This window comes from Duganella sp. BJB1802 (assembly GCF_013369445.1).
Lineage (GTDB): Bacteria > Pseudomonadota > Gammaproteobacteria > Burkholderiales > Burkholderiaceae_D > Rugamonas > Rugamonas vulcania_A.
In genome coordinates this window covers 1-82,952 of sequence record NZ_JABWEF010000027.1, presented here as the reverse complement: position 1 = coordinate 82,952, position 82,952 = coordinate 1, and the positions used below count along the sequence as shown (strand labels likewise).

Sequence of the window (82,952 nt, the reverse complement as noted above, 5' to 3'; positions counted from 1 at the left end):
GAGCGCAAGAAAAGCCGCTCTGTTCGGCGCTTTGGATCTTCGCCCATGTTGCATACTATGTAACCAAATCAGGCGGAACGTATCATGGCGACCTCCAGCATCAATTCCAGTACCAATACCGGCTCTTCGACGGTGTCGAACGATATCTACAACCGTGTCCAGCAGACCATGGCGTCGCAGAACAAGGCCGCGACCAAGCTCAATACCACGCTGAAGAACGACCAGACCAAGCTGTCGGCGTTGGGCCAGCTGCAAAGCGCGCTGGCCAATTTCCAGTCGATCGCCGCCGGACTCACCGGCAGCGGCTTGAGCACCAGCGCCGCCACCTCGGTCAAGAACGTGCTGACGGCCGCTTCCACCGGCGCGGCCAAGGCCGGCACCTATGCGATCAATGTCAAGCAGCTGGCCCAGGGACAGTTCCTGACCAGCGACGCTTTCGCGGCCGCCGATGCCAAGATCGGTTCGGGCGCGGTCACCACCGTCAAGATCGATTTCGGCACCGCCGGCGGCGACAAGGGCTACACCCTCAACAGCGCGGCGGCCGGCAAGTCCACCACCATCGACGCCAGCAATAACACGCTGGACGGCATCGCCGCCGCGTTCAAGGCGGCCGGCGTGGACGTCAAGGTGGTCAAGGGCGACGACGGCAAGTTCTCGCTGGCGATCGCCGGCCAGAGCGGCGCGGCCAACACCATGCGCATCAGCGTCAGCGGCGACGCCGCGCTGAAAAACCTGCTGGCCTTCGATCCCGACGGCGCCCAGAAACTCAAGCAGACCAGCGCCGGCATGGACGCCATCGTCAACGTCGACGGTAAGGACGTCACCAGCGCCACCAACACGCTCGACAAGGCCATCCCCGGCGCGACGCTGACGCTGACCGGCGCCGGCAAGACCGACGTCACCATCACCCAGGACGCCAGCCAGATCGGCGCCAACCTGAAGTCCTTCGTCAGCGCCTACAACGATTTGAACAAGAAGCTGCAGGCCCTGCAGAAGGGCGACCTGAAGTCCGACACCGCGCTGGGCCAGGTCACCAGCCAGCTCGGCATGCTGCTGAAGACGGGCGGCGGCAGCGTCTCGCTGGCGGCGCTGAACGCGGCCGGCGTCAGCCAGGACAGCAACGGCCAGCTGGTGGTCGACGACAAGAAGCTCACCGCCGCGCTGGCCACCGATTCGGCCGGCGTCGGCAAGCTGTTCACCAACGGCGGCAAGGGCATCGCCGACCTGCTGTCGTCCAAGGCGGCGGCGTTCACCTCGGACAGCAGCGTGATCAGCAAGGAGGCCGGCCTGCTGGGCCGCGAAATCACCAACATCAACGGCCGCCGCACGGTGCTGACCAAGGCGCTGACGGCCCAGGCGACCGCGCTGGCGGCGCTGTACACGGCCCAGGCCCAGACCGGCGCCGGCAGCGCCCTCAACGGCGCGGCCGGCAGTTCCGGCTCGCTGTTCGATATCCTGGGATGATTTTTCTAACGAATTCCTTGCGTCGAAACTGGCTATGCCCGATCATCACGGCTTGTGATTGATTCCAAACGGAGGGGCTATGGCAGGGAAGTTCGTTGGTGCGGTGATGGTGGCGGCTGGCTTGATGGCCGGTGCGGCCCAGGCGCAGGAGGAGAAAGTCCTCAACATCTATAACTGGTCGGACTATGTCGCCGATGACACCGTTAAAAACTTTGAAAAAGAAACCGGCATCAAAGTCCGCTACGATGTGTTCGACAACAACGAAATCCTCAACTCCAAGCTGGCCGCCGGCAAGTCGGGCTACGACATCGTGGTGCCGACCGCGCAATGGGCGCGCCTGCAGATCGACGGCAAGCTGCTGCGCAAGCTGGACAAGTCCAAGCTCACCAACCTGAAGAACCTGGACCCGGCCATCCAGGCCAAGCTGGCCAGCATCGATCCGAACAACGATTACCTGGTCGACTGGCTGTGGGGCTATACCACGGTCGGCATCAACGTCAACAAGGTCAAGGCCGCGCTGGGCGGCATGCCGATGCCGGACAACGCCTGGGACCTGATCTTCAATCCGAAATACGCGTCCAAGCTCAAGTCCTGCGGCGTGTCCTTCCTCGATTCGCCGTCCGAGGTGCTGCCGGCCGCGCTGCTGTACCTGGGCAAGCCGGCCTACTCGAAGAACGCCGCCGACTACGCCGAGGCGGGCAAGCTGCTGCAGGCGATCCGCCCGAACGTGACGCTGTTCAGCTCGTCCGGCTACATCAACGACATGGCCAACGGCGCGGTGTGCGTGGCGCTGGGCTGGTCGGGCGACATCAACATCGCCCGCCAGCGCGCGATCGACGCCAAGAACGGCAACGTGATCGAGGTGCTGGTGCCGAAGACCCAGGCCGCGCTGATGTTCGACACCATGGCCATCCCGGCCGACGCGCCGCATCCGAACAACGCCCACCTGTGGATCAACTACATCCTGCGCCCCGAGGTGCACGCCAGCCTGACCAACAAGGTGTTCTACGCCAATCCGAACACGGCCAGCCTGAAGTTCGTGCGCAAGGATATCGCCGGCAACAAGACGGTGTTCCTGTCGGACGCCGACAAGCAGCGCATGGCCGCGCCGGAAGCGGTGCCGGCCGACATCCGCCGCAACATCACGCGCATCTACACCAAGTTCAAGACCGGCCTGTAAACGACGATCGGCGCGAGAGGCGGGTCCGGTCCGGACACGCCACTGGCGCCGATGCTGCTTCATTGAAGCGTAGGCTATTCGTGATAGCGGTCGATCAGTTTGTGTTTGCTGCCGCGCGTTTCCTCGATGATCTCATACACTACCAAGGCAATCATCCCGCCGAAGATGCCCATCGCAAGCAAGGTGAACATGGTAGCCCTCCCTCTAGTTGTTACGATTAAACTTTAGCAGAAGGGTGCCGCTTTACAAGCCCAGCGGAAACTTTTATTTCACCACCAAGTCCGCCGCCATCACCGCCTTGAGGTAGACGCTCATGGCGTCGCCCGGCACGCGCTGGGCGAACCACCAGGCGCTGGCCTTGCGGATGTCCCATTCCAGGTCGTCGCCGGTCAGCAACAGCGAGGCCGCCTGGCCCAGCGTCGGCTGGTGGCCGACCACCAGCACCGTGTCCTTGTTGGCCGGCCAGTTGACGGCCTTGAGGATGTCGGCCGGATCGGCGCCCGGCGCCAAATCGCTGTGGATCTTGAACTTGCGGCCCAGCGCCTCGGCCGTCTGCAAGGTGCGCAGCGCCGGGCTGCACAGGATGCGGCAGCTGTCGGGCAGTTGCGAGTCCAGCCACTGGCCCATGCGGCGCGCCTGTTTCTGACCCTTGCCGGTCAGCGCCCGCTCCAGATCGGCCATGCCCGCTTGCGCTTCTTCGGCTTCGGCATGCCGCCACAAAATGAGATCCATATTTTTCTCCCCAACGACATGTGAAAAAAGATCCCCGGTCCGTCCTTATTCTTCGAGATGGGCGCCGCGCATGCCCAGCGTGTCCATCAGGTGCTGCTGGGCGCTGAAGGGCAGCTGCTTGCCGCGCGCCTTGCGGCGCTGGTAGTGGCCGTCCGCTTCCAGTTCCCAGGCGTTCATATTGTCCTTTAAATACGGGTTCAAGCCCTCGTTCAGCACGCGCCGCTTGAGCGCCTTGTCCAGCACGGGGAAGGCCACCTCGATGCGGCGGAACAGGTTGCGGCTCATCCAGTCGGCGCTGGCCAGCATGACGTCGTGCGCCAAATCGTTGCGGAAATAATAGATGCGGCTGTGTTCGAGGAAGCGGCCGATGATGGAGCGCACCTTGATGTTCTCCGACAGCCCCGGCACGCCGGGCTTGAGCATGCAGGCGCCGCGCACGATCAGGTCGATCTTGACGCCGTCCTTGGAGGCGGCATACAGCGCGCGTATCACCGATTCGTCGACCAGCGCGTTGATTTTAACAATAATCCGCCCCGGCCGCCCGGCGCGCGCGATGCGCGCCTCGTTGCGGATCGCCTTGATGATCTCGTTGTGCAGCGCGAACGGCGCCAGCCACAGGTGCGTGAGCCGGTGCGGCTTGGTCAGGCTGGTCAGGTGGATGAACACCTCGTTGACTTCCTGGCTGATGCCCGGATGGCAGGTCAGCAGGCCGAAGTCGGTGTAGAACTTGGTGGTGGTCGGATGATAGTTGCCGGTGCCGAGGTGGGCGTAGAAGCGCAGCTTGCTGTCCTCGCGGCGTATCACCAGCGCCACCTTGGCGTGGGTCTTGAGGCCGACCACGCCGTACACCACCTGGGCGCCGGCCTGCTCCAGCTTGTCGGCCCAGTTGATGTTGGCCTCCTCGTCGAAGCGCGCCTTCAGCTCCACGATCACCGTCACTTCCTTGCCCGAGCGCGCCGCCAGGATCAGCGACTCCATCAGGTCCGAGTTCATGCCGGTGCGGTAGATGGTCTGCTTGATCGCCACCACGGCCGGGTCGAGCGCGGCGCTGCGGATGAAGTCGATCACGGTCTGGAACGACTGGTAGGGGTGGTGCAGCAGGATGTCGCCCTCGCGCAGCGCGGCGAAGATGTCCGGGCTGCCGGGTTTCTGCGCGATGCCGGGATAAAACGGCGGGAAGCTCAGCGCCGGATTGTTCACGTGGTCCATGATCTCGGTCAGGCGCACCAGGTTGACCGGGCCGTTGACCGCGTACAGCCGGCTCTGGTGCAGGCCGAACTGGTCGAGCAGGAATTGCGACAGCTCTGGCGGGCAGTTCTTGGCCACCTCCAGCCGCACCGAGGTGCCGAACTGGCGGCCCTGCAGCTCGCCCTTGAGCGCCTGGCGCAGGTTCTTGACCTCGTCCTCGTCGACCCACAGGTCGGAGTCGCGGGTCACGCGGAACTGCGAATAGGCGATCACCTCGCGGCCGGCGAACAGGTCGGAGATGTGGGCGTGGATGATGGACGACAGCAGGCAGAACGACACGCCGCCGCTCTTGGACAGATGGTCGGGCAGGCGGATCACGCGCGGCAGCACGCGCGGCGCCTTGACGATGGCGATCGCCGTGCCGCGGCCGAAGGCATCCTTGCCGGACAGCGAGACGATGAAGTTCAGGCTTTTATTCACCACCTGCGGGAAGGGGTGGGCCGGATCCAGGCCGATCGGCGTCAGCAGCGGCCGCACCTCGGTGTCGAAGTATTCCTTGACCCAGGCGCGCTGCGCCTCGTTGCGCTCGTTGTGGCGCACCAGGTGCACGCCGTTGGCGGCCAGCTGGGGCAGTACTTCCTGGTTGAGGATTTCATACTGGTGGGCCACCAGCGCGTGGCACTCGGCGCTGATGCGCGACAGCGTGGCCACCAGCGCGGGGTGGTTGGACAGCGAACCCTCGACGCTGCCGGCCGCCAGCAGGCTGGCCACGCGCACCTCGAAGAACTCGTCCAGGTTGCTGCTGGCGATGCACAGGTAGCGCAGGCGCTCTAATAAGGGAATGCTCTTGTCCTCGGCTTGCGCCAGCACGCGCCGGTTGAACATCAATTGTGACAGTTCCCGGTCCAGAAACGCGGAGTTCTTGTTTACTTCAGCATGCAAGTCAGGCTTCATGTCTTTTTGTTCACTTTGCAGGTAGTCTCATTCTAGCCTGTATTGCGGCAGAATGATGCAACAGTGTAAATAAGAAATATGACAGGTCCATGACATTGTTTGTCATAAATGACGTGGACGGCGCGCCAATTATGACAACGCCGGCGTAATATATGGCGGCACATGGCCTGTTTCCATAGGGGAGAGCGGTGCGGCATAACTATTTTTGACATATTTCGGTCATGTCATAAACCTGTCATATAGTCCCGGTAGACTGCGCAGCATCCTAACCTGTCATAAACCAAAGGACCTGTAATGCGACTTAAACAACTGATCTCTTCCCTGGTAGTGGGCGTGTCTGCTGTCATGGCATTCTCCTCCGCCGCATCCGCCGCCGATATGACCGGCGCCGGCTCGTCGTTCATGTACCCGATCGCCGCCAAATGGGCCGATATGTACAAGGGCGCCACGGGCAACGTGTTGAACTACCAGTCCGTGGGCTCCGGCGCCGGCATCAAGCAGATCAAGGCCAAGACCGTCGACTTCGGCGCATCGGACAAGCCGCTCAGCGCCGCTGAGCTGGACGCCGAAGGCCTGATGCAGTTCCCTGCCATCATGGGCGGTGTGGTCACCGTGGTCAACCTGGACGGCATCACCCCGGGCCAGATGAAGCTGACCGGCCCGCTGGTCGCCGACATCTACCTGGGCAAGATCACCAAGTGGAACGACGCCGCGATCGCCGCGCTGAACCCAGGCGTCAAGCTGCCAGCCGAAGAAATCACCGTGGTGCACCGCGCCGACGGTTCGGGCACCACCTTCCTGTTCACCGACTTCCTGTCGAAAACCAGCCCTGAGTTCAAGACCAAGATCGGCGCCGACGCCGCCGTGAAATGGGCCGTGGGCGTGGGCGGCAAGGGCAACGAAGGCGTCGCCGCCAACGTGCAGCGCATCAAGGGTTCGATCGGCTACGTCGAGTGGGCCTTCGCCAAGAAAAACAAGATGTCGCACACCCAGCTGAAAAACAAGGACGGCAACTTCCTGCAGCCTGACGACGAGTTCTTCAAGGCCGCCGCCGCCAACGCCGACTGGGCCAAGACCCCAGGCTTCGCCGTGGTGCTGACCGACCAGCCAGGCAAGAACGCATGGCCGATCACCGGCGCGACCTTCGTGCTGATGCACAAAGCCCAGGCTGACGCAGCCAAAGGCAAGGAAGTCGTCAAGTTCTTCGACTGGGCCTTCAAGAACGGCGCCGCCGCTGCGACCGATCTGGACTACGTGCCAATGCCACCGTCGGTTGTCAAGCTGATCCAGGATTCCTGGAAAGCCAACCTGAAGGATGCATCGGGCAAGGGCATCTACTAATCGGGACCATCCCTTCGCCGCCGGCAATTGGCGGCGAGGGGGTTAGCCTGCGCCGCCCGACCGGGCGCCGCAGGCTAGCTTACATCAACGAGACAACCATAATGAGCGCTGATATCACTTCCACGCCCCTGACCCCATCGGAGCCGCTTATGCAGGCCAGCACCGCCCAGGCCAGTGCAGCGGAGCACGCCGCGTTGCGCGCCCTGCAACGCACCATGCGCAACCAGCGCATCCAGGATTTCATCTTCCACAAGACCACCATGCTGTTCGCGCTGTCCGTGCTTGCGGTGCTGCTCGGTATCATCATCTCGCTGGTGGTGGGCGCCTGGCCGGCGTTTAAGGAATTCGGCCCGGGCTTCATCACCACCGTCGAGTGGGACCCGGTCAATGAAAAATACGGCGCCGCGATCGCCATCGTCGGCACGCTGGCCACCTCCGGCATCGCGCTGCTGATCGCCTTCCCGGTCAGCTTCGGCATCGCGCTGTTCCTCACCGAGATCTGCCCGGCCGGCCTGCGCCGCCCGCTGGGCACGGCGGTCGAGCTGCTGGCCGGCGTGCCGTCCATCATCTACGGCATGTGGGGCCTGTTCGTGTTCGCGCCGCTGTTCGGCGACTACGTGCAGCCGCTGCTCAAGAACACCCTGGGCCACCTGCCCATCATCGGCCAGTTCTTCAGCGGCCCGACCATGGGCATCGGCATCCTGACCGCCGCGCTGATCCTGGCCGTGATGATCATCCCGTTTATCTCCTCGGTGATGCGCGACGTGTTCGAGATCGTGCCGGCCGTGCTGAAGGAATCGGCCTACGGCCTGGGCTGCACCCGCTGGGAAGTGGTGCGCAAGATCGTGCTCCCTTACACCAAGACCGGCGTGGTCGGCGGCGTCATGCTGGGCCTGGGCCGCGCGCTGGGCGAGACCATGGCCGTGACCTTCGTTATCGGCAACGCCAACAAGCTGTCGTGGTCGCTGTTCGCGGCCGGTAACTCGATCGCCTCGACCCTGGCCAACGAATTCGCCGAGGCCGACACGCCGCTGCACACCTCGTCGCTGTTCGCGCTGGCGCTGATCCTGTTCGTCATCACGTTTATTGTTCTGTCCTCCGCCAAGCTGATGTTGGCGAGCATGTCCCGCAAGGAAGGCGTCAAATGAAGCAAGCTACCACTTCGTCGCCGGTCAATCCGGTCTACCGCAAGCGCCTGCTGGCGCACCGCGTCGGCATCGCCCTGTCCGTGCTGGCGATGTCGGTCGGCCTGCTGGTGCTGGCCTGGATCCTGGTCACGCTGGCCGTCAAGGGCTTCGGCGCGCTCAATCTGCACCTGTTCACGCAGCCGACCCCGTCGCCGGGCAGCGAGGGCGGCGGCGTCTCCAACGCCATCGTCGGCAGCCTGATGATCGTCGGCCTGTCCACGCTGGTGAGCACGCCGATCGGCATCCTGGCCGGCATCTACCTGGCCGAGTACGGCGAAGAGAACAAGATCGCCAGTCTGACTCGCTTCGTCACCGACATCATGCTGTCGGCGCCGTCGATCGTGATCGGCATGTTCGTCTGGGCGCTGTACGTGGCCACCGTCAACCACTACTCGGGCTACGCCGGTTCGCTGGCGCTGGCGCTGATTGCGATTCCGGTGGTGGTCCGCACCACCGACAACATGCTGCGCCTGGTGCCCAACAGCCTGCTGGAAGCGGCCTTCGCCTTGGGCGCGCCGCGCTGGAAGGTGGCCATGCTGGTGCGCCTGCGCGCCGTCAAGGCCGGCGTGATCACCGGCGTGCTGCTGGCCGTGGCCCGCATCTCCGGCGAAACCGCGCCGCTGCTGTTCACCGCGCTTAACAACCAGTTCTTCAGCGCCGACATGAACCGGCCGATCGCCAACCTGCCGGTGGTGATCTACGGCTTCGCCATGAGCCCGTACGACAACTGGCGCGAGCTGGCCTGGGGCGGCGCGCTGCTGGTGACCTTCAGCGTGCTGGCGCTCAATATCATCTCGCGCACCCTGTTCAGCCAAAAAGTCCCGAATTAAACCTGCGAATTAAACTGATAAAAGCGATCAATAATGAATACGCAACTGAGCCAAGAGAATGTGGTGCCCATGAACGGCAAACGTAAAACCATCGAGATTTCGGGTCTGAATTTTTTCTACGGTAAAACCCAGAGCCTGACCAACGTCAACCTGGACATCCACGAGAAGCAAGTCACGGCCTTCATCGGCCCATCGGGCTGCGGCAAGTCGACCTTGCTGCGCACGCTCAACCGCATGTACGACCTGTACCCCGGCCAGCGCGCCGAGGGCTCGATCATGTACCGCGGCCGCAATATCCTCGAAGAGGGCCAGGACGTCAACATGCTGCGCGCCAAGGTCGGCATGGTGTTCCAGAAGCCGACCCCGTTTCCGATGTCGATCTACGACAACATCGCCTTCGGCGTGCGCCTGTACGAGGACCTGTCCAAGGGCGAGATGGACGAGCGCGTGGAATGGGCGCTGAAGAAGGCCGCGCTGTGGACCGAGGTCAAGGACAAGCTGAGCAAGTCGGGCCTGTCGCTGTCGGGCGGCCAGCAGCAGCGCCTGTGCATCGCGCGCGGCGTGGCCGTGAAGCCGGACGTGCTGTTGCTGGATGAGCCGACCTCGGCGCTGGATCCGATCTCGACCTCGAAGGTGGAGGAGCTGATCAGCGAGCTCAAGCAGGACTACACCATCGCCATCGTCACCCACAACATGCAGCAGGCGGCGCGCTGCTCGGACTACACCGCCTATATGTACCTGGGCGAACTGGTGGAGTTCGGCGAGACCGACCAGATCTTCATGAACCCCGCGCGCAAAGAGACGCAGGACTACATCACCGGTCGCTTCGGCTGATCGCATTTATAATAGCAAATCGACTACGGAGAGCAGCATGATCGGTGAACATTCATCCAAACAGTACGACAACGAACTGGAAGCCATACGCAGCAAGGTGCTGCTGATGGGCGGCATCGTCGAGACCCAATTCCTCGACGCCATGACCTGCTTCCGCATCGGCAATCCCGAGCGCGCCGACCGCGTGATGCGCGAGGACGACGCCGTCAACCAGCTGGAAGTATCGCTGGACGACGCCTGCAGCCACCTGATCGTGCGCCGCCAGCCGGCCGCCAACGACCTGCGCACCATCATGGCGACCATCAAGGTCATCACCGACCTCGAGCGCATCGGCGACGAGGCCACCAAGATCGCCCGCACCGCCAAGGCGCTGCACGCGCGCGGCGCGGTGACCGTCAACCACTACGAGATGGTGCGCGGCATCGCCAACAACACCAGCGACATGCTGCACGACGCGCTGGACGCCTTCGCCCGCAACGACGGCAAGCAGGCGCTGCAGCTGATCGCCCAGGACGCCGTGATCGACCACGAGTTCCGCTCGATCATGCGCAACCTGATCACCTTCATGATGGAAGACCCGCGCACCATCTCGGCCGCGCTCGACACGCTGTGGGTGGCCAAGGCCATCGAGCGCATCGGCGACCACGCCAAGAACATCGCCGAATACGTCATCTACGTCGTCGAAGGCAAGGACATCCGCCACACCAAGACCGCACCGATACCGGACGACGTGCCGGCGCAAGCTGAGTAAATAAGAGAACATGGCATCTGATAAAACCACCGTACTGATCGTCGAGGACGAGCCAGCCATTGTCGAGCTGGTGACGTTCTCGCTGCGCGAAGCGGGCTGGAACTGCTGCGCCGTGCAAAGCTGCGCCGAAGCCTGGGACTTCATCCAGACCAAGACCCCGCAGCTGATTTTGCTGGACTGGATGTTGCCCGACCAGACCGGCCTGCGCCTGCTGGCGCGCATCCGTTCCGACCGTCAGTTCAATGAAATTCCGGTCATCATGCTGACCGCCAAGAGCATGGAAGAGGACAAGCTGGCCGGCCTGAACAGCGGCGCCGACGACTACGTCACCAAGCCGTTCTCGCCGCGCGAGCTGCTGGCGCGCGCTAAGGCGCTGCTGCGCCGCAAGAGCCCGGAGCACGCGCAAGCCACCATGCGCGCGGCCAATGTCATGCTGGACCCGGTCAGCTGCACGGTGTCGATGGACGAGCAGAAGATCGACATCGGCCACGCCGAGTACAAGCTGCTCAAGTTCCTGCTGGCCCATCCCGAGCGCGTGTTCTCGCGCAGCCAGCTGCTCGACAAGGTCTGGGGCGACCATGTGGTGATCGAGGAGCGCACCGTCGACGTCCACGTGCTGCGGCTGCGCAAGGCCTTGAAAGAGGCCGAGCATCTGATCAAGACGGTGCGTAGCGTCGGCTACATGCTGTCGGAGAAATAATGAATCCTAAACTGGTGTTCTGGGTGCCGGCGGCACTGCGCACGGCCATCATCCTGGCGGGCTGCGCGACGTTGGGCTGGATGTTCGGCTGGATCAACGGCCTGGTGCTGGCGCTGCTGGCCATGATGGTGATGGTGTTCGTGCAGCTGACCTATCTGTACCAGCTCAGCAACTGGATGGACGATCCGCAAAGCGCCAAGCTGCCCGACGGCTGGGGCGCGTGGACCAACATCTTCTCGCGCCTGTACCGCATGCGGCGCGACGACGAGAAGAACCAGGCCGAGCTGACCGAATGGCTGGCGCGCTTCCGCCAGGCCATGCATCTGCTGCCGGACGGCGTGGTCATCATGGACGACGTGCTGTTCCTGGAGTGGTGCAACCCGGCCGCCGAGAAGCACCTGGGCCTCACGCACGAGCGCGACAAGGGCATGCGCGTGACCAACCTGGTGCGCAGCCCGGACTTCATGGACTACATCATCCTCGGCCGCTACGAGCAGCCGCTGACGATCAGCTTCCGCGAGCGCAAGCTGATCGTGCATATCATCCCGTTCGAGAACCGCCGTCAGATCCTGGTGACGCACGACGCCACCGAGACCGAGCGCATCGAGGAGATGCGGCGCGACTTCATCGCCAACGCCTCGCACGAGCTGCGCACGCCGTTGACGGTGATCGTCGGCTTCCTGGAAATCGCCGCTTCCGAAGGGCTGGACGCGGCCACGCGCTCGGCGCACCTGAAGCTGATGACGGAGCAGGGCCACCGCATGCAGCACCTGATCGAGGACATGCTGACTCTGTCGCGGCTGGAGTCGGTGGATTATCCGATGCGGCCGGAGCAGGTCGATGTGCCCAAGCTGATGGAGCAGGTGCTGCGCGACGCGCGGGCGCTGTCGGCGGGCAAGCACGAGATCACGATGTCGGTCAACGGGCCGGATGTCATGGGCAGTTACGAGGAGCTGCACAGCGCCTTCGGCAACCTGGCGTCGAACGCGGTGCGCTACACCCCGGCCGGCGGCAAGATCCATCTGGTGTGGCGGGAGTTCGAAGGCGGCGTGAAGTTCCTGGTGGAGGATACCGGCATCGGCATCAGCCCGGAGCACATCTCGCGCCTGACCGAGCGTTTTTACCGCGTCGACAAGAGCCGTTCGCGCGAGACGCAGGGCACCGGCCTGGGCCTGGCGATCGTCAAGCACGTGCTGCTGCGGCACGGCTCGACCCTGCAGATCCGCTCGGAGGCGGGCAAGGGCAGCACCTTCATCGTCTGCCTGCCCAAGACCGCCATCGTGCACGCGCAGCCCGAGCTGTTGCTGAACTAATCCGCGCAGCCGGCCGCCGCCGGCTGCCATAGCCGCCTGCCCAGGGCGGCCTCGAACACCTCCAGCTGACCGCGGTCGTCGATCAGGTAATCGGCCAGCATGATGTCGTGCGAGACGATGCGGTCCTCCAGCAGCGGCGGCACGGTGGAGCGCAGATGGTCCAGCGCCAGCCGCGTGCCTTGCCCCAGCTGCACGCCGGGATAAAAATGCAGCCCCTGGCCCGCCGTGATGTATTCGATCGCCAGCACCTTTTGTGCGTTGCCGAGTATCCGCAGCAGGTTCAAGGTGGCCGGCGTGCCCAGCGACAGGTGGTCCTCCTGCAGCGCCGAGGTGATGTAGTTGTCCAGCACCATGGGCTGGGCCAGCATCTTGTTTTCCGCCACCAGCGAGGCCGCCGCGTACTGCACGATCATCAGGCCGGAATTGACGCCGCTCTCGGCGATCAGGAACGGCGGCAGTCCGCTGACGTGCGGATTGACCAGGCGGTCGACGCGCCGTTCCGCCACCCCGCCCAGCTCCGCCACCGCCATCGACAGCGTGGTGGCGGTCATCGCCATCGCCTCGCCGTGCGGATTGGCTTGCGAGATCACGCGGTAGTTGTGCTCGTCGCCGAACACCAGCGGATTGTCGTTGGCCGATCGCAGCTCGATGTTGATCTGCCGTTCGGCGTGGGCGATCTGCTCGCGCGCGGCGCCGTGGATCTGCGGCATCGAGCGCAGGCTCAGCGCGTCCTGCGTGCGGATGCCCTGGCCGCTGCGCAGCACGTCGCTGCCGGCCAGCAGCGCGCGCAGGTTGGCCGCCACCTGGATTTGGCCGGGATAGGGCTTCTGCCGCATCGCCTCGGCGTCGAAGGCGCTCAGCTGGCCGCGCAGCGCCTCGAAGCTCATGGCGCCGATCACGTCGGCCCAGCAGGCCAGCCGCTTGGCGCGGTCCAGCGCCAGGCACAGCAGGCCGGTCATGCAGGGCAGGCCGTTGACCAGGCTCAGGCCGTCCTTGGCGCCCAGCGCCACCGGCGCCAGCCCGAGCATGGCCAGCGCCGCGCCGGCCGGCATCGTCTGGCCGCGCAAGCGCACCTCGCCCAGCCCGATCAGCGTCAGGCCGACGTGCGCCATGTGCGTCAGGTAGCCGACCGAGCCCTGCATCGGCACCACCGGGGTCAGGCCCAGGTTCAGGAAATCCAGCAATTGCCGCACCACGTGGGCGCTGATGCCGGAGTGGCCGCGGCTGTAGTTGACGATTTGCGCGCACATGATGGCGCGCGTCTCGACCTCGCCCAGCGCCGCGCCCAGCCCGCAGGCGTGGCTCTTGAGCGTGCGCCGCGACAGCTCGCCCAGCTGCTCGCCGCCGAGCACGACGTCGGACAGCGCGCCCAGGCCGGTGTTGATGCCGTAGGCCTTGACGCCATCGACCACGATGCGCTCGACGATGGTGCGCGCGGCCTCGATGCGCCGCCACACGGCGGGGCTCAGTTCGAGCCGGGCGCCGTGGGCCACGCGGACCACGTCCTCATACCTGGCCGGGACCTGTTCGTCCAGGCAGACGGTTGCCGTTTCCATGACTGTTCTTCCTCTCATGCCGGCAGCGCCGCCGGCTGGGCGCGCTTGTCGACGAATTTGCGGACATAGTCGTCCGCCGGGGCGCCCAGGATTTCGTCCGGCGTGCCCACCTGCACCAGCTTGCCGTCGCGCAGGATGGCGATGCGGTCGCCCAGTTTGAGCGCCTCGTCCAGGTCGTGGGTGATGAAGATGATGGTCTTGTGCAGCGTCGCCTGCAGCGCCAGCAGCTGGTCCTGCATGTCGTCGCGGATCAGCGGGTCGAGCGCGCTGAAGGCCTCGTCCATCAGCAGCACGTCGGTGTCGGCCGCCAGCGCGCGCGCCAGGCCGACCCGCTGGCGCATGCCGCCGGACAGCTCGTCGGGATATTTGTCCTCGTAGCCCCTCAGGCCGACGCGCGCCAGCCAGGCGGCGGCGCTGGCGCGGGCCTGCGCCTTCGGCTCGCCGCGCGTCAGCAGCGCGAAGGCGGCGTTCTCCAGCACGGTCTGGTGCGGCATCAGGCCGAAACCCTGGAACACCATGCTGATGCGGTGGCGCCGCAGCGCGCGCAGTTCGCGCTCCGGCATGGCCAGCACGTCGCGGCCGTCGACCAGGATCTCCCCGGCGCTGGGATCGATCAGGCGGTTGAAGTGCCGCACCAGCGTCGACTTGCCGGAGCCGGACAGCCCCATGATGACGAAGATCTCGCCGGCCTGGATGTCGAGCGAGACGTCGATCAGGCCGGCATTGCAGCCGGTTTGCGCCAGCACCTCGGCCTTGCTGGCGCCGGCCCGCAGCAATTGCAGCCCCTGCCGCCAGCGCGCGCCGAACACCTTGCTGACGTTCTTGACCTGGATTTTGTAGGGAATCATTGGCTGGCCTTGCTTGCTTGGGTGATGCGTTGACGGCGGTCCCTGCCGTAGCCCTGGGTGATGCGGTCCATCACGATCGCCAGGATGACGATGGCGATGCCGGCCTGCAGGCCCTTGCCGATGTTGACGGTCTGTATGCCTTCCAGCACGTCCTCGCCGAGGCCGCGCGCGCCGATCATGGAGGCGATCACGACCATGCCCAGCGCCATCATGATGGTCTGGTTCAGGCCGGCCATGATGCTGGGGCGCGCCAGCGGCAGCTGCACGGTGACCAGCAACTGCCAGCGCGTGGTGCCGAACGAGCGCGCCGCCTCGGTCAGCTCGCCGCTGACCTGGCGGATGCCCAGGTCGGTCAGGCGTATCAGCGGCGGCGCCGCGTAGATGATGGTGGCCAGGATGGCCGGCACCTTGCCCAGTCCGAACAGCATCAGCACCGGCACCAGGTAGACGAAGCTGGGCATGGTCTGCATCACGTCCAGCAGCGGCATCAGCAGCCGGCGCAGGGCGTCGCTGCGGGCGCTGAGGATGCCCAGCGGCAGCGCCAGCAGCACCGAGATCAGCGTGGCCACCAGCACCAGCGCCAGGGTCTGGATCAGCTGGTCCCACAGGCCGAAGCAGCCGACCAGCAGCACGCAGGCGGTGAAGCCGGCGGCGTGGCTCCAGCGCCGCGTCGCGTGCAGGCTGAGCAGGAAAACGCCGGCCAGCACCAGCCACCAGGGCAGGGCCCGCAGCGCGCCCTCGAACGGCACCAGCACGTGGCGCAGCAGCCAGATCGAGCTGTCGTGGAAGGCGTCGCCGAAGCGGCTGTTGATGGCGTCGACGGCGTCGTTGATCGGTTCGACCAGGGAAATGTTGAGCGCTTCAGGGAACGATGGCATGCAAACCTCACTTGAGCGTGGAACTGATGTGGGCCGCGACCGCGGCCGGCATCCAGGCCTGCCAGATGGCGGGCTGGCGCTTGAGGAAGAGCACGGCCAGGGCCGGCGCTTCCAGTTTCCTGGCCTCGCGCTCGGCCAGCAGCGCGTTGAGCAGGTCGACCGGCACGTTCATCTTTTCGAACAGCGCGGCCAGCGCCGGATCGGCGTCGTGGAAGGCGCGCGACAGGCCGACCCGCAGCCGGTTGGGCGGATTGACCGTGCCGCAGGGATGCGGGTTGTTGGGCGTGGTCAGCGTCTCCCAGCAGGCCTGCGAAAAGGCGGGCTCGTCGAGACGGATGAATTTGTAGCGCCCCATCATCGCGGTCGGGCTCCAGTAGTAGAACAGCACCGGGCGGCCGCGCTGCACCGCCGAGGCGATCGCCGCGTCCAGCGCCGGCCCGGTGCCGGGACGGAAGTTGACGTAGCTCTCGCCCATGCCGTAGGCCTTGAGCTTCTGCGTGTTCACACCCTGGCAGGTCCAGCCGCTGGGACAGTTCAGGAAGCGGCCCTTGTCCGGCTCCTCGTCGTCCATGAACAGCTCCTTGTATTTCGGCAGGTCGGCCACCGAGCGCAGGCCGGGCGCGGACGCCTTGATGCCGCGCCGGGCGTCGCCCTTGACCAGGTACTCGGGCACATACCAGCCCTCGGAGGAATCCTTGATGATGTCGCCCACCGCCATCACCTTGCCGGCTTTGGCCGCGTCGTTCCAGGCCGTGCTGCGGCCTATCCACTCCTCGGCGAAGACCTGGATGTCGTTGCGCGCCAACGCCAGTTCCATGGCGATGCTGGTGCCGGGCAGGGCGTCGGTCTTGCAACCGTAGCCCTGTTCCAGCACGTAGCGCATCACCTCGGTCAGGAAGCGCGCGCTCTCCCAGTTCAGGCCGGCGAAATTGACGGTCTTGCCGCTGGCGCACCAGGGCGAGGCCGGCGCTGGCGCCGCATGGGCGGCCGGCGCGGACAGCGTCAGCGCGGCGGCGGCCGCCAGCGCGGCGGCGAGGTGGCGGGAGGTCTTCATGTCAGAAGCGCGCCTTCACGCGGACCCCGATGGTGCGCGGCCGGGCCATGTACAGCGTGTCGCCGGGCTGCAGGCCGTTCGGGTCGCGGGTCACGTCGACCACCTTGGTGCGGTTGCCCAGGTTGGTGCCGAACAGGCCGAACTCATACTTGCCCGACTTGTACGACAGCGCCGCGTTGAGCATGCTTGACGATGGGATTTCCGCATAGTTGCTGCCGGTCGGCGCGAAGTCGGTGTAGGAGTTGCCGCGATAGGAATAGGTCGCCGCGATGCCCACCTCGTCGTTGTCGGCCAGCGGCACCGTGTAGTTGAACGACAGGCTGGCGGTGATGCGCGGCGCGTACGGCGTGCGGGTGCCGGCCGGCGCCGATTGCGCCGCCAGCGGCGTGACGATGTCGGTGCGGGCCTTGGCGTCGGTGTAGGCCGCGTTGAAGCCCAGGCTCATGCGGCGCGCCAGCTTGACCATCGACTCGATTTCCAGGCCCTGGCTGCGGATCTTGCCGGCGTTCTGCGTGTAGTAGTAGGAGCAGGGCAGGTAGTTGGCGACCTGGACCTTTTCCCAGTCGATGAGGAAGGCCGCCAGGTTCAGGCTCACGCGCTGGTTGAGGAAGGTGTTTTTGGAACCCAGCTCATAGCTCCACAGCTGGTCGGGGCCGAAGCTGGCCGGGGCCTGGATGCCGCACAGGGTTGCCGGCACCGGCTGGTTGTTGCCGCCGTAGCGGAAGCCCTTGCCGGCCTGGGCGTAGAGCAGGTGCTCCGGGTCCAGGTGGTAGGCGGCGGCGAAGCGCGGGTTGCCGCCGCGCGCGCTGGCCTTGCTGTTGACGATGTTCGGCGTGCCGACCGGCGCGTCGACCGTGGCGGCCGGCGTGTTGCCGTAGTAGCCGGTGAAGCGCAGCTTGAAATCCTCGGACTCGGTGAACAGGCGCACGCCGGCCGTCAGGTCCAGCTTGTCCCACAGCGTGTAGGTGGCTTCGGCGAACAGCGCGGCCTGGCGCGAGCGCGACTGCTGGGTGCCGGAGAACTGGTCGTCCTTGCCGAAGGCCAGGTCGTTGGTGAGCGAGCTGTAGCCGGGGAAGCCGTAGGCGTCGGCGTAGCGCGCGTCCATGCCCGGCGTCGGTTCGTCTTCCCAGAAGTCGCGCTTGCCGGCTTCGAGGAACAGGCCGGCGGTCCATTTCAGCGGGCCGGCGTCGGTCGAGTTGAGGCGGAACTCCTGCGCGAAGTCCTGCAGCTTGTTGGCGATGGTGTAGTCGGCCTGGATCAGGCTCTGGCCGGGGAAGATGAAGGCGGTGGTGTTGTACTCGTCCGATTTGCGGTACAGCGTCTTGCGGTGCACGAAGGTGGTCGACGACACCAGTTCCGCCCCGGCCAGCTTGTAGTTGACGGCCAGGTTGTAGAGCTGCATGTCGTCCTTGGTTTTCTGCTCGGTCATGGCGCTGGTGGTGAACGGCGCCAGGCCGCTGAAGGCGCCGTTCAGGCCGCCGTCCATGGAAGAGGCGGTGATGCTGGCGTCCACCGTCAGGTCGGGCGAGGCCTGCAGGCGCATCGCCACGCGGCCCTGGTCGGTGTGGGTGTCGTTGGTGCGCTTGCCGTTCAGGATGTTCTTGACGTAGCCGCTATCCTCCCCGGTGTAGCCGGTCACGCGCAGGCCCAGCACGCCTTCCTTGACGGGGACGTTGACCATGCCGCGCAGGTTGCCGTTGGCGCCGCCGTTGCCGGAGGTGCGGGAGCCGACGGCCTCGAACGAGCCGAACAGCGAGTCGGGATCGGGCTTCTGGGTGATCTGGCGGATGGTGCCGGCCATGGCGCCGGCGCCGTACAGCGTGCCCTGCGGGCCGCGCAGCACCTCGATGCGCTCCAGGTCCAGTACCTTGAGGTCGGGATTGCCGGACTTGAGCGTGACCGGCATGTCGTCGACATACACCGCCACCAGCGAGGCGTCGGCGATTTCCGACGGCGTGATGCCGCGCACGACCAGGCCGCGCATGGTGATGTTGTTGACGCCGGGGCCCTGTTCCTGCATGTCCACCGAGGGCGCGATGCGGGCGATGTCCGCCAGGCCCGACAGGCCGAACTTGGCCAGGCTTTCCGGCTTGATGGCGGTCAGCGCCATCGGCACCTGCTGGATTTCCTCGGCGCGGGCCGAGCGCGACGCGGTCACCTCGACGCGCTCGATCTGGTCGGCGCGGTCGGGCGCCTGTGTCTGTGCCTCTACGATGGCGCTGGCCGAAACCATCGCCAGTGCACTCAACCCCATCAGTTTGTTCCCCATTGTGTCTTTCCTTCTTGAACAGTTACATGAAATTGCACCATCACGCAGCGGCGCGTCACCAAAATGGAGCGGCCACTAGACCTCGCGGAGGCGGACTGAATTGCATGGGACGCTAATTTGTCTATACAGGTGAAAATTATTGTCTATACAAATGGCTCGACGACAAGCTTATAGAGCAGGATGCGTGCCAGCTACAGGATCAACGAAGGTGCGATAACACGAGCTGATGCGCCGTTGCGCCCGGTAGGGCAGGCCGGCGGAGAGATGTTCCGGGATGAAACTAGGCTAACACGGTTGTTTTGAGTTGTATATACAATTTGAGGCTTGCCGGATGGGTGTTGTGTTTACGTCAGATGCGACGAGGCCGCGGCGCTGCTGGAAGGCGCCGCGCGGCTTGCTCGTCCACCGTGTTACGGATAGCTGAAGAAAATGAAATGGATGGCGTTGAGTGCGAAGTGCACGAGGATGGGCGCTTCGATGCGCCGGGTGGCGTGGTAGGCGTAGGCGTAGCCCAGGCCCGCGAGGGCGGCCAGCGCGGCGTACGCCGGGCCGCCCGCCAGGTGCGCCGCGCCAAACAGCAGCGCCGAACAAACCAGCGCCACCCATGAGCCGTGGCGTACGCCGGACAGCGCCGACGCCAGCCGCGCCTGCACGAAGCCACGGAAGAAGGCTTCTTCGGCCACGACGGTAAAGCACAGGTTCACCGCGAGGAAGGTCGGCGTGACCGTGGACACCTTGAACGCCGGATGCACGAAACCGGCGCCGGTGGCCACGGCCATCACGGCCGCCACGGTGATCAGGAGCACCGGCCAGGTCTGCTTCAACGCGGCGCCCAGCTCCGGCCACGACGTCGCACGCCGGCAGATGAAGGCCAGCAGGATCAGGCCGACCGCGCCCTTGTCGAAATTCGCATACTGCGTGAACGGCTTGCCGCCGTCCGAGAACACCGCCCCTGCGATCACCACCGGATTGTCAAAGCCCGGCAGCTTGTGGATCGCCAGCGCGAACGCCAGCACCAGCGTGAGCACGCCGAACAATATTCGCAAAAATTTTTGAGAAACGCCATCGGTCAGCCAGGCCAAGCCGGCGAACAGGGCCAGCGCCACCAGCGCGGGCGCCTGCAGCACGCCGGCCTGCCAGCCGCACAGCAGCGCGGCTGCAAACACGGCTTGCCAAGGCGCGAAAGGCCGGCGCGACGAGGATTGAAGCCAGACAGCCCCCACGGAGAGCGCGAGGGCGACAAAGGTCAGCAGAGTGAGTAGAGGCATTATTGAAGGAATCGGTGAGTTGAGTTTCCTTCAATAATATCATCGGGCTAAGCCGCTTAGAATTTATAGGCAATGCCGGTCATCAGCATTGGCGTGGTCTTGCGCTTGGTCAGCGGGCTGTCGGCGGCGTCGCCGGTCAGGTGCGAGAAGCCGGCGGCGGAGTGCACCGACCAGTTCTTGTCCAGCACGTGGTTCCAATTCACGCCCATCGTGATGTTGGTGAAGCCGGACTTGGGAGTGTAAGCCTGGTAGCCCGAGGCGGCGCTCTGCGCGGCGGTCACGCCGAAATAGGTCTGCATGTGCTTCTTGTCGGCGTACTCGGTCGAGGCGCTCAGGCCGACCTGGTCGCTGGCGGTGGTGTACAGCGGCATCGACGCGCCCAGGCTGTAGGTGGCGCCGTGATCGCGGTGCGCCAGGTTCTGCGTGGTGCTCAGGCTCAGGCCGACGGTGCCGACCTGGTAGCTGGCCGCCAGCACGGCCTGCGCCGCGCCTTCGATGTCGCCCATGCCCTTGAGGGCATCCGAGCCGTCGAAGACATTGCGCTTGTGGTCGGCGCGCGCGCCGCCGTAGGCCAGCGCCGCGCTCAGGCCGACGCCCGAGACGCTGGTCTGGAAGCCGACGCCGCGCATGGTGCTGAGGAAGATGCCGTTGTTGAAGGTGCGTTCGAGGTAGGGCAGCGGCACCACGCGGCTCTTCTTGGCGCCGGCGTATTCCGGCACATAGGCCAGGCCTGCGCCCAGGGTCAGGCTGTCGCCGGCGGCGGGCGCGGTCTGCGGGCCCGACGAGGACGGCAGTTCGAGAGCGTCGGCGTAGCAGTTGCTGCTGACGGCACAAAGAGAGGCGAGAGCGAGGGTGGCGGCAAGGCGCATGGAAGATCCTGTGGTGTGGTGGTTCGGAGGTCCGCCGGCGCGTGGTTGGAGGTGGCCCGGCGTATGACGGAGCGAAGTGTCGCAACATTTCCTGTCCGCCGCTATCAGCTTGTCTGAAGTATCATCTGCTGAATTCTTTGGTACCGCGCGGCGGTGCCTGACACTGGATATCCGGAGCCGACCATGTCCCTGACCCTGTACTACCACCCGCTGGCCTCGTTCTGCCACAAAGTGCTGATCGCGCTGTACGAAAACGCCACCCCTTTCGACAAGCGCCTGATCAACCTGGGCGAGGAGGGCGACCGCGCCGAGTTGGAGGCGATCTGGCCGCTGTGCAAATTCCCGGTGCTACGCGACCACGAGCGCGGCCGCGACGTGCCGGAGACGTCGGTCATCATCGAATACCTGGACCGCTATTTCCCCGGCCCGCAGGACTTGATCCCGGCCGACTGGGAGGCGGCGCTGGACGTGCGCCTGTGGGACCGCTTCTTCGACCACTATGTGCAGGAGCCGGTGCAGACCATCGTCGGCGCCCACCTGAGCGGCATGCAGTGCGACCAGACCAGGGAACGCACCAAGCTCAAGACGGCCTACAAGATGATCGAGAAGCGCATGGCCACGCGCCGCTGGATGTGCGGCGACGAATTCAGCATGGCCGACTGCGCGGCGGCGCCCGCGCTGTTCTACGCCGCCACGCTGCTGCCGTTCCCCGAGGAATACCAGCAGCTCAACGACTACTTCGAGCGGCTGGTGACGCGGCTCTCGGTCCAGCGGGTGCTGGACGAGGCCAAGCCCTATTTCACGATGTACCCGTTCGTCGACGACATTCCGGAACGGTTCCTGTAGGCGGCGCTCAGTTCTTGTTGCCCTTTTCGTCGGCGCTCTGCATCGAGGCCGGCTGGGCCATCGAACCGCTTTGCGCCGCCACGTTGGCGAACTGCCGCGATTGATCGTGGATTTCCTTGGCCATCGCCTTCTGCGTGCGCAGCTGCTGGTCGGCCTGGGCGGCGGCCTTCTGGGTGACCGCCACCGCCAAGTCCGAGGCGGTGCGGGCCGCCTGCGGCGCATGCTGCTGCACCACCTGGTTGATGCTGGCCTGGAAGTCGGTGGCGACCTGGTTCACTTGCTGCTGCCAGCCCTGCAGCTTCTGCATCAGCTGGTCGGCGCCGGGGACATCGCCGGCGGTGCGCTCGCCGGCCGGGGTCAGCAGGGCGGTGCGGCAGGCTTCGGTGGAAGCCTGGAGCCAGTCCCTGCCGAACTGCAGGTTCACATCGGACAGTTGGCGCACCGATTGCAAGGCTGCGAGGGTCAGGTCGCTGAAGTAGTCGATACGGGCTTCCACGTGATTCTTTGCCGCTGGCGAAATGGTTTCCACAAACGAATTCATGTACTTCTCCTGGTGGGTGTGGGGCCAAACTGGAGGTGCTCGCACAGGCGCTCTGGCCGGACGCCTGCGCTGTTATCTTCGCAGGTCGCACGGCTTTTTGCCACACCAGAGCTTGCGGGCATGATTCGTTAAACGAGGTCAACAGATTATCCGCTTCGCCACGCGCTTGTCCGTCTCGCCACATAGCGATGGACCGGCGCGCGGCCGCTGCGCTAAGGTGGCGCTGTCTCTATCAAACATGAAAGCCACCCATGAAAAGAAGAAGCCTGCTCAAGTCGATGGCGGCCTTGCCGCTGATGTCGCTGACCACCTTGCCTGCCTGGAGCGCCGCGCGCGCCGCGCCGCGCCGCCGCGTGCGCCCGGGCGACGCCGGCTGGCCGTCGGCCGCCGCGTGGAAGCAGCTGGGGCAGCGCGTCGATGGCCGCCTGCTCAAGCTGGACGCGCCGTTCGCCGCCTGCGCCGGGAGTGCGGCCGCGCCGGCCTGCGTGGCCGCGCTGGAGCAGCTCACCAACACCTACGCGATCGGCGACCAGCCGGCGCTGACCCAGACCAGCGGCTGGCTGGACGCCTGGTCCTCGCAGCCGAGCGCCTACGCGGTGGCCGCGCGCAACGCGGCCGATGTGGCGGCGGCGGTCAACTTCGCGCGCGAGCATAATCTGCGGCTGGTGGTCAAGGGTGGCGGCCACAGCTACCAGGGCACGTCGGACGCGCCCGATTCGCTGCTGGTGTGGACCCGCCAGATGAACGAGGCCACCTTGCAGCCGGCCTTCGTCGCGCAGGGCTGCGACGACGCGCCGCAGCCAGCCGTCACGCTGGGCGCGGGGGCGATGTGGATCGACGCCTACGACGCCGTCACCACGCGCGGCGGCCGCTACGTGCAGGGCTGCGGCTGCACCAGGGTCGGCGTGGCCGGGCTGGTGCAGAGCGGCGGCTTCGGCAGCTTCTCGAAGAACTACGGCACCGCCGCCGCCGGCCTGCTGGAGGCCGAGGTGGTGACCGCCGACGGCCAGGTACGCATCGCCAACGCCCGCACCAATCCCGAGTTGTTCTGGGCCTTGAAGGGCGGCGGCGGCGGCAGCGTCGGCGTGGTCACGCGGCTGACGCTGCGCACGCGCGAACTGCCGGAGCACTTCGGCGCCGTGTTCTTCACCATCAAGGCGGCGTCGGACGAGGCATACCGTGCGCTGATCGCCCAGGTGGTGGGGTTCTACGCCAGCGCCTTGTTCAATCCGACCTGGGGCGAGCAGATCGGCTTCAACACCGGCAACACGGTGGATGTGTCGATGGTGTTCCAGGGCCTGGACCAGAAGCAGGCGGAGGCTGTGTGGGCGCCGTTCCTGGCCTGGCTGGGCGAACGGCCCGAGTATGCGCTGGAACAGCCGTTCCGCGTGGTAGCCCTGCCTGCGCGGCAGTTCTGGAACCTGGCCTTCTTCAAGAAATACGCGCCCGGCTTCATGCTGGCCGACGAGCGTCCCGGCGCGCCGGCCCACCACGGCGTGTGGAAGGGCGACGCGGCCGACGCGGGCTGGTTCATCCACGGCTACCAGTCGGCGTGGCTGCCGGCCACCTTGCTGGCGGCCGAACAGCAGGCGCAGTTGACCGACGCGCTGTTCCGCGCCACGCGGCACTGGCGCGTGGGCCTGCACTTCAACAAGGGCCTGGCCGGCGCCTCGGCCGCCGATCTGGCCGCCGCGCGCGACACGGCCATGAATCCCGATGTGCTGGGCGCGTTCGCGCTGGCCATCATCGCCGGCGGCGACGGCCCGCGCTATCCGGGCATGCCGGCTGCCGCCGACGCAAAGGACGCGAAATCGGCCGCGCAGCGAGGCCGCGAACGGGCCGCCGCCATCGGCCGGGCGATGACCGCGTTGCGCCAGGCCGCACCGAAGGCCGGCTCCTATGTGTCGGAGAGCGACTACTTCATCGCCGACTGGCAGCGCGCATTCTGGGGCGCCAACTACGAGCGGCTGGCGCGCGCCAAGCGGCAGTACGATCCTGATGGCCTGTTCTTCGTGCGCCACGGCGTCGGCAGCGAAGCGTGGAGCGACGACGGCTTTACCCGCAAGGCCTGACGCTTCTCACTGCGCCACCGGGGACGCGCGGCGCGGCACCAGCAACAGCTCCTGCTGGCGCCCGCCGATGTAGCGCACGCCGGCCTGGTCGAAGTACGCGTCCTCCTCCAGCATCATGCGAACCGGCTGCGCGTAACCCGCAATCTCCGTCGCCGCACTGAGCTCGATCGAGTACGCGGTGCGGTAACGCAGCGCCTCGTCGCCGCTGCCCGGCACACCCTCCTGCATGTCCCACATGCCGATGGTGGGGCCGGCCGCGTGGCCGTGGTAGCCGATCGGATGGGTGTAGATGACCGGGTTCAGATTCTCGGCGCGCCCCTGCGCCAGCGCCGCCGCCAGCACCTGGTTGCCCGTGCGGCCCTGGCGGAACTGCGCCGTCAAGATGTCCTGCAGACGATTGGCGCGCGCGAAGGCCTGCGCCAGCGCGGCCGGCGCGGCGGTTTCGCCGGGCTTGAGCACATAGGCATGCTGCTGCACGTCGGTGTTCAGGCGCAGGTAGGTGATGCCTATGTCCACATGCAGCAGGTCGCCGGGCAGGATCACGCCGCCATCCGGCTGCTCCTTGCCCTGGCGCTGGATCTCCACCGACGGATGGAACCACGTGTCGTAGCCCAGGTCGCGGATCTTCTGGCGGAACCACCACACCACATCCTCGCTGGTGGTGACGCCGGGCGTGATGACGCGTTCTGAAAATCCTTCGGCGATGATCCGGTGCGTGGCCTCGATCATCTGCGGATAAATCCGCATTTCGCTGTCGGTGCGGGTCTCCAGCCAGCGCACCGCCAGCGGCTCGGCCGACACCACCCGGGCGCGGTACTCGGCCGGCAGCACCTGCAGCAGCTCGTTGTAGTCGGTGTGGTCGATGCCATCGGCGTGGCCGAAATAGCGCGAGGTGTCGAGCGCGATCTTGTGCGGCTTGCGCTGCCGGACCAGCGCCGCCAGCGCATCCCACTGCCCGGGGAACTGCTTCATGTCCCACGCCGCCGTGATGCTGTCGCCGACATTGTAGCGCGCCACCGCCAGCCGCTCCACGCGGCCGCTGGACGGATCGCGGTAAAACAGCAGCACCGTGCGGCGGCGCGCGTTGAGCCACTCGGCCGGCAGCATGGTCTTCAGCACCGGATCCTCGTTGTATTCACGCGAGACCACGATCCACATATCGATGCCGGTCTGCGCCATCATGTCCGGCAGCAGCGTGTCGAAGCGTTCGGCCAGCAGCTGGTTGATCACGGCCGCCTGTTCGCGCAGCGGCAGCACCTGCGCCGGCGCATGCGCGGCAGCCAGCAGCAGGGAGAGGGCAAGGAGATATTTTTTCATGCGCCCATTTGAACACAGCGCGCGGCGAAGTCAATCAGCCGGCTGCGCACTTGCCAAAAATATATGCTTGCGCTAGGCTGGGAGCCATGTCCACTCAAGGAGGAACCATGACGTCGATTTTCTACCTGCACGGCGGCCCTGGCATGAGCGTTGCAGTCGAACGCACGCGCTACCCGCAGGCGCAACAGGTGCAATGGTGGCAGCAGCCGCCGGCCGGGCCATGCGCGCCGCATCCCTACCTCGACCTGCTGGAAGCCGCGCTGGTGGAATTCCGCCGCAGCGTGAAGGCGCATGGCGCGCCAATGACTTTGATGGCCAGCTCCTTCGGCGCGCACCTGGCCACCCATCTGGCGCAACACGCGCCCGAGTCGGTGGAGCGCGTCGTGCTGCTGGCGCCGACCTACAATCCCGAGCAGGCCGCGCTGCGCCTGGCGCGGCGCGCGCTGGCGCTGCACGCCGGCCACGCCGATGCGGATAAGGTGACGGCGGCGCTGGCCGCATACGACGCGGCGCCGGGCCGCGCGCGCTTCTGGGAGGTGTTCGGTGCGCTGCAACTGCTGCCGGACGTGCCGGCGCTGTATTTCGGCCCGCAGGCGGGCGACGCGCCGCGCCATTTCGTCGAGGTTTTACAGCAGCCGGGTGGATTCGACGGCGTGAGCGCGGTCGCCATCTCGGACGATTTCGCCGCCACCTTCCGCGCGCCTGGCCGCAGCGCCTTCAATGGTCCGGTGTCGGTGCTGTTCGGTCGCCACGACCCGATGATCGACGCCGAACACGATGGCCCGATCTGGCGCGCCATCTTCCCGCAGGCCAGCCTGCGCATGGTCGACAGCGGCCACTTCCCGCTGCTGGAAACCTCGCTCGAAGCCTGCCTGGCATAGCCGACGTCATTCCCGCGCAGGCGGGAATCCATGCCGAGTATCCTGTCCCGCGCCGTATGGGTTCCCGCCTGCGCGGGAACGACGTCGCTTGGCGGCTCAGCGCGAGAAGTACGCGTCGATCTCCTCCAGCGTCTTGCCCTTGGTCTCGGGCAGCAGGAAGGCGGCGGTGAGGAAGTACAGCAGCGCGCAGCCGGCGCCATAGAAGAACAGTGTGGCGTAGCCGTACTGGCCGACGGTCGGCAGGAACACCGCCGCGATCACGGTCGACACGAACTGGTTGATCAGCAGCGCCACGCTCATGCCGTTGGACCGTATGCGGTTGGGCATGAGCTCCGACAGCGCCAGCCACACGCACACGCCGGGGCCGACCGCGAAGCTGGCGACGAACAGGCAGATCGCCAACGCCACCAACCAGCCGTGCGAGGCGGGCGGCACCGCCGAGAGGTGCGCCTGCTCGATGCGCAGCGGCGCGCCGGCCGCTTCGGCCGGATCGGCAAAGGGATTCAGATGCAGGCGGCGGAAGAAGGCGCCGATGACGCTGTCCGCCTGCACCGTGTCCTCACGCGCCACGCGCAGCAGCGGCAGGGCCGGATCGTCGCTGCGGCGGCTCTGGACATTGGTGAACGGGCCGTAGGAATAGGCGATCGACAGCTGCATGGCGGCGCTGTCGGCCGGCGTGGCGCCCAGCGTGCGCAGGGTCTCCGGGTCGAGACGCAGTTCCAGGCCGTCGCCGTGGGCGCGTGCCTGCAGCATGGCGGAGACGTCGCGCTGCTCGCCCTCGACGCTGCGGAACAGCAGACCGGCCACCACCAGCGCCACGACGATGCCGCCGGTGCCGAGCATCATCAGGAACTTGCGGCCCTTGCGATCGACCAGCGCCACCGCCACCACCGTCAGTACCGCGTTGAGCACCTTGAGCGCGACGTCGGCCATGTTGGCCGTGGCGCCGGGCAGGCCGGCCTGGTTCAGGATCGTGACCACATAGGCCAGGATGGAATTGATGCCGGTCGCCTGCGTCAGCGCCAGCACCAGGCAGGCCAGCAGGAAGGGCAGCACGTAGCGGCGGCTCAGCAGACGGTCGCCATCCACCGCGCCGCCGTCCGCGGCGGCGGGCGACAGCGCCTGTTCGATCTCGCGCAGTTCCGCGTCCGCCTCGGCGGCGGGACGGGTGCGCAGCAGCGCGGCGCGGGCCTGCGCGATGCGGCCCTTGCGCGCCAGCCAGCGCGGCGACTCCGACAGCAGCAGGCCGCCCAGCGTGAACACCACGCCCGGCGCAAGGCACATCCAGAAGATGCTGCGCCAAGCATGGTCCTTGGCTGCGAACACCGCGCCGGCACGCGCCGCCGCCTCCAGGTTCTGGGCGGCGGCGGTCGCGGTTTCCACCTCGCGCGCCTGGAACAATCCGATCAGCGCGGCCGCCACCAGGCCGATGGTCAGCAGCAGCTGGAACAGCGCCGCGCCGCGCCCGCGATGGCGCGCGTGCAGGCACTCGGCCAAGTACAGCGGCACCACCACGCCGATCAAGCCGCCGCTGATGCCCTGCAGCAGACGGCCCAGCATCAGCGCCAGGTAGCCGTCGGCCAGCGCGATCAGCGGTATGCTCGCGGTGAACAGCGCGCCGGCCAGCACCATCGCCGCGCGACGCCCCACCAGGTCGGCCAGCGCGCCGGCGAACAACGACGACAGCACGGAACCCAGCAACACCGCCGCCACGATAAAGCCCAACTGCTGCGCGCTCAGCTTCCATGCCACCGACGCTGTCGATTCCAGGTAGGGCAGGGCGCCGGCGATGATGCCGACGTCGATCCCGTACAACAGCCCTCCCATCCCGGCTATGAACAGCAGAAAGCCCATGGCACGGGCGGGGGCGTTGGACAGGGTGGCTTGCATCGGGACTCCGTTCAGTGGGAAGTTAGATCGATGGCCTGGCCTTCAACGAAGACGGCCACCGGCTGCAGGTCGGCGTTGAGGACAACGATGTCGGCCCAGGCGCCCAGCGTCAGGCGGCCCCGTTCCGGTTCGCCGATGTAGTCGGCGGGGTAGAGCGACAGGCGGTTGGAGGCGTCGGCCAAATCCAGCCCGAGGCCGACGAAATTGCGCAGCGCCTGGTCCATGGTCAGCACCGATCCGGCCAGCGAGCCGGTGGCCAGCCGCACGCAGCCCAGGCACTTGTAGACGCGCTGGCTGCCCAGGCCATACTCGCCGTCCGGCATGCCGGTGGCCGAGGTGGCGTCGGTCACGCCGTACAGGCGCGGGATGGCGCGCAGCGCGGCGCGGATCGCGCCCTCGTGCACATGCTGCAGGTCGGGGATGATCTCGGCGTATTCGGCATGCGCCAGCGCGGCGCCGGCGATGCCGGGATGGCGGTGGTTGAGCGCCGTCATGCCGTTGAACAGGTGGGTGAAGCCGGCCGCGCCGGCGTTGAGCGCCGCCACGCCGTCCTCGTAGCTGCCGTTGCTGTGGCCCAGCTGCACGCGGATGCCCATCTGCTTGAGCATGGGGATCAACGCCAGGTGGCCGTCCACTTCGGTGGCGATGGTCAGCGCGCGGATCGGCGCCAGCTCGTGGTAGCTGCGCACCAGCTCCAGGCTGGCCACCGCCACCGCGTCGGCCGGCTGCGCGCCCAGCTTGTGGATGCTCAGGAACGGGCCTTCCAGGTGCACGCCCAGCACGCGCGCGCCGCCGGCCGGACGCTCGGCGATCACGCCGGCCAGGCCGGTGAGCGCGCGGCGGATCGAATTGTCGGTGGCCGTCATGGTGGTGCCCAGCAGCGCCGTGGTGCCGTGGCGCGCGTGGCTGCGCGCCACCGTGGCGCCGGCGTCGCCGCCCTGCATGATGTCGACGCCGGCGGCGCCGTGCACGTGCAGGTCGATGAAGCCGGGCAGGATGGTCAGGCTGGTGTCGGCTTGCGCGTCGGCCTGGATGGATTGGATGCGCTGGTCGAAGGCGATGCTGCCCGTGATCCAGCCTTGTGGGGTAAGGATTTTGCCGCTGATTGACACTTTTATTCCGCTATCAGGAGTTCGATGCCGGCCGCCAGCAGGCCGTCGCGGTATTCCGCGCTGATGCTGGCGTCGGTAATGACGGTGTGGACGCGGTCCAGCTGCACGATGCGGTGCAGGCTGACACGCCCGAATTTGGAGGCGTCGGCCAGCACGATGATCTTCTTGGCGCGCTCCACCATCTTGTGGTTCAGGCTAGCCTCGGCCTCGTGGTGGGTGGTGACGCCGAACTGCAGGTCGAGGCCATCGACGCCGAGGAACAGCTTGTCGAAGCTGTAGGCCTGCAAACAGGCCTCGGCCTGCGTGCCCTGGATCGACAGCGATTGCTTGCGCAGCAGGCCGCCCGTCAGTATCAGGTCGACGCCGGGGGCGTCGGCCAGCTCCCAGGCGATGTTCAGGCCATTGGTCATCACCGTCACGTTCTGCGCCTCGCGCAGGTGGCGCGCCAGCGAGATGGTGGTGGTGCCCGAATCGATGATGATGTTGTCGCCCGGTTGCACCATGCGCGCGGCCCAGGCGCCGATGCGCTCCTTCTGCTCGTGGTTCAGCGCGTCCTTCTGCGGGATGGTCTGCTCGGGCGGCGGCGTGCGCGCCAGCGTGGCGCCGCCGTGGCTGCGCGTGGCCAGGCCTTGGGATTCGAGCGCACTGAGGTCGCTGCGGATGGTGACGGCGGACACGCCCAGCTGGTCCACCAGCGCGGCCACCTGGACCGAGCCGTGGCGGGTGAGCGCCTGCAGGATGGAGGCGCGGCGTTGACTGGTATTTCGCATTGTTCTGCTGTCGGATGATCAAAGATGTCGAGCTTAACAGATCGCGGCCGCGCTGCCAGCAGGCGCGGGGGCATTTGACGCGGAATCGTGCGCGTTGTTGCGGTCGCAGGCGCGCGCATATTGCGCCAGCACGCGGCCGATTTTGTGCTCCAGCAGCGCGCCTGCCTTGGCGGTCAACTGGCCTTGCAGCACCTGCAGGTACTGCTCCGGCAGGTGTTGGCTCAGCAGCGACAACGGGATCGTCAGCGCATCGAGGTTGGCGCACAGGCGCTCGACGGCGGCCGTCACCGCCGGTTCGCCCCAGTAGTAGCGGCAGCGGTCACTGAGGCCGTAGCGGCGCAGCAGGCGCTGTTCGGCGCCGCTTCCGGGGTAGTGCTTGGCCCAGTGCTTGGGCTGCGCCAGCATGGTCTCGTCCAGCACCTGCATCAGGCGCGAGGCCTGGCCGGCCGGCACCAGCTCCTCCTCGATGCGGCACAGCGCCTGCAGGCCCTCGCGCAGCGCGAAGGTCGCGGCCGGGCCGACCTTGAGGATGGCGAAGTGGTCGCGCACCATTTCGTGCAGCGCCGATTCGCGCTGGTAGTCGGTGGAGTGGGCCTCGAACACCAGGCCTGGCTGGCCGGCCACGAAGGCCGACAACGTACTTGCCTGCGCCGCGTCGTAGTGTTGGATCTGACTGTGGTCGAAGTCCACGCCAGGCTGCACCACCATCGCGATCACGCGGCGCCAGGCATCGTGCAGCTCCATCGCGAAGAAGGCCATGCGATGCACGTCCAGCGTGCGCGCGGCGGCCTTGGGGGAGGTGACCGCGCCGGCCTGCGCCAGGTTCGCCTCGCCGCCGGGGATCGGTACTTCGGTGCCGATCACGTACACCGGCGGCGGCAGGCCGGCCTGCGCGGCCGCCTGCTCGGCCACCGCGCACAGGCGCGCCGAACGCGCGGCGATGGTCTCGTCGCTCAGGTGCTGCGGATCGTCGGCGCAGCGCATGCTGCAATCGAGGTGGATCTTGTGGAAGCCTGCGGCGGCGTAGGCGGCGATCAGCGTCTCCGCGTTCTGCATGGCGGTGGCCGCGTCCAGATGCTGCCAGGCGTTGGGGCCGAGATGGTCGCCGCCCAGCACCAGCCGCTCCGGCGGGAAGCCCTGGTCCCGTGCCAGCTGGTGCACATAGTCGTGGAAGGCGGACGGCGTCATGCCGGTGTAGCCGCCGAATTGGTCCACCTGGTTCGAGGTCGCCTCCACCAGCAGCACGGTGCCGTAGTCGGACGCCACCCGCATCGCCGCGCGCAGCACGCTCGGATGGCTGCAGCACACGCTGTACAAGCCGACGGCCTCGCCGCGCCGGTGGGCGGCGACGATCTGCTGGACAGGGGACAGGGATTCGGTAGTTTTCATGGTCGCTTGCTTGGTCGGTCGGTGGTGGCTCAGGGGTTGGCGAATTGCTGGCGTGCGAGCAGGGCGGCGCCGCGCGCGCCGCCGGCGTCGCCGAACTTGGGCGGCAGGATCGGCGGCACGCGCACGCCGGGGAACAGGTGGCGGCGCATCGCGGCCGGCAATTGGTCGTACAGGTGGGCCAGTTGCGACAGGCCGCCACCCAGCACGATCGCGTGCGGATCCAGCGTCAGCACCAGCGTGGCCAGCGCGTGGCCCAGCAGGTCGGCATGCAGCGCCATGGTCTTGGCGGCGATGGCCGAGCCGGCGCGCGCCTGCGCCACGATGGCCGCCGGCGTTTCATCGCCGCCGCCGAGGTGCAGGTGCAGCCGGGTCATGCCGGGGCCGGACACATAGCGCTCCAGGCAGCCGCGCCGCCCGCAAGGGCAGTCCAGCCCCGGCAGCGCGGCGGCGGCAAACTGCGCGGCCGGCAGCGGCCAGTGGTCCCATCTGCCGGCCACGCCGTTGGCGCCGCGCAGCAGGCGGCCGTCGACGCAGTAGCGCCGCCGGCGCCGGTGCCGATGATGGCGCCGGAACATGGTCGGCTGGCCGTGCGCCGCGCCGCCTTGCGCTTCCGACAGCGCGAAGCATTGGCAATCGTTGCCGATGGCGACCGGGCGCTCCAGCGCATCCTTGAGCGCATGGGCCACGGCACGGCCGTTCAGCGCCGGCACGTTGGAGCTGAGCTGGCGCCCGGTGGCGCTGTCGATCACGCCCGGCAGGCCAACGCCCACCGGCGCCCGCAGACCCAGGGCCTTGTCGGCGCGGCCCACCAGGCCCTGGATCGCCAGCAGGAACTCGGCGAAATCGGTGCCCGGCGTGGCGATGCGTTCGCGGTGGACTTCCTTCAGTTCATGGCCATTCTCGGCAAACGCCACCAGCTCGATCTTGGTGCCGCCGATGTCGATGCCGTGATAGCCGCGTGGTTCAGAATTCGTCATGGCGATAGATGGTGACGCCCTGCACGACACGATTGACGGTGCCGCCGGCGAAAGGATTATCGGGACGCAGCTGCAGCAACGCCGACTGGTGCAGCGCATACTGCTGCGCCATCAGCAGCCACAAAGGCGCCAGCCACGCGTCCGGCCAGGCCGGCGCATCGATGCCGATGTCGGCGCCCGCGCCCACGGTCAGACAGCGGCCCGCCACCTGGTCGCGCTGAAGCTCCAGCAGCAGGTCGTGCTCATAGCGGCGCGACAGTGGATCGGAACTGCGGAACAGCACCACCAGCGTCTCGGCGTTGAGAGCGGCCTTCGGGCCGTGGCGGAAACCAAGTGCGCTGTTGGCCATCGCCAGCACGCTGCCGGCGGTCAGTTCGAGGATTTTCAGCGCGGCTTCCTTGGCCAGCGCCTCCAGCGGACCGCTGCCCAGGTACACCACGCGCGACACGCGCTGCGCGGCCAGTTCCGCCACCGGCGCCGACCACGCGGCCAGCGCTTTTTCGCCCAAGTCGGCCAGCGTGTTGAGACGCTCCGGCTGGAAATCGGGATCGAGCACGCACAACGCCGCCAGCAGCATGCAGGTGAAGCTGGAGGTCATGGCGAAGCCGCGATCGCAGCTGGCGGCCGGCATCATCAGGTTGAAGGTGGCGGCGTCGCCCTCGGCCTGCGTGGCCAGCGCGCCGTCGGCGTTGCAGGTGATGTTGAGGAAGCGCGCGGTAGGCACCATGTCGCGCACCAGTTGAACCGCCGCTGTGCTTTCCGGGCTGTTGCCGCTGCGGGCGAAGGACACCACCAGCGTCGGCGCGCTGCGCTCCAGGTACAGCGCCGGATGCGTCAACAGGCTGGTGGTGGAGATGGCGCGCACCTGGCACGGCCAGGCCGCGTTGATTTCGTCGGCGATAATCTCGCCCACATAGGCCGAGCTGCCGGCGCCGGTCAGGATCACGCGCTGCTGCGGATTGCCCAGGGTGTCGCCGAGGAAGGCGGCGATGCTGTCTTTTTCGGCGGCGAGATGCGCCGCCAGCTCGCGCCAGAGGGCTGGCTGATGGACGATTTCTTCGGCGGTATCGAGGCCGCCGATATCGCGCCAGGCTTGGGGGGCACGCTGGAGTAGGTTGGTCATCGAAAGAATTAGTCTGGTTAAGTCATCGAAAGAATAAGGTCTTATTTTCGAAATGTCAAATTCGAAAGCAAAAAGAAAGTTGCCAAACCGGCGCAGCTTCGCCTGTTGTACCAGTTTTGCCACGTAAACGAAAGTTTGTTATTCGATCAACTATCAATACGAAAGATTTGCTGCATATTTTTAAAATTTTCTCTTTCTTTTTGTTGACCTGCTTTGTTTTTATTCCTAGAGTAATTGCATCGCAACGGTTTTTCTTTCGAGAAGCAAACTATGAAACAGATTTTCGCCACCGCCGCTTTGCTGGCCAGCGCACCCCTGCTGGCCGCACCGATCGGCAATTTGCGCACCGTCACCGCCGGCGCCGGCCAGCAGTGGGACTTGGTCACCGACACCGGCGCCCACATACAGGTTAGCCTGCCGCGCGCCGACGTGCTGCATATTTGGGCCGGCCCCAAATCCGGCCTGACCGGCGCCGGCGACAAGGCCGCGCCCATCGTTGTCGCCACGCCCGCCGCCACGGTGGAGCACAGCGTCAGCGAGCAGGCCGACCATATTCTGATCCGCACGCCGGCCCTGAGCCTGCGCATCGACCGCAAGCCGCTGCGTTTCAGCCTGTTCCGCGCCGGCGACGCCCAGCCGCTGTGGCGCGAGATCCAGCCACTGGAACTGGGCGACAAGCAAAGCGTGCAGACGCTGAGCAGCGACAAGGCCGAGCGCTTCTTCGGCGGTGGCCAGCAGAACGGCCGCTATGAGTTCAAGGGCAAGCAGTTGCAGGTGTCGTACTCCGGCGGCTGGGAAGAGGGCGACCGTCCCAGCCCCGCGCCGTTCTTGATGAGCTCACGCGGCTGGGGCATGCTGCGCAACACCTGGTCCGACGGCAGCTATGACCTGCGCCAGAACGACCAGATCTCGCTGGAGCATAACGAGCCGCGCTTCGACGCCTACTACTTCGTCGGCAAGGACCTGCGCGACGTGTTGGCCCGCTACACCGAATGGACCGGCCGCGCGCGCATGCTGCCGCGCTGGGCGCTGGAATACGGCGACGCCGATTGCTACAACGATGGCGACAACGTCAAGAAGCCGGGCACCGTGCCCAAAGGCTGGACCGATGGCCCGACCGGCAAGACGCCGGACGTGATCGAGACCGTGGCCCGCCAGTACCGCGAACACGACATGCCGGGCGGCTGGATCCTGCCGAACGACGGCTACGGCTGCGGCTATTCGGCGCTGCCGGAGACGGTGCAGGGCCTGGCCAAGTACGGCTTCCGCACCGGTCTGTGGACCGAGAACGGCGTCGAGAAAATGGCGTGGGAGGTCGGCACCGCCGGCACCCGCGTGCAGAAGCTGGACGTGGCGTGGACCGGCAAGGGCTATCAGTTCTCGCTGGACGCGAACAAATCCGCCTACGATGGCATCCTGAATAATTCCGACGGGCGTCCGTTCATCTGGACCGTGATGGGCTGGGCCGGCACGCAGCGCTACGCGGTCACTTGGACCGGCGATCAAAGCGCCAGCTGGGACTACATCCGCTGGCACGTGCCGACGCTGATCGGCTCCGGCCTGTCCGGCCAGGCCTACGCCACCGGCGACGTCGACGCGATCTTCGGCGGCAGCCCGGAGACCTATACGCGCGACCTGCAGTGGAAGAGCTTCACGCCGGTGCTGATGGGGATGTCCGGCTGGGCGGCTGCGGAGCGCAAGCATCCATGGTGGTTCGCGGAGCCTTACGTCAGCATCAACCGCCGCTACCTGAAGCTGAAGATGCGCCTGACGCCTTATATGTACACGCTGATGCGCGAGACGGAGCAGAGCGGCGCGCCGCTGGTGCGTGGCCTGATGTGGGATAACCCGGACGATCCGGCGGCCTACACCGAAGCCTACAAATACCAGTACCTGCTGGGCCGCGACCTGCTGGTGGCGCCGGTGTACCGCAGCCAGGCGGTCAGCCAGGGCTGGCGCCGCGCGATCCACCTGCCGCAGGGCCGCTGGTTCGACTACTGGGACGGCCGCCAGGCCACGGCCGGCAAGGGCGGGCGCGATATCGACCTCGCCGTCACGCTGGACAAGCTGCCGGTGTTCGTACGCGCCGGCGCCATCCTGCCGATGTACCCGGAGATGCTGTACGACGGCGAAAAGCCGAAGGACGTGCTGACGCTGGACCTGTATCCGCAAGGCGCCTCCGAGTTCACGCTGTACGAGGATGACGGCAACACCCGCAAATACCAGGACGGCGCCTTCAGCCAGCAGCTGATCCGCATGAACGCCGCCGACAATGGCGTGCAGGTCGATGTCGAACCGGTGGTGGGCGCCTACGCAGGCCAGCCCGCGCGCCGCGCCTATGCCTTGCGCATGCTGATGCGCCAGCGTCCGGCCGCCGTCGGTACCGGCAGCGCCGTGCTGCCGCCATTGGCCGACCGCGCCGCCTTCGACGCCGCCGCCGAAGGCTGGTACTTCGACGCCGCCGAGCGGCTGGGCACCTTGCACGTGAAGACGGCCTGCCAGGACATCCGCCAGCCGCTGCGCTTCGCGGTGCAGGCCGGCGCCGCGCCAACGGTGGCCGACGATGCCTTCCCGTCCGCGCCGGTGCTGGGCCGCGCCATTCCGGCCGACGCCATGATGGTGATGAACCGTCCATCCGAGGAAGCCGGCTACCCGCTGGAAAACGCCTTCGACAACAACCCCGGCACCTGGTTCCGCACCACGCGCAGCCCGGCGGTGCAGGGCGGGCCGCACGAGTGGGTGATCGGCTTCACCGAGCGCCGCCTGATCGACGGCATCGAGATCGCACCGCGCAACGACCAGCATTGGCAGCACGGCCAGATCCGCGACTACGAAATCTACATGGGCGACAACAACGGCGACTGGGGCCAGCCGATCAAGCGCGGCCAGCTGAAACTACAGAAGGAAGCGCAAATCATCAGCTTCCCGCCGGCCGCCGGCCGCCTGCTGCGCTTCCGCGTCATGAGCACGCAGAATCCCGAAGGCGACGGCGCCTCCGCCACCGATCCAATGGTGACGGCCGTCGGCACGCCCGCCGCGCGCGCCTACAACGCCGCCGTGCCGAGCGAAGTGCAGCCGATCACGCTGTCCGAGTTCCGCGTAATGGCCTACCAGCCGAAGGAAGGCCCGGAAGTGCAGCAGTTCCTGTCCGACCTGGCCTTGCCGAAGAACGTCAGCCGCGATCAGCCGGTCCGCGGCAAGGAGATGCGTATGAACGGCCTGTGGTTCCGCAAGGGCCTGGGCGTGGGCGCATCCAGCCGCGTGGACTTGCAATTGTCCGGCAACTGGAACCTGCTGCGCGCCGACCTGGGCGTGGACGACAGCTGCCGCAGCGCGGGCGGCCTGCAGTTCCAGGTCTGGAGCGGCGAGCGGCTGCTGTACGACAGTGGCCTGATCGCCGCGCCGGCCGTCGTCAAGCCGGAAATCGATGTGCGCGGACTGAGTCAACTCAGCCTGCGCACCCTGGGCGCGCGCGGCGGCAAGCCGGCCCAGGTCTGCGGCAACTGGGCCAACGCGGTCCTGATAGGCACCGAGGGCAGCACCGTCCGGCCGCGCTGACCTCACCTCCGTTTTCACAAGTAAGAGCCCCTCTTCGGACCGGGGAGGGGCGGTTGCAGCCGTAAATAAACCACTAATAACAGGGAGACTATGATGCATATGAAAAAACTGGTGGCAGCGATGATGGCGGTGGGCCTGGCCTCGACTGCGCTGGCAGCCGATGACCTGGACGAGCAGGGACAAAAAAGCGCCAAGGACGACAAGACGATCCCGCGAGTTGAAGTAACCGGCTCCAGCCTGAAACGCATCAACGCCGAAACCGCGTCGCCGGTGCAGGTGGTCGACGCCAAGCAGATCGAAAACATGGGCGCCCGCACGCTGCTGCAAGTGCTGGACAACCTGCCCGCCGCGCGCCCCGCCCAGCAGGACTTCCGCTCGATGTTCACCGGCTCCGATGGCGCCTCGCAGGCCAACCTGCGCGGGCTGGGTGCGCAGGGCACGCTGGTGCTGCTGAACGGCCGCCGCCTGTCGTTCTACGGCGCGCCGGCTGGTTTCCAGACCATGTTCGTCAACATCGACGCCATCCCCGCCGCCGCCATCGAGCGCATGGAGATCCTGACCGACGGCGCGTCGGCGGTCTACGGCTCGGACGCGGTCGCGGGCGTGATCAACGTCATCACGAAGAAGAGCTACCAGGGCCTGGAGGCGCGCGCCACCGCCGACACCTCGACCAACGTCAGCGCCTACGGCGAACGCCAGGCCAATGTCATCTACGGCCTGGGTGACTTGAATAGCGACGGCTACAACGTCTACGGCTCGGTCAACGTCTACCAACGCGATCGCATCGCACTGTCCGACACCTACCTGAAGCGCCCCGACTACTTCTACGTCAACAACCCGACCTTCGTCTCCGGCATGCGAATCGGCACCGGCAGCGAACCGGGCGTGATGAATCCGGGTACGCTGTTCGTCTTCGACAAATCCAAGAACAACGCTCGCACCCAGCGCGCCGTCAACGGCTGCGGCACCTCCATCACCGAGGCCGCAGGTACCCGCTGCGTATGGAACTCGCTGCCGTACCAACTCGATACCGGCCCAACGTCGGACCGCGTGACCGGCTACCTCAGTGGCCGCATGAAGCTGGGCGGCGACCTGGAAGGCTTTGCCGAAGCGGCCTACACGCACATCAAGCTGCGCGGCGAGAACGGCCCGCGCAGCTTCAACAGCGGCAGCACCAGCAACTGGTTCGCGCGTAACACCGGCACCACGCTCAATACCTTCGTCACGCCGTATCTCGGCCCGAACAACGTCTACCTGAAGGGCAAGCTCGATGCCGACATGGCGGCCAAGATGGGCGGCGCGGCGGGGCTGAACTACATCATGCTCGACGCGCCAGGCCACTTCGGCCAGACCAACGAGGACGACAACTACCGAGGCCTGGTCGGCCTGCGCGGCAGCATCGGCGGCGGCTGGGACTTCGAGACGGCGCTCAGCGTGGCGGGCAGCCACTCGACGCTGTTCCAGACGATTAACATCAACACCCAAGGCTTCGCCAAGGCCTTCGGCCCGTTCACCACCGACGCGGCCACCGGCCGCACCTACATCGCCGACAACCCGGCCTACAAGTTCGGCGAAATCAGCGACGCCAACGGCGCGCTGTTGCGCGCAGCCTATCCGACCTTCGACATCCAGTCCTGGACCAAGTTGATCACCTGGGACGGCAAGATCGAAGGCACCATCGCCAAGCTGGGCGAGCGTGAAGTGCGCGCCGCCTTCGGCGTGAACCTGATGCGCGAGAGCTTCTACACGCCGGGCAATCAGGACGCGGCCAACGGCTATATCACGCAGCAGGGTGGTTCGTGGTTCGATGGCCAGCGCAACGTGGCCGCCGTATTTGGCGAAGTGGTGGTGCCGGTCACCGACACGCTGGAAGTGAACGCCGCCGCGCGCCTGGATAAATACCCGAACTTCGCCGCCAACCTGGCGCCCAAGATCGGCGTGCTGTGGCGCGCGCGTCCCGAGGTGATGGTGCGCGGCACCTACTCGGAAGGCTTCCGCGCGCCCAACCTGGCCGAATCGGGCAGCGGCGGCGTGTTCGCGCAGGTGGGCGGCATCCGCGACACCGTGCGCTGCGACGAGACCAACGCGATGGCCAAGCTGCTGATGAAGTCCGTCACGCCGGCCGAGGCGGAGCTGGGCAAGAACCTGCTCAATTCGAATTGCTCCACCACGGTCGGCGGCCTGACGCCGCCCAACCCGCAGCTGCGTCCGGAGAAGGCCAAGATCTCCACCGCCGGCCTGGTGCTGCAGCCGGCCAAGGATGTCAGCATCTCGGTCGATTACTGGTTCGTCTATCGCCGCAACGAGATCGTGCGCCAGGACTTCAATGAACTGTTCACGCAACTGGTGGATAAATACGGCCCGGCGCTGGCCGGCACCGCCGCCGCGATCCGCAACCCGATCTCCGACGCGGACCGTGGCAACATGGCCGCCGTCGCCGCGATGTGCAACAACCCGGCCAACACCGCTGCCTGCGCAGGCGGCGTGCCGAAGTACTCGGTCGGTAACCTGGGTGGCTTGATCAACTCCTACTCGAACCGTGGCCGCACGCTGCTCGACGGGATCGACGTCGACGCCCGCACCCGCTTCTCGCTGGGCGAGTACGGCAAGTTGAACACCGGCGTCTCGGCCACGATCCGCCGGCGCGAGACCTACAACTCCGAAGACGGCACCGGCTTCACCGGCAACGTGGTCGGCTTCTACGACTCGCCGCGCGTGCGCGCCACCTTCAATGCCGACTGGGCGTACCGTAACTTCGTCACCAGCATGTTCGTCAACTACACCGGCAAGACCAAGTGGGCTTACGGCCCGTGGGACAAGGACAACACGCCGGAAAGCTGCACGGCCGCCTCGGTCGCGCTGCCGGAGAACCTGTGCGGCGGCGCACCGTCGTACTACACGGTCAACCTGGGCCTGAACTGGAAGCCGATGAAGAACCTGGAGCTGGGCCTGAACATCAAGAACCTGCTGAACAAGCAGCCGACTTACGATCCGAACGGCTGGGAAGGTTACAACCACAGCCAGAACCTGTTCGGCCGCATGTATTCGTTCTCGGCGAATTACAAGTTCTTCTGACCCGCTACAATCAACGATCACTTCCAAGGAAGAACCGATGGACAGACAATTCAATCGACGCGATTTCCTCACCGCTGGAGCCGCGCTTGCGGGCAGCCTGATGCTGCCGAAGGCGTTCGCCGCCACCCGTGAGCGGGTCCGCATCGGCATGATAGGCACCGGCATGCGCGGCCAGGTGCTGCTGCAGGAGCTGCTGCGCCGCGACGACGTCGAAGTCGCCGCACTGTGCGACATCGAGCCGCTGATGCTGGGCCGCGCGCTCAAGCAGGTGGAAAAATCCGGCAAGGCCAAGCCCAAGACCTTCGGCGAGGACCGCGATCCGCAAGCCTACAAGCGCATGCTGGACGCCGGTGCGCTGGACGGCGTGATCATCGCCACGCCGTGGGAATGGCACGCGCCGATGGCCATCGCCGCCATGCAGGCCAAGGTGCCCGTGGGCTGCGAGGTGGTGGCCGGCATCACGCTGCAGGACCACTGGGATGTGCTGAACACGCAGCTCAAGACCAACACGCCGTATATGCTGCTGGAGAACGTGTGCTTCCGCCGCGATGTAATGGCGGTGCTGCAGATGGTGCGTTCCGGCTTGTTCGGCGAGCTGGTACACCTGCAGGGCGGCTACCAGCACGACCTGCGCGCGGTGAAGTTCAACAGCGGCGATCCGGCCAAGCCGTATGGCGGCGGCGTGGAGTTCGGCGCCGGCGGCTGGTCGGAGGCCAAGTGGCGCACGGCGCATTCGGTGCAGCGCAACGGCGAGCTGTATCCCAGCCACGGCATCGGCCCGTGCGCGATGTACACCAACATCAACCGCGGCAACCGCTTCACGCGCATCAACAGCTTCGCCACCAAGGCGCGCGGGCTGCACGACTACATCGTCAAGCAGCCCGGCGGCGCGGCCAGTCCGAGCGCGAAGGTGCAGTTCAAGCTGGGCGACGTGGTCACCACCACGCTGGCCTGCGAGAACGGCGAGACCATCATGCTGCAGCACGACACCTCGCTACCGCGCCCGTATTCATTGGGCTTCCGCGTGCAGGGCACGGACGGGCTGTGGATGGACGTGAACAATTCCATCCACATCGAGGGCAGGAGCAAGCCGCACCAGTGGGAGGATTTCCAGGCCTACCAGGACAAGTACGACCATCCGCTGTGGCGCAAGCACGCCAAGGACGCGGAGGGCGCCGGCCATGGCGGCATGGACTTCTTCGTCATCCAGTCCTTCATCGAAGCGCTGAAGGCGAGGGCGCCGATGCCGATCGATATCTACGATGCGGTGACGTGGAGCGCCATCTCGCCGCTGTCGGAGCAGTCGATCGCGCAGAACTTCCAGACGCTGGACTTCCCGGACTTCACGGTCGGGGCCTGGAAGACGCGCAAGCCGATCTTCGCGCTGTAAGGTAGGTTACAATCTGCTGCGCCTAAACTTAGCACCAGCAGATTGAAACCTACATGCCATCACGCCGCCTTTCCCTTGCCGCTTTAACCATCCTCGCAGCAGCCGCCATCGTCGGCTGCAAGACCAATCCTTCGATTGAAACCCCTTCGGCGCCGCTGGCGGTGCCGGAGCCCCTGCCGCCCAAGAAGATCAAGATCGGCCTGGCGCTGGGCGGCGGCGCCGCGCGCGGCTTCGCCCACATCGGCGTGATCAAGGCGCTGGAGGCGCAGGGCATCTACGCGGACATCGTGGTTGGCACCAGCGCCGGCAGCGTGGTCGGCGCGTTGTACGCGGCCGGTAACAGCGGCTTCCAGCTGCAGAAGGTGGCTATGGAGATGGACGAGGCGGCGATCTCCGACTGGGCCGTGCCGCTGTTCGGCAAGAGCTCCGGCGTGCTGAAAGGCGAGGCGCTGCAAACCTACGTCAACAAGGCGGTCAACAACCAGCCGATCGAAAAGTTGAAGATCCCGTTCGGCGCGGTGGCGTCGGACTTGAAGACCGGCCAGCCTATCCTCTTCCAGCGCGGGAACACCGGCATGGCGGTGCGGGCGTCGTCGTCGGTGCCGGGCGTGTTCCAGCCGGTGGTCATCAACGGCCGCTCCTACGTGGACGGCGGCCTGGTGGCGCCGGTGCCGGTGCGCTTCGCACGCGACATGGGCGCGGACTTCGTCATCGCCGTGAACATCTCGACCCAGGCCGACGTGCAGGCCACCGTCAGTTCGCTCGACGTGATCATGCAGACCTTCAGCATCATGGGTCAGCGCATCAACCAGTACGAATTGAAGGATGCGGACATTGTCATCTCGCCTAGCCTGGGCAAGATGGCGGGCAACGACTTCGCGGGCCGCAACCAGGCGATCCTGGCGGGCGAGCAGGCCGCCGCGCAGGTGATGGGGCAGATCAAACAGAAACTGGAAGCGAAGCGCAAGCCATAGCGGTACAATATCCGGTCCAATAATAAGGAAGAACACATGCAAACCAAACCATACCTGTCGCTCGCCGACATCAAGAAGATCGCCGCCGGCGCCGAAGCCGAGGCAGTGGCCCATAATTGGCCGGTCGTGATCGCCATCGTGGACGACGGCGGCCATCTGCTGTGGCTGCAACGCCAGGACGGCGCCGCGCCGCTGTCGTCGCACATCGCCCCCGCCAAGGCGCGCGTGTCGGCGCTGGGCCGCCGCGAATCGAAGATCTACGAAGACATGATCAACAACGGCCGCACCGCCTTCCTGAGCGCCCCGGCGCCGATGGCCGACGGCCTGCTGGAAGGCGGCGTGCCCATCATCGTTGACGGCCACGTGGTCGGCGCCGTCGGCGTCTCCGGCGTCAAGTCGGCCGAGGATGTACAGGTCGCCAAGGCCGGCATCGCCGCGCTGAACTAAGCAACGCCGTGCCACAAGAATGCCGCCTGGCTCAAAACCAGGCGGCATTTTCTATTGGAGAATCGAGGCAGCATGCAGACCGCATGTCTATAATGTGATATCGCCAGCGATATCGCTGCGATGCTGTGACGGTGAGTACGGCAAACCAGTATTATCAGTGCCTTGCTTGACGACGTGTCCGTTTGGGAGGCGTATTTGCGAGGAGAGGGTGATGGCCGCAAAAAGTGATAGCAAAGTTCGGGCAATTCTTGCTCGTCCTTATGTGCGCAGACTCCTGCCGGACGAAGCGGGTGGCTACGCCGCCTATATCCATGAGTTTCCAGGATGCGTTGCCGAGGGCAAGACTGCCGATGAGGCATTGTTTAATTTGGATAAGGCTGCCGCGTCATGGCTCGCAGTAACGCTTGCACATGGACAGCCGATTGCCGAGCCGATTCAACCATTTGATTTCAGCGGGAAGGTTGCGCTACGCATTCCACGCGGCCTGCATCGGGATGTCGCGGAACTTGCGCAATTGCAGGGGTGTAGCATTAACCAATTGCTGTCCGTCGCGATCTCCGATTATGTGGGGCGGCAGGGCTTGCCACAGCTGCCGGCCGAGTCGACACCAAAGTCCAGCGCCAATATTGCAAGTAAATAAAGCGCCCCCGCCAGTGGGGAATTTGCAGGTATTTCGCCGGCGGTCCATTGCCAAGCAGGGGAGATTTGGTTATAATTCAAAGGTTTAGCCAATCTCACCTCTACCGTAGCGACTACCACTCACTCCATCATCAATTGACCTTCCACCCCGGCCTGCGACGGCGGGGGACACACGACGGTCGTCTGACGTGGCGCAGCTACGGTAACTTTATCAGGAGTTGCCCTTGCCGCCATTTTTTTCTGGCCCCGCCGTTCCAGCCATACTGGCCCTCGCTGACGGAACCATTTTCAAAGGTTTTTCGATCGGCGCCGCCGGCCATACAACCGGCGAAGTGGTCTTTAACACTTCCATGACCGGCTATCAGGAAATCCTGACCGATCCTTCCTACAGCCGCCAGATCGTCACGCTGACGTATCCGCATATCGGCAATACCGGTGTCAATCCGGAAGACGTCGAATCCACCAAAGTCCACGCAGCCGGTTTAATCATCCGTGACCTGCCGCTGATGGCCTCCAATTTCCGCTCGACCCAGTCGCTGTCCGATTACCTGAAGGCCGAGAACATCGTCGCCATCGCCGGTATCGACACCCGCAAGCTGACCCGCATCCTGCGCGAGAAGGGCGCTCAATCCGGCGCCATCCTGGTGGGCACGCAGGGCAACGAGCCGTCCGCGTCGCAAGCGCTGGACCTGGCCCGCTCCTTCCCCGGCATCACCGGCATGGACCTGGCCAAGGTTGTCACCGTCAAGTCGCAGTACGAGTACACCGAAACCGAATGGACGCTGGGCGAAGGCTACGGCAAACTGACGGATCCTAAATTCCACGTGGTCGCCTACGACTTCGGCGTCAAGCGCAACATCCTGCGCATGCTGACCGCGCGCGGCTGCAAGGTCACCGTGGTGCCGGCGCAGACCAGCGCCGCCGACGTGCTGGCCCTGAACCCGGACGGCGTGTTCCTGTCGAACGGCCCAGGCGACCCTGAGCCATGCGACTACGCGATCGCCGCCGCCAAGGTCTTCATGGAGAAGAAGCTGCCGCTGTTCGGCATCTGCCTCGGCCACCAGATCATGGGCCTGGCCTCCGGCGCGAAAACGCTGAAGATGAAGTTCGGCCACCACGGCGCCAACCACCCGGTGCAGGACCTGGACAGCAAACAAGTGCTGATCACGTCCCAGAACCACGGCTTCGCCGTCGACCCGGACACCCTGCCGGCCAACTGCCGCGTAACCCACAAATCGCTGTTCGACGGTTCGCTGCAGGGCTTCGCCCGCACCGACACGCCGGCCTTCTGCTTCCAGGGCCACCCTGAAGCATCGCCCGGCCCGACTGACGTCGCTTACCTGTTTGACCGCTTCATCGGCATGATGGAAGCAACGGAGAAAAAATAAGATGCCTAAACGTACAGACATTAAAAGTATTCTGATTATTGGCGCTGGCCCGATCATTATCGGCCAGGCTTGCGAGTTCGATTATTCCGGCGCACAGGCCTGCAAGGCGCTGCGCGAAGAGGGCTACAAAGTCATCCTGGTCAACAGCAATCCAGCGACCATCATGACCGACCCTGAAATGGCCGACGTCACCTACGTCGAGCCGATCACCTGGCAAGTCGTCGAGCGCATCATCGCCAAGGAAAAGCCGGACGCGATCCTGCCGACCATGGGCGGCCAGACCGCGCTGAACTGCGCGCTGGACCTGCATCGCCACGGCATCCTGGACAAGTACAAGGTTGAACTGATCGGCGCCACGCCGGAAGCCATCGACAAGGCCGAAGACCGTTCCAAGTTCAAGGACGCGATGACCAAGATCGGCCTCGGTTCGGCCAAGTCGGGCGTCTCGCACACCATGGAAGAATCGTGGGCCGTGCAGCGCACGCTGGGCTTCCCGGTCATCATCCGTCCGTCGTTCACGATGGGCGGCACCGGCGGCGGCATCGCCTACAACGAGGAAGAATTCGAGACCATCTGCAAACGCGGCCTGGAAGCTTCGCCGACCTCCGAACTGCTGATCGAAGAATCGCTGATCGGCTGGAAAGAGTACGAGATGGAAGTGGTGCGCGACAAGGCGGACAACTGCATCATCATCTGCTCGATCGAAAACCTGGATCCGATGGGCGTGCACACCGGCGACTCGATCACCGTGGCGCCTGCGCAAACGCTGACCGACAAGGAATACCAGATCATGCGCAACGCCTCGCTGGCGGTGCTGCGTGAGATCGGCGTCGACACCGGCGGCTCCAACGTGCAGTTCTCGATCAACCCGGCCGACGGCCGCATGATCGTCATCGAAATGAATCCGCGCGTATCGCGTTCGTCGGCACTGGCGTCGAAGGCCACCGGCTTCCCGATCGCGAAAGTGGCGGCCAAGCTGGCCGTGGGCTTCACGCTCGACGAACTGCGCAACGAGATCACCGGCGGCGCGACCCCTGCCTCGTTCGAACCATCGATCGACTACGTCGTCACCAAGATCCCGCGCTTCACGTTCGAGAAGTTCCCGACCGCCGACCACCACCTGACCACGCAAATGAAATCGGTCGGCGAAGTGATGGCGATCGGCCGCACCTTCCAGGAATCGTTCCAGAAAGCGCTGCGCGGCCTGGAAGTGGGCGTCGATGGTCTGAACGAAAAAACCAAGGACCGCGAGAAGATCGAAGAGGAACTGGGCGAGCCTGGTCCTGAGCGCATCTGGTACGTGGGCGACGCGTTCGCGCAAGGCTTCACGCTGGAGGAAGTGCACAACCTGACCAAGATCGACCCGTGGTTCCTGATCCAGATTAAAGAGATCGTGGACCTGGAACTGTGGATGGACACGCAGAAGCTGGAGCAGATCGACCGCAACACGCTGTACAAGCTGAAGCAAAAAGGCTTCTCGGACCGCCGCCTGGCCTTCCTGCTGCAGACCGATGCCAAGACCGTGCGCGCCAAGCGCCATGAGCTCAACATCCGTCCCGTGTACAAGCGCGTGGACACCTGCGCGGCGGAGTTCTCGACCAACACCGCCTACATGTACTCGACCTACGATGAAGAGTGCGAGTCCAACCCGACCGACAAGAAGAAGATCATGGTGCTGGGCGGTGGCCCCAACCGTATCGGCCAGGGTATCGAATTCGATTACTGCTGCGTGCACGCGGCGCTGGCGATGCGCGAAGACGGCTACGAGACCATCATGGTCAACTGCAATCCGGAGACCGTGTCGACCGACTACGATACCTCCGACCGTCTGTACTTCGAATCGCTGACGCTGGAAGACGTGCTGGAAATCGTCGAACTGGAAAAACCGGTCGGCGTGATCGTGCAGTACGGCGGCCAGACCCCGTTGAAGCTGGCGCTGGACCTGGAAGCGAACGGCGTGCCTATCGTCGGCACCTCGCCGGACATGATCGACGCCGCCGAAGACCGCGAGCGTTTCCAGCAGCTGCTGCACAAGCTGAACCTGCGCCAGCCGCCCAACCGCACCGCGCGCACCGAAGCCGACGCCCTGGCGCTGGCCCAGGAAATCGGCTACCCGCTGGTGGTGCGTCCTTCCTACGTGCTGGGCGGCCGCGCGATGGAAATCGTCCACGAGCAGCGCGACCTGGAGCGCTACATGCGCGAAGCGGTCAAGGTATCGCACGATTCGCCGGTGCTGCTGGACCGCTTCCTGAACGACGCCATCGAGTGCGACGTCGATTGCATCTCCGACGGCGAAACCACCTTCATCGGCGGCGTGATGGAACACATCGAGCAGGCCGGCGTGCACTCGGGCGACTCGGCCTGCTCGCTGCCGCCGTACTCGCTGGCGCAGGAGACCATCGATGAACTGAAGCGCCAGACCGCGCTGATGGCCAAGGGCCTGAACGTGGTTGGCCTGATGAACGTGCAGTTCGCGATCCAGAAGCAGGAACGCGACGGCGTCATGCACGACGTGGTCTATGTGCTGGAAGTGAACCCGCGCGCATCGCGCACCGTGCCGTTCGTGTCCAAGGCCACCGGCCTGCAGCTGGCGAAGATCGCCGCGCGCTGCATGGTCGGCCAGACCCTGGCGCAGCAGGGCATCACGCACGAAGTCGTGCCGCCTTACTTCAGCGTCAAGGAAGCCGTGTTCCCGTTCGTGAAATTCCCGGGCGTCGACACCATCCTCGGACCCGAGATGAAATCGACCGGTGAAGTCATGGGCGTCGGCAAGACCTTCGGCGAAGCCTTCGTCAAGTCGCAGATGGGCGCCGGCATCAAGCTGCCGAAGTCGGGCAAGGTGTTCCTGTCGGTGAAATCGTCGGATAAGCCACGCGCCGTGAAAGTGGCGCGCGACCTGGTGGATATCGGCTTCACGCTGGTGGCGACCAAGGGCACGGCGGCCGTCATCGCGGCGGCCGGCATCCCGGTCACGCCGGTGAACAAGGTGGTCGAGGGCCGTCCGCACGTGGTCGACATGATCAAGAACCACGAAATCGTCCTGGTGATCAACACGGTGGAAGAGAAGCGCAGCGCCATCACCGACTCGCGTGCCATCCGCACCTCGTCGCTGGCCTCGCGCGTGACCACCTACACCACCATCGCCGGCGCGGAAGCGGCGGTCGAAGGCATCCGTCATTTGGACGAGTTGCAAGTGTACGATTTACAAGGGCTGCATAAAACCTTACACTAAGGTTCTTTCGTCGCCTCGGTGACGGGAAACAGTACCTTTTAACCACAGAGCTCGCGCTGCAGGTTGGCGTGGCCTCTGTGGTTTTCCATTGTAACAACAGAGTAAATATAAACATGACTTCAGTTCCACTTACCAAGTTCGGCGCAGAGCTCCTGAAAGAAGAGCTGCACCAGTTGAAGACCAAAGAACGCCGTATCGTGATCGACGCGATTGCTGAAGCGCGTTCGCATGGCGACCTGTCGGAAAACGCCGAGTACGACGCCGCCAAGGAACGCCAGGCGTTCGTCGAAGGCCGCATCGCCGAACTGGAAGGTAAGCTGAGCGCAGCACAGATCATCGATCCAACGACGCTGGACGCCGACGGCCGCGTGGTGTTCGCGTCGACCGTGGACCTGGAAGACCTGGAATCGGGCGCGAAAGTGACCTACCAGATCGTCGGCTTGGACGAAGCGGATCTGAAACTGAGCAAGGTGTCGGTGACCTCGCCGATCGCCCGCGCGCTGATCGGCAAGTCGGCCGGCGACGTGGTGGAAGTGCAGGCGCCGTCCGGCCCGCGCGAATACGAAATCCTGGAAGTGCGATACATCTGATGCTGCTTGCGCGTACACGTTTGCTGGTCGCGACGCTGTGGGCGGGCAGTTTGTGGGCGGTCGGCTATCTGGCCGCGCCGACGCTGTTCGCCACGTTGAGCGACCGGGTGCTGGCCGGCACCATTGCCGCCAGTCTGTTCAAGAACCAGGCCTGGCTGTCGATCGGCTGCGCGCTGGTGATGCTGGTGCTGCTGTGGGTGAGCAAGGGCGCGGAGACGGGCGGCATCTTTGCCGGTTCGGCCGCCAACTCGGCCGCCAAGACGCGCCGCATGCTGCTGCTGATCGTCTCGACGATGCTCGCTTGCACGCTGGTGTCGCACTTCGGCCTGCAGCCGATGATGGCCGCCTTGCGTGCCGCGGCGGGGCCGGGCGGTGTGATGGATGGCGCCGCTCAGAACGAGTTCGGCATGTTGCACGGCATTTCCAGCAGCATCTACCTGGTGCAGAGCTTGCTGGCCGCGTGGCTGGTGGTGAAACAGTAATACAGTAATAACAGTTTCGTCCTTTCCCAGGCGGGAAAGGACGATGCAGCTGGCTTATTTCGAGCCCAGTGCGCTCTTCTTGGTCGACTTTTGCAGTGGCTTGGCGCGTTTGATATTGCCGCCTTGGGTCACGCGTTCATTCCCCTTGAGCAGTACCTTGGTCACCGACGGACGCTTGGTGCCGCTTGGGCTAGGCTTGACGATGGTCACTTCGCGCAGGCCCTTGCCGGAGGTCGAACGGGCTTTTTCCGTTTCCACTTTCGGACGGTACAGCACCAGCAGCTTGCCGATGTGTTGCACCGGGGCCGCATCCAGTTTCTCGCAGATGGTGTCGTACATTTCGGCGCGGGCCTCGCGGTCGTCGCCGAACACGCGGACCTTGATCAGGCCGTGCGAGTCCAGTCCCAGCGAAATTTCCTTGAGGACGTTGGCTGTCAGGCCAGCCTCGCCGATCAGGACGATGGGCTTGAGACCATGCGCTTCGGCGCGCAGAGCGCTGCGCTCAACAGGTGTAAGTTTTTGCATAATATATTTTTAGTGGTTCCCTTAAAGGCAGTATTCTACGCGAATGAAGAAGAAGAAATTAAACAAAAACTGGTTGCACGACCACATTAACGACCCTTACGTGAAATTGGCGCAAAAAGAGGGCTACCGCGCCCGCGCCGCTTTCAAGCTCAAGGAGATCGATGAGGACGAGCACCTGATCAAGCCCGGACAGGTCATCGTCGACCTCGGCTGCACCCCCGGCAGCTGGGGGCAGTACACGCGCCGCAAGCTGGCCGGCAAGGAGGGCGGCGGCATCAACGGCACGCTGATCGGTCTGGACCTTCTGCCGATGGAGCCGATCGCCGACTTCCACTTCATCCAGGGCGATTTCCGCGAGCCCGAGGTGCTGCAGTTGTTGGAAGATCATGTCAAAGGTCAAAAAGTCGACCTGGTGCTGTCGGACATGGCGCCCAACCTGTCCGGCATCCCGGATTCGGACGCCGCCCGCATGGAACATCTGATCGATTTGGCAATTGAATTTTCCCAGGCTCATCTGAAACCGACCGGCTCGCTGCTGGTGAAATGTTTTAAAGACATGGGTTTTAACGATATCGTGCTTAAATTCCGCCGCGAATTCAAAACCGTGATCCAGAAAAAACCGAAAGCCAGCCGCGACAAATCCTCCGAGATTTTCCTGCTGGGGCGCGGCCTGAAAAATCCGACCGAGGGCATGAGCTCGTCGCAACCGCTGGAATTGGACGATTTCCCCCCGGTTCGCCCTTGATATTTGACGCATGGGCCGCACATCGGCACGGTGACGATCAGTTTTGACTTGATCGCACCGGTATTTTGGTCAAATAATGTGTTTTACGGCTGGAATTTTGGCCGCACGCGCTGGTGGGCTTCTGGCACCGCCTGCTTATTGCGAGTAAAATCGGGTTTCTAGCTATCGGTTAAAAGATGCGCCCTGCATCCAAGGAGTTTTCGTGAATAACATGTTTTCCAAATCAGCCATCTGGGTGGTAGTGGTCCTGCTGCTGCTGATGCTGTACAAGCAGTTTGACAGCCACGGCGTCACCGCCGGCGCCAAACCCATCGCTTATTCCGATTTGCTGGATGAGGTCAAGGCCAAGCGCATCAAGGATGTGGTGATCGAGGGCGCCAACATCACGGCCACCCGTAGCGACGACACCAAGGTGCGCGCCACCGCCACCGGCCTCGATCGCGGCCTGGTCGGCGACCTGCGCGACAACGGCGTGCACTTCGACGTGCGTCCGCCTGAAGAGCCATCGTTCCTGCAGCAAGTGTTCGTGTCCTGGTTCCCGATGCTGTTGCTGATCGGCGTGTGGATCTTCTTCATGCGCCAGATGCAGGGCGGCGGCAAGGGCGGGGCGTTCTCCTTCGGTAAGTCGAAGGCGCGCATGATGGACGAAACCAACAACACCGTCACCTTCGCCGACGTCGCCGGTTGCGACGAAGCGAAGGAAGAAGTCAACGAAATCGTCGACTTCCTCAAGGATCCAAGCAAGTTCCAGAAACTGGGCGGCCGCATTCCACGCGGCGTGCTGATGGTCGGTCCTCCGGGCACGGGTAAAACCCTGCTGGCGCGCGCCATCGCCGGCGAAGCCAAGGTGCCGTTCTTCTCGATCTCCGGTTCGGACTTCGTCGAGATGTTCGTCGGCGTCGGCGCCAGCCGCGTGCGCGACATGTTCGAGAACGCCAAGAAGCATTCGCCTTGCATCATCTTCATCGACGAGATCGACGCGGTCGGCCGCCATCGCGGCGCCGGCATGGGCGGCGGTAACGACGAGCGCGAACAGACGCTGAACCAGCTGCTGGTGGAAATGGACGGCTTCGAAGCATCGTCCGGCGTGATCGTGGTGGCCGCCACCAACCGCGCCGACGTGCTGGACAAGGCGCTGCTGCGTCCGGGCCGTTTCGACCGTCAAGTATCGGTCGGCCTGCCGGACATCCGCGGCCGCGAGCAGATCCTGAACGTCCACATGCGCAAAGTGCCGATCGGCACCGACGTCAAGGCCGACATCCTGGCCCGCGGCACGCCTGGCTTCTCGGGCGCCGACCTGGCCAACCTGGTCAACGAGGCCGCGCTGTTCGCCGCGCGCCGCAGCAAGCGCCTGGTCGACATGATCGACTTCGAGGATGCCAAGGACAAGATCTTCATGGGTCCGGAACGCAAGTCGATGATCATCCGCGAGGAAGAGCGCCGCAACACCGCGTATCACGAGTCCGGCCACGCCGTGGTCGCCAAGCTGCTGCCGAAGGCCGATCCGGTCCACAAAGTGACCATCATGCCGCGCGGCTGGGCCCTGGGCCTGACCTGGCAGCTGCCCGAGCACGATAACATTTCCGGCTACAAGGACAAGATGCTGGAAGAGATTTCCATCCTGTTCGGCGGTCGCATCGCCGAGGAAATCTTCGTCGGCCAGATGTCGACCGGCGCCTCGAACGATTTCTCGCGCGCCACCAAGCTGGCCCGCTCGATGGTGACCCGCTTCGGCATGTCCGACAGCATGGGCGTGATGGTCTACGAAGACAGCCAGAACGACGGCTTCTTCGGCGGCGCTTCGAAGACGATTTCGGAAGCGACCCAGCAAATGGTGGACGCCGAGATCCGCGCCATCCTGGATCAGCAATACAAGCTGGCGCGCAAGCTGCTGGAAGAGAACCGCGACAAGGTCGAAGTGATGACCAAGGCGCTGCTGGAATGGGAAACCATCGATGCCGACCAGATCAACGACATCATGTCCGGCCTGGAGCCGCGCGCGCCGAAAGCCGGGGTGACGATCCGCAAGCATCCGCCCAGCGACGGCGGTCCGGGCGTATCGCCCAGCGTGACCGCGCCAGCCTGATACGTGGCTGAACGCTGAGAGGGAGGGTGGGGAGCGATCCTCGCCCTTTTTTTATTTTTATTCCGGTTTCACATGCGATCCACTTTACAGTTCGGCCGTTTCAACTTTCCGTGGCGTGGCGAGCGCGCCCGCGCCCGCGTGATGGGCATCCTCAACGTCACCCCCGATTCGTTCTCCGACGGCGGCCAGCACCAGTCGCTGGAGTTCGCCATCTCGCATGCCGAGCAGATGATTTTGGACGGGGTCGACATCATCGACGTCGGCGGCGAGTCCAGCCGTCCGGGCGCGCCGCCGCTGCCGCTGGAGCAGGAGCTGCAGCGCGTGATGCCGGTGCTGTACGCGCTGCGCGACATCGGCCCGGCCATCTCGGTCGATACCTACAAGCCAGAGGTGATGCGCGAAGCCATCATCGCCGGCGTCGACATGATCAACGATATCAACGGCTTCCGCGCGCCCGGGGCCATCGCTGCGGTGCGCGATAGCGACTGCGGCTTGTGTATCATGCACATGCAAAGCGACCCTCGGCACATGCAGCTGGCGCCCAGCTACACCGACGTGGTGGCCGAAGTCACCGCCTTCCTGCGCGAGCGCATCGAAGCGCTGACGGAGGCGGGTATTGATCCGCGTCGACTATGCATCGATCCGGGTTTTGGCTTTGGCAAGACTGTGGAGCATAATTACGCCTTGTTGAAAGCCACCGCGCAACTGATCGCGGAGCTGGACGTGCCGCTGCTGGCCGGCCTGTCGCGCAAATCGATGGTGGGGGCGGTGACCGGCAAGCCGGTCGAGCAACGCATGGCCGGCAGCGTCGGCGGCGCGCTGGCGGCGGTGGCGCAGGGCGCGCTGATCGTGCGCGTGCACGATGTGGCGGAAACGGTCGATGCGCTAAAAGTATGGCAGGCAGGAACTAACCTACAACGATAAAGAGAACACACAATGTCACGTAAATATTTTGGAACTGATGGCATCCGCGGCCTGGTGGGCGTGTCGCCGATCACGCCGGACTTCGTCATGCGCCTCGGCTACGCGGCCGGCAAGGTGCTGGCTGGTGGCCGCAGCGGCTCGGTGCGCCCGACCGTTTTGATCGGCAAGGACACCCGCATCTCCGGCTACATGCTGGAAGCGGCGCTGGAGGCCGGCTTCTCGGCCGCCGGCGTCGACGTCATGCTGGCCGGCCCGATGCCGACCCCGGCCATCGCCTACCTGACGCGCGCGTTGCGCCTGTCGGCCGGCGTGGTGATTTCGGCGTCGCACAACCCGTTCCAGGACAACGGCATCAAATTCTTCTCCGACCAGGGCACCAAACTGCCGGATGTGGTTGAGCTGGAAATCGAGGCCGCGCTGGACATGCCGATGGATTGCGTATCGTCGGAAAAGCTGGGCCGCGCCAAGCGCCTGGACGACGCCCACGGCCGCTACATCGAATTCTGCAAGAGCACCTTCCCGAACGAGCTGGACCTGCGTGGCCTGAAGCTGGTGGTCGATTGCGCGCACGGGGCCGCCTACAACATCGCCCCGCACGTGTTCCACGAACTGGGCGCCGAAGTGGTCGCCATCGGCAACAAGCCGGACGGCTTCAACATCAACCTGGGCCACGGCGCCACCGCGCCGGAAGCCATGGCCGCCGCCGTGCGCGCCCACGGCGCCGACCTCGGCATCGCGCTGGACGGCGACGCCGACCGCCTGATCATGTGCGACGCCAACGGCCGCCTGTACAACGGCGACGAGCTGCTGTACCTGATGGTCATGGACCGCCTGGCGACCGGTCCGGTGGCCGGCGCGGTCGGCACTTTGATGACCAATATGGCGGTCGAGGTGGCGCTGAAGGAGAAGGGCATCGGCTTCGCCCGCGCCAAGGTGGGCGACCGCTACGTGCTGGAAGTGATGAAGGACAAGGGCTGGCTGCTGGGCGGCGAAGGCTCGGGCCACCTGCTGTGCCTGGACAAGCACACCACCGGCGACGGCATCATTTCGGCGCTGCAGGTGCTGTCGGCGCTCAAGCGCGCCGGCAAATCGCTGGAGCAGTGCGCCGGCGAGCTGGTGATCTTCCCGCAAACGCTGGTCAACGTGCGCGTCTCGCCGGGCTTCGACTGGACCAAGAACGCGGCCATGGTCGCGGAGAAGGAGCTGGTCGAGCACGAGCTGGGCGACAGCGGCCGCGTGCTGATCCGCGCCTCCGGCACGGAACCTTTGATCCGCGTGATGGTCGAAGCACGTAACGCCAGCGATGCGGAGTCGATGGCGCGCCGTATCGCCGACAAAGTGGAAGTCCAGCTCGCTGCGTAAGATTTCAGCAGTGTAATAATTAGCTGGCCTTGCATTGACGTAGAGGGAGGCAAGCGTTAGAATACTGTCTTCGGAGTGTGGCGCAGCCCGGTAGCGCACCTGGTTTGGGACCAGGGGGTCCAAGGTTCGAATCCTTGTACTCCGACCAAAAACTTTAAAACGGGTTGTCGAAAGACGACCCGTTTTTCATTTGTGCGATGGATCAAAGTCGTCACAAAGCTGCCGCTAGTGGTTAGAATACTGACTACATGAAAACCGCCTGTCGTTCAACGGATAGGACCTCGCTCTTCTAAAGCGATCATGGGGGTTCGATTCCCTCCGGGCGGACCATTCTTTTCCCCTTCAATCACGCAGATAACGCCGAGCCGAATGGCTGTTTTTATTGCGTGGCATGCAATCTTTTTCCTTGGTAATATCTGCCGTCATTTTTAATGCAGGAAGGTTACGCCATGAAAAAGAATTTTCTGTTCCTGATCGTCTTATGCGCCTCGGCCTACGCTCAGGCATTTACCGGCACCATCAACTTCGCGAAAAACGAGGGGACTGTCAAGCGTACATTGATCCTAAGCAAATGGAGCGTCGACAAGCGCGGCGTGCCTTCGTTTGACTACCATTACAGCCAGTCCGGTCCGAAATGCGACTACGAGCGTGCAGGGCGCGCGACCGCCGGTTTTGAAGACGCCGGCGACCATGTCGAGTTGCAGGTCTACAGCGGGCAGGACAGCAACGGCAAGGAAGGCCCGGCATTCACAATTTTCTATGACAAAGACGACGACGTGGTGGTCACCATGCCGACGTCCGATAAGTCCAATCCTGTCTGGGTCTCGTTCGAAGACGCGCTGATGAAGAAGAAACTCCCGGCGCAGTGCCGCTCCACGGCCAAGGATTCCGCTGCCATTTTCAAGAAATAAGGGAGGTTGCCTGATCCGCACGTATTATTGGTACACTGCGGCATCCGAATATTTCGAGAGAAGAAAATGACATCAGGCACAATTCCCAACAATGCCACTACCGAGGAGACTTGTGCATGGTTAAGTGTGCGGACCGGCAGCTCTTGGGATCTTGCACGTTTAGTGGAAGCAGGTATAACACCTCATGTGTGGCTGGATTATTCGGAGGAGTATGCTGGTTTATTTGCCGAGGGAATTACCCGGTATCCGGCACCGATATTCTATATTGAGGATACCAAACGCCTGAGCGCCGGCAGCGGCGATGTGTTGATCCGCATGACACGCGATTCGGATCGAATATCTTTTAAACTCAAACCACCAGGCATCACCATGCCTTTGGATGCATTGCGTTTCTTTCATCGGGATATAGCCGATTTTCTGGAAAGTATATTGCATCCGAAAGAGGATCCGGCCGCTCCGCCGCCTAAAGAGATTCTGAAAGGAATAACAAAGGACGAGGTGCTCCGTATATTCGGCGGCATGGCGAAACTGGATCTGGAAAAATCGCTGGCCGGCGGTATCGGCATATTCGGCGACGATGGCGCCAGGGTCAGAAAGAATTCCCGAGCCGGAAAAAATACCCATCTGTGGAATCCGGTCACATTGGCGCTGGGATTGAACGACGTGTATCGTGTGCCTATGTCCCATCTGAAGAAAGCATTCGCCACCCAGGCGGACTTGCGACCGTGGAAGGCCGCGTGGTTGGAGTCCCTCGCTCTGCTGGGCGAGTAGGATTATGCTAATAATTAGCTTGTTCGCGCCGCTTTCTGGCGCGCATCCATAGGAGTCTCGAATGATCATCGATAGTCTGAGCTTCACACCCTGGTCCGCGCTGCTGGGCGGCGTCCTGATCGGCGCTGCGGCGGCGCTGCTGATTTTGTTGAACGGACGCATAGCCGGCATTAGTGGAATTGTCGGCGGCCTGCTACGCCCGGTGCGCGGCGATATACTATGGCGCATTACTTTTGTTCTCGGCTTGATATTGGCGCCTCTGGTGTATGGCGTATTTCACGCATGGCCGGCAACCCAAATCGATGCGGATTATGGCGTAATAATCGGGGCGGGTTTATTGGTTGGTATCGGCACACGTTACGGATCCGGATGCACCAGCGGACACGGCGTTTGCGGAATATCCCGGCTATCCCCGCGTTCGATAGCGGCGACCGTAATATTTATGGCGGCGGGTTTTGTCAGCGTCTACTTGATCAGGCATGTATTATGATTATCTCTTTTCTTTGTGGCCTGTTGTTCGGCCTGGGTCTCATTGTTTCCGGAATGGCCAACCCGGCCAAAGTGCTGGGTTTTCTGGATTTGGCTGGGAAATGGGATCCTTCCCTGATATTCGTTATGTGCGGCGCGATCGCGGTAGGATTCTTTGCTTTCTCCTATATCGGTCGCCGCATGACCACTTTGCTGGGCACTGAAATAAAGCTGCCGTCCGCCACCCACATCGACCGCCGTCTGGTAATCGGCTCGATATTATTTGGCGCGGGTTGGGGGATGGCCGGTTTCTGCCCCGGCCCGGCCCTTGTTGGGCTGGGCATGGGCTTGCCGAAGGCGATAGTCTTTGTTCTGGCGATGTTGGCTGGAATGGGAATATTCGAGCTGATCGAGCGGCGTCGCGGTGGATAAGTTATAGCTGCGACAAAATTGCGCAATGGATTATTTTTCTTTTGAAACAGCAGCTTAGCGTCGCCCGGTCCGGCTTGTTAACAAGCTTATCCACAGAATTTGTTAACAACCCGGACGTCCGCCCCGCTTAGAACCGGTAACGCGCCGTCAAGCGCACCGAGCGTGGGGCGCCGGGCAGGTTCAGGTTCTTGCTGCTGCCGTGGCCGGCCACGATGTAGGCCTTGTCCAGCAGATTCATCACGTTCAGCGTCAGGTCGATGCCACGGTCGCGATAATAGGCCATGGCGTCCGCCGTCACAAAGCCCGGCAGGACCACGGTATTGCCCGGATTGGCAAAGCGGTCGCCAACGTAATTCAGGCCGCCGCCGACGCCAAAGTGGCCGGCCAGCGCCTTGCTTACCCACAGATTGGCGCTATGCTTGGGCGTCAGCGTCGGCCGTTTGCCCTGCACCGGCTGGCCGTCGTCCTTGGCGATCGATGCCAGCATGGACGCGTCCAGGTAGGAATAGGCCGACCAAGCCTGCCATCCTGCGCCCAGATCGCCGCTGAAGGTCAGCTCCAGGCCGCTGGTGCGCTGGGTACCCAGCGGAATCAGCTTGTTGGTCACCGGGTCGGACGATTTCATATTGGTGCGCGTCAATTGGAACAGGGAGATGCCCGCCGAGGCGCGGCCCTCGAACAGGTCGTACTTGGCGCCGATTTCCTTGTTCTTGGTGATTTCCGGCGCGATGTCGGCATTGTTGACCGCCAGTGCGAAGCCTTCGCCCGAAGGCTGGAACGAGCGGCTGAACGAGGCGTAGTAGGACTGCGTGGTATCCGGCTGGTACACCAGGCCGGCGCGCGGGCTCCAGTTACGGTCGGTACGGGCCACGCTGGCCACGCCGACGCGGCGCTCCACCGTTTCCTGCTCAAACTTATCGTAGCGGACGCCGGCTAGGGCCTTCCATTGCGGCGACATCGTCACCAGATCCTGCACGTAGGCGCTGCCGACCTTGAAAATCCCCAGATTGTTCGCCGTAGGCGCGCCACCAGCGGTAAATGGCACAACCGGCGCGACTGGGTTGAACAATGACACGGTCGCCACGTTGGCTTGGGAGCGCACCAGCTGGTCCTTGTTCTGCTTGCCGAACTCGACGCCGTACAACACCTGATGCTGCATGCCGGCCAGATCGGCGCGTTGTGTGAGCTCGGTCTGGTTGGTGTAGCCGTCTTCATCGCGCGCCACGTTGCCGCGCGTTAGCGTAGCCGTTTTGGCGGTTTCATTGACCGACCCGACCAGCGTATTGTTGCGGTCCAGCGAGTAATCGTAGTGGCGGAAGGCGTTACGGATCGAAAACTGCTGGTTGATGCGGTGATCCAGCGTGAAGCCGAAGGCGTGCACCCGCGATTCGCTGTAGTCGAAGTCCTTGGCATTGGCGGCGCCGTAGTAGGTGCCCGGAGCCACGTCCACAGCCCGGCCCAGATAAGACGGGATGCCGAAGTCGGTCAGGCGCTTGTCGTGCAGATACTCGGCCTGCAACAGCAACAGCGTATCCGGGCTGAGCTTGAATTGCAGCGATGGCGCCAGCGCCTCGCGCTTCAGGAATTGCTGGTTGCGGTAGCTGTCGGAATCCTCGACCGCCCCGGTGACGCGGAAGGCGACGCCGCGCTCGCTCAGATTGCGCGCCAGATCGAATTCGCCGCGCTTCTGGCCCCAGCTGCCGGCCTGCACGCTCACTTCGCTGCGGTCCATGCCCGGCTTTTTGGTGATGCGATTGATCATGCCGCCGGACGAACCGCGACCATACAGCACGGAAGCGGGCCCCTTGACCACCTCGACCTGCTCGATATTCGACAAGTCGCGGAAATACAGCGCATCGTCGCGCATCCCGTCCACAAACTGGTCGCTGATGGCGCTAAATCCGCGTATCGTTACCTGGTCGCGCTGGCCGTCGCCGGTCGACAGGCCGATGCCCGGCACGGTCTTCAGCACATCCTGGAGCGAATTTGCGCCCTGGTCGCGCAGCAGTTCCAGCGGCACAACGTTGACGGTTTGCGGGATATCGCGCAGCGGCGCCTCGATCTTGGTGGCGGTGCTGGCGGCGGTGGGGCGGTAGCCGGTTTCGGCCGCGCCGGTGACGGTGACGGTGCTCATCGTCTGCTCCGGCGCCGCGCCGGTGTCAGCCAGCGCGGCGTTGGAAAGGGTGAGGCTGGCCAGCATCAACGCCAGCGGTTTTTTGTTCAGTGCCATGATGTCCTTGAAGTAGTGTGTGGCTGGCTACTTCGTCGGAAAGACACTTTCGCTGGCTAGATGAGAATCGTTATCAACTAAATTATGCCCCCAAAGCAAAGATTAATGCAAGCCGGGCAGCACCTGCACATCAATTCCGGAGTACATCGCCGGCGCGTGATACACCCGTTGCGTGGCCTTCTGGAAGTCCTCCGGCTTGGCTTTCGGAATGTCCACGAAGGTCTGCGGATTCAAATCCACCAGCGGGAACCACGAGCTCTGGATCTGCACCATGATGCGGTGGCCGCGCCGGAAAGTATGGTTGATGTCGCTCATGGCGTAGTTGACCGCCTCCACCTTGCCGGGCGTGAACGGTTCCGGCTGCTCGAAGCTGTTGCGGAACTTGCCGCGCAGCGGATCGCCGCGCACCAGCTGCTGGTAGCCGGCCATGGTCAGGGTCGGCTTCGGCACGTCGGGGCCGCGCTCCTCGTCATCGCCCGCGCCGGGATAGGCGGCCGGATAGACGTCAATCAGCTTGACCACCCAGTCGGCATCGGTGCCGGTGGTGGAGACGAACAGCCTGGGCTTGACCGGGCCGGCCAGCGTGACATCCTCTTCCAGTACCTCGCTGCGGTAGGTCAACACGTCCGGCCGCGACGAGGCGAAACGCTGGTCGCCGACCATGTATTCCTTCGGCGCGCCCTGCGCCGGGTAGGCCGTGAACGGTACCGGCTTGCGCGGATCGGCCACGTATTCGTCGTAGGCCTCGCCGGCCGCCGGCTGCTTCCAGCCCAGCGTGCCGTTCGGGCCGAGGAACAGCGTTCGTGGCTGCGCCTGCTTCGGCGGCCAGGCGGCATAGTTGCGCCACACATTGCTGCCGGTCTCGAACGCATAGACTTCCGACACATTTTTGTTCGGCACGCCTTTCAGGTGCTGTTCGAAGAAGGGATAGAGCATAGTTTTCCGGAACTGCTCACCGGTCTTGGCGTCGAACTTGATGTAACCGAGGCTTTTGCCGTCGGCGCGGCCCCAGGCGCCGTGCGACCACGGGCCCATCACCAGGCCGTTGTAGATGCCGGGGTTGTTGCGCTTGATCGTGCTGTAGGTGGTCAGCGGGCCCTGCAGGTCTTCGGCGTCGTACCAGCCGCCCACGGTCAGCACGGCGGCCTTGATGTTCTTCAGGTGCGGCGCGATGTTGCGGCTTTTCCAGAAGGTGTCGTAGGTCGAGTGTTCGATGGTCGGCAGCAGCAGCGCGCGCTGCTTGGGCGTCATCGTGCCGGTGATGTTGGACAGCGTCAGGTGCGAGAGGAAAAACTCATAGCCGTCGGCCGTGCCGTAGTCGAAATGGTCCCAGGTCTTCGGCAGCGGCGTCGGATTTTCCGCCTCCACGAAGGCCGAGTAGAAATCGAAGTTGGCCGCCAGCATGAAGGCGCCGCCGTGGTAGGAGTCGTCGTTCATGAACAGGTCGGTGACCGGCGCCTGCGGCGAGGCCGCCTTGATCGCCGGATGCGAATCGATGATGCTGGCCGAGGTGTAGAAACCGGGATACGAGGTGCCCAGGATGCCGACCTTGCCGTTGTTGTTGGCGACATTTTTCAGCAGCCATTCGACGGTGTCGTGCATGTCTTCGCTCTCGTTGCCCTGGCCTTTGGCGCGCGCGGGATTGACGTGCGGCGTCATTTCGATCCACTTGCCTTCGGACATGTAGCGGCCGCGCACGTCCTGCTTGACGAAGATATAGCCGCTGTCCTCGAACTCCTGGGAGGGGCCGATGTGCTCCGGGTAGAAGTCCACGCCGTAGTGCAGTTCGCCGCCGGACTGCACCCCCGCGCTGTACGGGGTGCGCTGGATCAGGAACGGATAGCTCTTGCCGGCGTCCTTGGGCACGTAGACGGCGGTGAACAGGCGTACGCCGTCGCGCATCGGGATGCGGAATTCGTACTTGGTGTAGTGTTCGCGCAGGCTGTATTTCGGCTCGGCGGCGCCGGGGGCGGCCGCGCTGGCGTGGAGGGAGAGGCCGCCCAGCATCAGGGCGAGGAGTAGGGCGCTAAGACGTGGTTTCATGAATTCCTTGTCAATAAGAAGTCAAACCCGCCTAGTGTAATGCCAGTGGATAACTTTGGCTGCGACAAATTTGCGCAGCAGGTATTTTTCTTTTAAAAACAGCGACTTGTACTCGGCGTCTGATCCTTGTTAACAGCCTTATCCACAGAATTTGTTAACAACCCGGCGCTCACAGCATGGGCAGTCTCAACGAGTCGACCACCAGGCGTATCAGGCGCAGCCGGCCTCGCGTGTAGGGCGGGAAGAACAGCTTGATCAGCATCAGCGGCGAAGCGCGCAAGACCGCGCGCTCGTGCGAGAACGCCTTGAAGCCATACTCGCCATGCGCGCTGCCCACGCCGGAATTGTTGATGCCGCCAAAAGGCAGATTGCCGTGCGCGAAATGCGCGACGCAGTGATTGACGCAGGCGCCGCCCGAGCTGGTTTGCTGGAGCACCTGGTCGATATTGGCCTGGCGCGTGCTCCACACATACAAGGCCAGCGGCTTGGGCGCGGCGTTGATGGCGGCGATCACCTGGTCCAGCTCGCGGTATTCGATGATGGGCAGCAGCGGCCCGAAGATCTCTTCCGACAGGATGGCTGCACCGGCAGGAATCTGTTCGATCAGCGTCGGCGCGATGTAGCACTGGGCCTCGTCGACCTCGCCGCCGGTATGCACCACGGCGCCGCGCTGCACCGCGTCCGACAGCAGGGAGGCCAGGCGGCGCGTGTGGCGCTGGTTGACCACGCGCGTCAGGTCGCTGTTCTGCCTTTGCGCCGCCGCGTCGGCGCCGTAGCGTTGTTGCAGCACCTGGCGGCAGGCGGCGAGAAAGCCGGCCTTGACGCTGGCGTGCACATACACATGGTCGGGCGCCACGCAAGTCTGGCCGTTGTTGAGGAATTTGCCCCACATCAGCGTTTCGGCGGCCAGTTGCAGGTTGGCGGTCTGGTCGACGATGGTGGGCGACTTGCCGCCCAGCTCCAGCGTCACGCTGGCCAGGTGCTGGGCGGCGGCGGCCATCACCAGCTTGCCGACCGCCGGCGAGCCGGTGAAGAAAATGTGATCGAAGGGTAGTTGCAGCAGGGCGTGCGAGGTCGGCTGGCCGCCTTCGAACAGCGCCACCTCGTCGGCCCTGAACACGTCTGCGATGATGCGCGCCATCAGGGCGGACACGGCCGGCGTCGTCTCCGATGGCTTGATGAGTGCCGTGTTGCCCGCGGCCAGCGCCGACACGAGCGGGCCGAAGCACAGGCTCAGCGGATAGTTCCAGGGCGCGATGATCAGCACCCGTCCGCGCGGCTGATAGCGCACCGTGGCGTAGGTGCCCAGCATGGTGGTGGTGGGCCAGCGCCGGCGCGGCTTCATCCAGCGCTTGAGCGCGCCCAGCACCTGGCGGATTTCCTCCATCACCGGCAGGAACTCGGTTGCCTCCACTTCGGCCGGGGATTTGCGGTAGTCGCTTTCGAAGGCTGCGTAAAACGCTTCGCGTTGCGCCATCAGCGCGTCGCGCAGGCGCTTGACGCGGGCGATGCGCTCGGCCGCGTTGGATGTCCGCCAGCGCAGCGCGGTCGCCAGCTGGGCGTCGAACGCCGCCTTGATTTGCCCCGCGTCTGCTTCGCCCATGGCCGCCGTCCCTCTTGCTGATGTGTTGGAGGGTCATTATTGCTGCAATTTTTGCAGCAAGCAAGCGCTTGATTAGTGTGACCTGTCGAACGTGGCGCGCCGCCCAAACGGCCTACAATGCAGTGTATGAAGAAGCTGCGCACATTGTTGTTGGGGGCGGCGTTGGGGCTGCCGCTGGCGTTTTCCGCTCCGGCCGCGCCGGACGTAAAGCAGGCGCATGTGGAAAAGATCGGGCAAGTTCCGCCATCGGACCGTCATCTCGACCGTTCCGGCAAGACCCGCAAGGGCAAGGCCTCGTACTATGGCCGCCGGTTCCGTGGCCGGAAGATGGCGAATGGCGAAACCATGAGGCCGGACAGCAACGCCGCCGCCAGCAAGACGCTGCCTGTGGGCACGGTCGCCAAGGTCACCAACCTTGACAACAACAAGAGCGACGTGGTGGTGGTCAAGGATCGCGGGCCGTACGCGAAGGGGCGCATCATCGACGTTACCCCCAAGACCGCCGATAAGCTGGACATGAAGGAAGAGGGCGTGGCGCCTGTGGCCGTCACGCCGCTCAAGCTGCCGCCCAGGAACGAGGCCGCATCGGCCCCGTCCGATAAGTCGCGTTGAATGGCGCGCCAGTCAGGTGTTCCCAATTGGCATGAACATCTTCGGCAGCATCGGATTGATTTCTTTTTTCAGCATCTCCGGCACAAAAGGATCTTTTTGGAAGGACAAGGACGCGTAGAATTTTTCGCTTCCATTGGTTGGCCGCAACACCAAGCGGCGTATGCCCAGGCTGTGACAATACTGTTCTATGCGCTGCACGAACCAGCGGCCCACTCCCTGTGACCGGTATTTACTGTTGACGATCAATTCGGAGACCATGCAAAACTCGGGTGGCGCCAATTCCAGGCGCGCGATGGCGATCTGTTTGCGGTTCGTTTCCACACTGACCCAAACAATCTTGCCGATCGGGTTGGAAGGCAATTTTGTGTCTGTTGGCCAATTTGCATCTTGGCGATAGGCGCGCAGTGCTTTGAGGGGAAGTGCCGTCTTCAGGGGGACGAATTGTAAAACCAAGGGCATAAGTGAATCTGGCTAAGGGAATCACTTAGCCTAAGGGGCGCACGATAGGAATACAAGCAATGATTTGTATAAATTGTTGCTCGGGAGTGAAGGAGCGCGGCAGCTCCCCGCGCCGCAGTCCGGGGCCTGTGCGAAAATGCCACACCGGCGCAAACGCGTCATCTGGAGCCAGCATGGAAGACCGCTATTTCTACCAGCCCGCGCTGGGCCACGGCCTGCCGCACGATCCCTTCAACGCCATCGTCGGTCCGCGCCCGATCGGCTGGATTGCCTCGCGCAGCGCGGAAGGCGCGCTGAACCTGGCGCCCTACAGCTTTTTCAATGCCTTCAACTACACGCCGCCGCTGATCGGTTTTTCCAGCCAGGGCCGCAAGGATACGCTGCGCAACATCGAGCAAACCGGTGAGTTCGTATGGAACCTGGCCACGCGCCCGCTGGCCGAGGCGATGAACGCCACCTGCGCGCCGGCGCCGGCGGACGTGGACGAGTTTGCGCTGGCCGGCCTGACGCCGGCGCCGTCGACCATCGTCGGCGTGCCGCGCGTGGCCGAGAGCCCGGTCGCGTTCGAATGCAAATGCAGTCAGATCATCCGTCTGCAGGACGCGTCCGGCGCGCCGACCGATGGTTGGCTCATCATGGGGGAAGTGGTGGGGGTGCACATCGCGCGCGACCTGCTGCGCGACGGCGTGTATGACACGGCAGGGTCGCGGACGATCTTGCGCGCCGGCGGCCCTGCCGATTACTTCGAGATCAACCGGGACAGCCTGTTCCGCATGCGGCGGCCAGACTATCCGTGATGGATCAGTAGGTGTAGAACATGCGCTGGATTTCCTTGCTGTCGCTGGTCTTGGTCAGCGCCAGCATCAGCAGGATGCGTGCCTTCTGCGCATTGAGCGTGTCGGCCACCACGAAGTCCAGCTCATCGTCGTTGGCTTCGCCGTTGCGGGCCACGATGCCCTGGCCGACGCGGGCGGCGCGCACGATCAGCACGCCTTGCTTGCGGGCCGCGGTCAGCGCAGGCACGACCTTGGTCGCCAGGCTGCCATCGCCGACGCCGGCGTGGATGATGCCCTTGGCGCCGGCGGCCACCAGCGCGTTCAGCGCGACCGGGCCGACGTTGGCGTAACCGTAGACGATGTCCACCTGCGGCAGCGCGTCGAGCTTGCTGATGTCGAACTCGGTGTCAACCGTGTGCTTGCGGGTCGACGCATGGTAGAAGTAAGGCTTGTTGCCCTGGATGTAGCCCAGCATGCCCAGTTCGGTGGTCTTGAAGCTGTCCGGGGTCGAGGTGTTGGTCTTGGTGACGTCGCGGGCGCCGTGGATCTGGTCGTTCATCGCGACCAGCACGCCCTTGCCGACGGCTTCCTGGCTGGCGGCCAGCAGCACGGCGTTGTACAGGTTGATCGGGCCGTCGGCCGACAGCGCGGTGCCCGGACGCATGGCGCCGACCAGCACGACCGGCTTCTTGCTCTTGACGACCAGGTCCAGGAAGTAGGCGGTTTCTTCCAGGGTATCGGTGCCGTGGGTGATGACGATGCCGTCCACGTCAGGCTGGGCCAGCAGCGTGTTGACGCGCTTGGCCAGGGTCAGCCAATGCTCGTTGCTCATGTTTTCGCTGGCGATCTGGAACACCTGCTCACCCTTGACCTGGGCCACCTTGGCCAGCTCCGGCACGGCCTGGATCAGGCGGTCGACCCCGACCGTGGCGGCGGTGTAGCCGACCGTGGTGGTGCTGGTGGCGCCGCTGCCGGCGATGGTGCCGCCGGTGGCCAGGATGGTCACGTGGGCGAGCGGCGCTGCGGCTTTTTCTGCTGCCCCGGCATAGGCGCTGAGCACCATTGCACAGGCGAATATTGCTTTAAGAAACCGTGCGGGGATTGGGTGCGTCATGCGATCTCCTGACCGAGCTAGTTATAAAGCTTGAGATAGTAACAAATAGCCCGCATGTCAACAATGCGTACCGTTGCCGCGTTATGGATGGCGTGAGATCATGTTTACATAGATAATTGCTGTAAGAAAATTATAAAAGAGAAAATATTATGACTTTTGCTAACACCACGCGCAGGGTCGCGGTGCTGGCGCTGATGGCCGTGTTGGCCGCCTGCGGCAAGAGCGCGGCGGAAAAGCGGCAGGAAGAAGCCGCGACGCTGACCAGTTTGGGCGAGAAATATGTGAAGGAAAAGGTCCGCGAACCGGCCTCGGCGATGTTCCGCAACCAGGTGGTCGGCAAGGGCGGCGCCACCTGCGGCGAGTTCAACGCCAAGGACGCGTTCGGCGCCTACATCGGCTACCAGCGCTACATCTCGGTGGCGCGCGACCTGACCTTGCTGGCGCAGGATGTCTCGCCCTCCGAGTTCGAACAAAACTGGAACCAGCTCTGCCGATAGTCCTCCTGCCGCCGGGCGCGTTTGGCGCTATCATGGGCGGACACTGACTGAGGAAACGCATGGGAATGGAACCAAAAACCGCAGGTGGCCAGGGCGCGCTCCCGGAAGCCGCATCGACCGACATTGGCAACCGCCGCCACCAGATCCTGCCGGCGCTGAACGAGGCGCAATTCGAACTGCTGGGCCGCTACGGCGAACGCCGCCACTTCAAGGCCGGCGACGTCCTGTTTCGGCAGGGCGACCGCCACATCTCCATGTACGTCATCATCTCCGGCGCGATCGAAATCGAGCGCGCCTCGGCGCTGGGCGCGACGGTGGTGCACGGCACCCACGGCGCCGGCATGTTCACCGGCGAAATCGGCACGCTGGCCGGCCGCGCGGCGGTCGCCACCGGGCGCGTGGTGGTGGACGGCGAATTCATCGTCATCAGCGAGGAATCCCTGCGCACGCTGGTGATCTCGGAAGCGGCGCTGAGCGAAACCATCATGCGCGCCTACATCCTGCGGCGCGTGGCCTACATGCAGGACCAGACCGGCGGCGTGGTGATGTTTGGCGCGCGCCACTCGCAGGCGACGCTGGTGCTGCGCCACTTCCTGACCCGCAACGGCCAGCCCACCGCCTACTTCGACACCGAACTGCACGCCGAAACGGCGCAGATGATGGAGCGCTTCGGCGTCACCGAGGCCGACATCCCGGTCATCGTCACGCCGTCGGGCGAGGTGCTGCGCCATCCCACGCTGCGCCAGGTGGCCGACAGCATCGGCCTTAGTTCCGACAATATCGACGGCCGCACCTTCGACCTGGTGGTGGTCGGCGCCGGCCCGGCCGGGCTGGCCGCCGCCGTGTACGCGGCGTCCGAGGGCCTGAGCGTGGCGGTGCTGGACTCGAAGGCGCCCGGCGGCCAAGCCGGCTCCAGCTCCAAGATCGAAAACTATTTCGGCTTCCCGACCGGCGTCTCCGGGCAGGCGCTGGCGGGGCGCGGGCTGTCGCAGGCGCGCAAGTTCGGCGCCGAGGTGGCGGTGCCGGTGCGCGTGAGCTCCGTCGATTGCGGGGGCCCGGACTTCGAGATCGCCATCGACAGCGGCGAGCGTCTGCGCGCGCGCTCCATCGTCATCGCCACCGGCGCGCGCTACCGCAAGCCGGACTTGCCGGGACTGGAGCGCTTCGAAGGCTGCGGCGTCTACTACAGCGCCTCGTTCATGGAGGCGACCTTCTGCGCCAACGAGGAAGTGGTGATCGTCGGCGGCGGCAATTCGGCGGGGCAGGCGGCGGTATTCCTGGCCGGGCATGCGAAGCACGTTCACATCGTGGTGCGCGCCGATGGCCTGGCCGCCAGCATGTCGCGCTACCTGATCCAGCGTATCGAGGCCGCACCCAACATCACGCTGCACACACGTAAGCAGATCGTCGAACTGCAGGGAGAAGACAAGCTTGAACGCATCAGCTGGCAGACCGCCGGCGGCGAGGTGAAGACCGCGCCGGCGCGCCACCTGTTCCTGTTCCTGGGCGCGGAGCCGAACACCGCGTGGCTGGGCGATTGCGTGGAGTTGGATGACAAGCACTTCGTGCTGACCGGCCCGCAGGTCGCAGCGGAAGATTGGCCGCTGGAGCGCGGCCCGCACTTCCTGGAAACCAGCCGTCCGCGCATTTTCGCCGTGGGCGATGTGCGCAGCGGCTCGGTCAAGCGCGTGGCTGCGGCGGTGGGCGAGGGTTCGGCGGCGGTGCAGTCGCTGCACCAGGTGTTGGCGAGCGACTGATCACACGCTGCGAAGCGGCTTGCTGTAGCGGGTGGAGCGGCGGATCGCCGGATGCTTGCCCGGCGGGTGCGCCAGCGCCTCCATGGCGCGGTCGTAGCCGTATTGCCACTGGTCGTTCATGTGCTGGACGAAGGTGTCGTACGTTGGCGGCATCGCCAGCTCGATGCGGTTGCGGCGCCAGTCCAGCTTTTGCTGCAGCTGCTGCTTGGCCAGCACCACCGACACGTCCGACGAATCGATCCGCATATCGGCCAGATGGGTGTTGGCGTAGCGCAGGCGAGCATTGCCGTTGATGCCCAGCACCGAGCGCCAGGCGGGAATCGCAAACACCTGGTCGAAGGCTTCCTTGAATTCCATGATGACTTCCACTCCGAGGCGGCGCGCGATCTCCACCGGGAACAGATCAAGCACGCCGCCGATGTACTCCTGGCCGCGATACTGCTGGCAGCGGAAGTAGATCATGTCGGCGATGGAGATGCGCGCGGCGTCGGCCAGCGGCACGCTGCCATCGACCAGCAGGTCGTGCGCGACCGCGTGCTGGCCCCAGCGGGTGTCGCTCAGCGGCGACTGCATCCCTTGCAGCAGCGCGGCGGCCTGCTCGCCGCAGAACACCGTCTCCGCAAACAGCTTGCGGCCCGCGCGCGGCTGGCCCACTTCCGATTCGTCGAACAGCAGCTTGCCGCCGATGATGGCGACGTCCACGTCCGGCGTGCCGGTGGCGGGCGGGAAGGGCAGCTGCGACGGGATCTCGAACAGGTAGTCGCCGAACAGGTCGGGGATCACGGGCGCCTTGGCGGTCGACAGCTTGCGCTTGGCGGCGCGCATCAAGCTGCCCATCAGGTCCGCGCGCTGGGTCGATTTCAGGCTGCACCAGAACTGGTACATCTCCCGTGACGACAGCCAGGCATGTTGGGCGTCCGGGTCGGGCAGGTTGTGGATGATGGTGGCCGCGATCGCGCCGCCGCAGCTGGCCAGCAGCACATCGGGCGCGCGCCCGGCCTGCCGCAGCGCGGCGTACATGCCGATGTACATGCCGAAGCGGAACCCGCCCCCGCCCAGCACCATGCAGCGTTTATACGGTTTATACGATTGTTGCCAAGGTTGAATTTGTGCTTGCGTCATAAACCGAACCATACCACAACAGGCGCTACATGCTCTTGATCCGTGTCCTGCGCAGGGCGGCGTTGGCCGGCTCGGAGACGTAGCGGGCGACGAGGGCGGCGGCCAGCGCCGTCAGGCACAGGAACAGCAGCAGCCATGGCAGCCGGGCGGCGTAGCTCAGGTGCGCCTTGTCCACCACGTTGCGCATGGCCGCCAGGACGATGATATGGAACAGGTAGATCTCGTAGCTGTGCCGGCCGAACCAGCGTAGCACCGACACACGCGGCGCGCGCCCCGTCGCGGAAGGCGCCGAGCTGCCCAGCAGGAAAACGCCGCTCGCCAATGACACCAGCGTGAAGCCGAATACCTCATGGCCCTCGATGCCGCGCAGGTACAGCGCCGCCAGCGCGATGCCGGCCGCGATGCGCAGCATGCGTCCCTGCCGCGCGTCCGGCACTTCGCACCGCGCCAGCATCGCCGTCAGGCAGCCAATGGCGATGGCGTCGAAGCAGGCCAGGTAGCTGTACATGAAATAGATCTCGTTGTCGGTATGCTGGCTGCGGTAAAGCGGCCCGGCCGCGATGGCCACGCAGCACAGCAGCACGATCATCCAGCTGCGGCGCAGCAGCAGGCATGACAGGGGCAGCAGCAGGTAGAACATCTCCTCGACCGACAACGACCAGTACACATTGAGGCAGTAGTTGAAGTAGCCGGCGGTTTGCATCAGCTGGTTGTGCCAGAACGTCAGCACCGATCCGGCGGCGATGAGGAAGTAGCTGGCCGGCCGGTCCACGTCGCCGTCGGAATTGGAGAAGAAGGGCACGTCGAAAGTCCCCAGAACCACGATGATCGCCAACGCCAGCAGCAGGGCAGGCATGATGCGCGCGAAACGGTATAAATAGAATGTACGGATATCGATCCGCGACAGTTCGCCCCAGCGTCGCAGCGACATCGATGTGATCAGATAACCGGATACGGTGAAGAACATCGTCACGCCGAAGTTACCCTGAAGCGCCGCGCGCAGCAGCCAACCGGGCAGGATGTCGCCCAGCGGGCTGTTTTTCAGACCATAAGCCAGCGTAAAGTGCAGCACCAGCACGCACATGATGGCCACGCCGCGCAAGGTGTCGATATGGTTGTTTCTCATCGGGTGTCCGTTCACAGTTGATGTTCCAGCAGGATGCGCAACGTGGCGCTGGTCGGCGTTTGCGAGATGCGATAACGGCGCCCCAAATCATTGACGTATTCATGAGATTCGAACGACTGCTGGCGCAGCAGGTTGCTGGCTGAGAAGCGCAACTGCGTCTTCGCGTCCATCTTCCATAGCGCGTACAGATCGAGCTCGCGTTTCGGGCTCGTGTTCATCAGCACCTGGGCCGATTGCCGCACCGGGCCGCCGGCCTGGTAGTTCAGGTTCCCGCCCAAGGTCCACGCCGCGCCGGGCAGGCGATAGTCCGCACCAAGGTTGGCCGTGAACGGCACTTGGTTTTCGAGCCGGTTGTCCGGTCCCGGAACGCTGTCCACCCGCGACCAGTTGCGCGACATGTTAGCGCGCAGGTCCAGCTTGGGCGACAGCGGCAGCTTGGCTTCCAACTCGATCCCGCGCACGTTGGCGTTGCCGTTGTTGAATGGCGCTTCCACCCATTCGCCGTCTTGCTGGAACAGGTGGAACAAGGTCACGTCGCGGATGCGGCGCACATAGGTGCTGGCGCTGACCAGCGCTCCGGCGCCGAGATAGTGCTCATAAGCCGCGTCCATGCCCCAGGCCAGTTCCGGCCGCAGGTTCGGGGTGCCCTGTTCGTCGGGATTGGTTTCGTTATTGTTGTTGTCGTTGGTGTAGCGGCGCGGGACCAGCTGCGACAAGGGCGGCGCCTTGTAGGTGCGGCTGACGGCAAACCGCAGTACGTCCTTGTTCGGCAGTTGATAGCGCGATTGCAGCGAAGGACTCCACACCTGCGAGCGCAGGTCCAGCGCATCCGGCGCATTGGCGGCGTTCGCGCGGCTGGAGGTGGACAGGCTTTCGTGGCGCAGGCCCAGATACAGCGAATAGCGCTCGGTGACCTGCCATTCGTCCTGCGCGAACAGGGCCAGGCGGTTGACGTTGGCGCGGTAGTCGGCGTTATTGCTGCCGGTCTGCGCGCCGCTGCCGTCGAACAGGGTCTCGTTGCGGTCTTCGTTGCGCACCGCGTGGCTGGCGTCCCAGCCCAGCGCGATAGCATGGTGCTCGCCGACCGGATGGCGGTAGGTGCCGCTGGCCGTCACGCTGGTTTCCGACGGTCCGGAGTCGACGTGGTGGCGGCCGGAGGGCTTGCCGTCGACATCCATGCCGTCAAAGTCGAAGGTGCCGGTGCGCCGGTTGTGGCTTAGTCCTAGCTTGGCTTCCAGTTTGGCGCCGCTCTCCAGCAGATGCGTCCAATTCAGGTCGCTGCGCAGCGTGACGAAGTTGGCAGCGAAATGGTTCTGGTTGCGCGGATATTCGCTATGGGGGCCGAGCAGCGCGGTCTCGTCTTCGCTGTGGATCTTGTCGACCCGCCGCAGATTGGTGAAGCCTTGCCAGGTCAGCGTATCGCCGCCGGCGAAGGTCCAGTTCAGGCGCGGCGTGAGGGTGAGGGCGTCGGTGCGGCCGGATTCCGCCTTCGCCGTGCGGCGCTGCTCCACGAGGGCGCCGCTTGCGTTGCTCAGTTCTTCCAGGTCGTTGAACGATGCCACCGTGCGGTTGCGCGTCAGCGTCGCGGCGAGGCTGTAGGAGTAGCCGCCATCCTGGTCCGACAGCGTAGCCGACAGCGCAGGCGTATCGACGCCGGCCTGCCGCGCGAGGCTTGCGCTCATCGAACGCTGGCCGCGCCGTATGGTTTTCTTGAGGATGATGTTGATCGCGCCGGCCACCGCCTGGTTGCTGAACTCCGCGGTCGCGCTGCGCATGATTTCGACGCGCTCGATGGTTTCCGGCTCGATGGTGTCGAGCGAAAAGCCCGCCGGTACTGGTTCGCCGTTTAGCATGATCTGCGTGTAGCCGTTGCCCAAGCCGCGCATGCTGATCGCGCCACCGCGTCCCGGCACGCCGGTGATGCTGATGCCGGGCAGGCGTTTGAGCACATCGGCCAGGGTCTGGTCGCCCTGGCGCATGATGTCGTCGTGGTTGACGACGATGCTGGTGGTGGTCTCGCGCTGGCGCTGGTCGGCGCGCAGCCCGCTCACCTTGACTTGCGGCGGTTCCGGCGTCTCGTTGTCGGCGGCGTAGGCGCCTGCGGCCAGCAGCAACAGGCTGCCGGCGATGTGATGTAGCTGCATATTCATCCTTGTCTTCAAAAACGCGGGCGATAGTTCACCCGGCCGCAGCGTGGTGGCTGCGGTTCGGGGAACTTGTAGGGGGAGGGCTTAGTAGCCTAGCTGCTGGCGGCGCACGCGCAGGGCGTGCCTGGTGCTGACGGCGTCCAGGTTGGCCAGCTTGGTGGCGGGGTCGATTAACGTTTCGTCTTGCCGCACCTCGAAATGCAGATGGGGGCCGGTGGCGAAGCCGGTCTCGCCGACGGTGCCGATCTGCTGGCCGGCCTTCACGATGGCGCCAGGCTTGACGTTCATGCTGGTCAGGTGCGCGTACAACGTGCGCTGCCCGTCATGTTGGAGTATGACTGTGTTGCCGTAACGGCTGGCGTTCTCGGTCAGCTGTGCGGCGCCGACCACGACGCCGTCCGCCACCGCATGCACCGGCGTGCCGCTCGGCGCCGCGATGTCGATGCCCTTATGCGGCGTGACCAGCACACTGCGGCGCACGCCGAACAGGCCTGTGACGCGCATCTTGTCCAGTGGGTTGCGCCAGGCTTGGTCGGCGGGAGACGCGGCTGCCGCGCCGCCGTCCGCCGGGCGCGCAACCGGCATCGCGGTATCGGCGGCAGGCGCGGCCAGCATCGACGCGGGTGCCAGTTGGCGGTCCACATTGAAGGCCAGCGCAGGCTGCAGCAGGGCGCCGCCTGCCAGCACGGCGGCCATCAACGCGGCCACGCTCCACGCGGCGGCCTTGCTGGGCACTGGCAGCGCCGCCTGCCGCATCTGGCGGATGCGTGCCGTGGCGGTGGCGCCGTCGATGCCGCCGAAGGCCACGCCGCCGGTCGGAATCGCCGCCGTTTGCGCTTTCCATTGCAGCAGCAGGGCGGCGGCGTATTGCTTGCGTTGTTGTTGCGGGCGTCCGGCCAGCACGCGCTGGTCGCAGATCAGCTCCAGCGCCCATTCCATCTTGCCGTTCATCCAGCGCAGCGCGGGGTTGAACCAGAATACCGTTTGCAGCAAAGCCGCCACGCCCAGGCACAGCGGATCGCGTGCGCGCCAGTGGTGCAGTTCGTGGGCGATCACCATGTGCTGCTGCTCGATGCTGAAGCCGCGCAGGTGGCGCGGCAGCAGCAGCACCGGGCGCCGTACGCCGACCAGCATCGGCGAAATGGCGGCGTCGGTTTCCATCACGGCCAGGCGGTGGCTGGCGATTTCGGTCAGCTGCGCGGCGTCGAAGGCGCCATGCGCCCGCAGCTCCTGCGGCGACAGGTGCTGTGACGCGGCCAGCAAGCCACGCCAGACGTGCCGCGCGCGCAGCCAGCGCGCCAGCATCCACGCCAGGCCGGCCGCATACACCAGCGACCAGGCGGCGGGAAGGATAAGGGGGAGGGGAGGCAGATCGGAATCGCCGGCATCGTCGGTCTGTGCCTGCGATGCTGCCGGTGCGATGGCGGCGGACGTATGCTCCGGTCCCGCGCCGGCCAGCGCCGGCAGCGCGTCGCGGATGGCCGACGACTCGGCCGCGCTCAGCGTCACGGTCGGCGCCAAACTGTGCTGCGCGCTGTGCGGCAGCAGGGCCAGCAACGCGGCGCCAGCCGTCACGCCTTGCGCCGCCAGCCACAGCGCGCGGCGCGGCAGCAGCGCCGGCCAGCGGCGCAGCGCGGGGGCCAGCACCGCCCACACCAGCGTCCCGGCCAGCACGCAGCTGACGCTGGCGAGCATCCATTTGAACAGCACCACGTAGGCCAGCATCATGGCTTGCCGGCCTCGTCGGACGGCCAATCCTGCAGCAGCTGCTCCAGTTGCGCCAGCTCGGCCTGGTCGACCAGTTTGCTGCCGGTGAACATGGTGACCGGCAGTGGCGCCGCCATCTCCATCACGCGGCTGCCGAAATCATGCGCGAAGGCCGCCAGCGTGCCGACCTTTTCCAGCCGTGCGCTGTAGACGTTGACGCCATGCGCCGTGTGCTGGGCCAGCATCTGCTTGTCCAGCATGCGCTCCAGCGTTTTGCGGGTGGACGAGAACGACCAGTCCAGTTCGTCGGCGACGGCGTCATGTAGTTCGCGGGCGCTCAGCGGCTGCTGTTTCCACAGCGCTTTCAGCAAGGTCAGCTCGGTGACCGACGGGATGGGAATCGGGATGCTCATGGTTTAGCCTTTCTGCGACAGATGGGATGATTATGCGACACATGTCGCATGCCCGTCAATTGTTGTCTAAAAATTTGTAACATTGCTTTGTATTAATTCCTTATATGTTACGATTAAGTTTTTGCTAATTGCCAAATTATGTACAGTCGCGTGGAACAGGCGGCAAGGTGAAACCCGCAGCACCGTTATGAAATGCGCTATACAATGCTCGAGGCCGCAGCTTTCCGCCGCTGCCTCACTGTATTGGAAACACATATGTATTACGGAGAGCGCTTCAACAGCATCACTCACACCGTGGGCGCCGCGCTCGCGGCAATCGGCGGCACGCTGCTGATTGTGCTGGCGGCGCGCAGCGGCGACGCCTGGAAAGTGGTCAGCTTCAGCATCTATGCCGCCACGCTCCTGGGTTTGTACCTGACGTCGACGCTGTACCACAGCCTGCGCGGCCGCGCCAAGGACGTGCTGCGGCAGATGGACTATTGCGCCATCTACCTGCTCATCGCCGGCAGCTACACGCCGTTCACGCTGGTCAGCCTGCGTGGACCGTGGGGCTGGTCCTTGTTCGGCGTGGTCTGGGGACTGGCCTTGATCGGCATTTTGCAGGAAATCTGGTTCGCCAAGGGCGCGCGCGTCCTGTCGCTCGTGATCTACGTGGCGATGGGGTGGGTGGCCGTGATCGGCGCCAGCCCGCTGATCGACGCGCTGGGCTGGAGCGGGTTCGCCTGGCTCGCGGCCGGTGGGGTGGTGTACACGGTGGGCATCGCCTTCTTTGTCACCGACCACAAATGGAGCTACGGCCACGGCGTCTGGCACTTGTTCGTGCTGGGCGGCAGCGCCTGCCATTTTGGCGCGGTATTGCTGTATGTAGCGTGAAGCACCTGTACAACTGTAGGATTTCGAGAGTAGAGCACCAGTGGATATTAATTCCGACGACCTGAAAACCTTTATCACCGTGATCGACAGCGGCACCCTCAGTGCCGCCTCGGTCCACCTCGGGCAGACCACGTCCGGCGTCAGCCGCGCGCTGTCGCGGCTCGAGGACAAGCTGGCCACTTCGCTGTTGACCCGCACCACGCGCCGCATGGAACTGACCGAAGAGGGACACCTGTTCCTCGAGCGCGCGCGCGCCATCCTCGGCGCGATGGAAGAAGCCGAGGAAACCATTCGCATCCGTCGCCAGAAGCCGGCAGGCCGCCTGTGCGTGGACGCGGCTTCGCCGTTCATGCTCCACTGCGTGGTGCCGCACATGGCCGAGTTCCGCGCGCTGTACCCGGAGATCAAGCTGGAGTTGAGCAGCAACGACCAGATCACCGACCTGATCGAGCACCGCACCGACATCGCCATCCGCATCGGCACGCTGACCGATTCGACGCTGCACGCGCGCGCGCTCACATCGAGCCCGCTGCACGTGCTGGCCAGCCCGGAATACCTGCGCCGCCACGGCACGCCGGACACGCCGCAGGAACTGGCGCGCCACTCGCTGATCGGCTTCGCGCAGTATGAGCAGGGCAACAACTGGCCGCTGCGTCACGCGGCCGGCAACAGCCTGCCGATCACGCCGTCGATCGCGGCCTCCAGCGGCGAGACGCTGCGCCAGCTGGCGCTGACCGGCCAGGGCATCGTCTGCCTGGCGGACTTCATGACCCGCGCCGACATCGAGGCGGGGCGCCTGGTGCCCATTCTCGAAGACGCCAACACCGGCTACTGCCAGCAGATCCACGCGGTCTACTACCGCAACACCCAGCTGGCCCAGCGCATCAGCTGCTTCCTCGAGTTCCTGCAGCAGAAGCTCTGAAGCGGCGCAGTGTGCGGCGCCGTACAGATAGCTATCCGGTGCGGCGCTACACTGGCCTTGCATGCTTGGAGCAGCGCCCGGACCAACCCGGTGAGCGCTCCGGCGGCAGGTGAGCCGATAGCCTCGAATATCGGCACCAACAACGCGTCGGCGCCGCAGGGAGGCCATCATGTCGCAGACTACCCATCCATCGAAATTCCTGGTGCGCGCCTACCTTGAGCGCCGCTCCCACGCGGTCCAGCCGCCGCCGACCCCGGACGAGATCCGGCGCCAGCTCGGCTGGGGCATGATGGGGTTCGAACAAAAGGTCGGTAACGGCCGCAGCTGATTTTTTTTCGCCGTTCACCGGCCCTTTTCCGCCGTTCGCCGAATAGCGGTTTCCCCGCCCGCAGTTCCCCGGTATCGTTACATCCATACCGACTTTGGGGACTGACATGAGTATTCACACCGCTTACCGCTGGCGCCAGCAAATGGTCTGGGGCATGGCGCTGGTGATCGCCGGCACCGTGCTGCTGCTGGACCGCGCCGACATCATCGAACTGGACTTCAACCCCCTGAACTTCTGGCGCTGGTGGCCATGGCTGCTGGTGATCTCCGGCGTCACCAAGATCATTCCGCCGACCACACCACGCTACTTCCTCAACGGCCTGTGGGAGATCTTCCTGGCCGGCTGGTGGTACGTGTCGTTCAACCACATCTGGGGCCTGGGCTTCGGCGAGACCTGGCCCGCGCTGGTGGTCGCCTGCGGCATCGGCCTGGTGCTGCGTCCTTTGCTGGAAAATATCTCCGCCTCGATCAAGGAGCAGAAATGAGAACGAAACGTCAACGCGATCCCGCCTCGCAACTGGTCGTCGGCGTGGCCGTCGTCATCATCGGCATGGTGTTCCTGCTCGATAACCTGGGCTGGCTGGACCTGGACTTCACGCTGCACCTGTGGCCGACCGCGCTGATCTTCTTCGGCATCCTGAAGGTGGTGCAGACCCGCACCACGTCAGGCGCCGTCGTCGGCGGCGCGCTGATACTGGTCGGCTGCCTGGTCCTGCTCAAGGAGACCGGCTTCATCGACATCGCCTGGCGTTCGCTGTGGCCGCTGATACTGATCGCCGCCGGACTGTCGGTGATGTTCAAGTCCACTACCGGCCGCTCCTTCTTCGAGCCGCGCTCCGACACGCTCGACAAGACCAGCGACGATTCGGTGGTCAACGTCACGGCCGTCATGGGCGGCTTCAAGCGCCGCATCACGTCGCCGGACTTCCGCGGCGGCGAGATCACCACGGTGATGGGCGGCTGCGACCTGGACCTGCGTCAAAGCTCGATCAACGGCGAGGCGGTGCTGAACGTGTTCTCGATGTTCGGCGGGATCACCATCAAGGTGCCGATCGACTGGACCGTGGTCCTGGAAGGCACACCCATCATGGGCGGCTTCGAGGAGAAGACCGTGCCGCCTCCCACGCCGGCCAAGCGCCTGATCGTGCGCGGCTACGCCATCATGGGCGGCCTGGAAGTGCGTAACTAAAGCATGCAGGAGATTTCCTCCAGCCGGCGCGGCATCGTCATCTACCTGCTGGTGTGGCTGTTCCTCGGGATCGCGCTGGGTGGGGTGATCTCGCTGGCGGGCGACGCGCCGCTGGCCAACGCCATGGCGTTCGCGATTCCACTGAACCTGCTGTACGCCTTCGCCGCCGGCTATTCGGCCTACTACGTGTGCCGCGCCTATCCGCTCGGCGGCAACCGGCCCGCCGCCACCGCGCTGGTGCTGACGGTGGCGGCGGCGGTGTCGGGCTTCCTGTGGCTGGCGGTGGGGCGCGCCTGGAACGGCGCCTGCCAGATGCTCGGCGTGTCGTGGGCCGGCATCGCCTTCAGCCCGCAGCTGTCGGCGCTGATCGTCGGCCTGGGCATCCTGCTGTACGGTTTCGCGGCGGCGGTGCACTACCTGGTGATCGAGTTCGTGCGCGCCAAGAGCGCTGAGCAGCGCGAGCTGGAATCGCTGCTGATGGCGCAGGAGGCCGAGTTGCGCATGCTGCGCACGCAGATCGATCCGCACTTCCTGTTCAACAGCCTCAATTCGATCAGCGCGCTGACCTCGCAGGACCCGAAGGCGGCGCGCCGCATGACGCTGGAACTGGCGAGCTTCTTCCGCCAGAGCCTGGGCATGGAGGCGCACAAGAAGGTCACGCTGGACGAGGAGATGCGCTTGATCCGCCACTTCCTGGCGATCGAACAGGTGCGCTTCGGCGCGCGGCTGCAGGTGGAGGAGCAGGTCGAGGCGGAAGCCGCCGCCTGCCTGGTGCCGCCGATGATCATCCAGCCGCTGGTGGAGAACGCCGTCAAGCACGGCATCTGCAATATGCCGGACGGCGGCACGATACGGGTGACGGCGCGCCGCGCCGGCTCGATGCTGCACATCCGCGTCGACAATCCGGTGGATCCGGACATGTCGTCCAACCGCAGCGAGGGCCACGGCATCGGCCTGACCAATGTGCGCCAGCGTTTGTCCGGCGCCTACAAGCACGAAGCCAGCATCCACTGGGGACGTCACGAAAACAGCTTTGGCGTGGACATCGCGATGCCCGCGCAGACAGGCGAAGAAGGAGAGTAGAGCATGCGTATCATCATCGTCGACGATGAAATGCTGGCGCGCGGCGTCGTGCGCGAGTACCTGGGCGAGCATCCGGACGTGGAGGTGGTGGCCGAATGCGCCAACGGCTTCGAGGCCGTCAAGGCGATCACCGAGCTGGCGCCGGACCTGGTGTTCCTGGACATCCAGATGCCCAAGCTGGACGGCTTCGAGGTGGCCGAACTGGCGGGCCGCAAGACGCGCTACATCTTCGCCACCGCCTACGACCAGTATGCGATCAAGGCCTTCGAGTTCCACGCGCTCGACTACCTGCTGAAGCCCTTCAGCCAGCAGCGCTTCGACCAGGCGCTGGTCCACGCGCGCGCCAACCTGGGCAAGGGCGACGGCGACGCCGCCGTCGAGAACATGGTGCGCGAGGCGGCCGCCCGCAACAAGCCGCTGGGCCGCGTGCTGATACGCGACGGCGCCAAGGTCCACGTCATCAACAGCGACAAGATCGAAGTGATCGAGGCGCAGGACGACTATGTGCAGATCCGCTCGGAGGGCAAGTCCTACCTGAAGAACCAGCGCATGGCGGAGCTGGAGGCGCAGCTGGACCCCGGGCAGTTCCTGCGCATCCACCGCTCGTGGATCGTCAACATCGCCTGCGTCGATCGCATCGAACAGGCCACCAAGGACAGCTACGTCGCCATCCTCAAGGACGGCGGCAAGGTTCCGGTCAGCCGCAGCGGCTACCAGAAGATACGCGCGGTCATTCAGTAGTCAACTGGCGCGCCGCTTGCGGGTCGGAGGCGCGCCGCTGACCGGTGCAGGAGAGCACCCGCAGGATGGTCGATTGCGGCACGTCGAGCGCGCTGAGGTAGGCCCACGCATGGGCGGCACCGACGGTGGCGTCGATGAGGATGGCGTGTTGGATCGCGATGGCCAGGCGCGTATTTTCCCGTAGTCTCATGTCATCATTTCTGAAAACCTAAGGCTCACGGAGTCTGGGTGAGTCGACAATCACCTGCCATACGCGCAGGTGCGGGGCGCGCGGAACACCAGTCAGACCAATATAGCAGACATGTTTGCGACTGTTGATTGCATATCGCTATGGACGAACAGGCGGCGATCCACTACGCCGGGACGGCGCTGCGTTCGATGCGCCACCAGGCCGGCATCAGCTGCTGGATTTCCGGCCGGCCGAAGCGGTCGTCGATCAGGTAGACGGTGCCGCGGTCCGACTGTGTGCGGATCACGCGGCCGGCCGCCTGCACCACCTTCTGCATGCCGGGATAGGTGTAGGTGTAGTCGTAGCCGGCGCCGAAGATGGCGTCCATGCGCTGGCGGATTTGCTCGTTGACCGGATTGATCTGCGGCAGGCCCAGCGTGGCGACGAAGGCGCCGATCAGGCGCGCGCCCGGCAGGTCTACGCCCTCGCCGAAGGAGCCGCCCAGCACCGCGAAACCGATGCCGGCGCTGTCGAGCGTGAAGCGGGCCAGGAACTGCGCGCGTTCCGTCTCGTCCATGCGGCGCGACTGGCGCCACACGGGCACCTCGGGGTAGTGCTCGGCGAACTGGTTGGCGGCCTTTTCCATGTAGTCGAAGCTGCTGAAGAAGGCCAGGTAGTTGCCCGGCTGGCGGCGGTATTGCTCGCCCATCAGCTCGGCGATCGGGCGCAGCGATTGCTGGCGGTGCTGGTAGCGCGTGGAGATGTGCGCGGCCACCTGTACCGACAGCTGCTCGGCCACGAACGGCGATTCGACGTCGACCCAGGCCGTGGTGTCGGGCATGCCGAGCATGTCGCCGAAGTAGTTCCACGGGCTGAGCGTGGCCGAGAACAGCGCCGTGGTGTGCGTGCTCTCGAAGCGCGGCTTGAGGTAGGGCGCCGGCACGATGTTGCGGATGCAGAGCACGGAGTTGGAATGGCTGGCGCGCGCGCCTTCGGATTTTTCGATGTCGAACAGCGCGTGGTCGCCGAAGCTTTCGGCCAGCCGCGTGAACAGCAGCGCGTTGAAATAGAACTCTTGCAGGTCGGCGTCGACGTAGGCGGGATGCTCGGCCATGTAGTCGCCGATGGCGGTGGCCGCCGTCTGCAACGCGCCCATGAATTTTTCCGGCAGCGTTGCGTGCGACTGGTACTCGGCCGTCTGGTCCTTCTCCAGCTGGTTCCATTGGCGGTGTACGCGGTCGAGCGGCTTTTTCAGTTCCTCCGGCACCACCTTGCGCAGCAGGCGCAGCGACGCATGCTCCATGTCGGCCGAGTACATCTTGCGGGCGCGAGAGACCATGTTGTGCGCCTCGTCCACCAGCACGTTGACCTTCCAGTCGTTGAGCAGCGTCAGGCTGTGCAGCATGGCGCTGAGGTCGAAGTAGTAGTTGTAGTCGCCGATGACGATGTCGCACCAGCGCGCCATCTCGCTGCTCAGGTAGTAGGGGCAGACGTCGTGCGCCAGCGCGACCGCGCGCAATGTGTCGCGGTCCAGCGCGAGCAGGGTGGCGCTTGGGCCGGACGCCGGCGGCAGCATGATGTCCAGCGCGGCCTGGCGCGCGGCCGGCAGGCGGTCGTAGAAACCCTTGGCCAGCGGGCAGGAATCGCCGTGGCAGGCCTTGTCCGGGTTGACGCAGGCGGTGCTCTTGGACGCCATCTCCAGCGTGCGCAGCGGCAGCAGAGGAGCGCCCGCGCGGATCACTTCGACCGCGTCCAGCGCCATCTGCCGGCCCGAGGTTTTCGCGGCCAGGAAGAACACTTTGTCGACGCCGTGCTCGGCGCTGGCCTTGAGCATCGGGAACAGGCTGCCGACGGTCTTGCCGATGCCGGTGGGCGCTTGCGCCAGCAGGCACACGCCGCGCTTGCTGGC

The 82,952-nt window shown here is 64.9% G+C and carries 71 protein-coding genes and 2 tRNA genes; 43 read left to right on the top strand and 30 right to left on the bottom strand.

Annotated features, from left to right (window positions below; translation table 11 throughout):
* Positions 1–84: 84 nt before the first annotated feature.
* Positions 85–1,464 (top strand): flagellar filament capping protein FliD, encoded by a 1,380-nt coding sequence (gene fliD / locus HUX88_RS29700; protein WP_176364081.1) that lies wholly within the window; start codon positions 85–87, stop codon positions 1,462–1,464.
* Between the two features lie 79 nt (positions 1,465–1,543).
* Positions 1,544–2,644: a polyamine ABC transporter substrate-binding protein gene (locus HUX88_RS29695; protein ID WP_176364080.1), complete on the top strand. Its 1,101-nt coding sequence runs from the start codon at positions 1,544–1,546 to the stop codon at positions 2,642–2,644.
* A 264-nt stretch (positions 2,645–2,908) separates the two neighbouring features.
* Here HUX88_RS29695 and HUX88_RS29690 read toward each other — a convergent pair whose 3' ends face one another.
* Both HUX88_RS29690 and ppk1 read right to left on the bottom strand, forming a co-directional pair.
* On the bottom strand, positions 2,909–3,376 hold the full coding sequence (locus HUX88_RS29690) for a histidine phosphatase family protein (RefSeq protein WP_117009866.1): 468 nt from the start codon (positions 3,374–3,376) through the stop codon (positions 2,909–2,911).
* A 45-nt stretch (positions 3,377–3,421) separates the two neighbouring features.
* A complete protein-coding gene (ppk1, locus tag HUX88_RS29685) occupies positions 3,422–5,518 on the bottom strand; it encodes a polyphosphate kinase 1 (RefSeq protein WP_176364079.1) in 2,097 nt (698 codons plus the stop codon).
* Between the two features lie 294 nt (positions 5,519–5,812).
* Between ppk1 and pstS the strand changes: the two genes are divergently transcribed.
* The 7 genes from pstS to phoR all read left to right on the top strand — a co-directional run bounded on the left by pstS (position 5,813) and on the right by phoR (position 12,474).
* The gene (gene pstS, locus HUX88_RS29680; RefSeq protein ID WP_161098934.1) at positions 5,813–6,859 is read left to right on the top strand and encodes a phosphate ABC transporter substrate-binding protein PstS; all 1,047 of its coding nucleotides are present in this window, start codon (positions 5,813–5,815) and stop codon (positions 6,857–6,859) included.
* Positions 6,860–7,008: 149 nt separating this feature from the next.
* Complete coding sequence (gene pstC, locus HUX88_RS29675) at positions 7,009–8,007, top strand: phosphate ABC transporter permease subunit PstC (protein WP_117009869.1); 999 nt, start codon at positions 7,009–7,011, stop codon at positions 8,005–8,007.
* Positions 8,004–8,876 carry a phosphate ABC transporter permease PstA gene (pstA, locus tag HUX88_RS29670; RefSeq protein WP_117009870.1) on the top strand — a complete coding sequence of 291 codons (873 nt, stop codon included), beginning with the start codon at positions 8,004–8,006 and terminating at the stop codon, positions 8,874–8,876. The genes pstC and pstA overlap by 4 nt, the downstream gene beginning before the upstream one ends.
* 69 nt (positions 8,877–8,945) lie before the next feature.
* The gene (pstB, locus tag HUX88_RS29665) at positions 8,946–9,710 is read left to right on the top strand and encodes a phosphate ABC transporter ATP-binding protein PstB (protein ID WP_175041824.1); all 765 of its coding nucleotides are present in this window, start codon (positions 8,946–8,948) and stop codon (positions 9,708–9,710) included.
* A gap of 37 nt (positions 9,711–9,747) precedes the next feature.
* Positions 9,748–10,461 carry a phosphate signaling complex protein PhoU gene (phoU, locus tag HUX88_RS29660; protein WP_008447308.1) on the top strand — a complete coding sequence of 238 codons (714 nt, stop codon included), beginning with the start codon at positions 9,748–9,750 and terminating at the stop codon, positions 10,459–10,461.
* Positions 10,462–10,471: 10 nt separating this feature from the next.
* Positions 10,472–11,161 (top strand): response regulator, encoded by a 690-nt coding sequence (locus HUX88_RS29655; protein ID WP_117009873.1) that lies wholly within the window; start codon positions 10,472–10,474, stop codon positions 11,159–11,161.
* A complete protein-coding gene (gene phoR, locus HUX88_RS29650; protein ID WP_117009874.1) occupies positions 11,161–12,474 on the top strand; it encodes a phosphate regulon sensor histidine kinase PhoR in 1,314 nt (437 codons plus the stop codon). The genes HUX88_RS29655 and phoR overlap by 1 nt, the downstream gene beginning before the upstream one ends.
* Here phoR and hutH read toward each other — a convergent pair.
* From hutH to HUX88_RS29615, 7 genes are all read right to left on the bottom strand, one after another.
* Entirely contained in the window at positions 12,471–14,030 is a 1,560-nt protein-coding gene (gene hutH, locus HUX88_RS29645; RefSeq protein ID WP_117009875.1) for a histidine ammonia-lyase, read from the bottom strand. The two genes, phoR and hutH, sit on opposite strands and share 4 nt — an antisense overlap.
* A 14-nt stretch (positions 14,031–14,044) precedes the next feature.
* The gene (locus tag HUX88_RS29640) at positions 14,045–14,878 is read right to left on the bottom strand and encodes a glycine betaine/L-proline ABC transporter ATP-binding protein (protein WP_117009876.1); all 834 of its coding nucleotides are present in this window, start codon (positions 14,876–14,878) and stop codon (positions 14,045–14,047) included.
* Positions 14,875–15,756 carry a proline/glycine betaine ABC transporter permease gene (locus HUX88_RS29635; protein ID WP_117009877.1) on the bottom strand — a complete coding sequence of 294 codons (882 nt, stop codon included), beginning with the start codon at positions 15,754–15,756 and terminating at the stop codon, positions 14,875–14,877. Before HUX88_RS29635 ends, HUX88_RS29640 begins: the two co-directional genes overlap by 4 nt.
* Before the next feature lie 7 nt (positions 15,757–15,763).
* On the bottom strand, positions 15,764–16,810 hold the full coding sequence (locus tag HUX88_RS29630; RefSeq protein ID WP_117009878.1) for an ABC transporter substrate-binding protein: 1,047 nt from the start codon (positions 16,808–16,810) through the stop codon (positions 15,764–15,766).
* Position 16,811: 1 nt separating this feature from the next.
* Complete coding sequence (locus HUX88_RS29625) at positions 16,812–19,079, bottom strand: TonB-dependent receptor (protein WP_176364078.1); 2,268 nt, start codon at positions 19,077–19,079, stop codon at positions 16,812–16,814.
* A 410-nt stretch (positions 19,080–19,489) separates the two neighbouring features.
* Positions 19,490–20,347, bottom strand: a complete 858-nt coding sequence (locus HUX88_RS29620; RefSeq protein WP_176364077.1) for a CPBP family intramembrane glutamic endopeptidase — start codon at positions 20,345–20,347, stop codon at positions 19,490–19,492.
* Between the two features lie 56 nt (positions 20,348–20,403).
* Positions 20,404–21,216: a MipA/OmpV family protein gene (locus HUX88_RS29615; protein ID WP_176364076.1), complete on the bottom strand. Its 813-nt coding sequence runs from the start codon at positions 21,214–21,216 to the stop codon at positions 20,404–20,406.
* A 183-nt stretch (positions 21,217–21,399) separates the two neighbouring features.
* Between HUX88_RS29615 and HUX88_RS29610 the strand changes: the two genes are divergently transcribed.
* Positions 21,400–22,062 (top strand): glutathione S-transferase family protein, encoded by a 663-nt coding sequence (locus HUX88_RS29610; RefSeq protein ID WP_176364075.1) that lies wholly within the window; start codon positions 21,400–21,402, stop codon positions 22,060–22,062.
* Between the two features lie 7 nt (positions 22,063–22,069).
* Here HUX88_RS29610 and HUX88_RS29605 read toward each other — a convergent pair whose 3' ends face one another.
* Entirely contained in the window at positions 22,070–22,603 is a 534-nt protein-coding gene (locus tag HUX88_RS29605) for a hypothetical protein (protein WP_117009883.1), read from the bottom strand.
* Between the two features lie 251 nt (positions 22,604–22,854).
* Here HUX88_RS29605 and HUX88_RS29600 point away from each other — a divergent pair, with 251 nt between their 5' ends.
* On the top strand, positions 22,855–24,675 hold the full coding sequence (locus HUX88_RS29600; protein ID WP_176364074.1) for an FAD-dependent oxidoreductase: 1,821 nt from the start codon (positions 22,855–22,857) through the stop codon (positions 24,673–24,675).
* Between the two features lie 6 nt (positions 24,676–24,681).
* Here the strand turns inward: HUX88_RS29600 and HUX88_RS29595 are convergent, their stop codons facing one another.
* Entirely contained in the window at positions 24,682–25,992 is a 1,311-nt protein-coding gene (locus HUX88_RS29595; protein ID WP_176364073.1) for a M24 family metallopeptidase, read from the bottom strand.
* Between the two features lie 107 nt (positions 25,993–26,099).
* Between HUX88_RS29595 and HUX88_RS29590 the strand changes: the two genes are divergently transcribed.
* Positions 26,100–26,873 (top strand): alpha/beta fold hydrolase, encoded by a 774-nt coding sequence (locus HUX88_RS29590; protein WP_176364072.1) that lies wholly within the window; start codon positions 26,100–26,102, stop codon positions 26,871–26,873.
* A gap of 96 nt (positions 26,874–26,969) precedes the next feature.
* On the opposite strand, the gene HUX88_RS29585 is transcribed toward HUX88_RS29590, so the two are convergent.
* The 6 genes from HUX88_RS29585 to HUX88_RS29560 are packed head-to-tail and all read right to left on the bottom strand — an operon-like array spanning position 26,970 to position 34,134.
* Positions 26,970–28,763 carry an MFS transporter gene (locus HUX88_RS29585; RefSeq protein WP_117009887.1) on the bottom strand — a complete coding sequence of 598 codons (1,794 nt, stop codon included), beginning with the start codon at positions 28,761–28,763 and terminating at the stop codon, positions 26,970–26,972.
* An 11-nt stretch (positions 28,764–28,774) separates the two neighbouring features.
* Positions 28,775–29,881, bottom strand: coding sequence for an N-acetylglucosamine-6-phosphate deacetylase (nagA, locus tag HUX88_RS29580; RefSeq protein ID WP_176364082.1), 1,107 nt, complete (start codon positions 29,879–29,881; stop codon positions 28,775–28,777).
* Positions 29,878–30,645 (bottom strand): DeoR family transcriptional regulator, encoded by a 768-nt coding sequence (locus tag HUX88_RS29575; protein ID WP_117009889.1) that lies wholly within the window; start codon positions 30,643–30,645, stop codon positions 29,878–29,880. Before HUX88_RS29575 ends, nagA begins: the two co-directional genes overlap by 4 nt.
* A gap of 33 nt (positions 30,646–30,678) precedes the next feature.
* Positions 30,679–32,034 (bottom strand): D-tagatose-bisphosphate aldolase, class II, non-catalytic subunit, encoded by a 1,356-nt coding sequence (locus HUX88_RS29570; protein WP_176364071.1) that lies wholly within the window; start codon positions 32,032–32,034, stop codon positions 30,679–30,681.
* Between the two features lie 29 nt (positions 32,035–32,063).
* Positions 32,064–33,011, bottom strand: coding sequence for an ROK family protein (locus tag HUX88_RS29565; RefSeq protein ID WP_176364070.1), 948 nt, complete (start codon positions 33,009–33,011; stop codon positions 32,064–32,066).
* Entirely contained in the window at positions 32,998–34,134 is a 1,137-nt protein-coding gene (locus HUX88_RS29560; RefSeq protein WP_176364069.1) for an SIS domain-containing protein, read from the bottom strand. Before HUX88_RS29560 ends, HUX88_RS29565 begins: the two co-directional genes overlap by 14 nt.
* 270 nt (positions 34,135–34,404) lie before the next feature.
* Between HUX88_RS29560 and HUX88_RS29555 the strand changes: the two genes are divergently transcribed.
* From HUX88_RS29555 to HUX88_RS29510, 10 genes are all read left to right on the top strand, one after another.
* Positions 34,405–37,692, top strand: coding sequence for a TIM-barrel domain-containing protein (locus HUX88_RS29555; RefSeq protein WP_176364068.1), 3,288 nt, complete (start codon positions 34,405–34,407; stop codon positions 37,690–37,692).
* A gap of 93 nt (positions 37,693–37,785) precedes the next feature.
* Positions 37,786–40,767 carry a TonB-dependent siderophore receptor gene (locus tag HUX88_RS29550; RefSeq protein WP_176364067.1) on the top strand — a complete coding sequence of 994 codons (2,982 nt, stop codon included), beginning with the start codon at positions 37,786–37,788 and terminating at the stop codon, positions 40,765–40,767.
* Positions 40,768–40,804: 37 nt separating this feature from the next.
* Positions 40,805–42,157: a Gfo/Idh/MocA family protein gene (locus HUX88_RS29545; protein WP_176364066.1), complete on the top strand. Its 1,353-nt coding sequence runs from the start codon at positions 40,805–40,807 to the stop codon at positions 42,155–42,157.
* Between the two features lie 53 nt (positions 42,158–42,210).
* On the top strand, positions 42,211–43,131 hold the full coding sequence (locus tag HUX88_RS29540) for a patatin-like phospholipase family protein (protein ID WP_176364065.1): 921 nt from the start codon (positions 42,211–42,213) through the stop codon (positions 43,129–43,131).
* Between the two features lie 36 nt (positions 43,132–43,167).
* Positions 43,168–43,578, top strand: a complete 411-nt coding sequence (locus tag HUX88_RS29535) for a heme-binding protein (protein ID WP_117009896.1) — start codon at positions 43,168–43,170, stop codon at positions 43,576–43,578.
* A gap of 211 nt (positions 43,579–43,789) precedes the next feature.
* A complete protein-coding gene (locus HUX88_RS29530; protein ID WP_176364064.1) occupies positions 43,790–44,218 on the top strand; it encodes a toxin-antitoxin system HicB family antitoxin in 429 nt (142 codons plus the stop codon).
* 223 nt (positions 44,219–44,441) lie between these two features.
* On the top strand, positions 44,442–45,605 hold the full coding sequence (gene carA, locus HUX88_RS29525; protein ID WP_117009898.1) for a glutamine-hydrolyzing carbamoyl-phosphate synthase small subunit: 1,164 nt from the start codon (positions 44,442–44,444) through the stop codon (positions 45,603–45,605).
* Position 45,606: 1 nt separating this feature from the next.
* Positions 45,607–48,837, top strand: a complete 3,231-nt coding sequence (carB, locus tag HUX88_RS29520) for a carbamoyl-phosphate synthase large subunit (RefSeq protein ID WP_176364063.1) — start codon at positions 45,607–45,609, stop codon at positions 48,835–48,837.
* A gap of 113 nt (positions 48,838–48,950) precedes the next feature.
* Positions 48,951–49,427 (top strand): transcription elongation factor GreA, encoded by a 477-nt coding sequence (gene greA, locus HUX88_RS29515; RefSeq protein WP_117009900.1) that lies wholly within the window; start codon positions 48,951–48,953, stop codon positions 49,425–49,427.
* On the top strand, positions 49,427–49,909 hold the full coding sequence (locus HUX88_RS29510) for a DUF4149 domain-containing protein (RefSeq protein WP_176364062.1): 483 nt from the start codon (positions 49,427–49,429) through the stop codon (positions 49,907–49,909). The genes greA and HUX88_RS29510 overlap by 1 nt, the downstream gene beginning before the upstream one ends.
* Positions 49,910–49,963: 54 nt before the next feature.
* On the opposite strand, the gene HUX88_RS29505 is transcribed toward HUX88_RS29510, so the two are convergent.
* A complete protein-coding gene (locus HUX88_RS29505) occupies positions 49,964–50,434 on the bottom strand; it encodes a YhbY family RNA-binding protein (RefSeq protein ID WP_117009902.1) in 471 nt (156 codons plus the stop codon).
* Positions 50,435–50,477: 43 nt separating this feature from the next.
* Here HUX88_RS29505 and HUX88_RS29500 point away from each other — a divergent pair, with 43 nt between their 5' ends.
* The 10 genes from HUX88_RS29500 (at position 50,478) to HUX88_RS29455 (ending at position 58,133) form a co-directional block, all read left to right on the top strand.
* Positions 50,478–51,179 (top strand): RlmE family RNA methyltransferase, encoded by a 702-nt coding sequence (locus tag HUX88_RS29500; protein ID WP_117009903.1) that lies wholly within the window; start codon positions 50,478–50,480, stop codon positions 51,177–51,179.
* A 202-nt stretch (positions 51,180–51,381) separates the two neighbouring features.
* The gene (gene ftsH / locus HUX88_RS29495) at positions 51,382–53,265 is read left to right on the top strand and encodes an ATP-dependent zinc metalloprotease FtsH (RefSeq protein WP_176364061.1); all 1,884 of its coding nucleotides are present in this window, start codon (positions 51,382–51,384) and stop codon (positions 53,263–53,265) included.
* 72 nt (positions 53,266–53,337) lie between these two features.
* Entirely contained in the window at positions 53,338–54,189 is an 852-nt protein-coding gene (folP, locus tag HUX88_RS29490; RefSeq protein WP_176364060.1) for a dihydropteroate synthase, read from the top strand.
* 12 nt (positions 54,190–54,201) lie between these two features.
* Entirely contained in the window at positions 54,202–55,551 is a 1,350-nt protein-coding gene (gene glmM, locus HUX88_RS29485) for a phosphoglucosamine mutase (RefSeq protein WP_176364059.1), read from the top strand.
* Between the two features lie 71 nt (positions 55,552–55,622).
* A tRNA-Pro gene (locus HUX88_RS29480) sits at positions 55,623–55,699 on the top strand.
* 107 nt (positions 55,700–55,806) lie between these two features.
* Positions 55,807–55,881: transfer RNA gene (locus HUX88_RS29475), tRNA-Arg, on the top strand.
* Between the two features lie 119 nt (positions 55,882–56,000).
* Positions 56,001–56,462 (top strand): hypothetical protein, encoded by a 462-nt coding sequence (locus HUX88_RS29470; protein ID WP_176364058.1) that lies wholly within the window; start codon positions 56,001–56,003, stop codon positions 56,460–56,462.
* 66 nt (positions 56,463–56,528) lie between these two features.
* On the top strand, positions 56,529–57,233 hold the full coding sequence (locus HUX88_RS29465) for a hypothetical protein (RefSeq protein ID WP_117010537.1): 705 nt from the start codon (positions 56,529–56,531) through the stop codon (positions 57,231–57,233).
* A gap of 61 nt (positions 57,234–57,294) precedes the next feature.
* Positions 57,295–57,723 carry a YeeE/YedE family protein gene (locus tag HUX88_RS29460; RefSeq protein ID WP_176364057.1) on the top strand — a complete coding sequence of 143 codons (429 nt, stop codon included), beginning with the start codon at positions 57,295–57,297 and terminating at the stop codon, positions 57,721–57,723.
* Positions 57,720–58,133: a DUF6691 family protein gene (locus HUX88_RS29455; RefSeq protein ID WP_176364056.1), complete on the top strand. Its 414-nt coding sequence runs from the start codon at positions 57,720–57,722 to the stop codon at positions 58,131–58,133. Before HUX88_RS29460 ends, HUX88_RS29455 begins: the two co-directional genes overlap by 4 nt.
* Positions 58,134–58,260: 127 nt before the next feature.
* Here HUX88_RS29455 and HUX88_RS29450 read toward each other — a convergent pair whose 3' ends face one another.
* From HUX88_RS29450 to HUX88_RS29440, 3 genes are all read right to left on the bottom strand, one after another.
* A complete protein-coding gene (locus HUX88_RS29450; protein ID WP_176364055.1) occupies positions 58,261–60,363 on the bottom strand; it encodes a TonB-dependent siderophore receptor in 2,103 nt (700 codons plus the stop codon).
* 102 nt (positions 60,364–60,465) lie between these two features.
* Positions 60,466–62,406 carry a CocE/NonD family hydrolase gene (locus HUX88_RS29445; RefSeq protein WP_176364054.1) on the bottom strand — a complete coding sequence of 647 codons (1,941 nt, stop codon included), beginning with the start codon at positions 62,404–62,406 and terminating at the stop codon, positions 60,466–60,468.
* A 169-nt stretch (positions 62,407–62,575) separates the two neighbouring features.
* Entirely contained in the window at positions 62,576–64,009 is a 1,434-nt protein-coding gene (locus tag HUX88_RS29440; protein WP_176364053.1) for an aldehyde dehydrogenase family protein, read from the bottom strand.
* Between the two features lie 126 nt (positions 64,010–64,135).
* Between HUX88_RS29440 and HUX88_RS29435 the strand changes: the two genes are divergently transcribed.
* Positions 64,136–64,621 (top strand): septal ring lytic transglycosylase RlpA family protein, encoded by a 486-nt coding sequence (locus tag HUX88_RS29435; RefSeq protein WP_117009912.1) that lies wholly within the window; start codon positions 64,136–64,138, stop codon positions 64,619–64,621.
* 12 nt (positions 64,622–64,633) lie between these two features.
* Here HUX88_RS29435 and HUX88_RS29430 read toward each other — a convergent pair whose 3' ends face one another.
* Complete coding sequence (locus tag HUX88_RS29430) at positions 64,634–65,080, bottom strand: GNAT family N-acetyltransferase (protein ID WP_117009913.1); 447 nt, start codon at positions 65,078–65,080, stop codon at positions 64,634–64,636.
* A 173-nt stretch (positions 65,081–65,253) separates the two neighbouring features.
* Here HUX88_RS29430 and HUX88_RS29425 point away from each other — a divergent pair, with 173 nt between their 5' ends.
* The gene (locus HUX88_RS29425; RefSeq protein WP_176364052.1) at positions 65,254–65,877 is read left to right on the top strand and encodes a flavin reductase family protein; all 624 of its coding nucleotides are present in this window, start codon (positions 65,254–65,256) and stop codon (positions 65,875–65,877) included.
* A gap of 4 nt (positions 65,878–65,881) precedes the next feature.
* Here HUX88_RS29425 and HUX88_RS29420 read toward each other — a convergent pair whose 3' ends face one another.
* Complete coding sequence (locus HUX88_RS29420) at positions 65,882–66,970, bottom strand: type II asparaginase (protein WP_176364051.1); 1,089 nt, start codon at positions 66,968–66,970, stop codon at positions 65,882–65,884.
* Between the two features lie 149 nt (positions 66,971–67,119).
* Here HUX88_RS29420 and HUX88_RS29415 point away from each other — a divergent pair, with 149 nt between their 5' ends.
* Together HUX88_RS29415 and HUX88_RS29410 are read left to right on the top strand one after the other, a co-directional pair.
* Positions 67,120–67,467 carry a hypothetical protein gene (locus HUX88_RS29415; protein ID WP_117009916.1) on the top strand — a complete coding sequence of 116 codons (348 nt, stop codon included), beginning with the start codon at positions 67,120–67,122 and terminating at the stop codon, positions 67,465–67,467.
* A gap of 65 nt (positions 67,468–67,532) precedes the next feature.
* Positions 67,533–69,224: an FAD-dependent oxidoreductase gene (locus tag HUX88_RS29410; protein ID WP_176364050.1), complete on the top strand. Its 1,692-nt coding sequence runs from the start codon at positions 67,533–67,535 to the stop codon at positions 69,222–69,224.
* On the opposite strand, the gene HUX88_RS29405 is transcribed toward HUX88_RS29410, so the two are convergent.
* The 5 genes from HUX88_RS29405 to HUX88_RS29385 form a co-directional block, all read right to left on the bottom strand.
* Positions 69,225–70,289 (bottom strand): patatin-like phospholipase family protein, encoded by a 1,065-nt coding sequence (locus HUX88_RS29405; protein ID WP_117009917.1) that lies wholly within the window; start codon positions 70,287–70,289, stop codon positions 69,225–69,227.
* Between the two features lie 82 nt (positions 70,290–70,371).
* The gene (locus HUX88_RS29400) at positions 70,372–71,472 is read right to left on the bottom strand and encodes an acyltransferase (protein ID WP_176364049.1); all 1,101 of its coding nucleotides are present in this window, start codon (positions 71,470–71,472) and stop codon (positions 70,372–70,374) included.
* Positions 71,473–71,483: 11 nt separating this feature from the next.
* Positions 71,484–73,616 carry a TonB-dependent siderophore receptor gene (locus HUX88_RS29395; RefSeq protein ID WP_176364048.1) on the bottom strand — a complete coding sequence of 711 codons (2,133 nt, stop codon included), beginning with the start codon at positions 73,614–73,616 and terminating at the stop codon, positions 71,484–71,486.
* 87 nt (positions 73,617–73,703) lie between these two features.
* Positions 73,704–75,347, bottom strand: a complete 1,644-nt coding sequence (locus HUX88_RS29390) for a M23/M56 family metallopeptidase (RefSeq protein WP_176364047.1) — start codon at positions 75,345–75,347, stop codon at positions 73,704–73,706.
* Positions 75,344–75,739: a BlaI/MecI/CopY family transcriptional regulator gene (locus tag HUX88_RS29385; protein WP_117009920.1), complete on the bottom strand. Its 396-nt coding sequence runs from the start codon at positions 75,737–75,739 to the stop codon at positions 75,344–75,346. The genes HUX88_RS29390 and HUX88_RS29385 overlap by 4 nt, the downstream gene beginning before the upstream one ends.
* 255 nt (positions 75,740–75,994) lie before the next feature.
* Between HUX88_RS29385 and HUX88_RS29380 the strand changes: the two genes are divergently transcribed.
* The 7 genes from HUX88_RS29380 (at position 75,995) to HUX88_RS29350 (ending at position 80,874) form a co-directional block, all read left to right on the top strand.
* On the top strand, positions 75,995–76,612 hold the full coding sequence (locus HUX88_RS29380; protein WP_117009921.1) for a hemolysin III family protein: 618 nt from the start codon (positions 75,995–75,997) through the stop codon (positions 76,610–76,612).
* Between the two features lie 40 nt (positions 76,613–76,652).
* Positions 76,653–77,534 carry a LysR family transcriptional regulator gene (locus HUX88_RS29375; protein ID WP_117009922.1) on the top strand — a complete coding sequence of 294 codons (882 nt, stop codon included), beginning with the start codon at positions 76,653–76,655 and terminating at the stop codon, positions 77,532–77,534.
* A gap of 169 nt (positions 77,535–77,703) precedes the next feature.
* Positions 77,704–77,862 carry a hypothetical protein gene (locus HUX88_RS29370; protein ID WP_175047973.1) on the top strand — a complete coding sequence of 53 codons (159 nt, stop codon included), beginning with the start codon at positions 77,704–77,706 and terminating at the stop codon, positions 77,860–77,862.
* A 106-nt stretch (positions 77,863–77,968) separates the two neighbouring features.
* The gene (locus tag HUX88_RS29365; RefSeq protein WP_161090660.1) at positions 77,969–78,346 is read left to right on the top strand and encodes a LiaI-LiaF-like domain-containing protein; all 378 of its coding nucleotides are present in this window, start codon (positions 77,969–77,971) and stop codon (positions 78,344–78,346) included.
* Complete coding sequence (locus HUX88_RS29360; RefSeq protein WP_176364046.1) at positions 78,343–79,050, top strand: LiaI-LiaF-like domain-containing protein; 708 nt, start codon at positions 78,343–78,345, stop codon at positions 79,048–79,050. Before HUX88_RS29365 ends, HUX88_RS29360 begins: the two co-directional genes overlap by 4 nt.
* Positions 79,051–79,053: 3 nt before the next feature.
* Positions 79,054–80,133: a sensor histidine kinase gene (locus tag HUX88_RS29355; protein ID WP_176364045.1), complete on the top strand. Its 1,080-nt coding sequence runs from the start codon at positions 79,054–79,056 to the stop codon at positions 80,131–80,133.
* Positions 80,134–80,136: 3 nt separating this feature from the next.
* Positions 80,137–80,874, top strand: a complete 738-nt coding sequence (locus HUX88_RS29350; protein ID WP_176364044.1) for a LytTR family DNA-binding domain-containing protein — start codon at positions 80,137–80,139, stop codon at positions 80,872–80,874.
* Here the strand turns inward: HUX88_RS29350 and HUX88_RS29345 are convergent.
* Together HUX88_RS29345 and HUX88_RS29340 are read right to left on the bottom strand one after the other, a co-directional pair.
* The gene (locus tag HUX88_RS29345) at positions 80,864–81,064 is read right to left on the bottom strand and encodes a hypothetical protein (RefSeq protein WP_117009927.1); all 201 of its coding nucleotides are present in this window, start codon (positions 81,062–81,064) and stop codon (positions 80,864–80,866) included. The genes HUX88_RS29350 and HUX88_RS29345 overlap by 11 nt on opposite strands.
* A 163-nt stretch (positions 81,065–81,227) precedes the next feature.
* The coding region (locus tag HUX88_RS29340; protein WP_176364043.1) for an ATP-dependent DNA helicase at positions 81,228–82,952 on the bottom strand (1,725 nt) is incomplete at its 5' end.

Bases quoted from the DNA above. Each gene is read 5' to 3' on its own strand.
- HUX88_RS29430 (WP_117009913.1), bottom strand. From the start codon at position 65,080: ATGCCCTTGGTTTTACAATTCGTCCCCCTGAAGACGGCACTTCCCCTC.
- HUX88_RS29565 (WP_176364070.1), bottom strand. From the start codon at position 33,011: ATGACGAATTCTGAACCACGCGGCTATCACGGCATCGACATCGGCGGC.
- HUX88_RS29455 (WP_176364056.1), top strand. From the start codon at position 57,720: ATGATTATCTCTTTTCTTTGTGGCCTGTTGTTCGGCCTGGGTCTCATT.
- HUX88_RS29445 (WP_176364054.1), bottom strand. From the start codon at position 62,406: ATGAAACCACGTCTTAGCGCCCTACTCCTCGCCCTGATGCTGGGCGGC.
- HUX88_RS29610 (WP_176364075.1), top strand. From the start codon at position 21,400: ATGTCCCTGACCCTGTACTACCACCCGCTGGCCTCGTTCTGCCACAAA.
- HUX88_RS29380 (WP_117009921.1), top strand. From the start codon at position 75,995: ATGTATTACGGAGAGCGCTTCAACAGCATCACTCACACCGTGGGCGCC.
- HUX88_RS29530 (WP_176364064.1), top strand. From the start codon at position 43,790: ATGGCCGCAAAAAGTGATAGCAAAGTTCGGGCAATTCTTGCTCGTCCT.
- HUX88_RS29655 (WP_117009873.1), top strand. From the start codon at position 10,472: ATGGCATCTGATAAAACCACCGTACTGATCGTCGAGGACGAGCCAGCC.
- HUX88_RS29470 (WP_176364058.1), top strand. From the start codon at position 56,001: ATGAAAAAGAATTTTCTGTTCCTGATCGTCTTATGCGCCTCGGCCTAC.
- HUX88_RS29415 (WP_117009916.1), top strand. From the start codon at position 67,120: ATGACTTTTGCTAACACCACGCGCAGGGTCGCGGTGCTGGCGCTGATG.
- HUX88_RS29690 (WP_117009866.1), bottom strand. From the start codon at position 3,376: ATGGATCTCATTTTGTGGCGGCATGCCGAAGCCGAAGAAGCGCAAGCG.
- HUX88_RS29590 (WP_176364072.1), top strand. From the start codon at position 26,100: ATGACGTCGATTTTCTACCTGCACGGCGGCCCTGGCATGAGCGTTGCA.
- HUX88_RS29600 (WP_176364074.1), top strand. From the start codon at position 22,855: ATGAAAAGAAGAAGCCTGCTCAAGTCGATGGCGGCCTTGCCGCTGATG.
- HUX88_RS29605 (WP_117009883.1), bottom strand. From the start codon at position 22,603: ATGAATTCGTTTGTGGAAACCATTTCGCCAGCGGCAAAGAATCACGTG.
- HUX88_RS29545 (WP_176364066.1), top strand. From the start codon at position 40,805: ATGGACAGACAATTCAATCGACGCGATTTCCTCACCGCTGGAGCCGCG.
- HUX88_RS29385 (WP_117009920.1), bottom strand. From the start codon at position 75,739: ATGAGCATCCCGATTCCCATCCCGTCGGTCACCGAGCTGACCTTGCTG.
- HUX88_RS29500 (WP_117009903.1), top strand. From the start codon at position 50,478: ATGAAGAAGAAGAAATTAAACAAAAACTGGTTGCACGACCACATTAAC.
- HUX88_RS29350 (WP_176364044.1), top strand. From the start codon at position 80,137: ATGCGTATCATCATCGTCGACGATGAAATGCTGGCGCGCGGCGTCGTG.
- HUX88_RS29360 (WP_176364046.1), top strand. From the start codon at position 78,343: ATGAGAACGAAACGTCAACGCGATCCCGCCTCGCAACTGGTCGTCGGC.
- HUX88_RS29370 (WP_175047973.1), top strand. From the start codon at position 77,704: ATGTCGCAGACTACCCATCCATCGAAATTCCTGGTGCGCGCCTACCTT.
- fliD (WP_176364081.1), top strand. From the start codon at position 85: ATGGCGACCTCCAGCATCAATTCCAGTACCAATACCGGCTCTTCGACG.
- hutH (WP_117009875.1), bottom strand. From the start codon at position 14,030: ATGGAAACGGCAACCGTCTGCCTGGACGAACAGGTCCCGGCCAGGTAT.
- HUX88_RS29420 (WP_176364051.1), bottom strand. From the start codon at position 66,970: ATGACGCACCCAATCCCCGCACGGTTTCTTAAAGCAATATTCGCCTGT.
- glmM (WP_176364059.1), top strand. From the start codon at position 54,202: ATGTCACGTAAATATTTTGGAACTGATGGCATCCGCGGCCTGGTGGGC.
- HUX88_RS29585 (WP_117009887.1), bottom strand. From the start codon at position 28,763: ATGCAAGCCACCCTGTCCAACGCCCCCGCCCGTGCCATGGGCTTTCTG.
- HUX88_RS29620 (WP_176364077.1), bottom strand. From the start codon at position 20,347: ATGCCTCTACTCACTCTGCTGACCTTTGTCGCCCTCGCGCTCTCCGTG.
- HUX88_RS29405 (WP_117009917.1), bottom strand. From the start codon at position 70,289: ATGGTGCTGGGCGGGGGCGGGTTCCGCTTCGGCATGTACATCGGCATG.
- HUX88_RS29435 (WP_117009912.1), top strand. From the start codon at position 64,136: ATGAAGAAGCTGCGCACATTGTTGTTGGGGGCGGCGTTGGGGCTGCCG.
- HUX88_RS29570 (WP_176364071.1), bottom strand. From the start codon at position 32,034: ATGAAAACTACCGAATCCCTGTCCCCTGTCCAGCAGATCGTCGCCGCC.
- HUX88_RS29440 (WP_176364053.1), bottom strand. From the start codon at position 64,009: ATGGGCGAAGCAGACGCGGGGCAAATCAAGGCGGCGTTCGACGCCCAG.
- HUX88_RS29695 (WP_176364080.1), top strand. From the start codon at position 1,544: ATGGCAGGGAAGTTCGTTGGTGCGGTGATGGTGGCGGCTGGCTTGATG.
- HUX88_RS29400 (WP_176364049.1), bottom strand. From the start codon at position 71,472: ATGAGAAACAACCATATCGACACCTTGCGCGGCGTGGCCATCATGTGC.
- HUX88_RS29630 (WP_117009878.1), bottom strand. From the start codon at position 16,810: ATGAAGACCTCCCGCCACCTCGCCGCCGCGCTGGCGGCCGCCGCCGCG.
- HUX88_RS29410 (WP_176364050.1), top strand. From the start codon at position 67,533: ATGGAACCAAAAACCGCAGGTGGCCAGGGCGCGCTCCCGGAAGCCGCA.
- HUX88_RS29560 (WP_176364069.1), bottom strand. From the start codon at position 34,134: ATGACCAACCTACTCCAGCGTGCCCCCCAAGCCTGGCGCGATATCGGC.
- HUX88_RS29595 (WP_176364073.1), bottom strand. From the start codon at position 25,992: ATGAAAAAATATCTCCTTGCCCTCTCCCTGCTGCTGGCTGCCGCGCAT.
- ppk1 (WP_176364079.1), bottom strand. From the start codon at position 5,518: ATGAAGCCTGACTTGCATGCTGAAGTAAACAAGAACTCCGCGTTTCTG.
- HUX88_RS29555 (WP_176364068.1), top strand. From the start codon at position 34,405: ATGAAACAGATTTTCGCCACCGCCGCTTTGCTGGCCAGCGCACCCCTG.
- HUX88_RS29635 (WP_117009877.1), bottom strand. From the start codon at position 15,756: ATGCCATCGTTCCCTGAAGCGCTCAACATTTCCCTGGTCGAACCGATC.
- HUX88_RS29390 (WP_176364047.1), bottom strand. From the start codon at position 75,347: ATGATGCTGGCCTACGTGGTGCTGTTCAAATGGATGCTCGCCAGCGTC.
- pstS (WP_161098934.1), top strand. From the start codon at position 5,813: ATGCGACTTAAACAACTGATCTCTTCCCTGGTAGTGGGCGTGTCTGCT.
- HUX88_RS29355 (WP_176364045.1), top strand. From the start codon at position 79,054: ATGCAGGAGATTTCCTCCAGCCGGCGCGGCATCGTCATCTACCTGCTG.
- HUX88_RS29345 (WP_117009927.1), bottom strand. From the start codon at position 81,064: ATGAGACTACGGGAAAATACGCGCCTGGCCATCGCGATCCAACACGCC.
- HUX88_RS29535 (WP_117009896.1), top strand. From the start codon at position 43,168: ATGCAAACCAAACCATACCTGTCGCTCGCCGACATCAAGAAGATCGCC.
- HUX88_RS29460 (WP_176364057.1), top strand. From the start codon at position 57,295: ATGATCATCGATAGTCTGAGCTTCACACCCTGGTCCGCGCTGCTGGGC.
- folP (WP_176364060.1), top strand. From the start codon at position 53,338: ATGCGATCCACTTTACAGTTCGGCCGTTTCAACTTTCCGTGGCGTGGC.
- HUX88_RS29450 (WP_176364055.1), bottom strand. From the start codon at position 60,363: ATGGCACTGAACAAAAAACCGCTGGCGTTGATGCTGGCCAGCCTCACC.
- phoU (WP_008447308.1), top strand. From the start codon at position 9,748: ATGATCGGTGAACATTCATCCAAACAGTACGACAACGAACTGGAAGCC.
- greA (WP_117009900.1), top strand. From the start codon at position 48,951: ATGACTTCAGTTCCACTTACCAAGTTCGGCGCAGAGCTCCTGAAAGAA.
- pstA (WP_117009870.1), top strand. From the start codon at position 8,004: ATGAAGCAAGCTACCACTTCGTCGCCGGTCAATCCGGTCTACCGCAAG.
- HUX88_RS29575 (WP_117009889.1), bottom strand. From the start codon at position 30,645: ATGCGAAATACCAGTCAACGCCGCGCCTCCATCCTGCAGGCGCTCACC.
- HUX88_RS29395 (WP_176364048.1), bottom strand. From the start codon at position 73,616: ATGCAGCTACATCACATCGCCGGCAGCCTGTTGCTGCTGGCCGCAGGC.
- HUX88_RS29540 (WP_176364065.1), top strand. From the start codon at position 42,211: ATGCCATCACGCCGCCTTTCCCTTGCCGCTTTAACCATCCTCGCAGCA.
- HUX88_RS29465 (WP_117010537.1), top strand. From the start codon at position 56,529: ATGACATCAGGCACAATTCCCAACAATGCCACTACCGAGGAGACTTGT.
- HUX88_RS29510 (WP_176364062.1), top strand. From the start codon at position 49,427: ATGCTGCTTGCGCGTACACGTTTGCTGGTCGCGACGCTGTGGGCGGGC.
- HUX88_RS29365 (WP_161090660.1), top strand. From the start codon at position 77,969: ATGAGTATTCACACCGCTTACCGCTGGCGCCAGCAAATGGTCTGGGGC.
- HUX88_RS29625 (WP_176364078.1), bottom strand. From the start codon at position 19,079: ATGGGGAACAAACTGATGGGGTTGAGTGCACTGGCGATGGTTTCGGCC.
- HUX88_RS29615 (WP_176364076.1), bottom strand. From the start codon at position 21,216: ATGCGCCTTGCCGCCACCCTCGCTCTCGCCTCTCTTTGTGCCGTCAGC.
- carB (WP_176364063.1), top strand. From the start codon at position 45,607: ATGCCTAAACGTACAGACATTAAAAGTATTCTGATTATTGGCGCTGGC.
- pstC (WP_117009869.1), top strand. From the start codon at position 7,009: ATGCAGGCCAGCACCGCCCAGGCCAGTGCAGCGGAGCACGCCGCGTTG.
- HUX88_RS29425 (WP_176364052.1), top strand. From the start codon at position 65,254: ATGGAAGACCGCTATTTCTACCAGCCCGCGCTGGGCCACGGCCTGCCG.
- HUX88_RS29640 (WP_117009876.1), bottom strand. From the start codon at position 14,878: ATGATTCCCTACAAAATCCAGGTCAAGAACGTCAGCAAGGTGTTCGGC.
- HUX88_RS29550 (WP_176364067.1), top strand. From the start codon at position 37,786: ATGCATATGAAAAAACTGGTGGCAGCGATGATGGCGGTGGGCCTGGCC.
- phoR (WP_117009874.1), top strand. From the start codon at position 11,161: ATGAATCCTAAACTGGTGTTCTGGGTGCCGGCGGCACTGCGCACGGCC.
- pstB (WP_175041824.1), top strand. From the start codon at position 8,946: ATGAACGGCAAACGTAAAACCATCGAGATTTCGGGTCTGAATTTTTTC.
- HUX88_RS29505 (WP_117009902.1), bottom strand. From the start codon at position 50,434: ATGCAAAAACTTACACCTGTTGAGCGCAGCGCTCTGCGCGCCGAAGCG.